We start from the raw sequence: 114258 nt of genomic DNA on the forward strand, positions 1-114258 counted from the left end.
GTCCTCCGTGAAGAACGCGGACGACCGCTGATTTAAGCGATCTTTTGAGCCGGGACAGTTTCGGCGAAGGCCCGGATGATGGCACGCAAGAGTTCTGCGAGCCACCGCAGGAGCAGGCCGAAGTTGTAGCCGGCCGCGGCGAGGACGGCGTTGATGCGGTCGCCGACGCGGCCTTTGAGATAGTTGCGGTCCATGCGGTGCTCGGCCTTGACGTGGCCGATGACGGGCTCGACGGCCGCACGACGCTTCATCTCGCGCCTGATGGAAGCCGTGACGCGGCGGACCTGCCCCGAGATCCAGACCCTGAGCCGGTGCGGGTGGTTGTGGCCGCGGTACCCTTTGTCGACATGGATGCGGCGAGCCTCCACGCCGGTGAGCTTCTCCATGTCGGCGACCACGGGGCCGAGCGTGTGCCCGTCGAACGGATTGCCGTGCAGCGCTTTGGCATGGAGCACGAACTGTCCGCCCTTCGGGGACGTCACGGGGGTGGCGATACTGACCTTGCAGCCGAACTCGTAAGGCGCACGGGCTTTCCCCTTGCCGATGCACTCGACCTCCGGGGCATGTAACGCATAGACCTTGGGGCCGCGCTGATGCTGATCCTGGGTGCGCACCCGCTGCGCCAGAGCGAGCAGCGGGCCGAAGCGAGCTTCCAGCGCCGCATCGCCATCAATCTTGCGGCGGATGTCGCGGATGATCCGGCCAAGCCGCGTCCGCAGGAACTTGAGTTGGCGCCGGGCGCGCTTGAACTGATGAGCGTGGGTATAGCGGCCGACCATGATGGCGGCGCGCTTCGCCAGGCGCAGATAGCTCTGGCGCAGCGGCACACGGTTGCGCTTGGCGAGCCCGACGAGCTTGGTGATGGCCCGATGCATCAGCCGCGCGTCGGTCGGATGCGCAACGGCCTTTGGCTGCACCGTGGTATCGACCGCCACTCGCTCCAGGTCCTTGGGACCAATGGCGCCAGTCTTGTGCGCCACCGACAGACTTTCCTGGATCAACGCGACGAGCTGCTCCTCGCCGAGCCGCTGGCGCCAGCGCGTCATCGACGATCGATCGAACGGCAGCCGGTGGCAGAAGCTCAACTCGCCGCAGAAGTATTGGTAATAGGGGTTCTCGATCCAGCGGGCGCACAGCACCTCATCCGAGAGATTGTGCATGTGCTTCAGGATGAACAGGCCGGCGACAAGCCGCGTCGGCAGGCCAGGCTGCCCCGGACCGGTTTGGCACACCGAACCAAAGCGGTCATCCAGAAACTTCCAGTCGATCAGCGCCGCCAACCGCACCAGCGGGTGGCCCATGTCGATGATTTGATCGAGGGCCGGAAGCAACAGGTCTTTCTGGCGATCATCCCGCGGTTTGCTCATCGCCTTCCCTAATGCCGATGACCCGTCATCAGGGAATCACGAATCGCTCGAAACCAAAATCCCAAAACGCAAGAAAGCGCGGCCCAACACCCAGCTTTCCTGCAAAATCGAATACTTTATCGAGACAACTTCTGCCTATCTCTCAGGTCGATCTGCATTCTTCACGGACGACTAAGTTCGCCGGCTGCCACCGCTCGCAGCGTCAATTTCCGTGGAACGTCGATGCCCGCTTTAACGCGTGGACCATGGCCATGAGATTGACGGTTGCGGCTTCTTGGCTTGCGGCCGCTCCGGGGGGCGCGCAGGCCTTTGCGTTTGGACGACATTGGCCGACTGCCGCGGACGTGGCAGCGGTATGTCGGGTACCACTTTGGGCTCTTCAGAGCTCACCGCTGGTGACGCTTCGGGCATCGTCTTTGGCTGTTCTGGGATCGTCGCTGGCGACGCTTCGGGCATTGCCTTTGGCTCTGAAGCGTTGGCGATGACGCGCGCGAGTTGGTCATGACTTGCGTTGAGCCGCTCGGTGAGCGTCTGGTTTTCGCGCGCCATTTGGATCTGATCGGCCCTGATCTGGAAGATGATGCCGTTGTTGCGCGCCGATTCCTCTCGACTCTCCTTGAGTTGGCTTGCCAGATTTTCATTGTCGCGGATCAATTGTTCCTGCCTCGCCTTAAGCTGTTCGACCGTTTGGCTCAAGGCAGCAAGATCACGCGCCGTCGTTTGGAACTGCTGCGACGACTCGGGACGCAGGGCAACGGCAGTCGGCACGACCGCCTCCGGCGCGGCGGCGCGCGCCAGAGGTGCTGGGTCTGAGGGAGGCATCTTTGCCGTATCGGCGGAGAATGACCACCACCAGGCAACCACACCAAGGGACACTGCCAACAGGGAGCCGACGAAAGCCACATAGCGCCAATCCGCCTGAAGCGTTGCCAGCAGGATGGGAAACCGCTTGATGCTGGTCGGCGCGGCCGCAGAACTGACTCCTGCTTCGCGTGCCAGGTTCGACAGTTGCTCCTCCAAGCTTGCGATCTGCCCTTCCACGAGCCTGTCGTCCAGCATGGAGTTCATTTGATGCTCCGTATCAAAATGCAATGGCATTCGCGTGAGAGCGATCGGCGCGTGTGCGCTACGGCGAGCGAACACTCAACGCATCGGTAATTGGGCCTGCGAGGATTGTTTCTTGCCAGCCGCTCGGTGTTGATTTTTAACGCAGCCGAGGAGGGCGGAACTATGTTCGTATTTGGAGAATTATGGAAGGAGTGCTGACCCTTCAGCGACAGGCTTGCACCAGAGCCATTGAGCCTGACCGCCAAGCCGCGGGTTCAAGCGTCTCACCGCCTGCTTCGCGTTCGCGCCGTCGGACGCCGGCGCCGAAGCGCCGGCGTGCCGTCAGCTTTTATTGGGCCGATATGCCGACCGTTGTTTGTGACTTCACAACCGGCGGCGGATTCCATTTTCCGGTCAGCGCTTCCGACTTCGGCGCGTACAGGCGCATGGTCAGATTGAACGGCGCCTTCGGTGCAGGAAGCCAGTTGGCCTCGAGCTCCTTGCCGGGGCTCGCGTTCTGGAAATAGAGTTCGAGCGAACCATCCGCATTGTACTTGAACGGCATCCAGCTAGAGACCGCAAAGCGGTTCAGCGTGTTGCCGACCTGGAAGCCGTCCTGATCGTAGAGGGTGATCGACCAGAACGCGTTGACAGGCGGCGTTGCGCCCTTCTCGAAAGTGAGGGTGTATTTGTTCGCGCCATCGAGCGGCTTACCGGTGTCGTCGGCGAGATTGAGCGGATAGATGGCATCCTCGACCACGTTGGCGCCAAGCCCCTGCTGCGCGAGAATGGCCCGCTTCAGGTAATAGTTGCCATAGACGCCCACCGTGTCGGTGTTCATCCCCCAGCCGTTGGCAACCCGCGCCAGCGTCGGCAGCTTCCAGGCCATCAGCTTCTGCGCGTCCTGCGGTGCGGTCTCCAGCGCCCTTTGCACGGCCGGGTCGAGCTTGCCGATGTCAAAGCTCTTGCCGGGCTCGATGCCGATTCTCTTCATCTGCGCAATGATCGGCTCGTCGGTGACATGAGGCGGATGCTGCTTGAGCAGCTCCGCAGCATTGGCGAAATACACGCCGGCCGTCATGGTATCGACCTGGGTTTTCGGCGGCGTCTTCATGTCGACGCTTGGGTCCGGCTTGAATTCGACCGGCCTGGGCGTTTTGCCATACTCGGAAAGCAGGGTGACCTTGTAGCCGGCCTGGATCTTGTGGACCGCATCATAATCCGGCGGCCCGTCGGTCTTGGTCCGGCCGATCAGCCAGACGTAGGGCGTTGGCGCGTCGATGCGCTGGGTGTCTTTTGGAAGCTTGAACTCTTCAGCGAATCTGTCGCGCAGATCCGGCCGCCAGTTCGCCGGTGCCACCAGGAACGTCCCGGCCTTGGTGCCCGTCGTGCGCCAGCCCGGCGATGCGAAGACGTCCGTCCACATGTCGAGCATCGGCAGCAGATAGTAGCGCCCATCGGTATCCGGCGCCGAGATGACGACCGGCTCCTTGGTCATGTCGAGCCAGGAGACGGAATACAGCGTATCGAAGTTGGAACGCACCACGCCTTTGAAATCCGCCGGCGGGTATTCGGGCACGTTGACGAACGTGTTCATCGGCCCCTTGAAATCGGTCGTGCCGTTGGTGAATTGCTTGCGGGATACGTCCATCGACATGATGGAGTAGAAGTAAATATAGGCGTCGACCGCGATGGCGTGCGCGTCCTGTTCGGTGATCGGCGGCGCCGATTGAGCCAGCGTTGCTGGTGCTGTCGCCGCACCAAGGCAGAGAGACAATGTCAGTGGCAGGAATCCTCGAAACATCTCGAACCTCCTCTGCTGATTTTTGATTTGGATTTACGGCTTCGTTCAGTTCTCCTTGTCCAACGTCGGAATCGTCTCGCCTCTCGTGACGGTCGAGCCCGGCGTATTGTCGATCAGTTGAGCCACATCATATCGCCGGAGCCTTGGCCCACGCGTCGCGCGCGTTCTCCGCGTCTTCAATCATCTCAATGATAGGGTGGAAGCAGGGCTACCGCGTTTCGGGCGAGCGATGCTTCGGTCCCGCGCAACGTCGCGGTTACGGCGAGCATTCCGAAAATGTGATTCAGCATTGTGATACGCATGACATCATTCCTCGTACACACAACCACGGAACGACTTGAAACACTCGGCTTTGGCGCGCCAGGGCGCGCATCTTCCAGCAATATGCGATGCATCAAACGCTTGACGGCGTATGCGGGAATCGAAATGAGGCGCAGTGAAAAAGTTGCGACGAGGCCATTTCTTGAAACCCCCTTGCGAATGGAACGCTAGCACAACCGTCCAGTGAGGACCAGCCTTGGTCATTATTTTGTGCTATGGGCCGGCGTGTACAAACGCGCTTGACGCTAAGCTGGGGTCGTCCAGGCGCGGACAACACCGGTGTTTCTGCTATAGTGCGACATTCGAACTCGCGGGGCGGCTGCTTCAAGGGTTGAAATCATGCACAGAGCATCTGGATCATTACTGTTTGCCTTTGCTTTTATGCTTTTTGGTCCGCAAGTGTGGGCGCAGCAAATTCCGGCCGAAACGATTCAGGGAATGCTGGCGGCCCAGATCCGCACACAAGGCTTCACTTGCGAAAAGCCACTCGGCGCAAAGAAAAATGCGAGGTTGTCTCAACCTGATCGCGACGTTTGGGTTCTGAAATGCAGCAACGCCAGGTTCAGAATTACCCGCGTCCCCGACATGGCGGCAAAGGTCGAACCGCTCCCCTGAGCTCTGTGCTCCCTACGGGATCGGCGCCATGATGGCGTTGTGCTCCTGTCTTGCCCGACGAGTCAAACGTCGGCGCGGTCGCACTTGCGCAATCGCGGGTTTGGTAAGCGGCTGAACTTCCTCACAGTTTCTACTGTGCATGGGGTTGTTTTCGCAGTTTTTGTTTTTGAGGGCGGTCTACTCCGCCGCTTTCTCCCGCAGCCGCTGCGCATAGACGTTGATGACCAGCGCCGCCAGCAGGATCAGGCCGCGGATCAGGATCTTCAGGAAGCTGTCGATGTTGACGTGGTCGAGGCCGTTGTTGAGGACGCCGAGCACGAACAGGCCGACGATGGTGTTGCCGATGCCGCCGCGGCCGCCGAACAGGCTGGTGCCGCCGACAACGACCGCGGCGATGGAGTCGAGCAGATAGGTGTCGAACTCGTTCTGCTGCGCGCTGCCGAAATGCGCGACGCCCAGCATGCCGCCGATGCCGGAGCACACCGCCGAGATCACCATGACGGCGCCGAGGATGAGCTTGACGTTGAGGCCGGAATATTCGGCCGCCTCGCGATTGCCCCCGACCATGTAGACGTAGCGGCCGAAGCGCGTGTAGGTCAGCACCAGGTGGCCGCCGAGCAGCATGATGGCCGCGACGATGACGATCCATGGGATGCCGCCGATCGAACCGGACCCGAGCGTCGTGATCAGGCCGGGGACCTTGTAGGCGATCTGGCCGCGCACCAGCAGCGCCGAGATGCCGGCCGCGATCTGCATCATCGCCAAGGTCATGATGAAGGAGGGGATGCCGATCACGGTCAGTCCCAGCGCGTTGACGAGCCCAAGCAGCGCGCAGAGCAGGATCGACAGCAGGATCGCAACCGCGCCGGGTAGGGGGATGTTGGCGATGTTGACGTAGGACTCCTGCAGCGTGAAATAGGCGACCGCGATGCCGGTGACGTTGGCGATGCTGGCGATGGAGAGGTCGATCTCCGCGCACAGGATCACGAAGGTGAGGCCGACGGCGATGATGCCGGTCACCGACACCTGCGTCAGGATGTTGCCGAGATTGTCGAGCGTCGCGAAGGAGGGGCTCGCAAAGCAGAAGAAGCCAGAGAGGAAGATCAGTGTCAGGAACGGTGCTATGTTGCGCATCTGCGAGCGCAGGAAGGGCGCGAGACCACGCGCCCGATGAGCTTCAGCAAAGGCCGTCTCACTGCTCGCCATTGTGCTTCTCCGTCAAGCCGCTTCCAGCAGGCGGTCCTTGCTGACCGGTTCGTTCTTGAACTCCCGCACCACCGCGCCGCGCTTGAGCACGAGGATGCGGTCGGCCAGCGACAGCACCGTTTCCGGCTCGGTCGACAGCACGATGATGGCGAGCCCCCTGGCGCGGAGGTCGCGGACGATGTTGATGACGTCGTTCTTGGCGCCGACATCCATGCCGCGGGTCGGCTCGCACAGCACCAGCAGTTTTGGCGGAAAGGTCAGCCATTTCGCCAGCGCGACCTTCTGCTGGTTGCCGCCGGAGAGCATGCCGAGATCGAGGCCGACCACGGGCGGCCTGATCTGGAGCTGCTCGACCTGTCGTTTGGCGATGTCGCGCTCCTGCGCGGGCTTGAGCAGCAGCGACGAGATGCGGCCCAGGATGCTGATCGAGATGTTCTTGTAGACCGGCTCCTGGTGAAACAGCATGTCACGCCGACTTTCCGGCACCAGCGCAACGCCCGCGCGCCGGGCCGCCGCCGTGCTGGCGAAGGTCTTGGGCGTGCCCTCGACGGCGAGCGTGCCGCCGTCCGGCTTCAGCTTGCCGAACAGGATGCGCGAGAGCTCCTGCTGGCCGCAGCCCATGAAGCCGTAGATGCCGAGCACCTCGCCGGCACGCGCCTCGAAGGAGATGTCCTTCAGGCTGCGGGCCAGCGAAAGCTGGTCGACCTTCAGGATCACCGAGCTGTCGCTCGGCTGGGGCAGCATCAGATCGTCGGTGTAGCTGTGCTCGAGCACTTCGCCGCCGCGGCCGATCATGGCCTCGATCAGCGCGCCCTTGCTGGTCGCAGCGCTCGCTGTCTCCGCGACCTTCCGTCCGTTGCGGAACACTGTCACCGTGTCCGACACGAGCAGAATGTCCTCGATGAAATGCGAGATGAAGACGATTGCAGTGCCTGCCTCGCGCAAGCGCCTGAGCGTCGCGAACAGCCGCTCGACCTCGGGCGGGGAGAGGGCGGAGGTCGGCTCGTCGAGGATGACGATGCGGGCGCCGGAGAACAGCACGCGGGCGATCTCGATCAGCTGCTGGAGCCCGATCGGAAGGTCGCCGAGCCGGCTCATGGGATCGACGTTGATGCCGAAGCGGGCAAGCTGCTCGCCGGCCTCGCGCGCCATGCGCCGCCACTGTACCAGGCCGAGGGCGTTGGTCGGCTGGTTGCCGAGGAAGACGTTCTCCGCGACCGTGAGGTCGGGCGCGACGCTGAGCTCCTGATGCACCATGGCGATCCCGGCCGCATGCGCGTCGCGCGCCGAGCGGAAATGGGTCTCCTTGCCGTCGACCAGGAAACGGCCGGTGAATTCGGTGTGCACGCCGGCGATGATCTTCATCAGCGTGCTTTTTCCGGCGCCGTTCTCGCCGACGAGACCGTGGATCTCGCCGGGATGAAGCGCGAAGTCGACACCACGAAGCGCTTCGACGCCGCCGAAGCTCTTCGTGATGCCTTGCAGTTCCAGGATGGGCGAACGATCCTCTCGCATGAAAGTTCAGATCTTGGAGGCTCAGATCAGGAAGTGATCCTGCATCCACTGCATTCCGGCGGCGTTGGCCTTGGTCACGACCGGGCCGTCGGTGACGACGTTCTTGGGGATGCCCTGTCCGCTCTTCTCGCCGCCGACCACGGCGGAAACGCCCGCAATGATCGCGCCGCCATGGATGCGGCAGGACGGATTACGCACGGTCGCGAACATGCGGCCCTCGCTCACCGCCTGGATCGCGGGTGGCATCGCGTCGACGCCGCCGATCAGGATGTTGGTGCGATTGCGCGCCTTCATGATGTTGGCGGCGGCGAGCGCCATGTCGTCATTGTGGAAGAACGCCGCGTCGATCTGCGGATATTTGGTCAGATAGGTTTCCCAGAGGCGCGCGGTTTTCGACACGTCCCAATCGGCGGGCTGGGTGTCGAGCACCTCGATGTTCGGGAATTGCTTGACGACACTGTTGAAGCCCTTGGCGCGCCCTTGCGCGCCGGTATGGCCGAGCGCGCCCTGCGTCATGATGATCTTGCCCTTGCCGCCCATGGCGTTGCACAGCGCCTGCGTCACCGAGGCGCCCATGAACTCGTTGTCGGGGGCGAGGAAGGAGTGGACGTTGATCTGGTCGAGCGGAGCAATCAGCGTGTCCATGTCGATCACGGGCGTGCCGGCATCGATCATCTTCTGCACGGGCTGGGTGAGGGTGCCGATACCGAAGGCCTGGATCGCGACGAAATCCCATTTCTGTGAGGCCATGTTGTCGATCGCGGCGCGCTGCTTCACCGCATCGAGCTGGCCGTCGAACCAGGTGACTTCGACGTTGAACAGCTTGCCCCAGAATTCCGCGGCCTGCTTGCCCTGCGCGCACCAGGTCGCCTGGAGACCTGCGTTGGAGAACGCCGCCTTCAGCGGCTTCTCGGATCGTCCGACTTCGGCGGCAAGGGCGGGGTTTATGCCCATGCTGCCGAGGATGGCAGTTGCGGCGCCGGCGGTCGCTGCCGCCTGAAGAAGATCGCGCCTCGTCGTCGAGAAATCTTTCGTCCCGGACATCGCTCGCTCCCATAAATTTAGTCGGCGCGTCATTGATTGCGCGACCGATGTCCGAAAGTGTCTCACAAGAGTTGATGCCACTCAATCTGCAATCAGTCGCGAGATCGCCGCAGCCGCGTTGGTGCAGCGCAAAGCGTCAGGCCTGAGCGGCGGCGTATATGTCGATGTCGACGAGCAACGTGTCCCAGGCCTGCGCGATATCTGGCGCCCATTCGGCGCCGAGCAGCTCGCGCAGCGTATCCCTGATGACGGCGAAGAAGGCAGTGAACAGCGCGCGCGGCGTGCCATAGGCATCGTGCGAGACGACCTCGCAGGCGATCAGCCGGAAATGTCCGCTGCGTTCGCCGGCGAAGTCGAGGATCGCCTCGATCGCCAGCGCAAGCATCGATCCCTTCACGAGTTCGCTGCCTTGCGAGCGGAACATCGCTCGCGTTTCCGGGTGCTCAGTGAAGAGGCGTTGGTAGACCAGCGGCGTGAGATCCGCGCAGCGCAAGGCCGCGCGTTCAAAGCTCTGTTCGACCGGATTGGGGGAGACATTCATCGGCGTAGGCGCCATGCAGACAAAAAAAGAGCGGGGCCCTAGCCCCGCTCAAAAATTGTGTCGACCCTATTATCCCCGATTCTAAGATTTGCTCTTGATTGACGGGGCGACGCTGCGTTTTGCGCGCCAGGGGCTCCTCCCGAGACTTGGACCACCAGACTTCGACCTCTCGGCCAGCCTGAGCAAGAGGGATGCTAGATCAACTTTTCTCACTTGTCATCATTTTCAGCAACGATTGTTCAAAATAAGAGCAGCTAACGAAACGATCGAGCTCTTGGCCATGTAAGCATATGACAAATATAAGAAATCTGTGGATGGGCGGGGCGGGTCGGCTGCCTCAAATGCCGGACCCGACCCCCGATGGAGCGCCCCGACCACAGTTTTCGGCAAATTTGCGCTGGACCAAGCGGGCGGCGGAACTGACCTCGACTCGGGTCCCGGCGAGGTGTTTAGTTAGCGCACGAACGAATGGTTCGGTGGATGCGCGCTCGGCTGCAAAAATTCCTACCCCTGGTCCTGCTCGCCCTGGTGATGCAGGTGCTGGCGCCGATTGCCGCCTGTTGGGCGGCCGGTCAGGCTGTGGCCGATCCGCTGTCCGCCGCGGTCATCTGCCACAGTGCGAATGAACAGGGCGGCCTGAACGATCAGACCGGCACGCCAACAGCGCATGGCGCTGCGTGCGCGCTCTGCTGTCTAGCCCAGGCCAACGCGTCGCTCGATTCGTCGCCAGAGGTTGCGCTGGCCGTTCCCTTCCGCCACGCCGAGCGCGTGACGTGGCACGTGGCGAACACGTCCGCTGTTTCCCTCCATAAGGGCGGAAGTGCCCAGGCGCGCGCGCCTCCTCGATTTTCCTGACGACCCTCGTTGTCGCCGTGGTCCGTCCGCTGGCGACTGATGCTGTCGAATGGCCGGAGAGAAAGCCCGGCGTCAGGAATGCCCCATGTTAAAGTGTCATGCCCGCCGTGGCGTGAGCGTCGTCGCGGTTCAGGCCGCGCTGCTCGCGTCGTCGAGCGGAGCCTTTGCCCAAAGCAGCAATACCGCGCTTCCCCCGGTGACCGTCGAGGCGCCGCAGGCTGCCCGAGCCAAACCGGTCACCCGGCCATCGAAACCGCGCTCCGCTTCGGCGGGCCGCGCCGCAAGGCCCGCGACGCCGAGCGCAAGCGTCAGCGCGCCGACCCAAAACAAAGTGGTGACTGCCAGCGCCGCGCGAGCTGGTCTCAATCAGGCGCCGGCCGGCCAGACCGCGACCACCATCGATCGCAGCCAGTTCGACAATCGGCCCGCGTTCTCGGTGAGCGACGTCTTGCGGGATAGCCCCGGTATTTCGATCAAGCAGGGGAATGGCCCGCGCGATTTCGGCATCTCGATTCGCGGATCCAACGCCCGGAACGGCTTCGGCATCCGCAATCTCGTGATCTTCGACGACGGCTTTCCGGTGACCCAGCCGGACGGCCTGTCGCGGAGCGACCTGATCGACCCCCATGCCTATGGTGCGATCGACGTCATCCGTGGCCCCTCGTCGGCGCTGTATGGCAACTACGCGACCGGCGGCGCGCTCAATTTCCGGACTCGCCCGGGCGGCACGATCGACGGCGTCGAATACGGCGTCGACGGCGGCAGCTACGGCTATCTCAACAACTATCTAGCGGCCGGCAAGAAGGTCGGGAATTTCGAGGGCTCACTGTTCGCAAGCGACGTGCGGGGCGACGGCTATATCGGCAACAGCTGGTTCAACACGCAGACCGTCAACTTCCTCGGCACGCTCAAGGCGACGCCGGACGACCGCTTCACGGTCAAGATCATCAACAATGACCTGAGCACGCGGTTGCCGATCCGCTCCTCGCTGAACCAGTACTATCAAAACCCGTTCCAGCAGGGCTGCGCGACTGGCGTCACGGCCGCGGCCGGATGCGGTACGGTCAGACTCTTCAATAACGGCTTCAACGCAACCGGAGGAACCGACACGGAGACGGCCGTGCAGGCCGGGCTCGGCCGCAACGACCGCCGCACCATCGTCGGCGGCCGGTGGGAGCACGATTTCGACAATACGACGACGTGGCGAAATCAGTTTACCTTCGACGACAGGAACATCAACCAACCGACTGGCACGACCAGCGCGATCGGAGATTTTCCCTCGTACAACTACATGAGCGATCTGACCAAGCGCGGCGAGATCCTAGGATTGGAATCGACCGCGTTCTTCGGCGCCTTCTACAATACGCTGACGGCGTCGAGCGACACGCGAAACGTGATGCCGGGCGGCAACGCGACGCTCGGCAGGCTGTCGAGCAATCTCTACAGCGAAACGACCAATTACGGTGTTCGCGCTCGGGAAGAGCTCAAGCTGACCACTTCGTTGACGGCGGTCGCCGGCGTCGGTTGGGAGACAACTCTCCTCAAGGGCATCAATACCGCCTATTCGTACACCGGCCCCACTGGCATTACCACGACAACACCAACGACCGCGGACCGGCAGTTTCAAAATACCGCGCCAGAGCTGGCGCTGCTCTACAATCTCAACAACGAATGGCTGTTCCGGGGACGGGTCGCCACGGGATACGGCACGCCGCAGGTTTCGAATCTGTTTGTCGTTCAGACGGGATTATCGGGCAACAATACCCAACTCCAGGCCCAGAAAAACCTGGGCTACGATCTTGGTTTTGATTGGACGCCGAATAACACGCTCAAGCTCAGCGCGACTGGCTTCTACGAGTTCTTCCGCAACGAGATCGTCAATCAGGCGACTCAGGTCAATGGCGTAACCTATTCCTTCAACGCACCGCGATCCGAGCATCGCGGCATCGAGCTTGCCGCCGACTGGAAGTTCTATCCGGGCTGGCGATTCATGGCCGCGTACACCTATCTCGACGAGGTCTACACCGAGTACGTCGAGAATATCACCAATGTCTCGGTATTCAGCTTCAACCGGGCCGGCAACAAGATCCCCGGCATCTCGCCCAACGAACTGACGGCCCGGGTCGGTTACGACGAGTTTGCCGGGCCGCTGGCGGGCCTCGGAGGCTTCGTGGAGGTCCAGTGGAAGGACTCCTTCTACATGGACAATGCAAATCTGCTGAAGGCGCCGGGCTACGAGCTGGTCAATGTGAACGTCCACTACAAGACCGATCTGGTGTCCGACACTTTCAAATCCCTTAACCTATTCCTCGAAGTCAGGAACGTGTTTGACCGCACCTATGTTGCGTCGGCAAACAACATCGCCAATACGGTGACGACGGCCGGCCTTCAAAATCCTGCGAGCGTGCTCGCAAACACGACGGGATCGATCTATGCGGGCTCGCCGCGCCTGTTCGTTGCAGGTATGAAGGTGGCATTCAAATGATCCGAGCTCGCGAACGGAGTAGGGCGATGGTCCGAACTGGCTTGCTTGGGATGGTCGCTCTCGCCCTCTTGCAAGGCGCGGCGTTTGCACAGATGCACACACAGCATGCATCTGAAGCGGCGTGCGAAGAGCCGACGCTGCGTTGTGCAACCAAGGTGACGCCGGCCTTCGGTCCGGACGGGACGCTGTGGCTTGTCTGGATGGCGGGCGGGCAGGTCTCCGTCGCAAGTTCGCGGGATGCAGGGCGCAGTTTCTCGACCCCCAGCCAGATTACGACGAAGAGGCTGAACCTCGATTGGGGGCCGGATGCGCGGCCGAAGATCGTGGTCGATCGCAAGGGTGGCGTCGCGCTCGCGTTCTCGATCTTCAGGGACGAGGCGTTCAATGGCCAGGTGCTCTACACGCGCTCGGCCGATGCCGGAAAGAGCTTTGCTGAGCTCAAGCCGATCACCGCCAGCAACGAGAGCCAGCGTTTTGAGGCGCTGGCGCTTGATCAGGACGGAACGGTCTTCGCGGCGTGGCTGGACAAGCGCAATCGCGTTCTCGCGAAGGAAGCGGGACAGAAGTACGAGGGAGCGGGGCTGTACTTCGCCTCGTCCGGCGACGGCGGCGCGACCTTCGCAGAGGCTCGGTTGGCACGCGAAGGCACCTGCGAATGCTGCCGGTTGGGGCTGACATTCGCGGCGCCCGGGCGGCCGGCTGTGATCTTCAGGAACATTTTTGACGGCGGTGTGCGCGATCATGCGGTCATGACCTTTACCGACGTCGCGACTCCAGGTGAAATCCGCCGGGTCAGCAACGACGACTGGCAGATCAACGCCTGCCCGCACCACGGGCCGAGCCTGACGGTTGCGCCGAACGGGACCTATCACGTCGCCTGGTACACGAACGGGAAGGCGCGGAAGGGATTGTTCTATGCGCACTCACGCGACGAAGGTCGCACGTTCTCTGCGCCCATGTCGCTGGGGCAGCCGGGTCGCAATCCGACGCGCCCCTTTGTGCTCGCAGGCCCGGCGGGAACTTTGATGATTTGGAAGGAGTTCGACGGCGAGAAGACATCGGTCCAGATGACGATCTCCCGTGACGATGGCGAGACGTGGTCGCCGCCGAAGACGATATCGAGTACGACCGATACATCCGACCATCCCTTGCTGGTGTCCAATGGCCGACAGGTCTACCTGTCATGGATGACGAAAGCGGATGGCTATCGCCTCACAGCGATCGAGGACCAACCATGAGACGTCAATTTGCGGGCCTTCTGTGTCTGGGTCTCCTGATCGCATCGGCGTCGGCGCTCGGGGCGCCGCCGGCCCTCAAACCGTTCGAACGCGGCACCTGGCAAGGCGTGCTCAAAGGCCATGCGGGTCGTCCGACTCTCGTGCATTTCTGGGGCGTGACCTGCGGGCCCTGCAAGGTCGAATTGCCGCTGCTCGGGCAGTTTGCGAAGGATCACCCCGGGATCGACGTCGTCACGATCAGCGCCGATCTCGTGCCGAACCTGCCGGCCGCGGCGCAATCGATGCTCGACAAGGCGGGGCTGTCGTCGACCGAGAATTTCATCTTCAGCGACGGCTTTGTCGAGCGTTTGCGATTCGAGATCGATCCCGCCTGGCAAGGAGACATTCCGAGGACAATGCTCATCTCCCGGGACGGGACCATCTCGACGATCGAAGGTTCGGCCGAGATGGATGATCTCGAAAAATGGTCGGCGCAGCAACTCTCCCCACACTGAAATTCAATCTACAAACAGGAAGACCGATATGAAGACAATGTTGAAAGATGTGATGCTCGCCGCGTTCGCTCTTGCGCTCTGCGCCGCACCCGCGTCGGCCGACGACGTCAAGGCCGGCGATCTCGTCATCTCGCAGGCCTGGAGCCGGGCGACGCCTGGTGGCGCCAAGGTCGCGGGCGGCTATCTCACCATCGAGAACAAGGGCACAGTGGCGGACAGGCTGGTCAGCGTTTCCGCCGATATCGCCGGCAAGGCCGAGGTCCACGAGATGGCGGTGGACAATGGTGTGATGAAGATGCGTCAGCTCGACAAGGGGCTGGTGATCGAGCCGGGCAAGACCGTGAAGTTCGCGCCCGGCGGCTATCATTTGATGCTCCAGGAGCTGAAGGGTCCGTTCAAGCAGGGCGACAAGGTGCCGGTGACGCTTCAGTTCGAGAAGGCCGGCAAGGTCGCCGTTTCCCTGGACGTCCAGGGCGTCGGCGCGCAGGCGCCCGGCGACGGCGGGCACATGATGAAAAAAATGCCTGACCATTCGGGAATGAAGATGTGATGAAGCGGATCAAGTCCCCGATGACCTTGCCTCGAAATTTCGCGGGCCTTGCGCTCGCGGTGGCTGCGTTGCTGTCGCTTGCCGCGACACCGCTTGCGGCGGCGACCGACGACGACAGTTTCTTCACCCATCTGCACACCGAGAAGGCGATGGCCAATGTCACGGTCTCGCCGGGCCGGGCTGGTCCGGTCGAGATCGCGATCCAGCTCGAGACGACGGACGAGGCACCGCTCACGGCTAAAGCCGTGTCGGTGACGCTCGTGGACCAGTCTGGCAGGAAGCTCGCACCGGTCGAGGCTTCGCGCGACGGTGAGGACAGCTGGCATGTGAAGGTCGCGCAATTGACGCCGGGACGCTGGATGCTGGGCCTCGGAATTTCGATCTCCGAGGCCGATCATGTCAGCATTGAATCGCCGATCCTGATCAAATGACGTTGTCGAGGGTGCTGAACATGTCGAAGAGATCCTGCCTGATCCTGATCGCTGCACTCGCCGCATCGCCGGCGTCGGCGCATATCACGCTGGAGACCAAGCAGGCGGCGGTTGGCTCGTACTATAAGGCCGTCTTCGCCGTGCCGCACGGCTGCAAGGGCTCGCCCACGGTGAAGATCCGGGTGCAGATTCCGGAGGGCGTGATCGCGGTGAAGCCGATGCCGAAGGCGGGCTGGAGCGTCGACGTGGTCGAAGGCAAATACGCCAATGAGTACGATTATCACGGCAACAAGCTCTCCTCCGGCGTCAAGGAGGTGGCGTGGTCCGGCGGCAAGCTGCCGGATCACAATTACGACGAGTTCGTCATCAGCAGCTTCCTCACCGAGAGCCTGAAGCCGAACACGATTTTGTACTTCCCCGTCGTCCAGGAATGCGAGACCGGCGTCAGCCGCTGGATCGAGATCCCGGCGGAAGGGGCGGCGCATTCGCACGAGGGCAAGTCGCCGGCACCTGGCCTGAAGCTGTTGCCAAAGCCCTGATGCGCCTGCTGGCCGCGCTCGCGACGCTGCTTCTTGTTGTCGGCTTCGCGACCGGCGCCTTTGCGCATGCGGCGCTCGTCGCGGTCGAGCCGGCGAGCGGCAGCATGCTTGCGACCGCACCGAAGGCGGTGGAGTTGCGCTTCAACGAGGCGGTGACGCCGGGCGCGATCCGGCTGATCGACGGCGCGGGCAGGGCACGGGACGATGCGCGCGTCAGCGCATCGGGCGAGACCATCTCGGTCGCGCTGCCGGCCGACCTGCCGCAGGGCACGGCGGTTGTGAGCTATCGCGTGATCTCCCAAGACGGCCATCCCGTCGCGGGATCGGTGATCTTCTCGATCGGCATGCCGACGGGAACGCAACCTCCTGCCGCTACGGATAGCGGATTGAACGCGCTGATCTGGCTGGTGCGGGTCGGTCTCTATATCGGGCTGTTCGTCGGTGTCGGCGGTGTGTTCTTTGCGCGCTGGATTGCATGGTCGATGACAGGAACCGCCGTGGCGCGTGTCGCGCTCGTGGTTGGCCTGCCGAGCGCTGTTGTCGCCCTTGGCGTCCTGGGCCTCGATCTCCTCGGCCTGCCGCCAGCGGCTCTCGCGACCGTTACTCCCTGGAAGGTTGCGTCCGCGACGAGCGCCGGTCCCGCAGTGCTGGTCGCCGTCACCGCGATGCTGCTGGCGATGCTGGCGCTGCGTGGTGCGTGGTACGCGCGGGCGCTTGCGGCCATTGCGTTTGTCGGCGTCGGCTTGTCGCTGGCCATGACCGGACACGCCGCAACGGCACCGCCCGAAATGGTGACACGGCCGGCGATCTTCCTCCACGGCCTCGGCGTTGCGTTCTGGATCGGGGCGCTGGCCCCGCTCGCTGCACTCGTCTCGAAGCCGGCGGCGGCATTGCCCGTCGTGAACCGCTTCTCCCGGATCGCGGTGCCTGTCGTCGCGATGCTGGCATTGACCGGTCTTGCGCTCGCGGTCGTCCAGCTCGAAAAGCCGGCGGCGCTGGTCGAGACCCGATACGGCCTCATCCTCTCGATCAAGCTCGCGCTGGTCGCTGCACTATTGGCGCTGGCCGCGCTCAATCGCGTTCGCCTGACCCCGGCGCTGGCCCAGGACGAGGCGGCTGCGCCGGCGCTGAAGCGCTCGATCCTGCTCGAATTCTTGATCGGCCTCGCGATCCTTGCCGTCGTCGCCGGCTGGCGCTTCACGCCGCCGCCGCGGACGATCGTTCCGGAGACGCCTCTGGCGATCCACATCCACACCGACAAGGCAATGTTCCAGGTCCTGGTCTCGCCGGGCAAGGCCGGCGTCGATGACTTCGTGCTCCAGCTCATGACCGGTGAAGCGACGCCGCTGGCGGCCAAGGAGGTGACGCTGACCCTGAGCCTGCCCGAGCGCGGTATCGAGCCGCTGGAGCGGGACGCTTTGCTCGGGCCGGACGGCTATTGGCACGTGCGCAAGGTCGAGCTGCCCTTTGCCGGCCGCTGGCATGTGCGGATCGATGCGCTGGTGACCGACTTCGAGAAGATCACGCTCGAGGACGAGCTCGAAGTGACGCCGTAAGGGGCACTGCTGCGGTTCAAGCTGAACCTGAAGTCGACGGAAAAATGACAAGGAATTCCGCCGTGTTAGCGGCTTTTCCTCATTCCCGGTCTTGTGTTTTCGCTCCCAATCCGGTTTCACTGCAACCCCTCACTGATTCCCAGAGTGTTGCCATGCGGTTGTCGCGGTTCTTTCTGCCCATCCTGAAGGAAAATCCGAAAGAGGCGGAGATCGTCTCGCACCGGCTGATGCTGCGCGCCGGCATGATCCGGCAGGAGGCGGCCGGCATCTATGCCTGGCTGCCGCTCGGCTTCCGCGTGCTGAAGAAGATCGAGCAGATCGTGCGCGAGGAGCAGGACCGCTCCGGTGCGCTGGAACTGCTGATGCCGACGCTCCAGCTCGCCGACCTCTGGCGCGAGAGCGGCCGCTACGACGCCTACGGCCCGGAGATGCTGCGCATCGCCGACCGCCACAAGCGCGAGCTGCTGTACGGGCCGACCAACGAGGAAATGATCACCGAGATCTTCCGCGCCTATGTGAAGTCCTACAAGAACCTGCCGCTGAATCTCTATCATATCCAATGGAAATTCCGCGACGAGCAGCGCCCGCGCTTCGGCGTGATGCGCGGCCGCGAATTCCTGATGAAGGATGCCTATTCCTTCGACCTCAACGAGGCCGCGGCGCGCGTCGCCTACAACAAGATGTTCGTTGCTTACCTGCGCACCTTCGCGCGGATGGGGCTGAAGGCGATCCCGATGCGCGCCGAGACCGGCCCGATCGGCGGCGATCTCAGCCACGAATTCATCGTGCTCGCCGAAACCGGCGAATCCGGCGTGTTCATCAATCGCGACGTGCTGGACCTGCCGGTGCCCGGCGAGGACGTCGACTATGAGAGCGACCTCACGCCGATCATCAAGCAATGGACGTCGGTCTATGCTGCGACCGAGGACGTGCACGACGCCGCGCGGTTCGAGCAGGAAGTGCCCGCTGACAAGCGCGTGAACACCCGCGGCATCGAGGTCGGCCAGATCTTCTATTTCGGCACGAAATATTCCGAGCCGATGAAGGCGATGGTGGCAGGCCCCGACGGTGTCGACGTGCCGATCCATGGCGGCTCCTACGGTGTCGGCGTCTCGCGCCTGCTCGGCGCCATCATCGAGGCCTGCCATGACGATGCCGGCATCAAATGGCCGGAAGCTGTCGCGCCGTTCCGCGCGGTGGTGCTGAACCTCAAGCAGGGCGATGCCGCGGTCGATGCGGCCTGCGAGAAGCTCTATACGGAGCTCCAGGCCAAGGGCGTCGACGTGCTCTACGACGACACCGACCAGCGCGCCGGCGCCAAATTCGCCGCTGCCGACCTGATCGGCATCCCCTGGCAGATCATGATCGGGCCGAAGGGGCTCGCCGACGGCAAGGTCGAGCTCAAGCGGCGCAGCGACGGCTCACGCGAGACGATGTCGCCTGCGGACGCGGTCGCACGGCTGGTCGGCTGAATATTGTTCATCGCCCGATATCGCGGCCGCCAATCCGGCCACAATTGACCCCGAATCATGGGATTATCGAGCGATGGATGAGACCATGACTGAAACCGTGCAAACCGCGCCTTTTGCGCCATTCGAGTGGATGCTGTCGGGGCGCTATTTGCGGGCGCGCCGCAAGGAGGGATTCATCTCGGTGATCGCCGGGTTCTCGTTCCTCGGCATCATGCTGGGCGTGGCGACGCTGATCATCGTCATGGCCGTCATGAACGGCTTCCGCAAGGAGCTGCTCGACAAGATCCTGGGGCTGAACGGCCACATCCTGGTCCAGCCGCTGGAATCGCCGCTGACCGACTGGAAGGACGTCGCCGACCGCATCAGCCAGGTCCAGGGCATCCGGCTTGCCGCGCCCGTGGTGGACGGCCAGGCGCTGGCGTCCTCGCCCTGGAACGCCTCGGGCGTGCTCGTGCGCGGCATCCGCTCCGACGACCTCAACAACCTCACCTCGATCGCCAAGAACATCAAGCAGGGCTCGCTCGAAGGCTTTGACGACGGGCAGGGCGTCGCGATCGGCCGGCGCCTCGCCGACCAGCTGTCGCTGCACGCCGGCGACAGCATCACGCTGGTGGCGCCGAAGGGCGCGGTCACGCCGATGGGCACGACGCCGCGCATCAAGCCTTACAAGATCGTCGCCGTGTTCGAGATCGGCATGTCCGAATACGATCTCGGCTTCGTGTTCATGCCGCTGGCGGAGGCGCAGGCCTATTTCAACCGCAGCAACGACGTCACCTCGATCGAGGTGTTCACCACCAATCCCGACAAGATCGACGCCTTCCGCAAGGCGGTGACGGAAGCGGCGGGCCGCCCGGTGTTCCTGGTCGACTGGCGGCAACGCAACTCGACCTTCTTCAACGCGCTCCAGGTCGAGCGCAACGTGATGTTCCTGATCCTGACCATGATCGTGCTGGTCGCCGCACTCAACATCGTGTCCGGCCTGATCATGCTGGTGAAGGACAAGGGCAGCGACATCGCCATCCTGCGCACCATGGGCGCCTCGCAAGGCTCGATCATGCGCATCTTCCTGATCACGGGTGCCTCGATCGGCGTGGTCGGCACGCTGGTCGGCTTCTTCGTCGGCCTCGTGATCTGCCTCAACATCGAATCGATCAGGCAATTCCTGTCCTGGCTCACCAGCACCGAGCTGTTCTCGCCGGAACTCTACTTCCTGTCGAAACTGCCCGCCGAGATCGACGTCGGCGAGACCACGGCCGTCGTCATCATGGCGCTGACGCTGTCGTTCCTGGCGACGCTGTATCCGTCGTGGCGCGCTGCGCGCCTCGATCCCGTCGAAGCGCTCCGGTACGAGTGAGGGGCTGATGGAGCAGCAACAGGGGGCTGAGGATGTACCGGTCATTTATCTCCACGAGATAAAGCGGCAGTACTTGCAGGGCGAGGTGCCGCTGACGATCCTCGACAACGCCAAACTCGCGCTGTGGGCCGGGCAATCGGTCGCGCTGGTGGCGCCGTCGGGCTCGGGCAAATCGACGTTGCTGCACATCGCGGGACTGCTGGAAGCGCCCGATTCCGGCGAGGTCTACGTCAATGGCGCGCCGACCTCGCAACTGCCCGACATCGAACGCACGCAGCTGCGCCGCACCGACATCGGCTTCGTCTACCAGTCGCACCGGCTGCTGCCGGAGTTCTCGGCGCTGGAGAACGTGATGCTGCCGCAGATGATCCGCGGCCTGAAGAAGTCCGAGAGCGTCAAGCGCGCCAAGGAGATCCTGGGCTATCTCGGCCTCGGCGACCGCATCACCCATCGCCCGGCGGAGCTGTCGGGCGGCGAGCAGCAGCGCGTTGCGATCGCGCGCGCGGTGGCGAATGCGCCGCGCGTGCTGTTCGCGGACGAGCCGACCGGCAACCTCGATCCGCACACGGCCGATCACGTCTTCCAGGCCCTGATGCAGCTGGTCAAGGCGACCAAGGTCTCCATGCTGATCGCGACCCACAACATGGAGCTGGCCGGCCGCATGGACCGGCGCGTGTCGCTGTCGAACGGCCAGGTGGTCGAGCTCGAATAACAACACTGCGAAAACAACCCCGTGCACAGTAGCCGGCCGTGGCCGTCTACTGTCGGGGGTGAGGCGGCCCAGCCATCTGACATCGCAAGCAGAACGGCGGCGATCGCGTATCGCCGCAGCCTCACGGCCATTTACGGCCGGATCATCGTCATGCTGAACGGGCCGGCGTTGGCGGCCGCGTACGCCACGGCCTCGTTGGCGTGGTCGAGATCGAAGTCCTTTGTCTCGTAGTGATCGAGGCGTAGAAGCCCCGCGCGCACCAGCGCGATCAGGCGGACGGCTGCATCCGCTGGATACATCCACACGCCGTGGATGGTGATGCATTCGCGCATGATCCAGTTGTAGGGCAGCTCGAGACCCGCGCCGCCCTGCATGTTGACGCCGCCCATCAGCACGACGCGGCCGTATGGACGCACCGTCATGATCGCGGCGCGCACCACCGTCGTCGCGACCGAAGGCGGCATGATGTCGAGCACGCAATCGATCGGGCCGGGTGCGGCGCGCTTCATGCGCGCGCAATCGTCGGCCTCGTTGCCTGTCAGCTTCACGGGTCTGACGCGTTTGCCGTAACGACGCACGAGTTCGGCCAACATCGCCTCGTTGCGGCCCGGCGCCACCACGCAGGCGGCGCCCATCGCGAGCGCCACCGCCACGGCGGCGCTGCCGAAATTGCCGGTCGCGCCGCTCACCAGCACGGTCTCACCGGGCTGGAGTTTGGCAGCCAGGAAGCCGCCATACGGCACCAGCATGTTGCCCAGCGCGCACCATTGACTGGCCTCCGCTGCACTGATCTGGCCGAGCCGCGTCACGTTCTCGGTCGGCACCCGCATCTGCTCGGCGAACGAGCCGTCGTGAAAATACTTCTGGAGCCGCATCCCGCCTTCGCCGCGGGCACTGACGCCCTGCAGGTGGATGTCGGGAGCGATCGCGTCGTCGCGCGCGCGCACCGTCGGTCCGCATAGCACCCAGTCACCGATTGCGAGTTTGGTCGCGTCCGGGCCGATCGCGCGCACCCGGCCGACCCCGCCCGCGCCGGGGACGACGGGGAGGTCCAGCGCGTATTTGCGTTCACCACTCAACACCTCGTTCGTATACGAGATCACGCGGGTGGCAACGATGTCGACGATCACCTCGCCGGTGCCAAGCACCGGTGCGGGCACGTCCCCAATCACCAGCGGGGATCCGAAGGACTTCAGTACGGCAGCTTTCGTGGTGTTCACCTCAGAGATGGGTGATACCCATATGCGGCGCCCTTGAAGGAGCAAGAAGGCCTGGTATTATCCTAGTATTCTCCAGACCCTCCATCGAGGACACTCATCATGGCCGACCCTCGCCGCGTCGAATTCGGCGACTTCCTGCGGTCCCGCCGCGAAAAGCTGTCGCCGAAGACCGTCGGGCTTCCGGCAGGGCTCCGGCGGCGCACCGCGGGGCTGCGCCGCGAGGAGGTCGCCCAGCTCGCCGGCATCGGTGTCGACTGGTACATCCGTCTCGAGCAGGGCCGTACCGTCAGCCCGTCGGTGACCACCGTCGATGCGCTGGCCCGTGCGCTGCGGCTCAGCAAGACCGAGCATGCGCATCTCAAGGCGCTGGCGCGCGACGGCGACAGACGGGCGTTCACGCGCGAGACCGTGCCGCCGCCGATCCTGCGGCTGATCGAGAGCCTGCCGCATCCGGCCTATATCACCGGGAGGCGCTGGGACGTGCTGGCCTGGAACGAAGCCGCCGAGCAGGTTTTTGCGTTCGGCCGGTTGCCGGAGGAGGATCGCAACACGATGCTCCTGATGATGACCAACAAGCAGACGCGCAAGGCTTACGGCGCGGGCTGGGCGGAGGTCGCCAAGCGCATGGTCGCGATGTTTCGCGCCACCCACGACGTCTGGGCTGGCGATCCCGCCTTCGCGGAATTGCTGACGCGGCTGCGGCAGGGCAGCCCGGAGTTCGTCAAATGGTGGGAGGCGCACGAGATCCGCAGCACGTCGTCGGGCCTCAAGACCATGTCGCATCCGACCCTCGGCGTGCTGCATTTCGAGCACACCAGCTTCCAGGCCAACGACGATCCCGCGCTGAAGCTCGTGATCTACACGCCGGTCAGGGGCGGCGGCTCATGAGGCCGAGCGTTGGCTTCCGGGGGGTAGGTTGCCCGAACGCTCGGTCTGATTTGTGTCATGGCGACGCCGGAGATCGCGAGCAGCCCACCGACGATCAACTTCGGGGTTATGCGGTCGCCAAGGAACAGCACGCTCGACATCAAGGCGAACACCGGAAGCAGCAGACCGAAGGGGGCGACGCGGCCCATGGAGCAACGGGCGATTAGCCAGAACCAGAGGCCAAACCCGACGATTCCTCCGATGAAGATGGTGTAGGCGAGGGCCAGCCAGCCACGTTCATCCGCCGTGACGAGGCTCGCCAGCTGCCCATATTCAAGGAGCAGCGACATCACCATGACCTGCGGCACCGTGAGCAGCGACGACCAACCCATCAACATCAGAGGATCGAAAGGGCCGTAGCGTTTCGTCAAGACGTTGGACACCGCGAATGAGAAGGCTGCCCCAACCACGAGCAGCAGCGGAAGCGCGTTTGCCGCCTGGCCGGGCTCCGCCGCCAACACGACCACGCCGACGAATGCGAGCGCCACACCGGCGGACGTGGCGGCAGACGGCCTCTCCGCGAGCAGCGGCCAGGCGAGCAGGACGGTGAAGGGCGTGGCGAGCTGATAGGCGACCGCCGAGATGCTTCCCGAGCCGAGCCCAAGGCCAACATAGAAGAGCCCGAAATTCAGCCCGCCAAGGAAAATCGAAATGGCTGCGACGGGGCCGACCTCGTGGCGCGCGGGCCTCTTGACGAACGGAACGAGCGGCAGCGCGATGGCCAGGAAGCGCAGCGCGAGGAAGAAGAGAGGCGGAAACTCCGTCACGCCCACCTTGATGGCCACGAACTGGTAACCCCAGAGCAGGGGAACGACGACCGCGCAGACGATCTGGATGGCAGACATGGCATCCTTCCTTTCAAGACCGATCGGTCCAAATATTGGCGCGACAATGGCGGAAGGCGCGGCATGGGGTGTTCACCTGATGAAGCGGTCGAGCAGCGCGTCGGCGGTGGCTTGCGACGTCATCCGTGCCGGTGCCGTCTTGCCGACCACGCGCAGCCCCTCGACGAAACAGACGAGAATTCGGGCGGCACTTGAAGGCTCGACACCGTCGGCCAGCTTGCCCGCCGCCCTCGCACGCGAAAGTGCATCGGCCAGCCTGGCCTCCATGGCCTTGAAAAAGCTCGCGACGCGCCGACCGACTTCGGCGTCCTGGCCGGCCAGTTCCATGGCTGTGGCCACGAGCAGGCATCCGCGCCGACCGTTGGCACCGCTCGTGCGGTCGACATAGCCGGCAAGAAAGGTCCGCAGGCCGTCGACCGGCTCTCTGCGGGGGGCGAGCTCGATATCCATCCGTGTCAGAGCATCGGCAACGTAGCGATCAAGCGCACGCAAGAACAGCGAGTGCTTGTCACCGAAAGCAGCGTAAAGGCTGCCACGCGAAAGCTTCGTCGCACGAAGAAGGTCGGGGAGTGCCGTGCCGTGATAGCCGCGCGACCAGAACACATCCATCGCGCGCTCGACAGCGGCTTCCACGTCGAAACTGCGGGGGCGACCACGGGGCAACTGCATTGGGGCTTGGCGGCTCATTGCCAATATCTAGACCAATTGGTCTATAAATCGCAAGACCCGGAGTGCGTTGAAGCCGGATGCCTCTTGGCCGGCGAAATTGAACGCTCGAAAGGCGATTGAACCCGGCTTGACCCGCCAAGCTGCCGCTTGCTGTGATCGGATCGGGAAGGCCACCGGCATATGTCGAGTGGCCTCCGCGCTTAATATGGTTTGCGGGGCGGCGCCCCGACTAGAGATCGATGCTAACGGCGATGTTACGGGCCTGTAGTTCGGCAATCTTCATTCCGTCAGCCTGCACCTGCGCAAACTCCGGGTCCTTTGACACGGCCTCCTGCACCTTGCCGTAAACTTCCCAACTGGAGTAGCGCGTCGTAACCAGCAGCTCTCCTGCCCAGGGACCGGTGTGGAAACGGGAGAGCCGAAGAAATTCGGCACCGTGTTTTTCAAAGATTTTCTTCGCCTGCCTGATGATCTGGACCATTTCCTCGGCCTTGTCGGTTTTGAAGCGAGTAAATTGGACGATCGGCATGGGATACCTCCATAGTTGTGTAAAATGTCCAAGAGGCATGTATCGAGCAACGTTCGAGGAGCGAACCTCCAATTCGATCTCGATGAAGGTTCGTCTTCAGCGGCGTTATCCTGGTTCAGTCTTCGCAAGCGGAAGCAACTCTGCCGTTTCTCGGCGGATGGCGGCGCACCGTCACTGGCAAGCAAGTTTTCGCGCGGAGTGGTGTTCGCGGCGAACCTGAGATTTGCTGAGTTAAACCCACGTAACGCACTTCGAGTGCCAGCGTGGTTGTTCGAACGTCGCGATCGCGGTGAAGCGCGCTATGCACGCTGGTGGGCGGAGTTGCTGATTGTACCGAGGGACTCGTGGTGCTACGTTTCAGCACGTCATTCCGTTTTCGGTTTGATGCGACGAGCGATCGGGCTTACGGACCGCCGCTCGTTCATTTGAAGTTGGAATACTTGAGCCAATAGTGCCCCGCCTCCGGCTCCCCTTTTGAGCTCGGTCGGACGATGTTTTTCATTGGCCTCCGTTCTTCCCATTGACTCGGAGGCGGGTTCTTTTCAGTTGAATTTTGCAACAAGTCGATATTCGACATGTGCATTCTGGCAAGCCAAGCCGATCGCGCCGCACCACATCACCATCTGAACGCGAGGTGGGGCAGCCATTGCTTGATGGTTGCATTGCTCTGTGCCGCTTCCTTGTTTCAGGTCACGCCCAAGGCGTGGGGACAATGCTCGGCGCGTGACGTCTTACAGAATCAACTGAAGCTCGGCAAAGTTCGCGCAGTTGATTTGCCGCAAAAACTCATCGGGTCCGCCCGCGATGTGCCGACATGGAAGACGATTGCCGTCGGCACCTTTGGCAACTCCGTTGCGTTGCGCAATGCATTGGATGCCGTCGGTTGCAATATCGGCGGGCTGGCCGCGGAAGTTCTCGCCCGGCCGGCCTTCGCCGTCAGTTCCAACAAGATGGACGTAGAGCTTGTGGCGGTATCCGCGATCGAGCTTGGCTTTAAAACCGATAGCGTGCCTCTGGCCGTCATTTACGCGCGAGCCCGGCAACTCGGCTTTGAACTTGCCGCAGCGGAGGTCGGTCCGCAATTGCGCCTTCAATATCTTGATCAGCCCATGGGCGAGTTCCTCATCGTGGGAATGCAGCCAATCAAGACGTGGAGCGGAGAGCCGGTGGTTCTCAATGTGGCGAATGGCGGAGCCGGATTGATCCTGATCGGCCAGGACGGCAGGGATGACGCGGAAATACCGGCGACCTCCCGTCTTCTCTTCGTGAGGCCGCCTGACCTCAGCGGCGGAATCGCGGCCGCTCTGCTGCCACCATGAAGACGAGCAACCGAGTTTCGAGCAGGCGAGCGCTGACAGCGGCGTTGTCAGTTCTTTGGGTGTGAATGGGTTCACAACGACGTCGCCAGGCGAATGCTATGTTCCAGCTGTTTAACTGCCGACTGATTTTTTTGAAGAGTTTCTTTTCGAACAGCCTCTGAGGAGAGGATCATGTTCAAGCAATTCCTCTTGGTCGCGGCGATAGTCTCCCTAACGTTAGCCACATCCACGAAAGCCCATCGCGAATATGCTTTGGAGCGCAGCGCGTCCGCCGAGTCGCGTTCGGTTTCGTTGCATTCTGATACAGCTCAACTTACGGAAGCCCTGTTGGATGACATTGTGACTTGGCTCTCATCGAATTTCGACCTGCCTGCCATCAAACAGCGTCCCGTCGTTGAATTTGCGTCGAAGATGGAGCTTGCGAGGTTGCGTGCGAGGGACCGTACTTCTTCGCAAGGCTTCATGGAAAGCGATGGGCAACTCGCTCAGCGCGAGGTTGTCGCACTTTACGACAACGAGACGAGAACAATCCTGCTTCCGGATGATTGGGGCGGCACTTCGCCGACCGACCAATCGGTCCTGGTACACGAAATGGTCCATCACCTTCAGAATGTTGGAAATCTCAAATTTGATTGCCCACAGGCGCGAGAGAAGTTGGCCTACCTGGCTCAGGATAAATGGTTAGAGCGGTTCGGACTTAGCTTGGAGAATGAGTTCGACGTCGACATGTTCACAGTGCTGATTTCTTCAGCATGCATGTATTGATTGTGACCGGTCGATCCCAGTCGCGCAGGTGAAGTCAGCAACGGTCCCAGAGTGAAGCTACGTTAGGCCACGGGCCTTCGAATTGCGCTCCTGCGCTTACAGCGACGGCACGGCCGAGGGTGGTGCGGTGACGTTCGGCAGCGGAATTGCTGGCCCAGGGCTCGCCCGCCAGGGACCTTTTGGCTTGGCCGCGACCGACGAGCACGCCGCCGCAAGCTGAGTTCGCATCGACGCCAGGCCCGTGAGGTCGATGTCAAATTTCGTGACGTCCACCTTTTCGTCCGGCATCGGCGTGGTCCGCCGGACATGGAGCGAGCGGGACGCCATGATCGCCTTGACCATGTCAGGGTCGATATTGCCGCTCCACATCTCGTACTTCGCGGCTCGCACCGGAAAACCTCCGGCTTCGTGGTCCTTGTCGGCGTCCGCGGTCATCATGATCGTACTCTTGCCGACGCTCGCCTCGTCGATCTCGCCCGCGAACATCAGCGGCACACGATTCCTGGTGTCGCAAAACATGCGCCACTCCATGGTCCGGAACGAAGAGCCGCTCTCCTTCTTCATCACCGCAATCTTGCTGATGAACGGCGGCGTTGCCTTGTCCAGCCTCCACATCCCTTCGGCAAACGCTCGCGTGTCGATTCCGAAACGATAGAGCTCGGCTCGCGTCAGCATATGCAGGTTTTCGAACTTCACCGTCCGGATGAGATTGTCGAGCTTGCGGCTGATCCCCATCGCTGCGATGAATGCGGCGCGGTCGCGTTCGGCATTCGCGATGCGGCGCTGCCTGTATTCCGCAACCGCCTGCGGAGCTGGATGTTCGTGAAAGACGAGGACCAGCCTGGAGTTATGGACCGCCAGCGCGGCGTCGGGAGCCACCTCGCGTGATGTCGCCCCGAGAAACAGGTAACCGCAGGCCGAGTTGCACATCGCATGGTAGGTCGTGAGCTCCGCCTCGACCTCGCCGCCGGCGGCCTTCGCCTTCAGGCATGCGGCGTCCACCTGTGTGCCGGCGGCACACGCCGTCGCGATCGTCCGTCCGACCCGCGCGACCGCCTTGCGACTGCGCAGCAGCCGGCCGATGGCGTAGGACTGCTCCACGTTTCCGCCGGGTGAATGAAGGTAGATCGGACGCTGCGTGTCCTTGACGCCGGCCAGGAAGCGGCGAATGCGTTGGCTTGCATCCCCATCGATCTCGCCCTCGATGGCGATCCAGCGGTCGCAGCCCGGCCCGCACGCGTCCGGCGCCCCCTTGGCAAGATAGATCGTCAGCTTGCGCGCAAATCCGGTTTTTTCGGCAGGCGCTTCCTCGGCATGCAGTGCGCATGGAAGCAGCATGGCCACGAGAAACAAAATACGGGCAAGCATGTAACGACTGGGCCACGCGCGGTGAAGATAGACGCTGACGTTACATGATGATCGGCGCGCGTACAACTTTCGGTGGCATGCATGTGCGCGTTTATTGCGCCGGGCGGCGCCACGACAGCGCCGCCCGGCTCACGGATCGAACGGCCTAGCGCAGCGATCTGAAGGCCGCCCGCCTCTCCGTGGCGAACAGCTGCGGCTGCTCCCACGCTGCGAAGTGGCCGCCCTTGTCGACCTCGTTGAAGTAATGGAGCGTCGGATATGCGCGCTGCGTCCATGTCTTCGGCGCGCGATAGATCTCGGCGGGGAATACGGTCACCGCGACCGGCACCGTGATCTCCGTGGTCTTCTGCGCGGCCGAGCTGAAGTTGTTGTTGTTGTTCTCCCAGTAGAACCGGCTGGCCGACGCACCGGTATCGGTGAGCCAGTAGAGCGAGATGGCATCCAGGATCTCGTCTTTCGTCAGCACGCGCTCGGGCTCGCCGCCGCTGTCCGTCCACTCGGCGATCTTCTCGTACATGAAGGCGGCGAGTGTCGCGGGCGAGTCGCAAAGCCCGTAACCGATCGTCTGCGGGCGCGTCACCATCATCGCGCCATAGGCCGCGCTTCGCGCGAAGAACTTGCTCAAGGTCTCGAAGGCCGCGCGTTCCGGCTCGGGCAGGCCGGCGGGCGGCGGGTCGCCTGCATTGATGCCCCTGACGTATTCGGCAGGCACGGTCGGCGGCATGTTGACGTGGATCCCCAAAAGGCCGGCGGGCTTCTGACGCGCGAGCGCGTCGGAGATCACCGAGCCGTGGTCGCCGCCCTGCGAGACGTACCTGACATAGCCGAGCCGCTTCATGAGCACGTCCCAGGCGCGCGCCACGCGGTCCGGACCCCATCCGAGTTCGCGCGGCTTGGCCGAGAAGCCATAACCGGGAATCGAGGGGATGACGACGTGGAAGGCGTCCTCCGCGCGCCCGCCATGCGCCACCGGATCGGTCAGCGGCCCGATGGTCTTGAGCATTTCGAGGATCGAGCCCGGCCAGCCGTGGCTGATGATGATGGGCAGGGCGTCAGGATTGCGCGACCTGACATGGATGAAATGGATGTCGAGGCCGTCAATTTGCGTGATGAACTGCGGCAGCCCGTTGAGCCGCTTCTCGATCTTGCGCCAGTCATAGGACTTGGCCCAGTAGCCACAAAGCGCCTGCAGCCGCGCGAGCTGCACGCCTTGCGAGGTGTCGGGCACCGTCTCGCGGTCGGGCCAGCGCGTCGCGCCGATGCGCCGGCGCAAATCGTCGAGGGCGGACTCAGAGATGTCGATATTGAATTTGCGAATGCTGGTGTCACCAGCAGGGCTTGCAGCGCCTTCTGCGGCCTGTGCGGGTGAGGCGCTTCCTGCGAGCGAAAGATTGAGGCCAATGGTACCGATCAGCGAGGATGCGATGAAGTCTCGCCGGCCGATTCCAGTGTTCGTGACAGACATGAACATTCTCCAGTTCTCTCGTCTTTTTTGGTTGTCGAGAGCGGGCGGGAGATAGCATCGCAGTCAAATCACGCAAATTCACATCAACGGCGATTGTGGGATCCGGAACGTGGAGTCGTGCTTTTTCGAAAGACCTGCACGTTTGTCAGATCTGGCGATTGATGATCCCTAAGAGTTGCTCGAGCTGCCGCTAAGCCACCGGATCCCTGACGGCATCCGAACGGCTCCGGTCATCCGGCGCCAGCGGTGGCGCCGGCCTCGCGGGAGTGGTCTTCAGCAAGGCAGCGTCGCTTGATGTGTCCGCGACCGGCGCGGCTCCGGCCTCGCGCGCGGCGACGATCCAAATCAGGAAGCCAACAAGCGCGAGCGCGGCGCCGACGGGACCGGTGGAGGTCCAGCCCAGCCCTTCGCGAATGGCGAGGCCGCCCAGGAACGGGCCGAGCGCGTTGGCGGTGTTGAACGCCGAATGGTTGAGCGCCGCAGCGAGCGCCTGCGCGTCGCCCGCGACGTCCATCAGGCGCGTCTGGAGGACAGCCCCGAGCGAGACGCTGGCGCCGATCACGAAGACGTCTGCCGCGAGCAGCCAGGGATTGCCGGCCGCAAGCGGGAAGACCAGCAACGCGGCCGCTGAAAACAACAGGATGCCGCCCGCCGTCGGCATCAAGGCGCGGTCCGCGAAGCGCGGCACGAACAGATTGCCGAGCGTCGCGCCGACGCCGAACACGGCGAGAAAGACCGGAATCACCGCGGGGCTGACCTTGGTGACCTCAATCAATGTCGTCGCAAGGTAAGTATAGACGGCGAACATGCCGCCGAAGCCGATGGCGGCGATCGCCAGCGTGATCCAGACGCGGCCGCTTCGGAGGGCGCCGAGCTCTCGCAGCGGGTCCGACCTGCCGGCCTGGTCGCGCGGCGCGAACAGGGCGCAAAGCAGGACCGTGAGCAGCGCCAGCAACGACACGAGGCCGAAGCTGGCGCGCCAGCCGACCGTCTGGCCGACCAGATTGGCCAAGGGCACGCCAATGATCGTGGCGCCGGTCAGGCCGAGCATCACCTGGCCGATCGCGCGCGAGCGGCGATGTTGAGGAACGAGCGAGGCTGCGACCAGTGCGGCGATGCCGAAATAGGCGCCATGCGGCAATCCCGACAGAAATCGAGCCGCGATCATCCAGCCAAAGCCCGGCGCAAGCGCGGTGAGCGCATTGCCGAGCGCGAACACGGCCATCAGGACCAGGAGCTGCGTGCGCCGGGCGAAACGCGCACCAAGCACGGCGATCAGCGGTGCGCCCAGCACCACGCCGAGCGCGTAGGCACTGATCGCGTGTCCCGCGGTCGGCTCGTCGACCCGAAGGTCGGCGGCGAAGAACGGCAGCAGGCTCATCGATGCGAATTCGGTGGTTCCGATCGCAAAGCCGCCCATCGCGAGCGAGAACAGGACGATGGCGAGGTGAGGGGGCGCGGAGGCCGTGGTCGCGCGGGGCGAGGTCGCTTGAGGCGATATCGACATGTGTCCTGCATTGGTGGCGTCAAGGGAACCAGCCCAGCTAACGTCGCCATCCCTGCAAGATTTGTCTGTCGTACTTAAACCCGGAGCAGTCTGCGTCAACACCGGAGCCGCGATGCAAGGCCGGCCGCATATCAGCGTCCCGATTTGCGGGTGGCGGTGGCGAGAGCGTGTGCAGGGCGGCGTGCGCGATCTGCTTGCGCTCGCCAAGATCGAGACCTCGGCATGGGATACGTGGCGCGCCGCGCGCGAACCACATCGCGTGTTGGACGATGCCGCTCTGTCGCGATGTGATGGTATCGCGCAGGGCGGTGAGGCGGGTGCGATCGAGATCGCGCCATCGCTCAGTGCGCCACCCTGGCACTAGATCGTTCGAGACCCGTGCCCGGCTGCAATTGCTTGCAGCCGCGCTAACGTGAATGTGGCGATTGCGAGCGAAAATGTGGCGACAATGAGGAGCGTAAACAATGCACACATCTCGAATCTCCAATCACGCGAATGTGCGCGCAGCGATGTTACGCGCGTGCGCAGTGCATCTCGTGTCGTCGACATTGGAATCGCTGAAAACTCTTGTTTCAAAGGGTTTCCAGCGCGCTCTGATAAATCTTCATTGATGAAGCGCGGCCCTTTGGAGCGAACTGTTGCGTCGGGGTTACAGCAATTCCGTCGATCGCTGTTATGACCACGCAACGGCCCGGGGGCCTAACGACGAAACTGGAACGGGATTCAAATGAAGAAGAATTTGTTGCTTGCTGCTGTGAGCCTCGTCGCGCTGAGCGCGGCTGCACCGGCGCTGGCTGCTGATCTCGCGGCGCGGCCGTACACCAAGGCGCCGGCGATGGTCGCCGCGATCTACGACTGGAGCGGCTTCTACATCGGCATCAACGGCGGCGGCGGTTCGTCGCACTCGACCTGGGATCTGGTCGGCGGTGGCCGTGAAGGTTCGCACGATGCGACCGGCGGCACGGTCGGTGGCCAGATCGGCTATCGCTGGCAGTCCGGCCAGTGGGTGTTCGGTGTTGAAGGCCAGGGCAACTGGGCCGACTTCTCGGGCGACAACGTCAGCGCGCTGTTCGCGACTCGCAACCGCTCGAAGATCGACTCGTTCGGGCTGATCACCGGTCAGGTCGGCTACGCCTGGAACAACGTGCTCGTCTACGTCAAGGGCGGTGCGGCTGTGGCCGGCACCAAGTACGAAGTCTTCAGCACGGCCTCGGGCGCGCTGCTGTCGTCGAACGACCAGACCCGTTGGGGTGGCACGGTCGGTGCCGGCCTCGAATACGGTTTCGCCCCGAACTGGTCGGTTGGCATCGAGTACAACCACATCTTCCTGCAGGACAAGGACGTCACCTTCGCGCTGGTGCCCTCGACCGACCGCATCCGTCAGGACGTCGACATGGGTCTCGTCCGCCTGAACTACAAGTTCGGTGGCCCGATCATCGGCCGCTACTGATACTTATCGCTTCGCAAGAAGCGGTTGTCGAAAGCCCCGGCCGTTGGCCGGGGCTTTTTTGTTGTTTGAAGTCAACGAGTTAACCATTCCTTTGCGGGATGGCTCAGACGGCTTGACTCCCGAGAACGAAATGAGAACAATGTTCTTCATACGTTCCAGCAAGGGAGCAAGCCATGTTCAGGATTTTCGTGGAAGAAGCCGCCGCACTGGCATCGATCACGCTGTTCGTCGGGATGATCGCAATCTGGGCGCAGGTGATTCCGCAGCTCTAGAGCAGCGGTTGGAAAACCGTTGGCCGGGAACTCCTGGCCGCGCCTGGGGAAAAGCGGGACGAGGTGGCCGATCGGCCGCTCCGGCGTGGACTCTGCGGCAGCGACGCCCCACCATGATGCGGCGAGTCGGCAAAGACGGGTGGAGCGCGGGTGCAGGATGCTCTCATGATCCCCTCGGCATCCCCTTGAGGCCGGCGACCGCTCCATCTCATCTGCAAGAGGCCGTCACGCGACCATGCCGAGCGCCGGATTTGTCCACCTTCACGTTCACTCGGCCTATTCGCTGCTCAAGGGCTCGATCAAGATCGCCAAGCTCGCCGAGCTCGCGAAGAAAGATCATCAGCCGGCCCTGGCGCTGACCGACACCGACAATCTGTTCGGTGCGCTGGAGTTCTCCGACAAGATGGCGGGTTCCGGTATCCAGCCGATCGTCGGCTGCGAGCTCGCGATCGACTTCGCAGACCAGGATCCCAATGCGCGCAACGCCATTGGCCCGTCGCGCGTGGTGCTGCTGGCGGCGCAGGAGCGCGGCTATCGCAGCCTGATGCGGCTCAATTCGCGCGCGTTCCTGGAATCGCCCGACAGCCACGCACCCTTCATCAAGTTCGACTGGCTCGACGGCGAGACCGAGGGCCTGATCGCGCTCACCGGCGGCCCTGACGGGCCGATCTCGCTGGCGCTTGCCGGCGGCCATGCCGAGCTTGCGGCTGCGCGCTGCGAGCGTCTCGCCACGCTGTTCGGAGACCGGCTCTACATCGAGCTGCAGCGCCACAACATCGACAAGGAGCGGCGCGTCGAAAGCGGGCTGATCGACATCGCCTATGCCAAGGGCCTGCCGCTGGTTGCGACCAACGAGCCGTATTTCGCCGCAACCGACGATTACGAGGCGCACGATGCGCTTTTGTGTATCGCCGGCGGCCGGCTGATCGCCGAGAGCGATCGCGTGCAGCTGACGCCGGATCACCGCTTCAAGACCCGCGCCGAGATGGCGGTGCTGTTCGCCGACATTCCGGAGGCGCTGGCCTCGACGGTCGAGATCGCCGAACGCTGCTCGTTCCGCCCGATGACGCGCAAGCCGATCCTGCCGTTCTTCACCGTCGGCGCCGCCGGCAGCTCCGATGCGGCCGCGGTCGAGGCGGCCGAGTTGAAGCGGCAGGCGGAGGAGGGGCTCGCCAACCGCCTGCGCGTGCATGGCCTGTCGCAGGGCACCACGGAAGAGGATTACAACAAGCGCCTGGCGTTCGAGCTCGACGTCATCATGCGCATGAAGTACGCGGGCTACTTCCTGATCGTGTCCGACTTCATCAAATGGGCGAAGTCGCAAGGGATTCCGGTCGGGCCGGGCCGCGGCTCGGGCGCAGGCTCGCTGGTCGCCTGGGCGCTGACCATCACCGATCTCGACCCGATCAAGTTCGGCCTGCTGTTCGAGCGCTTCCTCAATCCCGAGCGCGTCTCGATGCCGGACTTCGACATCGACTTCTGCCAGGACCGCCGCGTCGAGGTGATCCAGTATGTGCAGCAGCGCTACGGCCGCGACCAGGTCGCGCAGATCATCACCTTCGGTACCCTGCAGGCGCGCGGCGTGCTGCGCGACGTCGGCCGTGTGCTGCAAATGCCCTATGGCCAGGTCGACAAGCTCACGAAACTGGTGCCGCAGAATCCGGCCGCGCCGGTGACGCTAGCGGCCGCGATCGAGAGCGAGCCGAAGCTCCAGGCGTTCCGCGACGAGGATCCGGTGGTGGCGCGCGCCTTCGACATCGCCCAGCGCCTCGAGGGTCTGACGCGCCACGCCTCGACGCATGCGGCCGGCATCGTGATCGGCGATCGCCCCCTGAGCGAGCTCGTGCCGCTCTACCGCGATCCCAAGTCCGACATGCCGGTGACCCAGTTCAACATGAAATGGGTCGAGCCGGCCGGCCTCGTCAAATTCGACTTCCTCGGCCTGAAGACGCTGACCGTGCTCGACGTCGCGGTGAAGCTCTTGAAGCCGCGCAACATCCATATCGATCTCGCGACGCTGCCGATCGACGATGCCGAGAGCTACCAGATGCTGGCGCGCGGCGATGTGGTCGGCGTGTTCCAGGTTGAAAGCCAGGGCATGCGGCGCGCGCTGATCGACATGCGCCCCGACCGTTTCGAGGACATCATCGCGCTGGTGGCGCTCTATCGCCCCGGCCCGATGGCGAACATCCCGACCTACTGCTCGCGCAAGCATGGCGACGAGGAGCCGGAATATCTGCATCCCGTGCTGGAGCCGATCCTGAAGGAGACCTTCGGCGTCATCATCTACCAGGAACAGGTGATGCAGATCGCGCAGGTGATGTCGGGCTATTCGCTCGGCGACGCCGACCTGCTGCGCCGCGCCATGGGCAAGAAGATCCGCGCCGAGATGGACAAGCAGCGCGACATCTTCGTCGCCGGCGCGGTGAAGAATGGCGTGCCGAAGGGGCAGGCCGAGACCATCTTCGAGCTGCTGGCGAAGTTCGCCGACTACGGCTTCAACAAGAGCCACGCGGCGGCCTATGCGCTGGTGTCCTACCACACCGCCTACATGAAGGCGCATTATCCGGTGGAGTTCATCGCGGCGTCGATGACGCTCGATCTCAACAACACCGACAAGCTCTCCGAATTCCGCTCAGAGGCGCAGCGTCTCGGCATCAAGGTCGAGCCGCCGAACATCAATCGCTCCGGTGCGACCTTCGAGGTCGGAGAAAAGACCATCTACTACGCGCTCGCCGCGCTCAAGGGCGTCGGCATTCAGGCGATCGACCAGATCATCGAGGAGCGTACCAGGAACGGTCTCTTCACCTCGCTCGCCGACTTCGCCGCGCGCGTCAATCCGCGTGCGATCAACAAGCGCATCATCGAGAGTCTCGCCGCCGCCGGCGCCTTCGACACGCTGGAGCCGAACCGCGCCCGCGTCTTCGCCGGCGCCGACGCGATCCTCGCCGCCTGCCAGCGCGCGCATGAGGCCGCGACCATCGGCCAGAACGACATGTTCGGCAGCGCGGCCGATGCGCCGACCATCATGCTGCCGCAGATCGAGGCGTGGCTGCCGGCCGAGCGGCTGCGCCGCGAATACGACGCGATCGGCTTCTTCCTGTCCGGACATCCGCTCGACGACTATGCCACCGTGCTGAAGCGCCTGCGGGTGCAGAGCTGGGCGGAGTTCTCGCGCGCGGTGAAGACCGGCGCCACCGCCGGCAAGGTCGCGGCGACCGTGGTCTCGCGCATGGAGCGCCGCACCAAGACTGGCAACAAGATGGGCATCATGGGGCTCTCCGATCCCACGGGCCACTTCGAGGCGGTGCTGTTCTCGGAAGGGCTTGCGCAATATCGCGACGTGCTCGAGCCGGGCGCGGCCGTGCTGCTCCAGCTTGGCGCCGAGCTCCAGGGCGAGGACGTGCGCGCCCGCGTGCTGCATGCCGAGCCGCTCGACGATGCCGCCGCCAAGACGCAGAAGGGCCTGCGCATCTTCCTGCGCGACACCAAGCCGCTGGAATCAATCGCCAAGCGTCTCGCCGGCCCCGAGATGGCTGGCTCGAACGGCGCCGCGCCAAAGGTCGGCAGCCCGGGGATTGCGCCGCGCTCCAATGGCGATGGCGAGGTCTCGCTGGTGATGATGCTCGACCTCGAGACCGAGGTCGAGATGAAGCTGCCCGGCCGCTTCAAGGTCTCGCCGCAGATCGCCGGCGCGATCAAGGCGGTCGCGGGCGTCGTGGACGTGCAGCAGCTCTGACGGCCGGTCTGCGCGATCAGTGCCGTCGTCGTCGAAGCGTGTTGCAACCTCGCGCTGTTTCTGGCTAGCATGCACCCGGGGAATGGAATGGGGTGTGCGATGCTGCGACGGGGCGCGTTGTTGTTGGCCGTTGGTGCCATGCTGACGGGGTGTGTGAGCGATCAAGTGGGAACCGACTTTGCATCGGTGTCAAAGAAGGTCGGACCGCCGCGCCCCGGGCATTCGCGCATCGTCCTGCTGCAGGACAAGAGGAATGGGCTCAGCATGGCCATTTGCGCCTGCGAGGTGAAGCTCGACGGTGCGCCGCTTGGCAAGGTCGTGGCCGGGAAGTATGCCTATGCCGATCGGCCGGCCGGCCGTCACGAAGTGCTGGTGACCGAGCTGATGTTTCCCGGCGACACCAAGCGCGACATCGTCATGGAAGCCGGCCGGACGCACTTTTACCTCATCAAGAGCAGTCCCAGGCACGATGCCGCGACGGGGGGAGCGATCCTCGGTGGCCTCGCCGGGCTTGCCGTCGTCTCCGTTGCGACGGCAGGAGACGCCAATCCCGGGCCGGCCGAGCTCGTCGCGCTGGACGAGGCGACCGCGCGAACGAAGCTCGCGGAGCTACAGGCTATCGAGTAAGATGCGCGGCACGATGGCCGCTGCATCAACGACGGCGGCTCGATTGGGAGGAGCCAGGCATGTGCGAGAATTGCGGCGGCGATCGCGACGTCCACATCGGCCCTTCGCGGAGATCGCTCATCCATCTGACGGTCTCGGCGCTCGGGCTTGCCCTGGGCGGCGTCGCCCTTGCCAAGGAGACCAAGGCTCCGCCCAAGCCGCAGAACGTGCTGTCGCCAGACGCGGCGTTGAAGCGGCTGATGGAGGGCAATGTCCGTTATGTCGAAGGCGTGTCGCGGCGGCACGATTTCAAGCATGAGCGCGAGGCGCTGGCCGGCGGCCAGAACCCGTTCGCGGCCGTGCTGAGCTGCGCCGACTCGCGCATCGCGCCTGAATATGCCTTCGACACCGGTCGCGGCGATCTGTTCGTCTGCCGCGTGGCCGGAAACTTTGCCGGTACCGAAACCATCGCCAGCATGGAATATGCGGTCGCCGTGCTCAATGCGCCGCTGATCCTCGTGCTCGGCCATGACAGTTGCGGCGCGGTCGATGCGACACTGAAGGCGATCAAGGACAACACGTCGCCGCCCGGCCACATCCCCTCGCTCGTCGATGCGATCGCGCCCGCCGCAAAAGCTGCGATGCAGCAGGGCGGGGACGTGCTCGACAAGGCGATCCGGCAGAACGTGATCGACAACGTCGCCAAGCTGAAGTTGGCCGCACCGATCCTCAATGCGGCCGTGGAGCAGGGCAAGCTGAAGGTCGTCGGCGGCATCTACCGGCTCACGACGGGAACAGTCGAGCTGATCGCACAAGGCTGACGCGGGGCTGACGCCGCCGACGGCGTGGCCATTCCTCCGCCTCAATCTCAGCTTCTCGTTCAAGTGCCATTCAGCTGGCCGCGCGTCTGATGCGCGGCGGCACCTCAACAACAAAAGCGGTTAGGCAAGCCATGCGTGGGACGCTCCGAATCTTCATCTGCCTTCTTCTGCCGATCGCGGTCCTTGCCGCGGGTGCGCCCGATCCGGCGCGCGCGCAACAGCAGGAAAAGCGCATCGCGCTCGTGGTCGGCAACGGCGCCTATGCCAAGTCGCCGCTGGCGACGACCGCGAACGATGCCGGCCTGATCGCGCAGACGCTGCAGGCGGCGGGCTTCGACGTCGTCGGCGCGCGCGATCTCGACGGCGACACGCTGCGCAAGAGCTTTCGCGATTTCATCCAGAAGGCGCAGGCCTCCGGCCCCGGCACCGTCGCGATGGTCTATCTCGCCGGCTACGGCGTGCAGCTTGCCGGCGAGAACTATTTCATCCCGGTCGATTCCAACATCACCCGCGACACCGACATCCCGACCGAGGCCCTGCGCATCAGCGACTATGCGCGCCAGCTGGCGGCGATTCCACTCAAGGCCAACATCGTCGTGCTCGACGCGGCGCGGGCGCAGCCCTTCATCGAGGGCGGCCAGCCGATCGCGAGCGGCCTGGCGCTGATCGAACCCGACCCGAACATGCTGATCGCCTTCAACGCCGCGCCCGGCACGGTGGCGCCACAGGAGCCGGGGCCTTACGGCATCTATGCGCAGTCGCTGGCGGAGATGATCCGCACCGGCGGCCTGCCGCTGCCTGAGGTGTTCGATCGCGTCCGCCTGCGCGTCAACGAGGCCTCCAAGGGCGCGCAGGTGCCCTGGAACGAGCAGAAGATATCGGCGCCATTCTCGTTCTTCGATCGCGGGCCCGACGCGCCGCCGCCGGAGGCCTCGGCCGCCCAGGTCGCCGCGATTCGCAACAAGCCGATCCGCGATCTCGGCGTGCAGGACGCCTACGCCGCCGCGCTGGAGCGCGACACGCTGCCGGCTTATGAGGAATTTCTCGCGGCCTATCCGAGCGATCCGATGTCCAAGCGCGTGATGGCGATCGTTGCGGCGCGCCGCGAGGCGATCACCTGGCGGCGGACTTATCGCACCGACACGCCGGAGGCCTATTGGTCGTATCTGCGCCGCTATCCGCGCGGCCCGCACGCGGGCGATGCGCGCCGGCGCCTGGCGATCCTCACCGCGCCGGCCGAGCCGCCGCCGAGCTTCGCGATGATCGACTATGACGTGCCGCCGCCGCCGCCGGAGGAGGTGGTCTATGTCGACCGTCCCGTGCTGTACTTCAGCGATCCTGATTTTGGCTTCGCGCCACCACCGCCGCCGCCGGTCTATTATCTGCCGCCGCCGCCGCCGGATTTCGTTGTGCTCGAGCCGCCGCTGCCCGTGGTCGGCCTGTTCGTGCTGCCGCAGCCAATGTTCGTGCCGATCCCGGTGTTCGTCAGCCCACCGGTCTATGTCGCGCCGCCGCCGAACAACATCATCTACAACAACATCCATAACACCACGGTCATCAACACCGTGATCAACCGGCCGCCGGCACCTGCCGCGGGAGTGGGAGCAGGAGCCGGACCGGGCAATCTCGCGCCGGCGGTTGCCGGCCGGGCCAATCCGGCCGGTGCAGCCGTGCCGCAGGCAGTCGCGCAGCGCGCGGCTCTGATCCAGCAGGGCAAGGCGCCAATGCCGCCGAGTGCGACGATCCAGCCGACGGCAAGACCCGGGACACCGCCGGGCACGCCCGCCAATGTCGCGCCAAATGCGCGACCAAGCGCGCTGCCGGGTGCCTTGCCAGGTACCCCGCCAGGTACGACGCCGAACGCCCCAGGCACAGCACCGAACGCCGCGCCGCAGACCAAGTTGCCTGCCGCCAACACACTGCCGGTTCCGGGCTCCCATGGTGGGCCGCCGGTGCCGCCGGCAGGGGCAGGGACTCCGCCGGGCGGCAGGCCCTTGCCGACGGCGACCGCTCCGACCGCTCCCGGCGTAACGCCGCCGGCTCATCCGGGAGCGCCGACCACGGCTGCGCCCGGCACAACGCCGCCGCCCCATCCTGGTGCGCCAACGGCCGTCGCTCCGACGACCGTTGCGCCCACCGCGACAAATCCGGCCGCTGTGCCGGGCCAACCGCCCAAGCCCCCGGTCGCGCAGACCCCGCCCGGGGCCGGGCCTGCCGATCGTGCCAAGTCCGCAACCCGTGAGCCGGCCGGCCCGCCGCCCGCTGCAGCGGGAAAACCGGTCGTGCCGCCTCCGTCAGCTGTGCGCGAGCCGATCAGGCCGCAGGCTCACCCGCCGGCCCCGCCGCCGCAGGCGGCCAGGCCGGCCGCACCGCCCCCGCGGCCCCAGGCCGTGGCGCGGCCCACGCCGCCACCTCCGCCCCACGTGTCGGCGCCGCCGCCAAGGATGGCTGCACCTCCGCCGCCGCGACCCGCTCCGCCGGTGGCGGCCGCGCGACCGGCGCCGCCGCCCATGGCCCGGCCTGCGCCGCCCCCGCCGGTAGCCCGGCCGGCGCCACCGCCGCCACCACCGCGGATGGCCGTCGCGCCTCCGCCGCCGCCGCGCCCGGCAGCACCTCCGCCGCGTCCCGCGGCCCCGCCGCCGGCGGCAGCCAAGAAGTGCCCGCCGAACCAGCCCAAGTGCTAGTCAGGTGCTAGTCAGGTGCTGATCCAGCGCTGGGGCGCGGCGCGGCCTTTACGGAAGGGGGCCTCTCGCGGGCGAAAACCGCCCGCGAACGGCCCTTATTTCCTTGCTTCTGGCCGAAATCGCGCTATATAGCGCGCCATCTCACACGGAAGCATGGCTCATAAGGCCGTCCGGTGGCTGCCGGGGCGACAACGCTCCGTTTTGCTCACACGCTTCCGGAGGAACCAACCGGAGAATTATAACGATGGCGCTACCCGATTTCACCATGCGTCAGCTTTTGGAAGCTGGCGTGCACTTTGGTCACCAGTCTCACCGCTGGAATCCGAAAATGGCTCCGTTCATTTTCGGCACCCGCAACAACATCCACATCGTCGACCTCGCGCAGACCGTGCCGATGCTGCACCACGCCCTCCAGGCGGTCAGCGACACGGTGGCCAAGGGCGGCCGCATCCTGTTCGTCGGCACCAAGCGCCAGGCGCAGGACGGCGTCGCGGACGCGGCCAAGCGCTGCGCGCAGTATTTCGTCAATTCGCGCTGGCTCGGCGGCACGCTGACCAACTGGAAGACGATCTCGGCCTCGATCAAGCGCCTGCGTCACCTCGACGACGTGCTCTCAGGCGGCGAAGCCAATTCGTACACGAAGAAGGAGCGCCTGACGCTTCAGCGCGAGCGCGACAAGCTCGACCGCTCGCTCGGCGGCATCAAGGACATGGGCGGTCTGCCCGACCTGATCTTCGTGATCGACACCAACAAGGAAGACATCGCGATCCAGGAGGCCCAGCGCCTCAACATCCCGGTTGCCGCGATCGTCGACACCAATTCGGACCCGAAGGGCATCACCTATGTGGTGCCGGGCAATGACGACGCCGGCCGCGCCATTTCGCTGTACTGCGATCTCATTGCGCGTGCAGCGATCGACGGCATCTCGCGCGCCCAGGGTGATTCGGGCATCGACGTCGGTGCTTCGGCCCGTCCGCTCGCCGAAGAGCTGCCGGCGGCTTCCTCGAGCGGCTTCCAGGGCCTTGCGGGTCCCCGCGGCACCGCCGACGACCTCAAGAAGCTCCCGGGCGTGTCGGGCGCGATCGAGAAGAAGTTCAACGACCTCGGCATCTTCCACTTCTGGCAGCTGGCCGAACTCGACCACGACACCGCGCACACGATCGGTGAAGAAGTCGGTCTGCCGAGCCGCGCGGATGCCTGGGTGGCCAAGGCCAAGGCGCTGACCGCGGAAGCGGAATAGTCAAAAAGAGCGATGGGTTGGCCGGATAGATTCCGGCCACCATTTCAGTTGACGCGAATCCCTGAGATGGACCGCGGCGGGGCAATTGGATGCCGCGCCGCGGCAAACCGGCAGGCACAAAGGATATTCAACGATGGCAACGATCACAGCTGCGATGGTCAAGGACCTGCGCGAGTCGACCGGCGCGGGCATGATGGACTGCAAGGCCGCGCTGACCGAAAACGACGGCAACATGGAAGCGGCGCAGGACTGGCTGCGCAAGAAGGGCCTGTCGAAGGCCGCCAAGAAGTCCGGCCGCGTCGCGGCTGAGGGCCTGATCGGCGCGCTCACCAAGGGCACCAAGGGCGTCGTGGTCGAGGTCAACTCCGAGACCGACTTCGTTGCGCGCAACGGCCAGTTCCAGGGCCTGGTCAAGATGATCGCGCAGGTCGGATTCGACGTCGGCGCCGATGTCGAGAAGATCAAGGCCGCCAAGGTCGGTGACGTCACCATCGAAACCGCGATCAATGACGCGATCGCGACCATCGGCGAGAACATGACGCTGCGCCGCGCTGCCTCGCTCGAAGTGAGCCAGGGCGTGGTGTCGCACTACGTCCACGGTGCGGTCATCGACGGCGCCGGCAAGATGGGCGTGATCGTGGCGCTGGAATCGCCCGGCAAGGCCGACGAGCTTGCCGCGCTCGGCCGCCAGATCGCGATGCATGTCGCTGCCGCCAACCCGCTGGCGCTCGATCCGTCCGGCCTCGATCCGGCGGTCGTCAAGCGCGAGAAGGACGTGCTCGCCGACAAATATCGCCAGCAGGGCAAGCCCGAGAACGTGATCGAGAAGATCGTCGAGTCCGGCCTCAAGACCTATTACAAGGAAGTCTGCCTGCTCGAGCAGGCCTTCATCCACGACACCGGCAAGTCGGTGGCGCAGGCGGTGAAGGAAGCCGAAGGCAAGGTCGGCGGGGCTGTGAAGATTGCCGGCTTTGTGCGCTATGCTCTCGGTGAGGGAATCGAGAAGCAGGAAAGCGACTTCGCAGCCGAGGTCGCTGCGGCCAGCGGCAAGAAGTAAGCCGGAACGTTCCTTCCGGCGTGCCGCCGGAAGCGGCGCCCGGACGAGGAAAGTGCTCATGACTGATCCGGTCTATCGTCGCGTCGTGATCAAGCTGTCCGGCGAATATCTCGCGGGACAGCAGGGTTTTGGCATCGATCAGCCGACCGTCGACAGGGTTGCGGACGATCTGATCGCCGCCCGCCATCTCGGCACCGAGGTTGCGGTCGTGATCGGCGGCGGCAACATCGTGCGCGGCGTCGAGGTGTCCTCCCGCGGCGTCTCGCGCCCGACCGGCGACACCATGGGCATGCTCGCCACCATGATGAACTGCCTCGCGCTGGAAGCGGCGATCGAGCGCAAGGGCACGCCGGCGCGCACGCTGTCGGCCTTCGTCATGCCCGAGATTTCCGAGCTGTTCACCCGGACTGCGGCGCACAAATACCTCGCCGAGGGCCGGATCGTGCTGCTCGGCGGCGGAACCGGCAATCCGTTCTTCACCACCGACACGACCGCGGTGCTGCGCGCCGCCGAGATCGGCGCCCAGGCGGTCCTGAAGGCGACCAATGTCGACGGCGTCTACTCGGCCGACCCGAAGAAGGATCCGACCGCCACGCGGTTCGACCGGCTGACGCATTCGCAGGCGATCGAGGGCGGCTACAAGGTGATGGATGCGACCGCCTTCGCGCTTGCCCGCGAGACGTCGCTGCCTATCATCGTGTTCTCGATCGCGGAGCCGGGGTCGATCGGTGCGATTCTGCGTGGCATCGGCCACGGTACCATCGTCGCCGGCTGACGGCTCATCTGGCGCGCCCTGAAGGGAGGGGCGCGGTGAGGTCGCCGGGATTTTGAAGGAGAAACGTGATGCCCACGGGTAATTTCGACCTCAACGAAGTGAAGCGCCGCATGCAAGGCGCCGTGCAGTCCCTCAAGCACGAGCTCGGCGGCTTGCGCACCGGCCGCGCCTCCGCCTCGATGCTCGATCCGGTGCAGGTCGAGGCCTATGGCAGCCACATGCCGCTGAACCAGCTCGCCACCGTCAGCGTGCCCGAGCCGCGCCTGATCTCGGTGCAGGTCTGGGACAAGTCGATGGTCAAGGCGGTGGAGAAGGCGATCGTCGATTCCAATCTCGGCCTCTCGCCCGCGACCGAAGGCCAGGTGCTGCGCCTGCGCATCCCCGAGCTCAACGAGGAGCGGCGCAAGGAGCTCGTCAAGGTCGCGCACAAATACGCGGAAGCCGCCAAGGTCGCCACGCGTCACGTCCGTCGCGACGGCCTCGACGTTCTGAAGAAGCTCGAGAAGAATCACGAGATGTCGGAGGACGATCAGAAGCGTCATGCCGACGAGGTGCAGAAGGCGACCGACGGCACGATCGCCGAGATCGACCAGCTGCTGGCCGCCAAGGAAAAAGAAATCCTCACCGTCTGAGGCTGCCGTCATGTCCAACGCCGCCGCGCCCGCAACGGAAGGACCCGACCGGTCCGACGCGCCTGCGCATGTCGCCATCATCATGGATGGCAACGGGCGTTGGGCGGCCGCGCGCGGTCTGCCGCGGGCTGAAGGTCATCGCCGCGGCGTGGAGGCCTTGCGCCGCGTGGTGCGCGCCTCGCACGAGCTCGGCATCCGCTATCTCACCATCTTTTCCTTCAGCTCGGAGAACTGGTCGCGCCCGGCGAGCGAGATCGGCGATCTGTTCGGCCTGCTCAGGCGCTTCATCCGCAACGATCTCGCGAGCCTGCATCGCGACGGCGTCAAGGTGCGCATCATCGGCGAGCGCGAAGGGCTCGAGAGCGACATCTGCGCGCTGCTCAACGAGGCCGAGGAACTGACGCGCGACAACACGCGCCTGACGCTCGTCGTCGCCTTCAACTACGGCTCGCGGCAAGAGATCGCGAAAGCGGCGCAGAAGCTCGCGCGCGAGGTCGCGGAGGGCAGGCGCGATCCTGCCACCATCGACGCCGAGACGCTTGGCGCGCATCTCGATGCGCCCGACATTCCCGATCCCGATCTCATCATCCGCACCAGCGGCGAGCAGCGCCTGTCCAACTTCCTGATGTGGCAGGCCGCCTATAGCGAGCTCGTGTTCGTGCCGATCCACTGGCCCGATTTCGACAAGGCGGCGCTGGAAGGCGCGATCGCCGAATTTGCCAGGCGCGAGCGCCGTTTCGGCGGCCTGGTTGCGAAAACCGCCTCGTGAGCGAACCCGAAACCGCACCGGCTGGCGCGAAGCCTGCCCCGAGCAATCTCGTGATGCGGGTCCTCGCAGCGCTGGTGCTGGCGCCGCTTGCCATTGCGCTCGCTTATGCCGGCGGCTGGCTGTGGGCGCTCCTCGTCACCCTGGTGTCGATCGGGCTGTTCGCGGAATGGCTGATGGTGGTGGGCGCGGGGTCCGTTGCACTGACCGCGTCCGGAACGATCGTCCTCGCCATCATGGGCTTCTGCGTCGCCTTCGGCGCGCTCAAGACCGCCGTCGTCACCGGCCTCGTTGGCGGCGCCATCGTGACGCTGATCGCGCGCGGCAAGTTCGTCTGGGCGGCCTCCGGATTCGCCTATGCATCGGCGGCGCTGCTGGCCTCGATCCTGGTGCGGCAGGATCTCGTGAACGGCTTTGCCGCGCTGATGTTCGTGCTGCTCGTGGTGTGGGTGACCGATATCGGCGGCTATTTCGCCGGCCGCGGCATTGGCGGACCGAAGCTGTGGCCCCGCGTGAGCCCGAAGAAGACCTGGGCCGGCGCCCTCGGCGGCTTTGCCGCCAGCCTAGCGGTTGCCGCGGGCTTTGCGGCTTGCGGGCTCGGGAAGGCGGTTCCACTGCTGCTCGTCAGCGCCGTCCTGTCGGTGGTCTCGCAACTCGGCGATCTCTTCGAATCCGCCGTGAAGCGGCGCTTCGGTGTCAAGGATTCCAGTCACTTAATTCCCGGTCATGGCGGTCTACTGGACCGTCTGGACGGCTTTGTCGCCGCCATCCTGGCGGCATGGATTATCGGCTTTCTCCGCCATGGTGTGCATAGCGCCGGAAGCGGTCTTGTGGTTTGGTGAGGATATGAGCGCGGTCCCATTGCGTAATAACAAGGCTGCGGCGTCTGCCGTCCGCAGCGTCACGGTTCTCGGTGCCACCGGCTCGATCGGCGACAGCACGATGGATCTGCTGCGGGCCTCTCCCGAACGCTACCGCGTCGAGGCCCTGACGGCGAACGGCAATGTCGAAGCGCTGGCAAAGCTCGCGAAGGAGTTTTCCGCGCGCTTCGTGGCGATCGCCGACACCTCCAAGCTCGCCGAGCTCAAGGCCGCGCTGGCGGGTACGAGCACCGAATGCGGCGCCGGCGAAAGCGCGGTGATCGAAGCGGGCGCGCGTCCGGCCGATTGGGTGATGGCCGCCGTGAGCGGCGCCGCCGGACTGAAGCCGGCGCTCGCCGCGGTCGATCGCGGCGCACATGTCGCGCTCGCCAACAAGGAATGCCTCGTCTGCGCCGGCGATTTCTTCATGCAGCGCGCCGCGAAAGCCGGCGCCTGCATCCTGCCAGCCGATTCCGAGCACAATGCGCTGTTCCAGGCGCTCGGCTCAGGCAATCGCGACGAACTGGTCCGTGTCATCATCACGGCCTCCGGCGGTCCGTTCCGGACCTGGAAGCCTGCCGACATCGAGCAGGCGACACTCGCCCAGGCGCTGAAGCATCCGAACTGGAGCATGGGCCAGAAGATCACGATCGATTCCGCCTCGATGATGAACAAGGGGCTCGAGGTGATCGAGGCCTCCTATCTGTTCGCGCTCTCGCCCGACGAGATCGACGTTCTCGTTCATCCGCAGTCGATCATCCACGGCATGGTCGAGTTCTCCGACCGTTCGGTCGTGGCCCAGCTCGGCTCTCCCGACATGCGCACGCCGATCGCCCACTGCCTCGGCTGGCCCGACCGCATCAAGGGACCGGCGGCCAAGCTCGATCTGGCCAAGATCGGCCAGCTGACCTTCGAGGCGCCTGATTTCGAGCGGTTCCCCGGACTACGGCTGGCTTACGATTCGCTCCGGACCGGGAAGGGGGCGACCACGGTGTACAATGCCGCCAACGAGGTCGCGGTCGCCGCCTTCATCGCCGGCAAGATCCGGTTCGGCGCGATTGCCCGGCTGGTGGAAGCGACGCTGGAGGACTGGATCCGGGGTGGGAACCAGGCGCCCCTGACGTCCGCCGACGATGCAATCTCCGTTGACCATGTTGCTCGAAATAGAGCTGCCGCCCTATTGCCTCAAATTGCCTTAAAGGCATCCTAGATGGTTCGGGGCCAGGGCCTTGCGGCGCTGGATAAGGGAATTCGATGATCGACTTTTTCGTCCATAGTTTCAATACGTTGAGCCATGGGCTCCTTGGCTACGCGGTTCCCTTCCTCTTTGTCCTGACCATCGTCGTGTTCTTCCACGAACTCGGCCATTTCCTGGTCGCGCGCTGGGCGGGCGTTCGGGTGTTAACCTTTTCGCTCGGCTTCGGGCCCGAGCTGGTCGGTTTCAATGACCGCCATGGTACCCGCTGGAAGATTTCGGCGATCCCGCTCGGCGGTTACGTCAAGTTCTTCGGGGACGAGAGCGAGGCCTCGACCCCGTCGGCCGAGACGCTCGCGGCCATGACGGCCGAGGAGCGCGCCGGCAGCTTCCACCACAAGAAGGTTGGCCCGCGCGCCGCCATCGTCGCGGCCGGACCGATCGCCAATTTCATTCTGGGCGCGCTGATCTTCGCCGGCATGGCCCTGTATTACGGCAAGCCGAGCACGATCGCGCGCGTCGACGGCGTCGTCGCCGATGGCGCGGCGGCTGTGGCCGGCTTCAAGATCGGGGACGTCGTCGTCCAGATCGACGGCAAGCCGATCGAGAGCTTTGCCGACATGCAGCGAATCGTGGCGATGAATGCCGGTTCGGCGCTTGCCTTCCAGGTGAAGCGTGACGGCGCCATCGTGTCGCTGACCGCGACGCCGGCGCTGCTCGAGCGCAAGGATCCGTTCGGCAACAGCCACCGCCTCGGCGTGCTGGGCGTCGAGCACAAGTCCCAGGCTGGTGAGGCCTCGACCACACCGGTCGGTGTCGGCGAGGCGCTCAAGATCGGGGTCGAGCAGGTCTGGTTCATCATCACCAGCACCTTCAAGTTCCTGGGCTCGTTGTTTGTCGGAAACGGCAATCCCAACGAGGTCAGCGGCGTCCTCGGAATCGCGAAGATGTCGGGGCAGGCGGCCAGCGCCGGGTTCCAGTTCGTGATCAACCTCTGTGCGGTGCTGTCGGTGTCGATCGGCCTGCTGAACCTGTTCCCGATCCCGCTGCTGGATGGCGGTCACCTTATGTTCTACGCGGCGGAAGTGGTCCGCGGCCGGCCCCTGTCCGAGCGGACGCAGGAGATGGGGTTCCGAATCGGGCTTGGTTTGGTGCTGATGTTGATGGTGTTTGCGACCTACAACGACATCCTGCGGATGGCGGCTTCCTGATAGGGGCTTTTTTGAGGCGTTGCTGTTGAGCAACGTCTTGGAATGAAATTGAAATTGCGGCGCGCTCGGCCGTTTGCGGCGTCGGTGAAATTGGCTACAAGCGGCTCTGAACTTGGGGAATCTCCGGACCGGCGTTGGGGTTGGGTCTGGCACGGAATGATAAGGGCGCGTTGCGCAATGAAGTTTGGACTGCGACTCCGGGGCGGCTTGCTTGCCACCCTGATCATGTTCGGCGCGCCGGTGGTTGCCCCGATTGGGGCAGCTTTTGTGTCATCGCCTGCGCTTGCGCAGACCGTCCAGTCGATTTCCGTCGAGGGAAATCGCCGTGTCGAGGTGGAGACGATCCGCTCCTATTTCAAGGCGGGTCCGGGCGGCCGCCTGGATCAGGGCGCCATCGACGACGGCCTCAAGGCGCTGATCGAGACCGGCCTGTTCCAGGACGTGAAGATCAACCGCGGCGCCGGTGGCCAGATCGTCGTCTCCGTGGTGGAAAACCCGGTGATCGGTCGCATCGCCTTCGAGGGCAACAAGAAGATCAAGGACGAGCAGCTCACCGCTGAAGTCCAGTCCAAGGCGCGCGGCACCTTCTCCCGCGCCATGGTGCAGTCCGACACGCTGCGAATCGCCGAAATCTACCGCCGCTCCGGCCGCTACGACGTCCGCGTCACGCCCGAGGTCATCGAGCAGCCGAACAACCGCGTCGATCTCATCTTCACGATCGAGGAGGGCGCCAAGACCGGCGTCAAGTCGATCGACTTCGTCGGCAACGTCGCGTTCTCGTCCTACCGCCTGCGGGACGTCATCAAGACGCGCGAATCGAACCTGCTGAGCTTCCTTGGCAGCGGCGACATCTACGATCCCGACCGCGTCGAGGCCGACCGCGACCTGATCCGTCGCTTCTACCTCAAGAACGGCTTCGCCGACGTCCAGGTCGTGGCTGCGCTCACCGAATACGATCCGGAGAAGAAGGGCTTCAACGTCACCTTCAAGATCGAGGAAGGCTCCCAATACCGCGTCGGTGCGCTCGACTTCCGTTCCAGCATCCCGAACTTCGACCCGAGCTCGATGCGCTCCTTTTCGCGCGTCAATGTCGGCTCGCTCTACAACGTCGAATCGGTCGAGAAGTCGGTCGAGGACATGCAGATCGAGGCCTCGCGCCGCGGCTATGCCTTCGCCGTGGTCCGTCCCGGCGGCGATCGCAATTTCGAGGCGCACACCGTCTCGGTCGTGTTCAACATCGACGAGGGCCCGCGCACCTATATCGAGCGCATCAACCTGCGCGGCAACACACGCACGCGCGACTACGTGATCCGTCGCGAGTTCGACCTCTCCGAGGGCGATGCCTACAACCGCGCGCTGGTCGATCGTGCCGAGCGGCGCCTGAAGAACCTCGACTATTTCAAGACCGTGAAGATCACGACGGAGCCCGGCTCGTCCAGCGACCGCGTCATCCTGGTCGTCGACATGGAAGAAAAATCGACCGGCGACTTCTCGGTTTCGGGCGGTTACTCCACGACCGACGGCGCACTCGCCGAAGTCTCGATCTCCGAACGCAACCTGCTCGGCCGCGGCCTGTTCGCCAAGGCGTCGGTGACCTATGGCCAGTACGCGCGCGGCTATTCGCTGTCGTTCGTCGAACCGTATCTGCTCGACTACCGCGTCGCGCTCGGCCTCGACCTCTATCAGCGCCAGCAGCTGTCCAACAGCTACATCTCCTACGGCACCAAGACGCTCGGCTTCTCGCCGCGTCTCGGCTTCTCCTTGCGCGAAGATCTGTCGCTTCAGCTGCGCTATTCGATCTATCGGCAGGAAATCACGCTGCCGTCCTACCTGGCGAACTGTAACAACGATCCGACTTCGGCGGCCTTCAACCCGAGCCCGGCCTATGCGGCCGCCAACGGCATCAGCCTTGCCTCGACCAACGGCCTCGGCTGCTACAACGACGGCGAAGCCTCGCTGCCGGTGCGCAAGGAGCTTGCCAACGGCAAGACCCTGACCTCGGCGCTCGGCTATACGCTGACCTACAACACGCTCGACAACAACAAGAACCCCACCGACGGCCTGCTCATCGACTTCCGGCAGGATTTCGCCGGCGTCGGCGGCGACGTCAGCTATTTGAAGACCGCGGCGGACGGAAAGTACTACGCCCCGCTGGTGTCTGACATCGTCGGTCTCGTCCATCTCCAGGGCGGCGTCCTGACCAAGATGGGCAAAGATCTGCGAATGCTCGACCAGTTCCAGATGGGCCCGAATCTCGTCCGCGGCTTCTCTCCGAACGGCATCGGCCCGCGCGATCTGAATCCTTTCGGTACGCAGGACGCGCTCGGCGGCACCAAATATTGGGGCGCTTCGTTCGAATTGCAGATGCCGTTCTGGTTCCTGCCGAAGGAAGTGGGTCTGAAGGGCGCGGTCTATGCCGATGCCGGTGGCCTGTATGACTACAGGGGACCGACGAGCTGGACGGTGACCAACGAAGTCAACGCGCCTGGCTGTATTCCGTCGACCGTCAATCCGTCGAGTGCCGGAACCTGTACCGGCCTCGTCTACGACGACAGCAAGGTGATCCGCTCGTCGGTCGGTGTCGGCCTGATCTGGCAGTCGCCGTTCGGTCCGCTGCGCTTCGACTACGCCGTGCCGCTCAGCAAGGGCAAGTATGACCGCACCCAGGAGTTCCGGTTCGGCGGCGGCACCTCGTTCTAATTCGATCAGCAGAGCATGATCCGGCCCCTTGGGTTTCCCTTTGGATTTCCCCTGGGGGCCGGTCTCCAAAAAGTTCGTGCTCAATCCGGGAGATGAGGCATGATGCGGCTTGGCCGCTTCATGCCGAAGCCGGACCACGACGGGGTGGAATGGCGCAGCCGACCTTCTTCACAAAGCCGCCTGCGACGGCGCTGGCCGATATTGCCATGCTGACCAAGGCGCTGCTGGTCGACCCCACCAGGGGCGATCACGTCATCACGGGCCTGGCCTCGCTCGACGAAGCCGGCCCGATGCATCTGGCGTTCTTCGACAACCTGAAATATGCCGATCAGCTCAAGACGACCCGAGCGGGTGCGTGCCTGGTCAGTCCGCGCTTCGAGGCCCAGGTGCCCGCGCACGTCGCCGTGCTGCGGGCGGCGCAGCCGTTCCGCGCCTTCGTCAGGATCGCGCGGGAATGGCACGGCGACGCGCTGAGGCCGCAATCCTGGGTCGGCAATGACGGCATCGCGCCGTCGGCCATCATCGATCCCACGGCGCGCCTCGAGGACGGCGTGGTCGTCGATCCCCTGGCGGTCATCGGTGCGGATGTCGAGATCGGCAGCGGCACGGTGGTCGGCGTCGGCGCCGTGATCGGCCCCGGCGTCAAGATCGGCCGGGACTGCAATGTCGGCGCCCGCACCGCCATCCAGTGTGCGCTGATCGGCAACAACGTGCTGATCCACCCGGGCTGCTCGATCGGCCAGGACGGCTACGGCTTCATCTTCTTCGGCCCCGAGGGGCACCTGAAGGTGCCGCAGACCGGGCGCGTGCTGATCCAGAACAATGTGGAGGTCGGCGCCGGCACCACCATCGATCGCGGTTCCCTGCGCGACACCGTGATCGGCGAGGGCACCAAAATCGACAACCAGGTCCAGATCGGCCACAATGTGACGATCGGCCGGAATTGCCTGCTGGCGGCCCAGATCGGGCTGGCCGGCAGTCTGACCATTGGCGACAACGTGGCGCTGGGAGCAAAGGTTGGCATCAACAATCACCTCAAGATCGGCGACGGGGCCCAGGTCACCGCGATGAGCGGCGTCAAGGACGACATCCCGCCGAACGGACGCTGGGGTGGTTTTTTTGCCAAGCCGACCAAGCAGTGGTTCAAGGAGATCATCGCGGTGGAGCGCCTGGTACGCGACAGCAAGGCCGATCCGAAGGACGAGGGACGGGAATGACGGAGGAATCACCTGTTAGGTTCGAGCTGGTGGACATCAATGCGATCCTCCAGACGCTGCCGCACCGCTTTCCGATGCTGCTGATCGATCGCGTGATCAAAATCCGCGCCGATTACAGCGGCATCGGCATCAAGAACGTCACCTTCAACGAGCCGGCCTTCCAGGGACATTTCCCCGAGCGCCCGGTCTATCCCGGCGTGATGATGATCGAGGCGATGGCGCAGACGGCGGGCGTGATCGGCATCAAGTCGGTCGAGGGCACCGAGAAACCGCGCGCGGTCTATTTCCTCACCATCGACAAGTGCAAGTTTCGCAAGCCCGTGCTGCCCGGCGATACCATCGAGTATCACATGCGCTCGCTCGGCCGCCGCAAGACTATGTGGTGGTTTCACGGCGATGCCAAGGTCAACGGCCAGGTCGTCGCGGAAGCCGACGTCGGCGCCATGCTGACGGACTGAGCGTCACGCGCCGCAATCGTAGCGGCTGCCCGGTGTCGTGCGTCTGATATTCCGGTTGAAGAACTGGCCCATGGACGGCGCGCCCAGGAGGCCGTCGACCGTATCGGGATCCACGCCGCAATAGCGGTCATACGCGCCGTTGATCGCGACGATCAGATCCTGTTGTGCGCGGTCGTAGCAGACGCGCTGAAGCACCGTGCTGCGGGTGATGTCGCGGCATTCGAATGTCGCGAGGTCGATGGGGCGGTGCCCGCCGGGCTCCACCGTCTCGGAGACGACCGGTGCGGTCGCCAGCTGTGCGAGCAGCATTGCCAGGGCCCTGACCACGATACCTGAAGCTCCGCATGAACGTGTTGATGGGCCGCGAAGGCCGCCTCATCCGGCACGTGAAACACGCCGAGATGATACGTCACTGGACAGATCGGGCATAGTCGGGCTAACCAGCGGAAAACCGAGCGACTTCAACACATAACCAGACCTTCTTGACGAGTTAGATTGCTTGATGAGCAAGATTGATCCCACCGCACGGGTCGAGGACGGCGCCGTGATCGGCGAGGGTACCGAGATCGGCCCCTACTGCATCATCGGCCCCAATGCCGTGATCGGCGCGAACTGCAAGCTGATCGGACATGTGCATGTCACGGCGCAGACCACCATCGGCGATGATTGCACCATCTATCCCTTTGCCTCGCTCGGCACGCCGCCGCAGTCGCTCAGCTACCGTGGCGAGCTGACGAAGCTCAAGATCGGCTCGGGCTGCACTATCCGCGAATCCGTGACCATGAATGCCGGCACCGTCGCCGGCGGCGGCATCACCACGGTTGGCGATCGTGACTACTTCATGAATTGCAGCCATGTCGGCCATGACTGCCATGTCGGCAATGACGTGATCTTCGCGACCTCGGCGACGCTCGGCGGTCACTGCGAGATCGGCGACTTCGTCTTCATCGGCGGCCTGTCCGCGGTGCACCAGTTCACGCGCATCGGGCCGCAGGTCATGGTGGGCGGTGTGTGCGGCGTACGCGACGACATCATTCCGTTCGGGCTGGTCAATGGCCAGTATGCCGTGCTTGAGGGCCTCAACCTGATCGGCATGAAGCGGCGCAAGTTCACCAAGCAGCGGCTTGCGACCGTGCGCGCGTTCTACCAGAAGCTCTTCCACGGCCCCGGCACCTTTGCCGAGCGGCTCGAAGCGTGCAGGCCGCTCGCCGGCGAGGATCCGGCGATTGCCGAGATCCTCGGCTTCATCGGCAAGGGCAAGCGTCCGCTCTGTCTTCCCGCCATTGCGAAGTGAACCTGCGATGGCCGCGGACATGACATCGGCGGCGGCAGGGATTTCATCGCCGGTCGGCGTGGTCGCAGGCGGTGGCGCCATGCCGTTTGCGGTCGCCGACTCGCTCGCCGCGCGCGGCATCGCGCCGGTGCTGTTTCCGCTGCGCGGCGCCTGCGATCCGGTGCAGGTGGAGAAATTCCGCCACCGCTGGATCTCGGTCGGCCAGCTCGGGCGCGCGATGCGGCTGTTCCGCGAGGAAGGCTGTCGCGACCTGATCTTCATCGGCACCTTGGTGCGGCCTTCGCTCTCGGAGATACGGTTCGACTTCACGACGTTGCGGCTGCTTGGCAATGTCATCCGCGCCTTTCGCGGCGGCGACGATCATCTGTTGTCCGGCGTCGGGCGCATTCTCGAACAAGGCGGCTTTCGCATGGTCGGGATCAAGGACGTTGCGCCCGACCTCCTGATGCCCGAGGGCTGCATTAGTCGCGCCTGGCCGAGCGACACCAGCAAGACCGACATCGAGCGCGGCCGCGCGGTCCTGACCGCGCTCGGACCGTTCGACATCGGCCAGGCTGTCGTGGTGATCGACGGCCATGTGGTGGCGGTCGAGGATATCGAGGGCACCGACGCGCTGCTCGCGCGCGTCGCGCGGCTGCGCGAGGAGGGCCGCATTCGCGCGGCGACGGGCCGCGGCGTGCTGGTGAAGGCGCCAAAGAGCAGCCAGGATCTGCGTTTCGACCTGCCGACGATTGGCCCGCGTACCATCGAGGGTGTCGCGAGAGCCGGCCTTGCCGGCATCGCCGTGATCGCCGGCAACACCATCGCCGCCGAGCCGCAGGCGATGATCGCGCTCGCCGACGCCAAGTACCTCTTCATCATCGGCCTGCCGGCGTGATGCAGGAGCGCGATCCCAAGCGGAAGATCTTCCTGATCGCCACGGAGGAATCCGGCGACCGGCTCGGCAGCGCCTTGATGAAGGTGCTGCGCCAGCGCCTCGGCGACGGCGTGCAATTCGAGGGCGTCGGCGGCCGCACCATGGCGCGCGAGGGGCTCGAGACCCTGTTTCCGATCGAGGAGCTGTCGATCGTCGGTTTCGCCGCGGTGGTGCAGCAATTGCCGAAGATCCTGCGCCTGATCCGCGAGACCGCGGACGCCGTGCTGGAGGCCGCGCCCGATGCGCTCGTCATCATCGACAGCCCGGATTTCACCCATCGCGTCGCTCGCCGCGTGCGGGCGCGCAATCCTGCGATTCCGATCGTCGACTACGTGTCGCCGCAGCTCTGGGCCTGGCGGCCGGGACGGGCGCGGACCATGCTCGGCTATGTCGATCACGTCCTCGGCCTGTTGCCGTTCGAGCCGGAGGAATACCGCAAGCTCGGCGGGCCGCCATGCAGCTATGTCGGCCATCCCCTGATCGAGCAATTGAGCTCGCTGCGGCCGGATGCGGAGGAGCAGAAGCGCCGCGACGGCGAACCGCCGGTGCTGCTGGTGCTGCCCGGCAGCCGCCGTAGCGAGATCCGGCATCATATCGAGGTGTTCGGCGCGGCGCTCGGCCGGTTGCGGGCGGAGGGGCGCGCGTTCGATCTGATACTGCCGACCATGCCGCATCTCGAAGCCACCGTCCGCGAAGCCATCGCGAGCTGGCCGGTCAAGCCGCAGATCGTGATCGGTGAGGCCGAGAGGCGCACCGCCTTCCGGATCGCGCACGCTGCGCTGGCGAAATCCGGCACGGTGACGCTGGAGCTCGCGCTATCGGGCATTCCGATGGTGACGGCCTATCGCGTCGGCGCCATCGAGGCCTTCATCCTGCGCCGCGCGATCCGCGTCTCCTCGGTGATCCTTGCCAATCTCGTGATCGGTGAGGACGTCATTCCGGAGTTCTTGCAGGAAGACTGCACGCCGGAGAAACTCGCACCGGCGCTCGCCGAAGTGCTGACGGAGACGCCGCTGCGCAAGCGGCAAGTCGAAGCCTTCGCCCGGCTCGACACCACCATGTCGACCGGCAACAAGTCGCCGAGCGTGCTCGCCGCCGACGTCGTGCTCGCGACGATGCGGAAGGGGCGGCGATAGACGACGGTCTTGTCGGGTGGGCAAAGCGAAAGCGTGCCCGCCGTGCCTTTCTCGGTGGCGGAGAGATGGTGGGCACGCTGCGCTTTACCCACCCTACGATACTCTTCCGGATCACGCTCTAACCCAAGCCGCCGTCGACCTGAAAACACTGGCGCGTGATGCGCTGGCTGTCATCGGAGGCGAGGTACAGCGCCATGTTGGCGATGTCGTCGGGCGTCACTGCATCGGGAATGGCCTGACGCGTGCGAATTTCGGCGATGGTCTGCTCGTCGGGATACCACAGCCGGCGCTGGCGCTCGGTAATCACCATGCCGGGCGCAATCGCGTTGACGCGGATGCGGTCGGGACCGACCAGCCGCGCCAGCGAGTTGGTGAAGCCGACGATCGCCGCCTTTGCCGCGGCATAGACCGGCAGCGCTGGCCCGCCGCGCATCCAGGCGATCGACGACATGTTGATGATCGAGCCGCCGCCGCGCGCCTGCATCTGCGGCACCACGGCTTGCGCGGCGAAGAAGACGTGCTTGAGGTTGACGCCGATCATCCAGTCGAACTCGGATGGCGTCACCTCGGCCAGCACCTGGCGCCGGTCGTTGGCGGCGTTATTGACGAGGACCGCGGCATCGCCGAGCGACCGGTGGACCTGCGCGATCGCGTCCCGCATGGCGTCGATGTCCAGGAGATCGCAGGGCACGAACAATGGTGAGGTGCCGGACGCGGCCGCCACCTCCGCGGCCAGCGATCCGCCGGCCGCTTCATCGATATCGAGGAACGCGACGCGGGCGCCCTGGCCTGCGAAGGCGCGCACGAAGGCGGCACCGATCCCGCTGGCGCCACCGGTGATCAGCACCACGCGGTCCGCGAGGCCGGCATAGCTCGTCTGGGTCATGCGATCAGTCGCTCCGTCTCGGGGTCGAACAGGCAGATGCGGCGGGTGTCGAGGGCAAACGAGGCGGTGGCACCCGGCGTCGGGCGGATGTCCGGCGAGATGCGCGCCTGTGCGGGCTCGCCGCCAAGCCGCAGCAGGACGATGGTCTCCGCGCCAGTGGGCTCGACGAGCTCGACTGGCGCGGTGACGATGACAGGCGGGCCCACGGCTCCGGAGAACACGCGGTCGCCCTCGGCGATGCATTCGGGCCTGATCCCGAGCACCACCTCGCGGCCGACATAGGACGCCGCCGCGTCGTAGCCCTGCAGGCGGAGACGGACCTCGTCCGGACGGCCTGCGCCGATCACCACGACGGGTCCGCCAGCGTCGGCCTCGAGACGGGCCGGCATAGTGTTCATCGGCGGCGAGCCCATGAAGCGGGCGACGAACAGATTGGCCGGGTATCGGTAGATTGTGTCAGGGTCGGCGAATTGCTGCACGACGCCCCGATGCATCACGGCGATGCGGGTTGCCATCGTCATCGCCTCGATCTGGTCGTGGGTGACATAGATGATGGTGGCGCCAATGCGCTGGTGCAGACGCTTGATCTCCATCCGCATCTCGACGCGCAGCTTGGCATCGAGGTTGGAGAGCGGCTCGTCGAACAGGAAGAGCAGGGGATCGCGCACCAGCGCCCGGCCCATCGCCACGCGCTGGCGCTGGCCGCCGGACAGTTGCGACGGCTTGCGGCCGAGCAGCGGTTCGATCTGGAGCAGCCGGGCGACGTTCGTCAGTGCCTTCTCCTGCTCCGCCTTCGGCACGTGACGGCATTCCATGCCGAAGGTGATGTTCTGGCGCACCGTCATCGACGGATAGAGCGCGTAGGACTGGAACACCATGGCGATGTCGCGGTCCTTTGGCGGGACGTCGTTGACGACGCGCCCGCCGATCTCGATGGTGCCTGCGCTTGGACGATCAAGCCCGGCGACGATGTTGAGTAGGGTGGACTTGCCGCAACCGGACGGTCCGACCAGCACGGTAAACTCGCCGCTCTCGATGTCGAGATTGATGCCCTTCAGAACTTCTAGATTGGCGTAACGCTTCGACAGGGTGCGAATGCTCAACGCTGCCATGATGTCCCCTTCATTTCACGGCGCCGGCGGTAAGCCCGCGTACAAAGTATTTGCCGCCGATCAGGTAGATCAGCAGGGTCGGCAGGGCCGCAATCATCACCGCGGCGCTTTGCACGCCGTGCTGCGGGATATCGGCAACCGCGGCCGAGAGCGCGATCAGCGCTGCCGTGACCGGTTGCTGTTGGCCTGTCGTGAATGTCACGCCATAGAGGAACTCGTTCCAGATATGCGTGAACTGCCAGATCACGGTGACGACCAGGATGGGCGGCGAGAGCGGCAGAATGATGCGCCAGAAGATACGGAAGAACCCGGCGCCATCGATGCGCGCGGCCCTCATCAGCTCCTGCGGGATGGACACGTAGTAGTTTCGGCAGAACAAGACTGTGAAGGAGAGCCCCTGGATCGTGTGGATCACCACCAGTCCCGTGAGCGTGTTCATCAGGCCGGTATCGCGCAGCACGATGGTCCAGGGCAGCAAACGCATCTGCTGCGGAAGGAAGATGCCAAGCGTGACGATGCCATAGATCCACTGATCGCCGCGAAAGCGCCAGAGCGAAACCGCGTAGCCTGCGACCGCCCCAAGCAGGGTGGAGAAGATCGTCGCCGGAATGGTCACGAGCGCCGAGTTCAGCATGTATGGCCGGATGCCGGCGCAGGTCTGCGCAACGCAGAAGTCGGACCATGCCGTGAGGTAGTTGCTGAAGGCCCAGTGGAGCGGCCAGCCGATCATCGAGGTCTGCGCGATTTCCTCATTGCTGCGCAGCGAATTCAGGATGACGACGATCAGCGGCACGAGCCACGCGACCGCGACCAGCAGAACGACGAGATAGATGAGCATGCGGCTCGGCGTGAAGGTCCGGTCACGCATGAGAGGCCCGCCGTCGCTGGAAATATCGCCACGCCGCGTAGGGCAGCAGCACCGCAAGAAGAATCAGCAGCATGAGCACGGCCGCCGCGGCGCCACGACCGAGCAGGCCGCGCTGGAACATCAGGTCGTAGACCACCAGAGCCGGCAGCTGGGTCGCAATTCCTGGGCCGCCATTGGTTAGCGCGCGGACGAGGTCGAAGGTCGAAATGGCGAACTGCAGCTGGATGACGATGACGGTGATCGTGATCGGCCACAGCGTCGGCAGAATGACGCGCCGGTACATCCGGATCGGTCCGGCGCCGTCGATCTGCGCGGCCTTTATGAGGTCGGCATCGACGGAGCGGAGGCCGGCGAGGAAGAGCGCCATGGCGAAGCCCGAGGACTGCCAGATCGCAGCGATCACGATCGTCCAGATCGCCATGTCGCGGTCGACCAGCCAGTCGAACCGGAAGGAGGTCCAGCCGAGATCCTGGACGAGCTTCTGGATCCCAAGGCCGGGATTGAGCAGCCAGCTCCAGACCGTGCCGGTGACCACGAACGACACCGCCAGCGGGTAGAGGAAGATGGATCGCAGCGTGTTCTCGCCGCGAATGCGCTGGTCGAGCAGGATCGCAAGCACGAGGCCGGTCGCCAAACTCAGCAGCACGAAGGCACTGCCAAACAGCAGCAGATTGTCGAAGGCGATCTGCCAGTTCCGCGATGCCAGAACCGCCGTGTAGTGGCGCAAGCCCACCCAGCCCGAGACCGGGACAAGCGTGGATGGCGTGAACGAAATCCAGATCGTCCATAGCGAAAACGAAATGAGATGCGCCGCCGACAACAGCAGCGGCACCCAGATCGTCAGATATTCGGGCAGCCGGCCCACCACGTTCGGTATTGCCGGCCGCCCTGTTCTCGATGTAGCGGCGACGGTGTCGGTCAACGCGAGCCCTCGACGGCCTCGGCGAGGCGGGTGACCGCCTGCTCCGGCGTGATCGTCTTGTTCTTCGCGTATTCGGTGAACACGTCGATCATCGCGGCAGTCAGGCCATTTTCCTGTGCCATGTTGTGCGCGAGGCTCAGGACGGCCTGATTGTTGGCCACGGCATCCTTGAGTGCGGCTGCGGTTCGCCGTTGACCATCCGACCAGCCCTCACCGGACAGATCGACATCGGTGCGCACGGGGATCGATCCCGTGATCTGCGAATACATGGTCTGGATCGCCGGATCCATGACGAGCTGGGCCATCAACATCTGGCCGGCCTGGAGATCCGCCTCCTTGCGCTGCCAGAAGATGAAGGCATCGGCATTCAACAGGAACACCGGCTTGCCATTGTCGCTGGGGCCCGGCGCGATCACGAAGTCGTCGAACTTGAAACCGGCGTTGCGCAACACGCCCTGCGCCCACCCGCCCATGATCATCATGCCCATGTCGCCGTCCACGAAGCGCTTCAAGTTGGTGGCATAGGGTTGGGCGCCGACATTGGGGTCCATCCAGTTGGTGATCTTGCGCATCTGTGCGAAGGCAGCCTTGATCTCGGGACCCTCCAGGGCCTTCTTGTCGAGATTCATGATGGCTGTGCGGTATGCAGCAGGACTGATGCCGGCGAGCGAGGCTTCGAATTTTTGACCATCGTCGGCGCGGGTGCCACCGTTCGCGACGGGATATGTGACACCGCCTGATTTCATCTTTTCGGCGAGATCATTGAAGTCGGCCCAAGTGACCGGGATCTTGTCGGCCTTGGCCTTGTCCATCGCGCGCTTGGAGAGGAACAGCATGTTGGTGCTGTAGATCTGCAACGGCAGCGCGATCCACTTGCCGCCCGGCTTGTGCAATTTCGCGAGGTCTGGCGCGACAACCTTCTCGTAACCTGCCGCAGCGACGACAGCGTCGAGATCGACGGTCGGGGCGATCTTCGACCAGGCCGCAATCTCGGGGCCCTTGAGCTGCGAGCAGGCCGGCGGATCGCCGGCAATGATCTGAGCGCGCAGCTTGTTCATCATCTCGGTGGTGAAGCCGGGGACGGGTGAGTGCTGCCAGACCCCGCCTTTCTCCTCGAATTTCTTGCCGAGCGCCGTGATGGCCGCCCCGTCGCTGCCGGCGGACCATTGCGAGATCGCGGTCAGGCGCGGCTTGACCGCGCTTTGGGCCCGGGCAAATGCCGGCAGTGCGAGCGCGGCAGCAGATCCAGCGAGCAGACGGCGCCTTGTTGTTGTGATCGGCATGGCAAGTTCCTCCCGGTGTGAACTCTTTTGCGCGAGAGCCGCGCAGCTTCAGTGCATTTCAGGCGGCCTCCGTCGATGCGGCGGGCATGCCGCCGCGGCAAGCGAGGCAGAAGGCAGCGAACGCCAGCGCGGCCCGCGGATCATTGCCGTTCGACGGCGGCACGAAAGCGAGCGATACCTGCGCATGCTGCGGGCCGCCGAGCAGGCTGGCGTCGACGCCGTCGACCAGAGCCTTCCGATCGTCCTCCGCAAGCAGCGAAGGCCAGCCGCTGATTGCAACGCCGCGGCATGGCTTGACGTTCAGCGTGTTGCCGATCGCAAGCCCCAGCCGGAACAGCCGCCGGCGCAGTTCCTGGCGAATGCGCGCTGAGAGCGGGATCGCGGTCACCCAATCGTTGCCGAGCTGAAGCAATTCGGCTTCGGAAACACCAAGGAGCTCGGCGAGGGCGGGAAGCGACGTATAGGCTTCGACGCAGCCGTGATGGCCGCAGCGGCAACGCGGTCCGTCGGTGCCGAACACCATGTGGCCGAGTTCGACCGGCTGGAGGGCATCGGCCTCGGTCGGATCGTCCACCCAGGTGCCTGCAACGCCCTGGCCGACGAAGACGAAGAGATGCGCACCACAGAACGGATAATTCTCCCTGCGGCAGCGGTGAAAGGTGGCGTGCGCGACGACCGAATTGGTGAACTCGACCGGCACGCCGGCAAACAGCTGGGCGAGCGTGGCGCTGATGCGCCCGACGTCGCAGGGGATGATCGGATTGGTCGATATGCTCAGCCGGCCGAGGCCCGGAATGGAGACGCCGATCTGTGCAAGCGTGATGCGGCGGCGCCGCGTCCAGTCACGCAGCAATGTCAGCGCCTCGCGAAACACCCGGCCGACGGACTCGATTGTGGGCTTTTCCGGTAGCGCCACGCGCTCCGTATAGTGCAGCTCGCCCGACAAGGTCCCAACGCCGACGCTGAGCCACTGGCCGGTTACCTCGACGGCCGCAAGCGCCACCGAACCATCGAGCGACACGAGGCCCGTCGGCCCGCCGACGTAAGGGGCAGGGCGCCGCACCTCCTCGATCAGGCCTTCGGCCTTCAGATCAAACAGGATGCGCGACAGGCTCGCTTCCGACAAGCGCACGGCCTTGGCCAGAGGCGGGCGAAACGAACCGCCCGACTGAAGCAGATGAGTCAAAATGGCAGCGCGCGTCTGCCGCCGACTTCTCGGCTGCTCCGGCATTTCCATCCCTATCGTCATTCTTACTTAGTGTAAGAATTTGCGCGCGGAGCGTTTCGCCTGTCAAGGCGCTTGGTGCACGATACATCGACTTGTTGTTGTGCGCGGCAGCAAGATCGGATCGCAATCTGCGCGCGACGTCACTGCTTTGGTCGTCGGCAGCGCAGGGGAGCGACACCGCTCACGCAAGACGCACGACGTCGACGATGATCCGTTTGCGATTGTCCGGGTCGACCAGGACAGGCAACTCGTTCCCGACGGCGGTTCGGTTCTCGCGGCGGCTCGAGCTGCCGAATGACATGCGTGTGACCGCTTCCCAACCAGTTCCGCCGTTAGGGTCGTTCACCGCGAGGGCGATGTCCCATGTCCCGCCCGGAGCGCTGCTGGGTTGCACCTCGTGCGCGGTCAACACCTTCGCCGTGGTCGGGACCAGGCCGAGGGCTGCGGCGCCGCCGGCAAGCGCAATCTCCATCTGCTGCGGCGTCAGGCCATTGACCAGGGCCGGCGACGATGCCGCGTGCTCCACCTCGCGCCAGACGCGGGGAAACGGCCGGTGGCCGGACGTGTCGGCCTGCTGCTCGCCGCGCAAATGCTCAGCGAGCCTTTCGGCGACATCTCGCCCGGTCGGCACCAAATCCCATTCGATCCTGAACCGTGTGGGATCAGCGAGGTCCACGGTGACCGGAAGCACCGTCCCAGGGTGCGGCCATTTCGGCTTGGCAACGTCATAACCGCTGTACCGCACCGCAGTCGCTGCGACGCGCTCCGCGGTGATGATCCCGTCAATGTCGCATCTGGGATGAAGCACCATCTCGCCGGCCGCATCGGGGAACGGCGAACAGGCCACGACCTGCAACCATCCTTCCACCGGGTTCGTGATCCGCATCCGCTCGCCCTGCGCTTTGCTCGCTGTTCTCGGTATCCTGCCAAACAAAAACGGCGCCATCGTGAGATGGCGCCGTCTCGAAAGCCGTGTTGGCTGAAGCCTTACTTGCGATCCTTGATCGCGACGTAGTCGCGGCGGGTGACGCCGGTGTAGAGCTGGCGCGGACGGCCGATCTTCTGCTGCGGATCCTCGATCATCTCGCTCCACTGGCTGATCCAGCCGACGGTGCGGGCGACTGCGAACAGCACGGTGAACATCGAGACCGGGAAGCCCATCGCCTTCAGCGTGATGCCCGAATAGAAGTCGACGTTCGGGTAGAGCTTGCGGTCGATGAAGTACTGGTCGCTGAGCGCGATCTTCTCGAGCTCCATCGCCACCTTCAGCATCGGATCGTCGCCATGGCCGGTCTCCTTGAGCACGGCGTGACACATCTTCTGCATGATCTTGGCGCGGGGGTCGTAGTTCTTGTAGACGCGATGACCGAAGCCCATCAGGCGGACTTCGCTGTTCTTGTCCTTCACCTTGGCGATGAATTCCGGGATCTTGTCCACGCTGCCGATCTCGGCGAGCATCGCAAGGGCCGCTTCGTTGGCGCCGCCATGCGCCGGGCCCCAGAGGCAGGCGATGCCGGCGGCGATGCAGGCGAACGGGTTGGCGCCGGAGGAGCCGGCGATGCGCACCGTCGAGGTCGAGGCGTTCTGCTCGTGGTCGGCGTGCAGGATGAAGATCTTGTCCAGCGCGTCAGCGAGCACCGGATTGATCTTGTACTCCTCGCACGGCACGGCGAAGCACATGTGCAGGAAGTTCTCGGCGAACTTCAGCGAGTTCTTCGGATACACGAAGGGCTGGCCGATCGTGTACTTGTAGGCCATCGCCGCCAGCGTCGGGATCTTCGCGATCATGCGCATGGAGGCGATCATGCGCTGCTTCGGATCGTTGATGTCGGTGGAGTCGTGGTAGAACGCGGCGAGCGCGCCGACGGAGGCCACCATCACGGCCATCGGATGGGCGTCGCGGCGGAAGCCCTGGAAGAAGCGGGCCATCTGCTCGTGCACCATCGTGTGATGGATCACGCGATCGTCGAAATCCTTCTTCTGCGCGGCGGTCGGCAGGTTCCCGTAGAGCAGCAGGTAGCAGGTCTCCAGGAAGTCGCCGTTCTCGGCGAGCTGCTCGATCGGATAGCCGCGGTATTCCAGCACGCCCGCGTCGCCGTCGATATAGGTGATCTTGGACTGGCAGCTCGCGGTGGAGGTGAAGCCCGGGTCGTAGGTGAACAGGCCCGACTGGCCGTAGAGCTTGCCGATATCGATGACTTCAGGCCCGACGCTGCCGCTGTGGATCGGGAGATCGTAGTTCTTGTTTCCGACCGTCAGCGTGGCGGTCTTATTGCTTGCTTTTGCGTCCATCGTAGGTCCCCGATGTATGGTGAAACGGGCCGGACCCGGAAGGCCCCGATGACATGGTGGGGGCAGGCCGGATGTTCCAGAAGGTACGGGGGAGATGGGTATATTATTGCTGTGTGCGCTGCAAGATGGCGCCGCGCATGCTCGACTTACGTCTAGCCTAGTCCTTGGCCTGATCCTTAAGCCGGCCCAAACTTTCCTGGCGTCCCAGCACGTCCAAAACCTCAAATATACCAGGCGACGTGGTCCGTCCGGTCAGCGCGGCCCGCAAGGGTTGTGCGACCGCGCCAAGCTTGAGACTATTTTCCTCGGCAAAGGCGCGTAGCGCGGCTTCCGTCGTGGCGCCGCTCCATGTCTCGACATTCTCCAGCGCGGAATGAAGCTGGCCGATCAGCTTGCGGTTCTCGGGCGTCAGCAGCGCTTGCGCCTTGGGATCGAGCTCCAGCGGCCGGTCGGCGAAGATGAAATAGGCGCTGTCGATCAGCTCGATCAGCGTCTTGGCGCGCTCCTTCAGGGCCGGCATGGCCATGAGAAGCTGCGCGCGCGTGGTGTCGTTTAACTTGGCCTTAAGCTCATCGCGGCTGGGCACGACGTGGTCCAGCACGTCCTCGAACATCTTCACGAGTGATTGATCGTCGGCGTGGCGGATGTAATGGCCGTTGAGGTTTTCCAGCTTGGCAAAGTCGAAGCGAGCGGCGGCGCGGCCGACGCTGGCGAGGTCGAACGCGGCGATCATCTCCTCGGTCGAGAAGATCTCCTGGTCGCCATGGCTCCAGCCGAGGCGGACGAGGTAGTTGCGGAGTGCGGCCGGGAGGTATCCCATGGCGCGATAGGCATCGACGCCGAGCGCACCGTGGCGCTTCGACAGCTTCGAGCCGTCCGGGCCGTGGATCAGGGGGATGTGGGACATGCTCGGCAGCGCCCAGCCCATCGCATCATAGATCTGCTTCTGGCGGGCGGCGTTGATCAGATGGTCGTCGCCGCGGATGACGTGGGTGACGCCCATGTCGTGGTCGTCGACCACCACTGCGAGCATGTAGGTCGGGTTGCCATCGCCGCGCAAAAGCACGAGGTCGTCGAGGTTCTCGTTTTGCCAGACCACGCGGCCCTGGACCTGGTCCTCGATCACGGTCTCGCCGGTCTGCGGCGCGCGCAGGCGGATGGTGGGCTTGACGTCGGCTGGGGCCGTGGCCGGGTCACGGTCCCGCCACATGCCGTCATAAAGGCGGGTCCGGCCCTCCGCGCGCGCCTTCTCGCGCATGGCGGTGAGCTCCTCGGCGGTGGCGTAGCAGCGATAGGCCTTGCCGTCGGCGAGCAGCTGCTCGGCGACCTCGCGGTGGCGGGCGGCGCGGCTGAACTGGTAGATGACGTCGCCATCCCAGCCGAGCTCGAGCCACTTCAGTCCGTCGAGGATGGCGCCGATCGCGGCCTCGGTGGAGCGCTCCCGGTCGGTATCCTCGATCCGGAGCAGCATCTTGCCACCATGCTTCTTGGCATAGAGCCAGTTGAACAGCGCCGTGCGGGCGCCCCCGATATGGAGGAAGCCGGTCGGGGAGGGAGCAAAGCGGGTGACGACGGAATCGGTCATTCTTGGCAGGGCCTATGCATTGGAAGCGGTGGTGTATAGCAGGACCAGAGCATAACTAAAGCCCGACGGCGGACCTGCCAGCCCTTGCTTAAGCCCTTGGCTCAGCCTCCCGAATTTGGCAGAAGGACCGCTGATTTCCCTACAGGATTTTCGTAATGACAGAACCGATGGCAGCTGAGGTTGGGCGCGATTTCATTCGTGACATCATTCAGGCCGACCTCGATCAGGCCAAATACCAGGAGATCGTGACCCGGTTCCCGCCGGAGCCGAACGGTTACCTGCATATCGGCCACGCCAAGTCGATCGCGCTCAATTTCGGCATCGCCCAGGAGTTTCCGGGCCGCTGCCATCTGCGCTTCGACGACACCAACCCTGTCAAGGAAGAGCAGGAATATATCGATTCCATCCAGGCCGACGTGCACTGGCTCGGCTTCGACTGGGGCAAGAACCTGTTCTTCGCCTCGGACTATTTTGATCGCCTGTACGAATGGGCGGAGACGCTGATCCGCGACGGGCTCGCCTATGTCGACGACCAGACCCAGGAGGAGATCCGCACCTCCCGCGGCACATTGACCGAGCCCGGCAAGAACTCGCCGTTCCGCGACCGCAGCGTGGACGAGAACCTCGACCTGTTCCGCCGCATGAAGGCGGGCGAATTCCCCAACGGCGCGCGTGTGCTGCGGGCCAAGATCGACATGGAAGCGGGCAACATCAATCTGCGCGATCCCGTGCTGTACCGCATCCTGCATGCGCATCATCCGCGCACCGGCAACGCATGGTGCATTTATCCGAGCTACGACTACGCCCACGGCCAGTCGGACGCGATCGAAGGCATCACGCATTCGATCTGCACGCTGGAGTTCGAGGACCACCGGCCGCTCTACGACTGGTTCATCGAAAAGCTGCCGGTGCCGTCGAAGCCGCACCAGTACGAGTTCGCGCGGCTGAACCTGACCTACACGCTCTTGTCGAAGCGCGTGCTGACCCAGCTCGTGCGTGAGGGCCATGTCGCGGGCTGGGACGATCCGCGCATGCCGACCATGGCGGGCATGCGCCGTCGCGGTGTGCCGCCGGCGGCGCTACGTGAATTCGTCAAGCGTATTGGCGTCGCCAAGGCCAACAGCGTGGTCGATGTCGGCATGCTCGAATTCTGCATCCGTGAGGAGCTGAACCGCACCGCGCAGCGCCGCATGGCGGTGCTGAAGCCGCTCAAGGTCGTGATCGAGAACTATCCGGAAGGGCAGACCGAGGAGCTCGAGGCGATCAACCATCCGGACGATCCCTCCGCCGGCACGCGGAAGATTACGTTCGGGCGCGAGCTCTATATCGAGCAGGACGACTTCATGGAGAACCCGCCCAAGAAGTTCTTCCGCCTGTCGCCGGGCAACGAGGTGCGGCTGCGCTACGCCTATTTCGTCAAATGCACCGGGGTGATCAAGAGCGATGCCGGTGAGGTGGTGGAGCTGCGCTGCACCTACGATCCCGCGACCAAGGGCGGCAACGCGCCCGACGGCCGCAAGGTCAAGGCGACCATGCACTGGCTGCCGGCGGCAGCGTCGAAGCCGGCCGAAATTCGCATCTACAACCAGTTGTTCGCCAACCCGAGCCCGGACGCCTCGAACTTCGCCGCCGATCTCAATCCGCAGTCACTGGAGATCCTCAGCGACGCGCGGATCGAGGCATCGGTCGCGGAGAGCAATGCGACCGAGCCGATGCAGTTCGAGCGTCAGGGCTATTTCGTGCGCGACAAGGACTCGACGCCGGGCAAGCCGGTGTTCAGCCGCACCATCGGGCTGCGCGACACGTTCGCGAAGGAAGTCGCGAAAGGTTGAGGTGCGCATGAGCAGTGAGGCCGACGCCATCGTTTCCGCCATCATCGCGAAATGGTGCGCCGGCTTCGCGACGCTGGATGCCGCGGCGTTGTCATCGCTCTATGCGAAGAATGCTTTCTTCTTCGGCTCCAACCCAAAACTCTACCAGGGCAGGGACGGCGTTGCCGATTACTTCAATGGCCTGCCGCGATGGCGCAAGCCGAGTGCTGCGTTTTCCGAGGTGCAGACCGCGCAGGCCGGTCCTGATGTGATCAACATGGCCGCGATCGTGTCGTTCGATTTCGCGGGCGAGCGCCCGGAACTCGTCGTCAAGGTGAGCTGGGTCATCACGCGCCAGGACGCCGATTGGAAGATCGTCAATCATCACGTCTCGTCGAGGGTCCCGATGATCTAGCAGCGGAGGGCTCTGCCCGTTCCGCCAGGTGCGCGGTCGCCGCTCGCTAGATGTCGTAGTAGAGATGAAACTCGTAGGGATGAGGTCGCAGGCGGATCGGGTCGACCTCCTTCTTGCGCTTGTAGTCGAGCCAGGTTTCGATCACGTCGGCGGTGAAGACGTCGCCGCGCAGCAGGAATGCGTGATCGCGCTCGAGCGCGTCGAGCGCCTGGTCCAGCGATCCTGGCGTGGACTTCACCTCCTTCGCCTCCGCAGGCGGGAGGTCGTAGAGATTCTTGTCGATCGGGCTGCCGGGGTCGATCCGCTTGTCGATACCGTCGAGGCCAGCCATCAGCATTGCCGCGAAGGCCAGGTAGGGATTGCAGGACGGATCCGGCGAACGAAACTCGACGCGCTTGGCGTGCGGATTCGGCGAATACATCGGAATCCGGCAACAGGCGGAGCGATTGCGCTGGGAGTAGACGAGGTTTATCGGAGCTTCATAGCCCGGCACCAGACGCCGATAGGAATTCGTCGTGGGGGCGCAAAGCCCGCACAACGCCCAGGCGTGGCTCAATAGCCCGCCGATGTAGTAGCGGCCAAGCTGGCTCAACTCGGCGTAGTCACCTTTGTCGTAGAACAGATTGGTCTCACCCTTCCACAGCGATTGGTGAACGTGCATGCCCGAAGCGTTGTCCTCGAACAGCGGCTTCGGCATGAATGTCGCGGTCTTGCCGTGCTGATGCGCGGTGTTCTTCACCACGTATTTGTAGATCATCAAATTGTCGGCCATGCGGGTGAGGGTGGTGAAGCGCATGTCGATCTCGTTCTGGCCGCCGGTTGCGACTTCATGGTGATGGGCCTCGATCTGGATCCCCAGAGATTCCATCGTCAGCACCATTTCGGTGCGTAGCGCCTGCATGCTGTCGGTCGGGGGAACGGGAAAGTATCCCTCCTTCGGGCGCGGTTTGTGGCCGAGGTTCGGCCCTTCCTCAGAGCCGGTGTTCCAGCTGCCTTCGCTGGAGTCGACAGCGTGCATGGCATAGTTGATGCCCTGTGCGTAGCGCACCTCGTCGAAGACGAAGAACTCCGCTTCCGGGCCGAAATAGCTCGTATCGGCGCGCCCGGTGCCCTTAAGGTAGATTTCGGCTTTCTGGGCGATGTAGCGGGCATCCCGGCTATAGGACTGGCCGGTCACGGGGTCGCGGATGTTGCAGATCAGAACCAGCGTTTTGGCCGGACTATAGGGGTCGACGAATGCCGTCGTCGGATCGGCGACGACCAGCATGTCGCTTTCCTGGATCTCCTGGAAGCCTCGGATCGATGAGCCATCGAATCCAATGCCCTCATTGAGCGCATCGGCATTCACCGCGCTCGGCGGGACGGAAAAATGTTGCCACACCCCCGGCAGGTCGGTGAACCGCAAATCGATCATCTGGACTTTCTCGTCCGTGATCGCCTTCACGAGGTCTTCGGCTGTCGTACATTTCGTAACCATGGCTTCGCTCCCAGGTCAGCGTCCCGAGATCGCGTAGCCGTTCGGCCGCAACCTGGCGGCTCGCGACGGACTGTGGTCCACGTTCGGCGTTGTCGCCGCAGTCAGGCAAGCTTCGCGCGACGGCAGTCAGCTTTGATGCGGCCCGCGCATCAGCTTCATCGCGTCTTCGATGTGCCGCCAGGTTTTTGCCAATTCGAGCTCGCCCTTCCGCTCGAGGTCGATGGCGTTTTGAGCGGCTTCCGCAATGGCCTTGGGGCCATGGGCTTCCAGCAACTGCCGCGCATAGTCGTGGATTTCCATTTCTCGCATGGCGTCATCTCCCTCTTGTTCTGGGCGCGAACCGGGTGGGCCGAGAACGGCAGACTTTGACACCTTTCAAGCGCCGATAGTCTGCATCCTGGTGCGCCGCACTTGCAAGGGCCCTTTCCGGGGCAGGGGCGGCCGGATGGGCGCCGGCTCCCGGTCGCGGCAACACAGCGCAGGTCGGAGGGATGATTCTTCATCGGTGCGCCCCCACATCAATACGAGAAGGGAGGTGAGCATCATGCGCATCCAACATTGGCAAGACGCTGGTAGCCTGTTGGTGGGCGTGTGGCTGGTCCTGTCGTCCTTTGTCCTCGGCTTATCCGGGGCTGCTGTCTGGATCACCATCGCACTCGGGCTCGGCGTCATGCTGTTTGCCGTGGAAGCCTTTGTCGTCCCGTCCTACCTGGAAGAGTGGGGCGAAATGCTGCTGGGCTTGGCTCTGGTGCTGGCGCCTTGGTCCATCGGATATGAGCCCGTATCGGCTACGGTCAGCAGCGTATTGTCGGGCCTATTGGTGATCTTGCTCGCTGCTTGGGAATTGATGACCGATCACGACTTCAGTACCTGGTGGCACGATCACTGGCCTCACCGCGCCGGCTGAGACGAGAGGTTGCCGGCTCCTCTCCGACCGCCATCGGCTGGCGGCCGGAGGAGAGGTGATTACGTTACGATGCTGTTCTGGGCTCGATCGGTTGCCAGATGCTGATCTTGCGCGTCTCCGGCATCAGGAAGACCGCGAGCACGAAGCACACCGCAGGCACCGCAATCGGGTAGATCAGCGCGTAGCCGATGCTGCCGGTCGCCGCGAAGGCCGCCGATGTGATGAACGGCACCAATCCGCCACCCCAGCCGTTGCCGATGTGGTACGGCACCGATACCGACGTGTACCTGATCCTGGCCGGAAAGTATTCCGCCAGGAATGCGCCGACCGGCCCGTAGACCATCCCGACGTAGCAAACGAGGATGAAGATGATGAAGATCGCGGTCGGATAGTTGATGTTGCCGGGCTGCGTGACCGATCCCAGCCACAGATAGAGCGGATAGTACGTGATCGCAGCGAGCAGCATGCCGCCCAGGATCACCGGCTTGCGGCCAATCTGATCCGACAGCCAGCCGAAGAAGATCAGGCTCGGTGTTGCGATCAGCAGCGCGGCTCCCACGATGTAGGCCGAGGTCAGCGCATCCACCTTGGAGACCTGCTGCAGGAAGTACAGCGCCCAGAACTGGCCGCTGTACCAGACCACGCCCTGTCCGATCAGGACCACGATCGCGATCCCGATGTATTTGATGTTGGAGCTGAGGAAGGCCTCCTTCCACGGATTCGTCGTCATTTGGCCGCGAGCCCTGATCTCCTGGAAGATCGGCGTCTCCTGGAGCTGGAGCCGAATGTAGATCGCGATGGCCACCAGCAGGAAAGACACCAGGAACGGAACGCGCCAGGCCCATTCGTCGAAGACCTGATTGCCGAACCAGGTCCGTGTCAGGACGATCACGGCCAGCGACACCACGATGCCGAGAGTCGGAGAGGTCTGCAGCCAGCCGGTGTAGTAGCCGCGCTTGTGGTCCGGCACATGCTCCGCGACATAGGTGATGGCGCCGCCATATTCGCCGCCGAGGCACAGACCCTGGATCATGCGCAAGCCGAACAGAAGGAACGCCGCCGTTAGACCGATGGACTGGTAGGTCGGGATCAACCCGATTGCCCCCGTACCCAGTCCCATCCCGCTCAGCGTGATGAGGAATGTATATTTTCGTCCGACCCTGTCACCCATCCATCCAAAGAGGAAGGCTCCCAGCGGGCGGATCAGGAAGCCCGCAGTGAACAGAGCGATCGTGCTGAGAAGGGCTGCAACCGGGTGGGATTGCTCGAAGAACTTGACCGACAGAACGGCGGCCAGGCTGCCAAAGATATAGAAATCATACCATTCGATGACGTTTCCCACCGATGCAGCAACGATCACGCGGCGGAAATCGTGCGGTACTTGAACTGCCATGTGCTGCTCCTATCAAATTCAACGCCACTCCTCGCGCATTTCAGCGCCAGTTCGCTCGCGGAGTGTGTTTGGTGTGTGCGACGCTACAGGCGAGAATTGCGAGTTGCGTCCGCAACGCCTGGTCTCAGAGGAACCTCGAACCACCTGAGAAGAGCTTCGGCGGCCTTCGGTACCGCGAGCTGTCACGACCTGGCCCGTCTGTGCGGGGGAGGCGTGGAGAGCAGTTTAATCCTGCCAAGGCCGGCCCCTTATGAGACTTTCGGCTCAATCGAGCCGAACCGAGACTGCCCCCCGTCCAGAGGCAGAACGGTCGCCGATCGCGCCGGGCGGTCGTGTCACGAATGAACGGAAAGGACCTCTCGGGCGTTGTGGGGGTCCCCAACGAGGAGCCCACCATGCAGAACATCCTAGAGCATATGGAAGTCATCGGCGCCGACGGCGTCCACATCGGCACCGTCGACAAGGTCGAGGGCCATCGGATCAGGCTGACCAAGAAGGACAGCGGCGAGGGCAGCCACAGGGGCCATCATCATTTCATCGACAAGGGCCTCGTCGCCGACGTCGAAGGCAACAAGGTCCGGCTCTCGGCCAAGGCGGCGGTGGCCGTGACGATGGAAGAGGAAAAGTAGCGCCCGCCGTGGCTCGTTCCTGATCCGTACCGCTATTCGTCCGCCTGCACGTTCCAGTAGCCTCGGCCTCCGTCGCGTATCGTAAGGTGCAGGGAATGGCGGAGCCGGGCCGGCCAATACGGTCCCAAGGTATTGCGGGGACCTGGCCCGTCGGCCGGACTGCTCCGGCCGGCGGCTTTGTGCCGGCGGGCTTTGGCGCCTGGCCCGCGCTCGTCGAGATACTGCGCGAATGGATGCGCGCCGAGGCCGGTGCCGGGCGGCTGTTACCGTGGGTGCCTGTGGCCTTCGGCAGCGGCATCGCGCTCTACTTTGCCGCTGATCATGAGCCGGTGCTGTGGGTCGTTGCTGCGACGGCCATCGCGTTGATGCTGGGTGCGGTTCTGTTGCGGCGGAGCCGGCTGTTCGCGCCTGCGATCCTGATCGCGGCGGTCGCAGCCGGCTTTGCCTTGGCGACCTGGAAGACGGCGCGCATTGACCACACCGTTCTCGCAAAGCCGCTCTATTCGGCATCGCTGTCGGGCTTCGTCGAGACGCGCGACATCCGCGAGCGCACCGACCGCTTCGTGCTGCGCGTCACGGCGATGGAGGCGCAGCGGAGCGACGTCAGGCTGGAGCGCGTGCGCCTCTCGGTGCGCAAGGGGACTGCGCCGGAGGTCGGCAGCTTCGTGCAGCTCAAGGCGCGGCTGATGCCGCCGATCTCGCCGGTGCGCCCCGGCAGCTACGATTTCTCCCGCGACATGTTTTTCCAGGGCATCAGCGCCTCGGGCTTCGTGATGGGGGCGATCACGGCAGCGGTGCCGCCCGATGCCGGTGGATTGCGGCTGCGCTATGCCGCCTTCATGCAGGGCCTGCGCGATGGGATCGACGCGCGCATCCGGGCAACACTCGAAGGTGACAATCGCGCGATCGCGACGGCGCTGCTGACGGGGCGGCGCGACGCGATCACCACGCCCGTCAACGACGCCATGTTCATTTCAGGGCTCGGCCATGTGCTCTCGATCTCCGGTTATCACATGGCGGTGGTCGCCGGCGTCGTGTTCTTCGCGGTCCGCGCGCTGCTTGCTCTGATCCCGGGACTGGCGGTCGGTTTCCCCATCAAGAAATGGTCCGCGGCCGCGGCGCTGGTTGCCGCCGCGTTCTATCTGCTGCTCTCGGGCGCGGAGGTCGCAACGCAACGCTCGTTCTTCATGACCGCCGTGGTGCTGATCGCCGTCATGGTCGACCGCCGCGCCATCACGTTCCGCACCCTGGCGGTGGCGGCGCTGATCGTGCTCGCGGTCGCGCCGGAAGCGCTGGTGCATCCGAGCTTCCAGATGTCGTTTGCGGCAACGCTGGGGCTCGTTGCGCTGGTGCAGATCGGCATGCCGAACCTGTTCGCGTCGCCAGATCATTCGGCGACCGCGCGCATCGCGATGTGGGGCGGCCGCGAGATCGCGATGCTGTTTCTGGCCTCGCTGATCGCGGGGCTTGCGACCACGCCCTATGCCGCCTTCCATTTCCATCGCGTCACGCCCTACGGCGTGCTGGCCAATCTCGGCGCGATGCCGGTGGTCTCTGCGCTGGTGATGCCTGCGGGACTGCTCGGATTGCTCGCGGCGCCGTTCGGGCTCGACGGCGTGTTCTGGTGGCTGATGGGGACCGGCATCGACTGGATGGTCGCGGTCTCGCGCTGGGTGGCCGCGCTGCCGGGCGCCGTCGGCCGCATCCCGGCTTTCGGCATCACGCCGCTGATCGCGGCCAGCCTGGGGATCATCGTGATGGGCTTGCTGCGCACGCCCTTGCGCTGGTCCGGCGCGCTGGTGCTGCTGGTGGCGATCCTCTGGGGACTGTCGGGGCGGCAGCCGGATATCCTGATTGCCGGAGACGGCCAGAGCGTCGCGGTGCGGGGCAGGGACGGGCGCCTGCAGATGATCCGGGCCGGCAAGGACGGCTTTCTGCTGAAGGAGTGGTTGGCTGCTGACGCCGATCCGCGCGATGCCGGCAGCAACTCGCTCGCCGCCGGCGTGTCGTGCGACGAGGCCGGCTGCGTGACGCCGCTCGCCGACGGGCGCCTGGTCGCCCTGGCCATGCGCATCGACGCGCTGGCGGACGATTGCAGCCGCGCCGCGCTGGTGGTGACGGCGCGGCCGGCGCCACCGGATTGTGCGGCGATGGTGGTCGACCGGCAGCGTCTCGCCGCGCAAGGCGCGCTCGCGCTGACACGGCGCGGCGACGGCTTTGCGGTTCAGGCGGTGAAGGCGAGAGGCACCGACCGTCCGTGGTCGCCGGCGACCGCCGGCGAGGGCGATTTCGGCGCGAGCCTCGCGCCGCAGGCGCCGGCTCCCCGTAACCGGGACGCGACGCCGTCCGAGGCGGACATGCAGGCTGAGGATTGATCGGACAGGCTACAGGTACCAGGCCAGCACGGCGTCGAGCCCGGCGGCTCCGATCACCGGCAGGGCCACCATCTGGCTCAGCCCAGACGCGCGAGCCTCCGCGGCCGCGGCTGAGCCGTCATGCGCGAGATCGTCGTTGAGTGCGGGCATGCCGGTGGCCCAGGCTCCGCCGATGCTGCCGTCGCCCCTGGCGATGGATTTGTCCGCGTAGAGCGCGGCAAGGTCGGTCTGCGCGCTGCAATCGGCGGCGCGAAAGACCAGTGCCGAACGGGCCTCGTTCGGCACCCAGATCTCGAAGCGCCGCGCAATGGGCGTCGCCTGCGCGGAGAGGAAAGTCAGCACCCAGGTCTGGTCGATGCCGGTCCGATAGGGCACGCCGACGCCGAGATTGATGCCGACTTCGGCGGCGTCTTCCCAGCGCAGAAAACTCCTGGCGTTGTGCAGGTCCTTGATGATCAGCGGCAGGCCCGCTTTCCAGGTGCGTCCGGGCAGGCCGAAGCCGCGGGGAAACCTGGTGTGGCGGGAGTTGAATTCGAACATGTCGGCGGTGCCATAGTAGCCGTCGACGAGCCCCATCTCGTGGGAGATATCGGGATCATTGTGCCAGAGCTCGATCGCGCCGACATGCGCCTCGTCGTCGCCGCAGAACAGCACCATGACGGCCTGCAAGAATTCGCCTGAAAACACCGGCACCGCCACGCCGCAGGTGAGGCCGGCCGCGAGCGCCTGATCGGTCCGCTTGAAATAGGAGTTGGCGAATTTGGTGAGGATCACGGGATGGCCGCTGGCCCAGGCCTTGCCGGGAAGGCCCTCGTCGTATCCGAAGCGCAAGTTCTCGCTCACGGCCTTGAACGCGGACAGCCCTTCGCCATAGAGGCCGCCGCCGAATTCCAGCCGCATGCGCGTCCGGTCCGGCACCCAGAGTTCAACGACGCGAATGAAGGTTTTCATCGACCGTGTCCGCCGCCTCAAGCCAATGACAGCATCGGCGATCTAGCCGCGGAGCGGACGTTCAAAATTCAGGCAGAGCCGCGCAAACTTCGTGCGACGGGGAGGCGCGGGGGATCTCGGCGGATTGGATTCTCAGGACGCAAACCGCACCACGTCGCCGGCCACGGCCGGCGATGGCGATTTCGATCCTGGCCCCGACCCGTGAGCCGGGGGAGCTGCCTCAGCCGATCGGCAGGCGGGTGATGGTCGGCCGACCATCGGCGATGACCTGCGGCTTGTGCTCGCGCTCGCCGCCGGGCTGGGTCACCGGCAACTGCAGCACGGTCGCGCGCTGGCCTTCGACGAGCTGCGTCACCAGTACGTATTTGCCGTCGGGGAATTCGATCGCGTCGTGATGGCGATCGGGAATGTGCGGATCGATCTTGCCGAACTTGCCGACGCGGGAGTTGATGGTGCGCGTCCAGATCCAGCGATTGTCGTAGCGGACGTTGTCGGCGAAGGCGAGCTCCGTCCCCGGCAGCAGGCAGACCGCGACGGACATGTCGGCTTCAGAGGCGAAGCCGCGCGTCGAGGTGCCTCGGAAAGTGGTCGTGACGATCGTCTCGCCGACTTCTGCGGGACGCGTCGCGACGGCATGCAGACTGTAGTCACACATCGGGTGCTCCTCATTCAGGGATAGCGACCCGCGCCTCCTTCGGAGGCACTAGCCCCTATCAGAGTGGAAGCATGTTAGCGTCTTCTCGGTTGTAGGCAAATCTGCGACTTAGATCCGCAGGCTGCCATCACAATATCTTTTTCAAATGCACGAGGAACAAAGTCCGCTCCTGTGCATTTGGCGTGCGTCCCCGTCAGCGACCAGCAGGTGCCGACCAGCCCAAATATTGCCAGGCGGGTTGCGGCGGCTGCGCGACGGCGTTGCGGGCATTGCGCAATTGCTCGCTCGTCGTCGTCTGCGCTGCCTTGCGGACATGGTGTGACTGTGCGGCGAAGGTATGCGCCGCTGATGCTGCGATCAGCGTGATCGTGACGGCGCTCAAAACGATCTTGCGCATGACGGTCTCCTCGATCTCCAGCGCCGCGAAGCGATCAGGGCTTCGTGCGGCGTGCCCGAGGATGTACCGCGGGAGAGGGGCCGGATAATCTGTGCAAAACCAGAAAGACTATCCAGCCGGAGCGGACAATCGTCCGCTCCAATCGTCAACGCGCGGGGCGCCAAGCGGCGGAGCGCGCTCAGTACTTGCGGTACAGGCCGATCAGCTTGCCCTGAATCTTCACCCGGTTGGGCGGCAGGATGCGGACCTCATAGGCCGCATTGGCGGGCTCGAGCGCGATCGAGGCACCGCGGCGGCGGAAGCGCTTCAGCGTCGCTTCCTCGTCGTCGATCAGCGCCACCACGATGTCGCCCGTGTCGGCGCTCTCGTTGCGCTGGATCAGCGCCATGTCGCCGTCGAGGATGCCGGCTTCGACCATCGAGTCGCCGCGCACTTCGAGCGCGTAGTGTTCGCCCGACCCGAGCATGTCCGGCGGTACGCTGATGGTGTGGCTACGGGTCTGCAGCGCCTCGATCGGTGTGCCGGCCGCGATGCGGCCCATCACCGGCACCGCGACGGGGCGTTCGCCCTCGTCCACGGAGGCGCTGGAGCTCGCTCGCACCTTGCCGAGATTGCCCTCGATGACGCTCGGCGTGAAGCCACGCCGGTTGCCGGCGGCGGCCTGGAGCTCGGGCAGCTTGATTACCTCGATCGCGCGGGCCCGGTTGGGCAGACGCCGGATGAAGCCTCGCTCCTCCAGTGCGGTGATCAGGCGATGGATGCCTGACTTCGAGCGCAGGTCGAGCGCGTCCTTCATCTCGTCGAAGGAGGGCGGCACGCCGCTTTCCTTCAAACGCTCGCTGATGAATCGCAGAAGCTCGTATTGTTTGCGCGTTAACATCTCGACCAAATCCCCCGGTTGATGTCGTTCGATTCCGAGACGGTGAATTCAGCGGCGAGCCGCTAGATGCTCGAAACAAATCATGAACGGACACTATATGTTCGATATGTGTTCCGCAACTGCTTAATTTACCGTGAACGCGACAAAGTTCGCGGAACGCGCACGACTTGCGGGTTCAGGCGGGCAGTCGCAGCACCTCGCAAGGCGTGCCGGCCTCGGCCTTGGGCGCGAACGGCGCGCGCACGAGAAGTGCCTGTGCCGCAGCGAGATTCGCAAGCAGCGAGGAATCCTGATGATTGACGGGAAGGGCGACAAGCGTGCCGTCGTCGCGCCGCTCCAGGCGTGCGCGCAGATAATCTTCGCGCTGGTCATTGGCACCGACCTCGCGGCCGAGCACGGCGCGCTCGCGACGATGATGAATCACCGCGCGGCCCGACAGCGCGCGAATCAACGGCACCATGAACAGGAAGGCGCACACATAGGACGACACGGGATTGCCGGGCAGGCCGATCACACCCATCGCTCCTAACCGGCCGTGCATCATCGGCTTGCCCGGCCGCATCGCGATCTTCCAGAACGCCATCGCGATGCCTTCGTCCCTCAGCGCCTGCTGGACCAGATCGTGGTCGCCGACCGAGGCGCCGCCGGTCGTAATCAGGATATCGGCGCCGCTCTCGCGGGCACGGCGGATGCCGGCGGTGGTGGCCTCCAGCGTATCGGCGGCAACACCGAGATCGACGGTATCTGCGCCCTCCTGGCGGGCGAGCGCGTGCAGGGCGTAGCCGTTGGAATAGACGATCTGGCCGGGGCCCGGGCTGGTGCCCGGCATCACCAGCTCGTCGCCGGTGGCGAGGATCGCGACCTTCGGACGGCGGCGGACGGGGAGGTGCGGGTGATTCATCCCGGCGGCGAGTGCGAGGTCGCGCTCGGTGAGCCGGGTTCCCATGCGCAGGAGCACGTCGCCCTCGCGGAAGTCGACGCCGGCGGGGCGGATGTGCCGCCCCGTGACGGCGGCTTGCTTGATCGTGATGCGCCTGCCGTCGGCGACCGTGTCCTCCTGGATCACGACCGCGTCCGCGCCGGCCGGAACGACGCCGCCGGTGAAGATTCGCATCGCTTCGCCGACGCCGACCGATCCGGCAAACGGCCGGCCCGCCGCGACCTCGCCGATCACGGTGAGCTGTGCGTCGACCTTGGCCGCATCGGCCGCGCGCACGGCGTAACCGTCCATCGCCGACATCGCCTCCGGCGGCTGCGTACGCCGCGCCGCGACGTCGCGCGCCAGTACGCGGTAATAGGCCTCGTCGAGTGGAATCATTTCTTCAGGCAACGGCTTCACGCCGGCCAGCACCGCGACGAGCGCGTCAGAAACCGGCATCAAGGCCACGGCGAAAACTCCTGCTCGGAAAGTCTGGACGAATAGGCGGCAAGAGTTCTAGCCGAGCGCGGGCGATGAAGCAAAATGGGACCGGATCAGGATTTATCCTGCTTCATCCGCTCAGTCTTGAGGGACCGTCAGCTTCGCCGCGGCATGATTTGAAGGACGAGCAAGACGGGAACGAGCGTGGCCATGGCAAGGACGACAATGACGAGAGCCACGGCCAGCATCGGTCAACGACCGGTCTGCTGGTCCGGACGGGCGTCCGGCGCCACGTCGGGAGCTTTGGGGCCTTGATCCTTGTCGGGCAGCGGATCGGCCCGGGATTTCAGGTCGGCGGCCTTGCTGATCAGCTTGGCGGAAAGGTCAGAATCCGACGTCGTTCTGGCGAATTCGAGCAGGAGAGAGGCCTGCTTGGTGAGGTAGGTCTTGCCCAACACGATGATGCGTCCGTCCGTAGAAGTCCCAACGGACTCAAGAGTCCGGAAGCGGGCATTCCGTTCCCGGAACTCTGTATAAAAATGTACAAAGCGATTTGGTTCCTGATCTCTGGCCAAATCGGTTCCGGGGAACTCCCCGGTTTCACCCGCAGGCCGCTGTATCTCGATCAGATTCCCAGCGCTTTGAGCGCATCGCCGACATCGCGGGGCGAGGTCACATGCACCGCGGTCAATCCGCGCGCCCGCGCGCCCTCGACGTTTTCGGCGAGGTCGTCGAAGAACACGATGCGCCTGGCGGGCACGCCGATGGCCGCCACGACATGGTCGAATGCCGCCGCGTCCGGCTTGCGCAGGCCGATGCTGGACGACAGATAAAGCTCGCGGAAATGGCCGAGCAGGCCCGCATATTCCTTCGAGAAATGGTCGACATGCGGCCGGTTGGTGTTGGAGAAGGCGTAGAGCGGCATGCGCTTCGCCGCGCGCGGCAACAACTCCGCGATATCAGGCATCTCGCCCGCGAAGATCGCGTTCCAGCCCTCGAGGAATTGCGCATCCGAAATGCCGATCCCGAGCGAGGCGCGCAGCGAGGCAAAATAGTCCTCGTCGCTGATCTTGCCGACCTCGTGCAGCCGATAGGCCTCGCTGTCGCGCACATAGCGGGCAACGATCGCCTCCGGCTTGCAGCCGGCATGTCCCGCCCAGCAGGCGATCGCCTTGGAGAAATCGATGTCGAGCACGACACGCCCGAGATCGAACAAAAGCGCATCCGCGCTGCCGGGAGAGAGCGAGGTCATTGCATCCTTTCAGATCAGTATCGGTAAGGTTCGTGGTCGAACAGCGGGAACGCGCTGAACACGCTCGGCGCATTCGTTGCGGTTGCCTGATGCAGGCAGGACTTGTCGACCTCGGCGAACGAGGTGGCGCCCAACAGGCCGAGGCAGCGCAGCACCTCGTCCTCCAGAAGCTCCAGCATCCGCGTCACGCCGGCTTCGCCGGCCGCCGCCAGCGCCCAGCATTGCAACCGGCCGATGCCGACGAGGTCGGCGCCCGCCGCGATCGCCTTGACGATGTCGGTGCCACGGCCGAAGCCGCCGTCGACCATGATCTTGGCGCGGCCCTTCACGGCCTCGACGATCTCAGGCAGCACATGCATGGCGCCGCGGCCGTGATCGAGCTGGCGGCCGCCATGGTTGGAGACGTAGATCCATTCGACGCCGTGATCGATCGCGATCAGCGCGTCCTCGGCGGTGGCGATACCCTTGAGGATCAGCGGAATCTTGAACTTGTCCTTGATCATCTTCACGGTCCGCCACTCCAGGCCCTTCTGGAATTCGCCGCCGGTGGCGCGCAGGCGACTCTCGCGAACGTAGCGCTTGGCGATGTCACGTTCGCGACGGCTGTAATGGGCGGTATCGACGGTCAGGCAGAAGGCGGCGTAGCTGTGCTTCTCGGCCCGGCTGACGACATCGGCGACGTAGGCGTCATCGCCGCGCACATAGAGCTGGAACAGGCGCAGCGCATCGGGAGCGGCCTCGGCGGTCTTCTCCAGGCCGGGCTCGGACACCGAGCTCAGCATGTGTGCCGCACCGAAGGTGCCGGCGGCACGGGCGACGCTCGCGGCGCCATCCGGGTCGAAGATCTCGAGCGCGCCGACCGGCGCGAGCACCACCGGCAGGCGCATCCTGCGGCCGAATTGCTCGACGGAGCCATCGACCTTGCGCACGTCGCGCAGCACGCGCGGGCGGAAGGCGATCTCGTCCAGCGCCATCCGGTTGCGGCGCATCGTGGTCTCGGTCTCGGCGGCGCCGACGATATAGTCCCAGGCATTCTGGTTGAGGTTGGCGCGCGCCTTCCGGATGAATTCGTGCAGATTCTGGAACGGCTCGCTGCTGGCGCCGAGTTCGACGTTCCTTTCCGGCCGGATGCGGGGTGCTTCGTTCATTATTATCCTCCCGAGAATTTGAAGCCTTGTTTCATCGCCTAGCCCGTCCGGCTCTCCAAAACCATCCTAAAATCGCATAGCTGCGAGGCGTGGGTCGGTCGACCGGTTGCCGCATTGCGCGAAGCGGTTTCGGAACGTTGCCAAAAGTTTAGGTCCGGGCGAAGGGATTTTTACGGTGTACCCGCCGGCGTTGGCCGCCCGGCCTTGAAGAAACCAGAATGGTATTGTGAGAAGCGAGCTGGATCGCCATTTGCATGGCGCCTCCCAAGCCCCAAGAGAACCGCTAAAGCAAAAAGGCCAGCCTATCCATGCGGAAATCCCTGCTGTTCCCCCTGGGCGCGCTCACGGGAGCGTGTTTGACCCTTCTGGTAGCCAGTCCGCACGGCGGCGTGTGGGCGGCACGGGCGGCAGCGAGTGCGGATGATGCCTATTCCCAGCTCAACCTGTTCGGCGAAGTCTTCGAGCGCGTGAAGGCGAGCTATGTCGAGAAGCCCGACAATGCCAAGCTGATCGAAGGCGCGATCACCGGCATGGTGACCTCGCTCGATCCGCATTCGCGCTACATGAACGACAAGGCCTGGACCGAGATGCAGGAGACCACCTCCGGCGAGTTCGGTGGGCTCGGCATCGAGGTCACGATGGAGGAGGGCCTGGTCAAGGTTGTCTCGCCGATCGACGACACGCCGGCGTCCAAGGCCGGCATCATGTCCGGCGACCTCATCAGCAAGATCGATGGCGATGCCGTGCAGGGCATGACGCTCGAGCAGGCCGTCAACAAGATGAAGGGCCCGGTCGACACCAAGACCAAGCTCACCATCGTGCGCAAGGGCGCCGACGCGCCGCTCGACATTGCGATCACTCGCGAGATCATCCATGTGCGGCCCGTCCGCTTCCACGTCGAGAACGGCGACATCGGCTATATCCGCGTCACCTCGTTCAACGAGCAGACCACCGACGGCCTGAAGAAGGCGATCGCGGCGATCTCCAGGGAGATCCCCCAGGAGAAGCTCGCGGGCTATGTGATGGACCTGCGCAACAATCCGGGCGGCTTGCTCGACCAGGCCGTGTCGGTGTCGAGCGCGTTCCTTCAGCGCGGCGAGGTGGTCTCGACCCGCGGCCGTAATCCGGAGGAAACCCAGCGCTTCACCGCGCATGGTGGCGACCTCACCAAGGGCAAGCCGCTGGTGATCCTGGTCAACGGCGGCTCGGCTTCGGCCTCGGAGATCGTCGCCGGCGCGCTGCATGACCACAAGCGGGCCACGATCATCGGCACGCGCTCGTTCGGCAAGGGCTCAGTGCAGACCATCATTCCGCTCGGTGCCGGCAACGGCGCACTGGCGCTGACCACGGCGCGCTACTACACCCCGTCGGGCCGTTCGATCCAGGCCCAGGGCATTGCGCCCGACATCGAGATCCTCCAGGACCTCCCGGCCGAACTGAAGGGCCGCGTCGACACCATGGCGGAGTCCCAGATGCGCGGCCATCTGCAGGCCGCCGACGGCACCGAACAGACGGGATCGCAGTCCTATGTCCCGCCGGAAGAAAAGGACGACAAGGCGCTGCACGCGGCCTACGACTTCCTGCACGGCGTCACCGCGAATGCGGTCGCCGCGAAGCCCGCGCCGAAGGCTGCGGTGCCGAACTAAACGTCGCGACGTCCAGATATCGCCCGGGAGTGGATGACCGCTCCCGGGCGAATTCGTTTTGGGACTTCGCGTCAGCTCGGGTTCATGGCGGCAAAGGTCGCTTCATAGCGCCCGTCGCGCTCGGGCCAGCGGCGGGCGCGGTCGACCAGCACTTTGTCGCGGGGATGAACCCGCAGCTCCAGCAATTGCATGACCTCCGCGACATAGGCGTCGAGCGGCATGGCGCGTGCGTCGCTCGCTTGGGGGCGGTGATCCCGCATCTTCGCGAGCGGCGGGATCACCGTCCGGTCGTCATTGCTGCTTCTTCGGGCCCATGTGATGCGGGACGTCGGTCTTCGGTCCGCCGCCGTAATGGTGGCTGCCGCCGGATCCGCTGGTCGTCCCGCCGTCGCTCTCTTTCTTGCCCATGTGGTGTGGGACCTCGGTCTTGGGCCCTCCGGAATAGTGGTGGCCGTTCTTCTCGTCGGTCGTGTTCGTCGTGCTCGTCTGCGCCAAGGCGGGCAACGCGACGAACGACATGATCGCAGCGGCGGCGATCAGCTTGCGGTGACTCATTCTGGTTTCTCCTGTTTGATCTTGTCGAGTTGGTGTCAATCAAGTCCCGGTGGCTTGACTGAGTGGCAACCAAACCCGGAGCGGGATCGTCCAGGTTGAGCAAGATCAAGTGCCGACGCGCGCACTTGCGTCCGCTGATGCGTAGATCGTCGAGTTGCCGCAGGCGACGGGAAGTATCGATCTTCTTACAGAAAAAATTTTGCATCGATCGCACGAATTCGATGGCTTCACGTCATGCTCACTATGAGCGGCGGCGCCGTCGAGAGACGCCACTGGAAGATGACTCCCTCGATCGAAATGACACGAGGACGATGGTCGCCTCAATTCATTACATGGCCTGGCGACAAAAAGATTTGGCTGGCGCGTCGCCCGAGTTTGATGTCCGTCAAAAGAGCATCAACCACGCGACCTAGCGTGCCCGCGCGAACGAGCGGCGAGAGTGTCGCGCAACGATGACGGGCCGCAATGTCGCACAAGAATGGGAATCACGCTGTTGATTGACGAGACGATCCAGGTGGCCGGTCGGCCGCTGCAACTTGCATTTCTCTTGCACCGCCGGTTGTGGGAGACGATCACGATCAGGTCGGTGCTGATCAAGCCGCGGCGCGATGTGCGCCTGGATCTGTTTCGCGGTCTGGCGAACTGGCTGATCTTTCTCGGGCACATTCCGGATTCTGCGCTCGCCTGGTTCACGACGCGAAACTACGGCTTCAGCGATGGCGCCGATCTGTTCGTGCTGATCTCCGGATACACCGCGACGTTCGTATTCGGCTCGATGATGATGGAGCGTGGCTTCGTCATCGGGGCAACCCGGCTACTGCGGCGGGTATGGCAGCTCTATGTCGCCCACCTGCTGCTGTTCTTCGTCTATCTCACGGCCGTGCATTACCTCGCGCACAGGTTCGACGACCTTCACCTGATGGATCAGTTCAACGTCGCGCCGCTGATGGACTTTCCCGTCGAGACGCTCTCGCAGGGCCTGGTCCTCAAGTTCAAGCCGCTCAATCTCGACGTTCTGCCGCTCTACATCGTGCTGATGGCCGCGTTTCCCGTCGTGCTCTGGTTCATGCTGCGATGGCGCAATGCAGTGATGATCGGCTCGCTCGGCCTCTATCTGGCCGCCCGACATTACGAATTGAATCTGCCGTCCTATCCGGCCGGAGTCTGGTACTTCAATCCGTTCGCCTGGCAGCTGCTTTTCGTAGTCGGAGCCTGGCTGGCATTGGGAGGGGCGGCGGCAAGCCGCTGGCTGCTGTCGTCCCGCACGCTGCTCATCCTCAGTAGCGGCTTCCTGATCCTTGCGCTCGCGATGACGCTGGCGGAACGAATTCCGGGGCTGCGGGACTACATTCCCGAGGAGCTCGCCGCCGTCTTCATTCCAAACGACAAGACCAATCTGGGTCCTTCTCGCGTCATTCATCTGGCGAGCCTGGTGTTCATCGTTGTCTCGCTCATTCCGATCGACTGGCCCGGTCTGAAGTCGCCGGTGCTCCAACCCTTGATCAGATGCGGTCAGCAGTCGCTGTCCGTGTTCTGTGTCGGCCTCTTTCTGTCGTTCGTCGCGCATTTCGTGCTCGAGTCCGGATCCGAGGGGTTATGGGCCCAGCTGCTGGTCGGTGCCGCCGGCCTGTGGATCATGACGATCGTCGCCTACTACCGGACGTGGTCGAAGGGCATCGACAGGAGCCGCTCGACCGAGGAGGGCGGCGGATGATGACGTCCGGGCTGATCTTCACCGAAGAGATCCGCGGCCTCATTCTGCACGGCCTGCATTGGGCCGCCTCGACCATCGAGCTGCTCGGCGTGGTGGTCATCGTCTGCGGAGTGCTTGCTGCAACGGTCTGGTCGTTGAACGAGATGCGGCGCGGCGCGCCAGCCGACGCATTTCGTTCCTATCGCGCCAATCTTGGTCGCGGCATCCTGCTTGGCCTCGAATTCCTGATTGCCGCCGACATCATCGGAATGGTTGCGATCGTGCCGTCGTTCGACCGGCTCGGCATCCTGGCACTGATCATCGTGATCCGCACGTTCCTGAGCTTCTCGCTCCAGATTGAAATCGAGGGGCGATGGCCGTGGCGAAGGCATGACAGGGAGGTAAGCGATGCTGCCCGCGGCAGCCTTTGACACTTCCCTGCGTAAGAGTTGGCGGCGCTTCGCGTCTATATGGCCTGACCCGCCCCACGCTGTCCTCATCGCCGACCTCGATGAGCAGATGACCATCCAAATCAACACCCGGAGAATGACCATGAACCGTTCGAGAAAATTCGTCGTGAGCGCAGCCGCCTTTGCCGTCCTTGCCCTGGGGCCGGTTGGGCTGTCGCCGGCAATCGCCGCCGGTCTTGCCCGGACCGCGATGATGGATGACGACAAGATGTCGAAGATGCCGGCCCCGTCGGATTCCAGCGGCAAGATGAACATGGGCCAGCCAGCGGGTCAGTCGCAGAACATGAGCGGCGGTCCGATGACCGACGACAAGATGAAGATGCCGCCGCAAAGCCAGATGCGGGACTGCCAGGGCGCCGGCTGTCAGGAGAGCTCCGGCATGATGCAGATGATGCAAATGATGGAGAAGATGATGCGCGGCCAGATGAGTTCGGCCGGCAGCAGCGGTGCGATGAGCGGCCCGGTGGATGTGACGGAGCGGATCGAGGGGCGGATCGCGTTCCTGAAGGCCGAGCTGCAGATCAGCGACAAGCAAGCCGCCGACTGGAACAGTGTCGCCGACGCCTTGCGTTCGAGCCGGCAGCACCTGCTGGAAGCGCGCAAGATGCTCGCGATGGATGACAGGTCGGGAAGCGCCGACCGTCTGGAGCATTACGAGCGGCATTTGTCCGAGCGTCTGGAGGCGATCAAATCGGCCCGCCTGGCCTTCACGCGGCTCTACGCGTCGTTGAACGAGAGCCAGAAGCAGACCGCAGACACGATCCTGCTGCCTCTGATTGCATCGTTCTGAGCTTTGGAATCGAGAGCGAGATCATGTTCGGTCTGCCCCTTCGATGTCGAGCCGGCCTGTCTGCGCTCGTCGTCCTGACGAGCCAGCTTGCGGCGAACGCCGCACTCGCATCGGACTTCGGCCCCGGCCGCACGCATCCGACAGGGCAGGTCGCTCAGCGTTGGGAGCTGGCGCAGGCAGAGGACGACCACGCCGCACATCATCCCGCAGCGTCCGGCTCCGCAGGCGGTGCGGCCGATGTGCCGCCCAGCGGCGCCACGCCGGGGATGATGGGTGGAATGGACGGCATGATGGGCCGGCCGCGCAAGGAGTTCTACCCGGCATTGATGGACATGCCGGCGCTGTCCGCCGAGCAGCGGAGCAGGCTGGAGGTCCAGGCGCGCGAGCGGATCAGCGCGGAGGCCGACCGCCTGGCGACTGCCGAAATGGATCTGCGGCACGCTATCGCCGGAGGCGATATCGTCGCGGCGGATCAGGCGTCGCGGCGGCTTCGTGAGTCCCTGAACGCGGTTCAGAGCGGCGTGGTCGCGCTGCGTTCGCTGCGCGAGGGCGAGCCACCGCAGCAGATCGCGCAGGCGTGGTTCAAGTCGCAGATGAACCTGTTGCCTCAACGCGGCGCCATGGCTGCGGATGACGGCACGCAGGGAATCTCCTGGTTTCACGTCACGACCATGGCGCTGCTGGTGCTGTTCTCGCTCACGCTGCTTGCCGTCTATGTCGCGCGCATGCGCCGGGCGAACGCGCTGGTCGATCGGCTGACGCGTGCTGCGGCCGTTCCGGCTGTTGCTGCGGCCGTCCCATCCGCGACGGCCGGCAGCTCTCCGGACGAGAAGGCCGCGGTGATACCTGCGCAACAGAAAAATCGCGAGACTGCGCGAGTCGAACCGGGCCGCTCCTGGAAGGGCAGGCTGAAGATCTGCGCGATCTACCAGGAAACGCCGAACGTGAAGACCTTCCGTCTGCAAGCGCCGGACGGCGGCGCGATTCCGTTTGCGTTCCTGCCGGGACAGTTCCTGACCTATGCCATCGAGATCGACGGAAAGTCCGTCAGGCGCTCCTACACGATCGCGTCGTCGGCGGCCCAGACCGCCTACGTCGAGACCACGATCAAGCGCGAAGACGGCGGGCTTCTGTCCGACTACATGCATGGCCACCTGAAGGCGGGAGACCTCATCGAGGTTGCAGGCCCCTCCGGCGCCTTCACGTTCACCGGCACGGAAGCCGATAGCGTCGTCCTGATCGGTGGCGGTGTCGGCATCACGCCGCTGATGGCAGCGATCCGATATCTCTCGGATATTGCATGGCCCGGCCCCATCTACCTCGTCTATGGCGCGCAGACGACCGAGCAGTTCATTTTCCGGGACGAGCTGGAATATCTTCAGCGCAGGATGAACAATCTGCACGTCGCGGCCACGATGGTGCGGGCCGCGGGTACGTCGTGGATGGGAAGCGAGGGGCAGATCACGGCCGAGTTCCTGACGCAGGCTGTGCCTGATCTCACCAGACGACGCGTTCACTTGTGCGGTCCGCCCGGAATGATGGACGCGCTCAGGAAGACGTTGATCGGGCTCGGCGTGCCCCGCGAGCAGATCAAGACGGAGGCCTTCGGGCCCGCCCGCGGAGCCGTCCCACCTCCCGGCAAGGCCGGCGCCGAAGTGCCGATGCCGGGAGTAGAGGCGGGCAATCAAGGGGACGCGGCGGCCGGTCCAGCAACGGCCACCATCCGCTTTGCGAGATCCGGCAAGGTCGTAGCGCTGCCTCCGGACAAGAGCGTCCTGGAGGTGGCCGAGAGCGCGGGCGTTTCGATCGACTATTCCTGTAGGGCTGGGGTCTGCGGCGTCTGCAAGACGCATCTGTTGCAAGGAAACCTCACGATGGAAGTCCAGGACGCCCTGACCGCAGACGACAAGGCGAACGGTCTGATCCTGGCCTGCCAGGCGAGATCGGTCGGAGATCTGGTCGTCGAGGCCTGACATGATGGATCGGAGAGGGCGCCTGATCGCCGACGTCGCTCTGGCGGCCCTGTTGTTGCTGGTGCCGGCGTTCCTGCTGCACTCCGATAGCCGGTTCGCAGGAAGCCTCGCCGGCTTTGTCCTCGGGGCCGGCGCGGCCGTGCTGATGATTCTTCTTCTCGTCTATCCGATGACGAAGTACAGCGCGGGTCTGAAGGCCCTGGTCACGCGATGCGTGTCGATGCCGACGCTCCTGGCATTTCACGCCTCTGCCGGAATCGTCGCGGCATTTTTCGCCCTTCTGCACACGGGGCACAAGTTTCAGAGTCCGCTCGGGATCGCCCTGGTGACCAGCATGCTGGTCGTTGTCGTCACCGGATTTGTCGGGCGCTATTACCTGCCGCAAACCGCGATGGAGCTCCGCCAGCAGCAGGCGTATCTGGCGACCTTGAGGTCGGCCTATGAGCACATTGCGTCGGCGATGTCGTCGCCCGATCGGGCGGTGCGTGACGGGACCGCCGTGCCTGCATCGGCGTTGCGGAATGTGCCCCTGCTGCAGCTCGTCGATGGCATTTCCGATCTCGAATCGGCGATCGGATCGAGCGAAGCAATCAAGAAGATCTTCCTGCAATGGATCGGGCTGCATGTCATGGCGGCGGTCGTCATGTATGCGCTGCTCGCGGTGCATGTGGCGGCCGAGGTCCACTACGGGTTGCGGTGGCTCGCGTGACGATCAGGGGCGTGCTCTACGCCGTGATCGCGACACTGGCCGTCGCAGGCGCGGCCGTCGTGTCGATCGCCCTGTATCGGGGCGGCTCCGAGGTCGTTCCAGGGTGGGCAAGGTTTGTGACGCCCGGGCCACTTTCCGGGAAGCATGCATTTCTGTCCGACAGATGCGAGAGCTGCCACACGCCGGTCAAGGGCGTCGATGCAGCGGCCTGCATCTCCTGTCATGCGCCTTCCGCCGGGGATATCGCAAAGCAGTCGACGGCCTTTCATGCCACGGCGGGCAGTCAATGTTCCGGCTGCCATCTCGAGCACATAGGTGAACTGCGGCCGATCAGGATGGACCACGCGTCACTGCTTCGGGTCGCAACGTCTGCCTCCGGCAGGAAGTTGTTTGACCGGGGCGCGGCCGATCAACTGACTGCGGACCTGAAGGAGTTTCTCGGCCTGCCAAAGTCAGACCGGCGGGAAAGGGCGGAGCTCGATTGCGCCAGCTGCCACAGCAACCGGGAGCCGCACCGCGAATTGTTCGGACGGAACTGCGCGGAGTGCCATGGGCTCGCGTCCTGGAAAATCGTCGGTTTCCTGCACCCCTCGCCAACGTCGAGGGACTGCGCCCAATGCCATCAGGCGCCACCGAGCCACTACATGGGTCACTTCGTCATGATGGACCGGATGATCACGGGACAGGAGCACGCATCGGTCGATCAATGCTTTCTGTGTCACAGAACGGACTCGTTCAACGACGTCAAAGGCGTCGGCTGGATGAAGCATCATTGACGGATTCGGTCGAGCGACGGAGATGGGTGCAATATATTACAGGGCTCGACCAAAAAAAATCGGGAGCTCATTTCCGCGCCGCATCTGGCATGGCGCACGACTCTCCTCACCGTTCTTGCAGTGTCGAAGCCGTGTGCGTCGTTTTCTATTGGCCGTCACTGCAACCAGAGCTATATGTTTCCGGTCGGGACAGCAGGTGCAGGGATGATTGGCTTGCGAAAGCCGAGGCGAAGATGGTGGGGATGGCTTGTCGCCATCACTTACCTGCTCGCGTCGATGACGCCGTCTCTCGCGATCTCGATTTCCCTCGACGCAGCGATGCAGTGCGACCATCAGGGTGATCAGCCTGGAGATGCGCACGATCACGCTGGCGGATCGGCAGTACATTCGCATGACGTTGCGATGGCCGGGGATTGCGACGACGACCAGGACAGGCCCAGCGAGCGGCATGCGACCTGCTGCGGCTCGGTGCTTTGCTTCAGCGCCGTGTGGCCGCAAGCTCCGGCCATTGCGGAGTTCATGGTGCCGCGCTCGCGCTGCGAGGCGCAGCCTGACGTGATCGGCGACGAAGGCACGTTCCGTCGCCACTACCGGCCCCCCATCGCCTGAGATAGCTCCCGAAAACCGGACTGCGTCGCTCCAGGTGCGAGCGCGGATCGACACGTCTGCGAGGGGCACTTTGCCATGCGGATGACGGCGATGCGCGCCACGACCTCACACGCGGCGGAGTGACGGCGCCGGCCTCGGTGTTGCTCGCGCGCGCTGAGCGCCGCGGGCTGAGTGGAAGAACGCCGAGAAAACGATCGTCCGTTTGCAGAAACACAGGTCGCTACGTGAGCGCCGCTGGAGCGGTGATTTCTCGCGACCCCTGTTCGGGAGGCTGCCGCACCGGCTGATGGCAGCCGCGCCGTCGCGTTTCCGCTCCAACGAAGCGATCTACCGAATGTCATGCAAGGACGATGCGTCATGAAATCGCCGAACGAGAGTCTGCCGGAGCAGACAGCCGGTCCCTTGGATGTGCAGGACGCAGTCGTTCGTGCCGCCCTCGTCGGCAGTTACGGTCGCCTCCGCAGCTATCTACAGCGACGCTTTGGCGGGAAGGCGGAAGCGGAGGAGGTGCTCCAGGCGTTCATGTTGCGCGCGCTGGAGCGGTCCGGCGACATTCGCGATGCGGACTCGGTTCGAGGCTGGTTGAGCAGGGTCCTGGCGACCACCATCGCCGACTTTCACCGTCAGACGTCAAAGAGCAGAACGCGAGAGATGCCGTTCCCGCATGAGCTCAACGAGCGTCTCGCGGCCGATCAGGATCCCGCGGCGAATGCCGCGGTCTGCGAGTGCCTTCATACCCATCTATCCCTGCTGAAGCCGGAACATGCCGACGTCATCAGAAGGGTGGATCTCGCCGGTGAGCCGCGGGAGCTGGTTGCAGCCGATCTGGGTGTGACCGTCAACAACCTGACCGTTCGCCTTCATCGCGCCCGACACGCCCTGAAGGAGCGTCTCGAGCAGGCCTGCATTGTGTGTTTGGAGGAAAGCTTCTGGGAATGCCGCTGCGCCGACAACGGAGGTCCGACCTAACCCGCCTCGCGGCGTCGGCTTTCGCTGCCGTCGCGCTGGGCGAGCCGGCTGCGATGCAGTGCGAACAGCTCCAGCACCTTGTCGGCCGGCTTTGCGGCGCTGAACAGATAGCCCTGCATCTCGGAGCAGCCGAGCGTGCGGAGCAGGCGCCGCTGCTCCTCGGTCTCGACGCCCTCGGCGGTGGTGGTCATGCGGCGGGCGGCCGCCAGATTGACGACGGCCTGGACGATGCTGGCGGAGCCGTCGGGGCCGGCGATATCGTTGACGAAGCAGCGGTCGATCTTGATCTTGTCGAACGGGAAGCGGTGCAGGTAGCTCAGCGAGGAGTAGCCGGTGCCGAAATCGTCGAGCGCGATGTGCACGCCGATGGCACGGAGCTGGTGCAGGATCGCCAGCGCGGTGTCGTCGTCGCGGATCAGCACCGCCTCGGTGATCTCGAGCTCGAGCCGGCTCGCCGGCAGGTTGGAGGCGGCGAGCGCCGCCATGATCTTCAGCGCCAGCGTGCCGCTCTTGAACTGCACCGGCGAGACGTTGACGGCGAGACGGATGTCGTCGGGCCATGTGGCCGCGTCGCGGCAGGCGGTCGCCAGCACCCATTCGCCGATCTCGTTGATCAGGCCGGTATCCTCCGCGATGGGGATGAATTCGGCCGGCGAGACCATGCCGCGATCGGGGTGGCGCCAGCGCACCAGTGCCTCGCAGCCGGTGATGCGATCGTCCTTCAGGCCGAGGCAGGGCTGGTAATAGACCTCGAGGCCGCCATCGGCGATGGCGTGGCGCAGGTCGATCTCGAGCTGCCGCCGATCGCGGACCTTGGCGTCCATCTCCGGCTCGAAGAAGCGATAGGTGCGGCGTCCGGCGGATTTGGCGGCGTACATCGCCATGTCTGCATTCTTCAGGAGCTGGTCCAGCGCGGTCCCGTGCCCCGGTGCCAGCGCGATGCCGATGCTGGCGTCGGTGGTGAGGTGGTGGCCCATGCAGTCGAAGGGTGCGCGGATGGACTCGAAAACCCGGGCGACGAGATCGTTGACCTGGTCTGGCGACGTCACTGCGCTCTGCACGATGGCAAATTCGTCGCCGCCGAGCCGCGCCACGAAATCCGCCGGGCCCGCGCAGCGGCTGAGGCTCGTTGCGACCGATTTCAGGAGCTCGTCGCCGACGAGGTGGCCGAGCGCGTCGTTGACGCCCTTGAACTCGTCGATGTCGATGTAATGCACCGCGATCTCTTCGCCGTCGGCGATGGCGGCCAGCTCCCGCCGCAGATGCTCGTGGAACATGGCGCGGTTGGGCAGGTCGGTCAGCGCGTCGTAATGGGCGAGGTGGGTGATGCGCTCCTCGATGCGCCGGCGCTCGGTGATGTCCTCGTGCGTCGCCACCCAGCCGCCGTCCGCGAGCGGTTCGTTGAGGATGTGGATCGAGCGCCCGTCGGCGGTGTCGACCACCATGGAGCTGCGCGCGTGGACGTCGCCTAGCACGCGCGCGACATAGTTGTCGACGTCGCCGGTGAACGAGCCGGTCGCCCTGCGGTGGGCAATGATGTCGTGGAAGCTGGAGCCCGGCTTCACCACCTCGGGCGACAGGCCGTACATCTCGATATAGCGTTCGTTGCACACCACGAGCCGCTGCTCGGCGTCGAACAGTAGCAGGCCCTGGGTCATGTTGTTGACGGCGCGGTCGAGGCGCTGCTTTTCCAGCATCAGCCGTTCCCGCGAGCGGCGGTGCTGCTCCAGAAGCTTGCGCACGATCGCGATCAGCACGCCGGCGATGGCGAGTGCGGAAGCGGCGGCGACCGAGATCAGGATGCCGATCTGCTCGCGCCAATCCGTCAGGGCCGCCGCGCGCGTCGCGGTGGCCATCATCAGGATCGGGAAATGGGGCAGGGCATGCGAGGAGATCATGCGGTCCTCGCCATCGACGGGGCTGATGAAGCGTCCGGCAAAATGGTCGAGGCTGAAGACTCTCTGCTGCGCGAACGGGCCGTTCCTGAAGTTCCGCCCCATCAATTCGCCGGAATGCGGGTAGCGGGCGAGCAGCGTGCCGTCACGATGCAGCATCGAGATGGTCGCGCCTTCGCCGAGCACGACGGACTCGAAGAACTTCTCGAAATTGGCCGGCTCGATGCCGCGTCCGACTACGCCCATGAACTCGCCGTTCGGGCCGACGATCTTGCGGACGATCACGATGGTCCATGCGCCCGAAATGCGGCTATGCACCGGCTCGATCAGGACGTCGGGCGCATCGGGGGCGTATCGGAAGGTACGGAAATAGGCGCGATCGGCGACGTTGACCTTCGGAGCCGGCCACGCCGTCGACGAGTTGATCAGATTGCCTTCGGCATCGATGACGTTGACGCCGCCCATGTAGGGAAGCGCCTCGATCTTCGAGCGCAGCAGAAGGTGGATGTCCTGGCCGGAAAGGCGCTTGCGATAGTCTTCCGCGCTGGCAATGCCGATCGCGCGGACGTGGTCGACAAAATCCTTCTGGATGACCGCGAAATCCTGCAATTGCTGATCGAAATGATGGGCGAGCATCAGCACGGTGTTTTCGAGCTCGCGGCCGGAGTTGCGCAGCGCGCGCTCGCGGAAGTTCTGCGCCATCAGGACCGCGCCGACGGCGATCGCGGCGATCAGCAGCGTGCCGCCCACGACCAGCCAGCGGATCGGTCCGCTGCGCACGAAGGCCTGGTCAAAGAGGCGACTGCCGTATTTCGTCATCATGTGGATCGTTGCCGCACACACGCCAGGATCAATTCCTGGACCTCAAAACATCCGTCGGTTTACGGGAACGGTGTGGAGGCGAAGTTAGGAAGCGCGGTTAATGCGGCATGAACGTCCACACGCAAAAGCAATCGATACGCGGGATGCTGGACGTGCAGAAATTGCCGCAAGGTTCCTGCAATGCCGATCAATTCCTGCCGGTCATGCGCCGATAAACCAAGGCTTAACCATCTAACATGCTGGCGCTCCTCACGGCGGCACTGGCACGTAATTTGCGAACACGCGTGCCAACGAGACAGTGAGGACACGACGATGAAAAACACCTTGAAGAACTTCCTCGCCGACGAGCGCGGCGCGACCGCGATCGAATACGGCCTGATTGCAGCCGGCATCGCGCTTGCGATCATCACCGTCGTGAACGGCATGGGCAGCAAGCTCAACACCAAATTCGGCTCGATCAGCTCTTCGCTGAAGTGAGGACCACGCGCTCAGGCGCGGTAATGGCCGGACTTGCCGCCGAGCTTCTCGACGAGATGGATGCCCTCGATGCGCACGCCGCGCTCGACCGCCTTGATCATGTCGTAGATGGTGAGGCAGGCGACGGACACGGCCGTGAGCGCCTCCATCTCGACGCCGGTCGGGCCCGTCACCTTCACGCTGGCACGGACGAGGCAGCCCGGCAGCTTTGCGTCGGGCTCGATATCGACCGTGACCTTCGACAGCGCGAGCGGATGGCAGAGCGGGATCAGCTCCGAGGTGCGCTTGGCGGCCATGATGCCAGCGATGCGCGCGGTGCCGAGCACGTCGCCTTTCTTGGCGTTGCCCGAGACAATGAGATCAAGCGTCGCCGTGGTCATGAGGACGCGGCCTTCCGCGACCGCAAGCCGTTCGGTCGCGGGCTTGTCGGAGACGTCCACCATCCGCGCCTCGCCGGAGGCGCCGATATGGGTGAGGGCAGGGCCGGCCTTGGTAGCCTTGGTCTTGGCGGGCCTTGTCTTGGTGGGCCTTGTCTTGGTGGGCCTCTTGGCCGGCTTGCGCGCCATGTCAGCGCGTACCGGTCGCGCGGTCCGTCGTCTCGCGCGCGAGCAGCGTACGCGTGGCGGCGGTCACATCGGTCTGCCGCATCAGGCTCTCGCCGACCAGGAAGGTCGACATGCCGACGCGCTCGAGCCGGGCGAGGTCGGCGGGCGTGAAGATGCCGCTCTCGCCGACCATCAGCCGGTCCCCGGGGATCAGCGGCGCCAATGCTTCGCTGGTCGCGAGCGTGGTCTCGAAGGTGCGCAGGTTCCTATTGTTGACGCCGATCATCGGCGAGCGCAGCTTGAGCGCGCGGTCGAGTTCGGCGCGGTCGTGGATCTCGATCAGCACATCCATGCCATGGGCGATAGCCGCGTCTTCCAGGTCCCTGGCGGTGGCGTCGTCGAGCGCGGCCATGATGATCAGGATGCAGTCGGCGCCATGCGCGCGGGCTTCGACCACCTGATAGACGTCGAACATGAAGTCCTTGCGCAGCACCGGCAGCGCCGTCGCCGCACGCGCGGAAACCATGAAGTCGAGATGGCCCTGGAACGACGGCGTGTCCGTCAGCACCGAGAGGCAGGCGGCGCCGCCGGCCTCATAGGCCTTGGCAAGCTGGGGCGGATCGAAATCGGCGCGGATCAGCCCCTTCGACGGCGAGGCCTTCTTGACCTCGGCGATCAGCGCGAAGTCGCCGTCGGCGTGCTTGGCCTTGATGGCGCGCAGGAAGCCGCGCGGTGCGGCCTGCGCCTTGGCCCTTGCTTCGACAACGGAGAACGGCTGCGCGCGCTTGGCAGCCGCGATCTCTTCGCGCTTGTACGTCTCGATCTTGGTCAGGATGTCCGACATGTCAGGCTCAGCCGTTGGAGACCGCGATCAGATGCTTCAGCCGTGCATTGGCCGCGCCGCTGTCGAGCGATTTGGCGCCGATCGCGACGCCCTCCTTGAGGTCCTTGGCACGTCCGGCCACGATCAGCGCGGCCGCCGCGTTCATCAGCGCCACGTCGCGGTAGGGGCTCGGCTTGCCGCTGAGCACGCTTTGCAGCGCAATCGCATTGGCGTCGGCGTCTCCTCCCTTGAGCGCACCGGGCTCGCAGCGCGGCAGGCCCGCTTCCTCCGGCGTCACCTCGAAGTTCCTGATCTCGCCATTGTGGAGCGAGGATACGAAAGTCGGGCCGGTGAGGGTGATTTCGTCGAGGCCGTCGGAGCCGTGCACCACCCAGGCGGATTCAGAGCCGAGGTTCTTGAGCACCTGCGCCAGCGGCTGCACCCACTGCCGCGAGAACACGCCGACCATCTGCCGCTTCACGCCGGCCGGATTGGACAACGGGCCGAGCAAATTGAAGATCGTGCGGGTGGCGAGTTCGACCCGGGTCGGGCCGACATTCTTCATCGCGGGATGATGGGCAGGGGCGAACATGAAGCCGATGCCGCATTCGCGCACGCAGCGGCCGACCTGCTCCGGCCTGAGGTCGATCCTCACCCCGAGCGAAGCCAGCACATCGGCGGCGCCGGAGCGCGAGGACAGTGCGCGGTTGCCGTGCTTGGCCACCGGCACGCCGGCGCCCGAGACGATGAAGGAGGCACAGGTCGAGACATTGACCGAACCGGAGCCGTCGCCGCCGGTACCGACGATGTCGACGGCGTCGGGCGGTGCCGTCACCGTCAGCATCTTGGATCGCATCGCCGCGACCGCGCCGGTGATCTCGTCCACTGTCTCGCCGCGCACCCGCAGCGCCATCAGTAGGCCGCCCATCTGCGAGGGCGTGGCTTCGCCCGACATCATGGCGTCGAAGGCGGAAGCCGCTTCGTCACGCGACAGGCTGGCGCCGGTCGCCACTTTTCCAATGATCGATTTCAGGTCGTCCATCGCGTGCTTTCAACTCACTGGTTCGCGCCGGTCACCTGCGCGAAGGCGGCCTGATTAATGGTGGTCCCGATGTCGGTTTCAAGCTTGTTGACGTAGGCGGCGACCTGCTCCTCGGTCTGCGCCCTGTCGAGGCTGTCTTTCAGCTTCTTGACCGCGTCGGAGGCCGCGTCGACCGCGGGATCGATGATGTCGGTGACGCGGAAGACGATCACTTCGCTGCCGCCGCTCACGGGCGTCTGTCCGACGCCGTCCTTGGCGGTGCGGAAGGCGGCCGCCACGACGGTGCCGGGCACGCCGGCGGGCGAGTCGTCGCGCTTGAAACCGGGTGCGGTCTCGACCTTGGCGCCGATCGCTGCGGCTTCATCGGCGAGCTTGCCGCCCGCTTGGAGCTTCTGCACCATCTCGGTCGCCTTGGTCTTCAGCTTGGCCGCGATCTGGTCCTGGCGCCAGCGGGCCTCGACCTGGTCGCGGACCTCGTCGAGATTGCGATCACGCGAGGGCGTGATGGCGAGCACGTCGTACCAGACATAGCCGCCCTTGAACGAGATCGCGTCGTTGTCGACGCCGACGTCGGTGTTGAAGGCCTGCGACACCACGTCGAGGCCCTGCGGGACGTTGGCGACCGGCTGGCCGTTCGGGGCGCGGCCGGAACGGTCGACGGCGTCGATGGTCACGGCGGTGAGGCCGAGCTTCTGCGCCGCGTCGATCACGCTGGAGCCGCCGCCGCGTTCGTCTTCCATCTTGTCGCGGAGATCGGCGACCTTGACGCGCGCGCGCTCGGTCGCGATCTCGCGCTTGATGTCGCCGACGAGGCTGGCGTAGTTCGCCTCGACGCCCGGCTCGATCTTGTCGACCTTGACGATCGCGGTGCCGAGACGGCCCTGGATCGGCTGGCTGATCTCGCCCGCGGCAAGCGCGAAGGCGGCGTCGCCAACCGCCGGGTCGAGCGACGATTTGGTCACGAGCCCAAGATCGACGTCGGAGGCGCTCAGTCCGCGCTCCTTGCCGAGATCCTCGAACGACATTCCGCCGGCGAGGCGCTCGCGTGCGGTCTGCGCCTCGGCCGCGTTGGGGAACACGATCTGGTGGATCTGGCGCTTCTCCGGCGTGCCGAGCCGGTCCTTGCGCTGTTCGAACACCTTCTTCGCGTCCTCGTCGGAGACCTCGGTCCATTTGCCGATCTCTTCCGGCGAGATCACGACGAAGGCGATCTTGCGATATTCGGGCGCGCGGAACTGGACCTTGTGATCCTCGAAATAGGTGGCGAGCGCCTCGGGCGAGGGCGCATCGATGGTGCCGGCCTGGGCTGCGTCGAGCCTGACGAACTCGATGGCGCGCTGCTCGTTTTGGAAGCGCGACAGCACGTCGATCATCGCCTTCGGCGGCTCGAGGCCGGCGCCGATCGTGCCGGTGAGCTGCCGGCGCAGCGACACCTTGCGCTGGTCGGAGACGTAGCGCTGCTCGGTATAGCCGAAGTTGCGGATCACGGCCTGGAAGCGGTTCGGATCGAAGCTGCCGCCGACGCCCTTGAAGTTGGGGTCGTTCATGATGACCTGGCGGATCTGGTCGTCGGACTGGCCGAGCCCGAGCCGGCGCGCCTCTTCGTCGAGGGCTGCTTCCGCGATCGTCTGCTGGAGCACCTGACGGTCGAGGCCGAAGGCGCGGGCCTGATCAGGCGTCAGCGGACGGCCGAACTGGCGGCTGATCTGTTGCAGGCGGTCGGTATAGATCTGGCGGAACTCGTTCAGCGAAATCTCGGTGCGGCCGATCTTGGCCACCGTGGACTGCCCGAAGCCCTTGAAGATGTCGGCGATGCCCCAAATGCCGAAACTGACGATCAACACGCCCATCACCACGGCCATAATGGTCTTGCCGAGCCAGTTTGATGAGGCCTTGCGCATTCCTCGAAGCATTTGGTCCAACTTGTTTGGCAGGAGGGGAACGGGAGCGCGTCTTAATGCAGATTCCGCAAAAGCGCGTCACCAAATTGATCAATCATCATAAAGTGGCGGCTTTCCCCCCGCAACCTCAGGTCACGCGGCCTCACGAAGCTGCGGTTAAAAGCCCTTAGGTCTCTGGAACTGCCACAGCAGCTCTGCTAGCGCATGCACAAACCCCTTTTTGCTGGAAATTGACATGACCGACGCCATCCGACCACTGATCGCCGGCAACTGGAAAATGAACGGGCTGAAGGCCTCCGCTGCCGAATTCGACGCCATGCTCAATGGCGCGGCAGAGGTGGCGGCCAAGGCCGATCTGCTGGTCTGCCCGCCGGCGACCCTGATCGCGGCCTTTGCCGACAAGGCACGCGGCAAGAAGGTCGCGGTGGGGGCCCAGGATTGCCACCCCAAGGCCTCCGGCGCCCATACCGGCGACATCGCCGCCGAAATGCTGGCGGATGCGGGTGCGACCGCCATCATCGTTGGCCATTCCGAGCGCCGCGCCGACCATGGCGAGGGCGATGCCTTGGTGCGGCAAAAGGCGGAAGCCGCCTGGCGGGCCGGGGTGACGGCGATCGTCTGCATCGGCGAGACGCAAGCCCAGCGCGATGCCGGCCAGACCCTGCACATCCTGCGCGGCCAGCTCGACGGCTCGGTGCCGGACGGCTCGACCGCGGCCAACCTGGTCGTCGCCTATGAGCCAGTCTGGGCCATCGGCACCGGCCTGACCCCCACGGCCCAGGATGTCGAGCAGATTCATGGGTTTATCCGGGAACTCCTGACCTCCCGGTTTAGGGCGGACGGCGCCAAGATGCGGATCCTCTATGGCGGCTCGGTCAAGCCGTCGAACGCGGCCGAGCTGATGGCGGTGAAGAACGTCAACGGCGCGCTGGTCGGTGGCGCCAGCCTCAAGGCGACCGATTTCCTTGCGATCGCCAAGGGCTGTCCCTAGCTAAACCAAACCGTTGGTCCGGACCCGATCGGGGGTGGCAATGCCGTTTCCGATCGTGTAACACCGCGCAACTTCAGGAAAACCCGCGAAGCGCGATCGGCCGCCGTCTCGGCGCTGTCGGCTTGTGACGGAAGGGCACTATGCAGACTGTTGTCATCGTCATCCATCTCATGATCGTCGCCGTCATGATCGGCGCCGTCCTGCTCCAGAAGTCGGAAGGCGGCGGCCTCGGCATGGGCGGAGGCGCGGGCTTCATGTCGAGCCGCGGCACCGCGAATCTGTTGTCGCGGACGACTGCGATCCTCGCCGCCGGCTTCTTCCTGACCAGCCTGTTCCTGTCCTGGTACGCCGGATACAACCGTGCGCCTTCGTCGATCATTGGCCAGCCGGCATCGCAGGGCCAGCCGGCCGGCGGGTCGCCGATCGCGCCGCCGACCTCGGGGGGCATCCTGGATTCGCTGAAGAAGGCCGACGAGCAGCAGGCCCCGGCAGCGCCGAGCGGCCCGCAGGTACCTCGTTCGCAATAAAGCAGGGGGGCCATGCAGCGCGGCTTCTACCGTCCTGCATCAACAATCCCCATCAAGGTACTGTCACCACTCTTCGTTCCGGTTCACCCACAGGCCCGCAAAATCTTTGGGGCGGAATACGAATCGCTTTGGCGAATCGAATTCGAGGGATTAGAGGTTAAGTCCCATGGCGCGGTACATATTCATCACCGGCGGCGTGGTTTCTTCGCTCGGCAAGGGTCTGGCTTCAGCGGCACTCGGTGCGCTGTTGCAGGCCCGGGGCTACAAGGTCCGCCTCCGTAAGCTCGACCCCTATCTCAACCTCGATCCCGGAACGATGTCGCCGTATCAGCACGGCGAAGTGTTCGTGACCGATGACGGCGCGGAGACCGATCTCGATCTCGGTCACTACGAGCGCTTCACCGGGCGGCCGGCGACCAAGGCCGACAACATCACGACGGGGCGCATCTACCAGGACATCATCACCAAGGAGCGCCGCGGCGATTATCTCGGTGCGACCATCCAGGTGGTTCCGCACGTCACCAACGCCATCAAGGAATTCGTCCTCGACGGCAATGACGATTACGACTTCGTGCTGGTCGAGATCGGCGGCACCGTCGGCGACATCGAGGGCCTGCCGTTCTTCGAGGCGATCCGCCAGCTCAAGAACGAGCTGCCGCGCGATCATGCCGTTTACATCCATCTCACGCTGCTGCCCTACATTCCGAGCGCTGGCGAATTGAAGACGAAGCCGACGCAGCACTCGGTGAAGGAGCTGCGCTCGATCGGCATTCAGCCGGACATCCTGCTCTGCCGCACCGACCGCGAGATCCCGAAGGAAGAGCGGCGCAAGCTCGGGCTGTTCTGCAATGTGCGTGAAAGCGCGGTGATCGAGGCGCGCGACGTCGACAACATCTATGCTGTCCCTGAGGCCTACCACAATGCGGGCCTCGACGACGAAGTGCTCGCCGCTTTCGGCATCGCCTCGCGGATTCCGCCGGAGCTGCGGAGCTGGCAGCAGATCAACGAGCGCGTGCGCAATCCCGAAGGCAACGTCACCATCGCCATCGTCGGCAAATACACCGGCATGAAGGATGCGTATAAGTCGCTGATCGAGGCGCTCTCGCATGGCGGCATCGCCAACAAGGTGAAGGTCAATCTCGACTGGATCGAGAGCGAGATCTTCGAGAAGGAAGATCCCGCGCCGTTCCTCGAGCACGTCAACGGCATCCTGGTGCCCGGTGGATTCGGCCAGCGCGGCGCGGAAGGCAAGATCCGTGCGGCGCAGTTCGCGCGCGAGCGTGACGTGCCGTATTTCGGCATCTGCTTCGGCATGCAGATGGCGGTGATCGAGGCCGCGCGCAATCTCGTCGGCATCGAGGACGCCAACTCCACCGAATTCGGCCCGACCAAAGAGCCCTTGGTCGGCCTGATGACGGAGTGGCTGCGCGGCAACGAGCTCGAGAAGCGCTCGCAGGCCGGCGATCTCGGCGGCACGATGCGGCTCGGTGCCTATCCGGCGGCGCTCAACCGCGGCAGCCGCGTCTCGCAGGTCTATGGCGGCGCGACCGAGATCTCCGAACGCCACCGCCACCGCTACGAAGTGAACACCGCGTACAAGGACCGTCTCGAGCAGCACGGCCTGAAATTCTCAGGGCTGTCGCCCGACGGCGTCCTGCCGGAGATCGTCGAATACGAGGATCACCCCTGGTTCATCGGCGTCCAGTTCCATCCCGAGCTGAAGTCGCGGCCCTTTGAGCCTCATCCTCTCTTCGCCTCGTTCATTCAGGCGGCGATGGTGCAGAGCCGGCTGGTCTGATGGCTCAGCGCGCGGCGGGTTAGCCGTGCGCGTGATGGATCGGCTCCAACGCGACTCGCGTCGAGGGGGCCGGCGCAAGCGATCCCGTGACCAGCTTCATCTGCGGCCGCCGTGTCAGCTTGTAGACGGCGGCCGGCGGCACGTTCAGCAGGGCGCGATCGACCAGGGTGGCGCGTAAGCCGAGCCGATCGAGAATCGGCCGCGGTACCGGGCAGCTCATGCCGTAGGTGAACTGGTAGAAGGCACCGCCGGGGCGGACGTAGCTGAAAGCGCCGCCGACGATGGAGACGACCTTGCGCGTCGACATGTTGAGCAGCGGCAGGCCGCTCACGACCGCGCCGACCGGCGTGCCGTCATAGAGGCGCTCCGTGGTCAGCCGCCCCGCATCCATCCACAAGACGCGCGCGTTGGGAAAGCGCAATTGCAGGAGCTTCATGAAGTCGGAGCCGTATTCGATCAGCGTGAGGTCCTGCTGGCGCACGCCGCGTTTCAGGAGCTTGTAGGTGAATGCGCCGGTGCCGGGACCGAGCTCGAGGATCGGGCCGCTCGATGCGGAGATCTCCCGCGTGATCAGATCGGCGAGCGCCGCGCCTGATGGCGCGATCGCGCCGACCCGACGCGGGGCCGACATCCAGGACAGGAAGAAGGAGAGGAAATCGTTGGGCATGCGCACTCCGGCATCTTGGTTGCACCTCGAAAGATCAGGGATGAGGCGGATGCAGTGTCACGGCCGTGCATTGCGACAGCATTGCGCTGCGAGAGGCGCAGTCGGATTGATTCAACCCTGCGGGATTGGGCGCAGCGTTATTCTGAAACAGGCGCCGCCATCCGGCCCGTCCGTGACCGAGACGTGGCCGCCATGCAGGTGCACGATCTCGCGCACCATGTTGAGGCCGAGGCCGGCGCCGCGATCGAGCGGCGTCAGCCGATAGAACGGCTCGAAGATCTGCTCGCGTTGTTCGGCGGGAATGCCGGCACCTTCGTCCGTGACTTCGATGCTCGCGGGTCTGCTGACGCGAATGCCGATGGTGCCGCGGCGAGGGCCGTGCTGAATCGCATTTTGCACGAGGTTGGTCAGCGCGCGTTCCAACGCGGCCGCGTCACCGATCGTCTCGATCGGCGTTGTGGGTGCATCGAGCGCCAGCTCGTAGCCGGCCGCAATCGCGAGCGGCGCGAGGTCGGCAGCCGCGCCTTGAGCGACCCGGACGAGATCGACGCGCGCGAACGGATGGCCGCAGCGGTCGAGCCGCTGAATGTCCAGCAACTGCTCGGCAAGCGTCGCCAGCCGCGCGGCATCTTCCAGCAGCCGGGTCTTGTCCGGCCCCGGGGCAAGCGACTCCAGGCGCGTGTTGAGGATCGCAATCGGCGTGCGCAGCTCGTGTGCCGCGTCGGCGACGAAACGCTTGTGGCGGGCATAGCCCTGGTCGAGCCGCGCCAGCGCGTCATTGACCGCGGTCACGAGCGGTACGACCTCCAGCGGAATTCTCTCCACCGACAGGCGCGCGCCGCGCTGGTGGATGTCGATGCGACGCGCCTGGTCCGCGGTCGTATCAAGTCCTCTGAAGGCGCGCTGCACGATCACCGGTGTCGCGATGAAGGTCGCGGTTCCCATCAGAAGCAGGCCAGGCAGCGCGATGCCCAGGAATGCAAGCGATGTCATGACCAGCGCCTTGGCGCCGGTCAGCCGGCCCTGCGTCGCCGTGATGACCTGCACATTGCCGGCCTCGGTGTCGACCCGCTTCAGCCGCGCCGCCGGCTTGCGCGGATCGTCCTCGAACAACTGCCAGCCGAGCCGCGCCTGGCTAATCTGGTCGAGGCCGCCGCCGATCGCGGCGAATTCGGCCGGCACGGCACCTTCGGCGAGCGAATGTCCCTGCCGGTCGCGGACCAGGAACCAGAGGTCTGGTGTCTCGCTACGCAATTGTTTGAGCTCGGGCGTCGGCCGCACGGTCAGGCCGCCCTGTGCGTCGCGCGCGAGTGCGCGCTGCACGACGTCGATCACACGATCCTCGTCGCGCTCGGCGAGCACAAATCCTGACGCGCACAGCGCCCCGACGACGACGGCAACCAGTGCCAGGAGCAGCGCGGCCTGGAGCGAGAGCAGGCGCCAGCTCAGGCGCGAGCGCAGGCAATAGGGATCGTCGTGCCTGCTCATGGCAGCTTCTTCAGGAGATAGCCGACGCCGCGAATGCCGTGGATTTCGATGCCGGCATCCGCCTCGGCGAGCTTGCGGCGCAGCCGCGAAATATGCGTGTCCAGCGCGTTCGACTGGATCTCGTCGTCGAAATTGTAGACGGCCTCTTCCAGCGCCGAGCGTAGCACGGTGCGGCCGAGGCGGCGGATCAGCGCCTCGAGCACCAACAGCTCGCGACGCGGCAGCTCGAACGGCTGGCCGTCGATGCTCGCCTCGCGATGGCCGACATCGAAGGCGAGGCGGCCCGCACGGATGACATCCGGCGTAAGTCCCGCGGGGCGCCGCATCACGGCGCGCAGGCGCGCCAGCAGCTCCTCGACCGCGAACGGCTTGGCCAGATAATCGTCGGCACCGCTGTCGAGCCCGGCGATCCGGTCGGCGAGCTCGCCGCGCGCGGTCAGGACGATGATCGGCACGCCGTCCGCGCGCGCCCGGAGCTTCGGAATCAGTGCAAGGCCGTCGCCGTCGGGGAGTTGGCGGTCGAGCAGGACCGCGACATGGACGTCGGCGGAAATGGCCTCTTCCGCCTCGGCAAGGGTAGGAGCATGGTCTACCACCATGTCGTAGCGCTTCAGCGCTGACGCCAGCGCGCCGGCCATCTCCGCCTCATCCTCGACAAGCAAAATCCGCATGATCCGGCACCTGGGCTTCAACCAAAGCCATTCTAGCGGCCCGATCATTGCGGCAGCATTGCGGGAGCCCGACGTGGTGCGTCGTCGAAGGCTGTCTAGCCATGCGCGAAACGCCACCGGGGTGGCCGGGCAGGGCTCAAGACATGGTCATGGCCAGCCGTTATAACCGCCCGATCTGTTCGGGGAGGAAGCAAGAATGATCTATGAAATGCGCGTCTATCGCTGCGTGCCCGGCCGCTTGCCGGCGCTCTTGAAGCGGTTCGAGACGGCGACGCTGAAGATCTGGGAAAAGCACGGCATCCGCCAGGCTGGATTCTTCACCACGCTGATCGGTGAATCCAGCCAGGAGCTGACCTATTTCCTCGCCTGGGAGTCACTCGCCGAGCGCGAGAAGAAGTGGGGCGCGTTCGTGACCGATCCGGACTGGCACGAGGCGCGGGCGAAGTCGGAGGCGGACGGCCAGATCGTCGGCAATATCGTCAGCCAGCTCCTGACGCCGACCGCTTTCTCGGCGGTGAAATAGCGCCGGCGGCGCCCGCGGAACTTCGGCGCAACCCTGATATTCTGACAGCCCGGGCCGAATGGGGTTGATCCGACCCCGATGGCGGCTATGGTCGCGCGGAAACGAGGGATTTGCCTTGAGCTCTTCGACGTCAGCGGCGCCGGTTGTCACCATCGGTACGGTCAAGTTCGGCAATGATCTGCCGATCTCGATCATTGCAGGGCCCTGCCAGCTCGAAAGCCGCCAGCATGCGTTGGAGGTGGCCTCCGCGCTGAAGGAGATCGCCGCGCGGCTGAACGTCGGCCTCGTCTACAAGACGTCGTTCGACAAGGCCAACCGCACCAGCGCGTCGGCGGCGCGCGGGCTCGGGCTCGCGCAGTCGCTGCCAATCTTCGCGGAGATCCGATCCTCGCTCGGCCTGCCGGTGCTGACCGACGTGCACGAGGCCACGCAATGCGCAGAGGTTGCGCAGGCCGTGGACATCCTGCAGATCCCCGCCTTCCTGTGCCGGCAGACCGATCTGCTGCTGGCGGCGGCCGCGACCGGCAAGGTCGTCAACGTCAAGAAGGGCCAGTTCCTGGCGCCCTGGGACATGGCGAACGTTGTCGCCAAGATCACGAGCGCGAACAATCCGAACGTGCTCGTCACCGAGCGCGGCGCCTCCTTCGGCTACAACACGCTGGTCTCCGACATGCGCGCGCTGCCGATCCTGGCGCGCACCACCGGCGCGCCCGTGATCTTCGACGCCACCCATTCGGTGCAGCAGCCGGGCGGGAAGGGGACGTCCTCCGGCGGCGAGCGCGAATTCGTGCCGGTACTTGCGCGCGCGGCGGTCGCGGTCGGCGTCGCCGGCGTCTTCATCGAGACCCATCCCGATCCCGATAGCGCGCCTTCCGACGGCCCCAACATGGTGCCGCTGCGCGAGTTCGAAGGGCTGATCCGCAGGCTGATGGCGTTCGACGCGCTCGCAAAGAATCCGCGCTGATGCGCAAGGCGAGGCGCGGCTGCACGATCACGGTCTGCCGGCCGCGCTCTACGTCATCTCCGGCGCGAGCTTCGCCGCCGCGCTGTCGGCGCGCGCGCTCGATCCGGTGCTGCCGCATGTCGCCGAGGATTTTGGCGTCAGCATCGCGACCGCCGCGGGCTTTGCCGCGGTGTTCGCTTTCACCTTCTCGATCATCCAGCCGATCGTCGGCGCGGCCGCCGACCTGTTCGGCAAGACGCGGCTGATGATCGGCTGCCTCGCGCTGCTCGGGCTTGCCAATATTCTCGGCGCGCTCTCGACCTCGTTCTCGGTTCTGTTTGCGACCCGCGTCCTTGCCGGCATCGGCTCGGGCGGCGTGTTTCCGGTGGCGCTCAGCCTGACCAGCGACCTGGTCGGTCCGGAGAAGCGACAGGTCGCGATCAGCCGCACGCTCGCCGGCGCCATGACCGGCAATCTGCTCGGTGCCTCGGCCTCGGGCCTGATCGGCGACTTCCTCGGCTGGCGCGGCGTGCTGGCGGTGCTCGGCGTGCTCGTGATCGTTGCCTCGATCGCGGTTGCCGCCGGCTTTCGCGGCGCCAAGGTCAAGCATCCGCCGAAGACGAGCCTGTCGGCGCTGAGGGCCGGCTATCGCACCATCTTCACCAACCCCAATGCCTATGTGTGCTATTCGGCGGTGTTCGTCGAAGGCTGCTGCGTGCTCGGCCTGTTTCCCTATATCGCCTCGTTCCTGTTCGAGCTCGGCCAGACCTCGCTCTCGATCGCCGGCATCGTCATCGCGGGCTTCGCGGTCGGCGGCCTGTTCTACACGCTGACGGTGTCGCGCCTGTTGCCGTGGCTCGGCATGAAGGGAATGATGATCGCGGGCATGACGCTGGTGGCCTCGCAGCTCGTCGCTGTGGCCTTCGGTCCGCGCTGGGAAGTGCAGGCGCTGAACCTCGTCGTCATGGGCTGGGGCTTCTACATCGCCCATGGCTGCCTCCAGGTGTTCGCCAGCGAGCTCTCGGTCGAGGCGCGCGCCACCGCGCTGTCGCTCCATTCGTTCTTCTTCTTCATGGGTCAGACGGTCGGGCCGCTCGCCTACGGCTTCGGCCTCCAGCACGGCGGCAAGATGCCGACGCTGTTCGCAAGCGCCGCGATCATGGTGGTCCTCGGCATCATCTGCGCCCGGTTGCTCAAGCCGCGTGCACCATCCGACGCGCGCTGAGGTTCTATTCGGTCCCTGAAAGGGGCGCGCCCCACCACGACACCGTCGGCCCCGTATACATGGCACACGAATTGCTTTGATTCTGGGCAAATCGAGGTGCGAGACCGTGGACGCCCAGCCCACCCGTTTGCCCAGCGTAGCCGGCGCGACCCGGTCGGCCGGATATCCCACCAGGCCGCCACTGCGGCGTTTCCTGACCGATTGCTACGAGGAATTCAGGAGCGACGGTTCGGGCGAGCTTGCCGATTACATCCCCGAGCTGAAGCGCGCCAACCCCGATCATTTCGGCATCGCGCTCGTCACCATCGACGGCTATGTCTACGAGGTCGGCGACAGCGCGGTGCCGTTCACGATCCAGTCGGTCTCGAAGGCCTTCGTGTTCGCACTGGCGCTGGAGACGGTGGGCGAGGAGCGCGTCTCGGCCACCATCGGCGTCGAGCCGAGCGGCGAGGCCTTCAATTCGATCCGGCTCACCAACGACAACCGTCCCTTCAACCCCATGGTCAATGCCGGTGCGATTGCCTGCTCGGGCCTGATCTACGAGGTGGACGGCAAGGGCGCTTTCGAACGCGTCCGCTCCAAACTCAGCGAGTTCGCCGGGCGCGAGCTCGGCGTCGACGAGGCCGTGCATGCCTCGGAGACCGCGACCGGCAACCGCAACCGCGCGATCGCGTGGCTGCTCCGCAACTACGCGGTGCTGCCGGACGACGTCGACGCCGTGCTCGACGTCTATTTCCGCCAATGCGCGATCCTGGTGACGGCGCGCGACCTGGCGGTGATGGCGGCAACTCTCGCCAACCGCGGCATCAATCCGGTGACGGGCGCGCAGGTGATCACGCCGCACATCGTCGCCCGCACGCTGTCGGTAATGACGAGCTCGGGCATGTACGACTATGCGGGCGAGTGGACCTATCGCGTCGGCATCCCCGCCAAGAGCGGCGTCGGCGGCGGCATCGTCGCGGCGCTGCCCTCGCAACTGGGACTGGGCACCTTCTCGCCGCTGCTCGACAATCACTTCAACAGCGTGCGCGGCCTGAAGGTCTGCGAGGCGCTGTCGGCGCGGTTCGATCTGCACATGCTCAACCGCAATGCCGACGTCCGCACCAGCATCATGGCGGACTACGACGTCTACGGCATCTCCTCGCGCCGCAGTCGCCAGCCGCACGAGCAGCAGATCCTCGACGAGCGTCACAGCGACATCCGAATCCTCGAGCTCGTCGGCGCGCTGAATTTCGGCACCATCGATTACGTCACGCGAAGACTCAGCAGTGAGCCGCCGAACGCGCCGCTATTGATCATCGATTTCCGCCGCGTGCCCGACATCACCGCGGCCGGTGCGGAGCTCCTGGGCGAGACGCTGACGGCGCTCGGCAATGCCGGCGTCACCGCGATTCTGTCCGGCCTCGAGGAGACCTCCGCGGTCTGGGCCGCGATCTCCGCGCGCATGGGGGATCCGCGACGGCTGCGTCGCTTCGCGCTGCTCGACGATGCCATCGAATGGGCCGAGGACCAGGTGATCTACCGCTTCGGCGGCTTCACCGACGTGAAGGAGAGCGCGCATCTCGGCGAGCAGGCGCTGCTGGCCGAGCTCGACGCGGACGAGATCGCCGCGATCGTGAAACTATCGACCACGCGCCACTACGCCGCCGGCCAGCGCATCATCGCCGCCGGCGAGCCCGCCAATTCGCTGTTCTTTCTCCAGAGTGGCATGGTCAGCGTGAAGCTGCGGAGCGGGGTGCGGCTGGCCTCGCTCGGTCCCGGCATGGAGTTCGGCGAGATGGCGATCCTGGAGAGAACCCGCAGCGCCGACGTGTTTGCCGATACGCCAGTTGCCTGCCTCGAACTGCCGCTCGACCGCTTTGCCGACTACCGCCGCCTGCACCCGGAGACGTCGCTGAAGATCATGCGCAACCTCGCCGCGATCCTGGCGCGGCGGCTGGTTCTCGCGAATGCCAAGGTGGATCTGCTGAGCGCGTATTAGGGGGCGGGGCCTCCCTAATTCGCACCACCAGCGGGGATCGGCTCCATGCCGCTCGCAATGATCGTGTCGCGGGCGGCGGGGGAGGCGAGGAACTTGATCAAGGCCCGGCCAGCATCGGGCTCTTTCGAAACGGTCGCGATGCCGGCTGAGAAGATCGTGATCTTCTGCAATTCGCTCGGCAGCGGTCCGACGATATCGATGCCCTGCACCGGCTTCAGCTCGCTGATCTGCTGAAAGCCCAGTTCGGCCTCACCATGTGCGACGATCTCGCCGACCGGCGTGGCCGGGATCTTGCGCGCCTTGTCCTTCATGACATCGGCAATGCCGAGCTTGTCGAACATCTCGGTCGAGACGTAGACGCCGCTGGCGCTATCCGAGTAAGCGATTGTCTTCGCCGCCAGCAGCGCACGCTTGACGGCTTCCACCGAGCTGATGTCCGGCTTCGGCGCGCCCGACTTCACGGCAATCCCGATCGGCGATCTGGTCAGATCGACCTGGCTGCCGGCAACGACCTTACCCTTGCCGGCGAGGTCGGTGAGGGCATAGCCCACCATGATCAGGACATCGGCCGGCTCGCCCCGCTCCAGCCGGACCGGGATCGCATTGGTGGTGGTGCCCATCGACGGCCCGAACGCCGTCAGCACCTTGTGACCGGTGGCTTTCTCGAACTCCGGCACGAGCGCCTGATAGGCAGCCGTCAGTCCGCCGGAAATCATCACCCGGACCTCGGCAGCGTCGGACGCGCCAGTCAGCCACAGGAGGCCCAAAAGGCCCAAGGAAAGGTTCAAGGCAAGGTTACGGAATGTTGCTGATGTCGATTTCATTGTCGTTCGTGTCCAACTAACCCCTGCCGCGATAGGGCGCGACGCCTTGCTCCGGGACCCACAGGCCCTTCGGCACCCGGCCGGTCTGCCAGAACACGTCGATCGGGATGCCGCCGCGCGGATACCAGTAGCCGCCGATGCGGAGCCATTTCGGCTTGATCTCCGAGGCGATGCGCTTGCCGATCATCACGGTGCAATCCTCGTGGAAGGCGCCGTGATTGCGGAAGCTCGCGATGTAGAGTTTCAGCGATTTCGACTCCAGCAGCCACGGGCCGGGCGCGTAGTCGATCATCAGATGCGCGAAATCCGGTTGTCCCGTGACCGGGCACAGCGAGGTGAATTCCGGCACGGTGAAGCGCACCAGATAGTCGGTGCCCTTTTGCGGATTGGGCACGCGGTCGAGCTGGGCTTCTTCCGGTGTGTGCGGCCATTCGACCGCGCGGCCGAGCTGGAGGGATTTTTTCGCCATCGTCGTCACATCCTTTTGCGGATGCCGGGATGGACGCAATTGGAGCTGCCGTCAACCAGTGGCGATGGTCTGGATCATGACGATCCGGTCGTTGCCGGACTCGCAGCCCCAGAGCTCGCCCGGCCTGCCGTCGAGCTGGCGGACATTGGCATTTGGCTTGTCGCTGGCGAAGACGTTGAACCGCTCGGTCGCGGGATCGAAGCGGACGATGGCATTGGCGGAGAAATCGGTCAGCCAGACCTTGTCCTTGTCATCGACATAAACCGCGTAGGTGCGGGGACGCTCGCCCGGCAGCTTCCAGGTCTTCCAGGAGCCGTCAGCGGGATCGTGCACCGACACATGGCCGCTGTTCCACTCGCTGACCCAGATCCGGCTCTTCGAATCCGACCAGACGCGCCGCGATCCCTGGCTCGGCGTCGGCGGCTCGACCACATTGGCGTTGCCGGTCGCAAGATCGATCTTCGCGATATAGCTGCCGGCGAGCGAGGCGTACCAGACGTCGCCCTTGGGCGTCACCGTTATGCCATAGGGGCCGACGCCCTTGGGCGCCCGGAACACGCTCATCTCGCCCGACTTGGGCGCAAGCCTGCCGTAATAGCCGGACTGGCCGGTGAACCAGTAGGTGCCGTCCTTGCCGAACACGCCGGTATTGAGATTGGCGGAGGCGAATTTTTCGGGCAGGCGGAACAGCGTGACCTTGAGGTCCTTGGGGTCCACCCGCGCGATCGCGTTCTGGCCGCCCTCGGTGATCCAGGGCGCGCCATCGGGGCCGATCGTCACGCCATGCGGCGCAGCGCCCTGGCCGAGGCTGACGGTCTTGAAGGTGCCATCCTTCGGATCGAGCCTGCCGAGCATGCCCTTGCCCTGCGCGGTGAACCAGACCGTGCCGTCGGGAGCCGGGGCGAGGTCGTGCAGGCCGATCCCGGCATTGATGGGGAAATATTTTGTCCGGAACGGGCCTTCCTGCGCAAAAGATGGGCGAACGGCGAGGAGGGCGGCGCTGGAGCCGAGAAACTGGCGGCGATTCATGGCGTTACCCCGACTGCTTCAGATTGAGGTTGGACGCGCGGACCAGATGCCGTCAAGTTTAGTCCTGGGCACATCGCGCGTCAGTCGAAGGACGCCGTCCAAGCGTTCACATTTGCTTGCGCTCCGTGTAAGACCCGCGGCGAACCGATCAAATCTAACGAACGGAAGTGCAACATCATGACCGCCATCATCGACATCATCGGCCGCGAAATCCTCGACAGCCGTGGCAATCCCACCGTCGAGGTCGACGTCATGCTGGAAGATGGCGCGCTCGGCCGCGCCGCGGTGCCATCAGGCGCCTCCACCGGCGCCCATGAGGCGGTGGAACTGCGCGACGGCGACAAGGCCCGCTACCTCGGCAAGGGCGTCACCAAGGCGGTCGGCGCCGTCAACGGCGAGATCTTCGAGGCCTTGAGCGGCCTCGATGTCGAGCAGCAGGCGCAGATCGACCAGATCATGATCGATCTCGACGGCACACCGAACAAGAGCCGGCTCGGCGCCAACGCCATCCTCGGCGTCTCGCTCGCCTGCGCCAAGGCGGCCGCGAACTCGCTCGACATGCCGCTCTACCGTTACGTCGGCGGCACCTCGGCGCGGCTGTTGCCGGTGCCGATGATGAACATCATCAATGGCGGCGTGCATGCCGACAACCCGATCGACTTCCAGGAGTTCATGATCCTGCCGGTCGGCGCGTCGAGCTTTGCCGAGGGCCTGCGTTACGGCGCGGAGGTTTTCCACACGCTGAAGTCGGAGCTGAAGAAGGCCGGCCACAACACCAATGTCGGCGACGAGGGCGGCTTTGCCCCGAACCT

107 protein-coding genes (1 of these 107 only partly in view) are annotated in these 114258 nt (G+C 64.7%); 59 read left to right on the forward strand and 48 right to left on the reverse strand.

Translation table 11 applies throughout. The features are described from left to right. Window positions 1-32: 32 nt before the first annotated feature. The 3 genes from A3M7_RS0121595 to A3M7_RS0121605 form a co-directional block, all read right to left on the reverse strand. Window positions 33-1367 (reverse strand): IS5 family transposase, encoded by a 1335-nt coding sequence (locus A3M7_RS0121595; protein WP_027545743.1) that lies wholly within the window; start codon window positions 1365-1367, stop codon window positions 33-35. 231 nt (window positions 1368-1598) lie between these two features. After that, the gene (locus A3M7_RS0121600; protein WP_027545744.1) at window positions 1599-2435 is read right to left on the reverse strand and encodes a hypothetical protein; all 837 of its coding nucleotides are present in this window, start codon (window positions 2433-2435) and stop codon (window positions 1599-1601) included. Window positions 2436-2763: 328 nt separating this feature from the next. Beyond that, window positions 2764-4218, reverse strand: coding sequence for a DUF1254 domain-containing protein (locus A3M7_RS0121605; protein WP_027545745.1), 1455 nt, complete (start codon window positions 4216-4218; stop codon window positions 2764-2766). Between the two features lie 660 nt (window positions 4219-4878). Here A3M7_RS0121605 and A3M7_RS0121610 point away from each other — a divergent pair. Then, on the forward strand, window positions 4879-5154 hold the full coding sequence (locus A3M7_RS0121610; protein WP_027545746.1) for a hypothetical protein: 276 nt from the start codon (window positions 4879-4881) through the stop codon (window positions 5152-5154). Between the two features lie 177 nt (window positions 5155-5331). Here the strand turns inward: A3M7_RS0121610 and A3M7_RS0121615 are convergent, their stop codons facing one another. The 4 genes from A3M7_RS0121615 to A3M7_RS0121630 form a co-directional block, all read right to left on the reverse strand. Next, window positions 5332-6360, reverse strand: coding sequence for an ABC transporter permease (locus A3M7_RS0121615; RefSeq protein ID WP_027545747.1), 1029 nt, complete (start codon window positions 6358-6360; stop codon window positions 5332-5334). Window positions 6361-6372: 12 nt separating this feature from the next. Beyond that, window positions 6373-7875, reverse strand: coding sequence for a sugar ABC transporter ATP-binding protein (locus A3M7_RS0121620; protein WP_027545748.1), 1503 nt, complete (start codon window positions 7873-7875; stop codon window positions 6373-6375). A 21-nt stretch (window positions 7876-7896) separates the two neighbouring features. Next, the gene (locus tag A3M7_RS0121625; protein WP_027545749.1) at window positions 7897-8919 is read right to left on the reverse strand and encodes a sugar ABC transporter substrate-binding protein; all 1023 of its coding nucleotides are present in this window, start codon (window positions 8917-8919) and stop codon (window positions 7897-7899) included. A 136-nt stretch (window positions 8920-9055) separates the two neighbouring features. Further along, entirely contained in the window at window positions 9056-9460 is a 405-nt protein-coding gene (locus A3M7_RS0121630) for a globin (RefSeq protein ID WP_027545750.1), read from the reverse strand. 480 nt (window positions 9461-9940) lie between these two features. Here A3M7_RS0121630 and A3M7_RS0121635 point away from each other — a divergent pair, with 480 nt between their 5' ends. The 11 genes from A3M7_RS0121635 to A3M7_RS0121685 all read left to right on the forward strand — a co-directional run bounded on the left by A3M7_RS0121635 (window position 9941) and on the right by A3M7_RS0121685 (window position 21146). Then, window positions 9941-10315 carry a DUF2946 domain-containing protein gene (locus tag A3M7_RS0121635; RefSeq protein WP_027545751.1) on the forward strand — a complete coding sequence of 125 codons (375 nt, stop codon included), beginning with the start codon at window positions 9941-9943 and terminating at the stop codon, window positions 10313-10315. A gap of 85 nt (window positions 10316-10400) precedes the next feature. Continuing rightward, on the forward strand, window positions 10401-12800 hold the full coding sequence (locus A3M7_RS0121640; RefSeq protein ID WP_027545752.1) for a TonB-dependent receptor domain-containing protein: 2400 nt from the start codon (window positions 10401-10403) through the stop codon (window positions 12798-12800). A gap of 26 nt (window positions 12801-12826) precedes the next feature. Then, entirely contained in the window at window positions 12827-14038 is a 1212-nt protein-coding gene (locus A3M7_RS0121645) for a sialidase family protein (protein WP_027545753.1), read from the forward strand. Further along, entirely contained in the window at window positions 14035-14532 is a 498-nt protein-coding gene (locus tag A3M7_RS0121650; RefSeq protein ID WP_027545754.1) for a TlpA disulfide reductase family protein, read from the forward strand. Before A3M7_RS0121645 ends, A3M7_RS0121650 begins: the two co-directional genes overlap by 4 nt. Before the next feature lie 28 nt (window positions 14533-14560). Then, window positions 14561-15082, forward strand: coding sequence for a copper chaperone PCu(A)C (locus tag A3M7_RS0121655; RefSeq protein WP_027545755.1), 522 nt, complete (start codon window positions 14561-14563; stop codon window positions 15080-15082). Beyond that, entirely contained in the window at window positions 15082-15513 is a 432-nt protein-coding gene (locus A3M7_RS0121660; protein WP_027545756.1) for a hypothetical protein, read from the forward strand. The genes A3M7_RS0121655 and A3M7_RS0121660 overlap by 1 nt, the downstream gene beginning before the upstream one ends. A 20-nt stretch (window positions 15514-15533) precedes the next feature. Beyond that, entirely contained in the window at window positions 15534-16052 is a 519-nt protein-coding gene (locus tag A3M7_RS0121665) for a YcnI family protein (protein ID WP_027545757.1), read from the forward strand. Then, window positions 16052-17608, forward strand: a complete 1557-nt coding sequence (locus A3M7_RS0121670; RefSeq protein WP_027545758.1) for a CopD family protein — start codon at window positions 16052-16054, stop codon at window positions 17606-17608. The genes A3M7_RS0121665 and A3M7_RS0121670 overlap by 1 nt, the downstream gene beginning before the upstream one ends. A gap of 152 nt (window positions 17609-17760) precedes the next feature. After that, the gene (gene proS, locus A3M7_RS0121675; protein ID WP_027545759.1) at window positions 17761-19080 is read left to right on the forward strand and encodes a proline--tRNA ligase; all 1320 of its coding nucleotides are present in this window, start codon (window positions 17761-17763) and stop codon (window positions 19078-19080) included. 73 nt (window positions 19081-19153) lie between these two features. Continuing rightward, on the forward strand, window positions 19154-20434 hold the full coding sequence (locus tag A3M7_RS0121680) for a lipoprotein-releasing ABC transporter permease subunit (protein ID WP_027545760.1): 1281 nt from the start codon (window positions 19154-19156) through the stop codon (window positions 20432-20434). Window positions 20435-20441: 7 nt separating this feature from the next. Continuing rightward, window positions 20442-21146: an ABC transporter ATP-binding protein gene (locus A3M7_RS0121685; protein ID WP_025575618.1), complete on the forward strand. Its 705-nt coding sequence runs from the start codon at window positions 20442-20444 to the stop codon at window positions 21144-21146. Between the two features lie 131 nt (window positions 21147-21277). Here A3M7_RS0121685 and A3M7_RS0121690 read toward each other — a convergent pair whose 3' ends face one another. Continuing rightward, complete coding sequence (locus A3M7_RS0121690; protein ID WP_027545761.1) at window positions 21278-22366, reverse strand: zinc-binding alcohol dehydrogenase family protein; 1089 nt, start codon at window positions 22364-22366, stop codon at window positions 21278-21280. A 99-nt stretch (window positions 22367-22465) separates the two neighbouring features. On the opposite strand from A3M7_RS0121690, the gene A3M7_RS0121695 reads away from it, so the two are divergent. Further along, window positions 22466-23254: a helix-turn-helix transcriptional regulator gene (locus tag A3M7_RS0121695; protein ID WP_027545762.1), complete on the forward strand. Its 789-nt coding sequence runs from the start codon at window positions 22466-22468 to the stop codon at window positions 23252-23254. Here the strand turns inward: A3M7_RS0121695 and A3M7_RS44830 are convergent. From A3M7_RS44830 to A3M7_RS0121710, 3 genes are all read right to left on the reverse strand, one after another. Continuing rightward, on the reverse strand, window positions 23224-24138 hold the full coding sequence (locus A3M7_RS44830; protein ID WP_049823622.1) for a DMT family transporter: 915 nt from the start codon (window positions 24136-24138) through the stop codon (window positions 23224-23226). The genes A3M7_RS0121695 and A3M7_RS44830 overlap by 31 nt on opposite strands. A 72-nt stretch (window positions 24139-24210) precedes the next feature. After that, the gene (locus A3M7_RS0121705) at window positions 24211-24825 is read right to left on the reverse strand and encodes a TetR/AcrR family transcriptional regulator (protein ID WP_371090213.1); all 615 of its coding nucleotides are present in this window, start codon (window positions 24823-24825) and stop codon (window positions 24211-24213) included. A gap of 211 nt (window positions 24826-25036) precedes the next feature. Then, on the reverse strand, window positions 25037-25336 hold the full coding sequence (locus tag A3M7_RS0121710; protein WP_027545764.1) for a hypothetical protein: 300 nt from the start codon (window positions 25334-25336) through the stop codon (window positions 25037-25039). 575 nt (window positions 25337-25911) lie between these two features. Here A3M7_RS0121710 and A3M7_RS0121715 point away from each other — a divergent pair. Beyond that, complete coding sequence (locus A3M7_RS0121715; protein ID WP_027545765.1) at window positions 25912-26655, forward strand: hypothetical protein; 744 nt, start codon at window positions 25912-25914, stop codon at window positions 26653-26655. A gap of 171 nt (window positions 26656-26826) precedes the next feature. Further along, entirely contained in the window at window positions 26827-27420 is a 594-nt protein-coding gene (locus A3M7_RS0121720) for a DUF6647 family protein (protein ID WP_027545766.1), read from the forward strand. Window positions 27421-27516: 96 nt separating this feature from the next. Here the strand turns inward: A3M7_RS0121720 and A3M7_RS0121725 are convergent, their stop codons facing one another. From A3M7_RS0121725 to A3M7_RS0121735, 3 genes are all read right to left on the reverse strand, one after another. Continuing rightward, window positions 27517-28788, reverse strand: coding sequence for a hypothetical protein (locus A3M7_RS0121725; RefSeq protein ID WP_027545767.1), 1272 nt, complete (start codon window positions 28786-28788; stop codon window positions 27517-27519). Window positions 28789-28933: 145 nt separating this feature from the next. After that, window positions 28934-30253 (reverse strand): epoxide hydrolase family protein, encoded by a 1320-nt coding sequence (locus A3M7_RS0121730; protein WP_027545768.1) that lies wholly within the window; start codon window positions 30251-30253, stop codon window positions 28934-28936. A 190-nt stretch (window positions 30254-30443) separates the two neighbouring features. After that, window positions 30444-31760, reverse strand: coding sequence for an MFS transporter (locus tag A3M7_RS0121735; RefSeq protein ID WP_049823623.1), 1317 nt, complete (start codon window positions 31758-31760; stop codon window positions 30444-30446). A 181-nt stretch (window positions 31761-31941) separates the two neighbouring features. Here A3M7_RS0121735 and A3M7_RS0121740 point away from each other — a divergent pair, with 181 nt between their 5' ends. The 17 genes from A3M7_RS0121740 to fabZ all read left to right on the forward strand — a co-directional run bounded on the left by A3M7_RS0121740 (window position 31942) and on the right by fabZ (window position 53443). Then, window positions 31942-32124 carry a hypothetical protein gene (locus A3M7_RS0121740; protein WP_198033795.1) on the forward strand — a complete coding sequence of 61 codons (183 nt, stop codon included), beginning with the start codon at window positions 31942-31944 and terminating at the stop codon, window positions 32122-32124. 363 nt (window positions 32125-32487) lie between these two features. Then, on the forward strand, window positions 32488-33210 hold the full coding sequence (locus A3M7_RS0121745; RefSeq protein WP_027545771.1) for an outer membrane protein: 723 nt from the start codon (window positions 32488-32490) through the stop codon (window positions 33208-33210). Window positions 33211-33717: 507 nt separating this feature from the next. Further along, window positions 33718-37221, forward strand: coding sequence for a DNA polymerase III subunit alpha (gene dnaE / locus A3M7_RS0121755; RefSeq protein WP_027545772.1), 3504 nt, complete (start codon window positions 33718-33720; stop codon window positions 37219-37221). Window positions 37222-37359: 138 nt separating this feature from the next. Then, window positions 37360-37848 carry a DUF2846 domain-containing protein gene (locus tag A3M7_RS0121760; RefSeq protein ID WP_256374877.1) on the forward strand — a complete coding sequence of 163 codons (489 nt, stop codon included), beginning with the start codon at window positions 37360-37362 and terminating at the stop codon, window positions 37846-37848. A gap of 59 nt (window positions 37849-37907) precedes the next feature. Further along, the gene (locus A3M7_RS0121765) at window positions 37908-38648 is read left to right on the forward strand and encodes a carbonic anhydrase (protein ID WP_027545774.1); all 741 of its coding nucleotides are present in this window, start codon (window positions 37908-37910) and stop codon (window positions 38646-38648) included. 131 nt (window positions 38649-38779) lie between these two features. Continuing rightward, window positions 38780-41332 carry a caspase domain-containing protein gene (locus A3M7_RS0121770; protein ID WP_027545775.1) on the forward strand — a complete coding sequence of 851 codons (2553 nt, stop codon included), beginning with the start codon at window positions 38780-38782 and terminating at the stop codon, window positions 41330-41332. A gap of 244 nt (window positions 41333-41576) precedes the next feature. Next, complete coding sequence (locus A3M7_RS0121775) at window positions 41577-42572, forward strand: 30S ribosomal protein S2 (protein ID WP_027545776.1); 996 nt, start codon at window positions 41577-41579, stop codon at window positions 42570-42572. Window positions 42573-42705: 133 nt separating this feature from the next. Then, window positions 42706-43629, forward strand: coding sequence for a translation elongation factor Ts (gene tsf, locus A3M7_RS0121780; protein WP_027545777.1), 924 nt, complete (start codon window positions 42706-42708; stop codon window positions 43627-43629). A gap of 58 nt (window positions 43630-43687) precedes the next feature. Further along, entirely contained in the window at window positions 43688-44404 is a 717-nt protein-coding gene (gene pyrH / locus A3M7_RS0121785) for a UMP kinase (RefSeq protein ID WP_027545778.1), read from the forward strand. Between the two features lie 68 nt (window positions 44405-44472). Beyond that, entirely contained in the window at window positions 44473-45036 is a 564-nt protein-coding gene (gene frr, locus A3M7_RS0121790) for a ribosome recycling factor (protein WP_027545779.1), read from the forward strand. A gap of 10 nt (window positions 45037-45046) precedes the next feature. After that, entirely contained in the window at window positions 45047-45805 is a 759-nt protein-coding gene (locus A3M7_RS0121795; RefSeq protein ID WP_027545780.1) for an isoprenyl transferase, read from the forward strand. Continuing rightward, window positions 45802-46644, forward strand: a complete 843-nt coding sequence (locus A3M7_RS0121800) for a phosphatidate cytidylyltransferase (protein WP_027545781.1) — start codon at window positions 45802-45804, stop codon at window positions 46642-46644. Before A3M7_RS0121795 ends, A3M7_RS0121800 begins: the two co-directional genes overlap by 4 nt. A gap of 4 nt (window positions 46645-46648) precedes the next feature. Then, a complete protein-coding gene (gene dxr / locus A3M7_RS0121805) occupies window positions 46649-47872 on the forward strand; it encodes a 1-deoxy-D-xylulose-5-phosphate reductoisomerase (protein ID WP_027545782.1) in 1224 nt (407 codons plus the stop codon). A gap of 44 nt (window positions 47873-47916) precedes the next feature. Then, window positions 47917-49068 carry an RIP metalloprotease RseP gene (rseP, locus tag A3M7_RS0121810; protein ID WP_027545783.1) on the forward strand — a complete coding sequence of 384 codons (1152 nt, stop codon included), beginning with the start codon at window positions 47917-47919 and terminating at the stop codon, window positions 49066-49068. 177 nt (window positions 49069-49245) lie between these two features. Next, window positions 49246-51768 carry an outer membrane protein assembly factor BamA gene (gene bamA / locus A3M7_RS0121815; protein ID WP_027545784.1) on the forward strand — a complete coding sequence of 841 codons (2523 nt, stop codon included), beginning with the start codon at window positions 49246-49248 and terminating at the stop codon, window positions 51766-51768. Between the two features lie 149 nt (window positions 51769-51917). After that, window positions 51918-52985 (forward strand): UDP-3-O-(3-hydroxymyristoyl)glucosamine N-acyltransferase, encoded by a 1068-nt coding sequence (gene lpxD / locus A3M7_RS0121820; protein ID WP_027545785.1) that lies wholly within the window; start codon window positions 51918-51920, stop codon window positions 52983-52985. Then, a complete protein-coding gene (fabZ, locus tag A3M7_RS0121825; protein WP_027545786.1) occupies window positions 52982-53443 on the forward strand; it encodes a 3-hydroxyacyl-ACP dehydratase FabZ in 462 nt (153 codons plus the stop codon). Before lpxD ends, fabZ begins: the two co-directional genes overlap by 4 nt. Before the next feature lie 3 nt (window positions 53444-53446). Here the strand turns inward: fabZ and A3M7_RS0121830 are convergent, their stop codons facing one another. Beyond that, window positions 53447-53770: a KTSC domain-containing protein gene (locus tag A3M7_RS0121830; protein ID WP_027545787.1), complete on the reverse strand. Its 324-nt coding sequence runs from the start codon at window positions 53768-53770 to the stop codon at window positions 53447-53449. Window positions 53771-53945: 175 nt separating this feature from the next. On the opposite strand from A3M7_RS0121830, the gene lpxA reads away from it, so the two are divergent. From lpxA to lpxB, 3 genes are read left to right on the forward strand one after another with little or no spacing between them, the layout of a single operon-like run. Then, window positions 53946-54737, forward strand: a complete 792-nt coding sequence (gene lpxA, locus A3M7_RS0121835; protein WP_027545788.1) for an acyl-ACP--UDP-N-acetylglucosamine O-acyltransferase — start codon at window positions 53946-53948, stop codon at window positions 54735-54737. Window positions 54738-54756: 19 nt separating this feature from the next. Continuing rightward, complete coding sequence (locus tag A3M7_RS0121840) at window positions 54757-55614, forward strand: LpxI family protein (protein ID WP_049823630.1); 858 nt, start codon at window positions 54757-54759, stop codon at window positions 55612-55614. Next, window positions 55611-56789, forward strand: a complete 1179-nt coding sequence (gene lpxB, locus A3M7_RS0121845) for a lipid-A-disaccharide synthase (protein WP_084302370.1) — start codon at window positions 55611-55613, stop codon at window positions 56787-56789. Before A3M7_RS0121840 ends, lpxB begins: the two co-directional genes overlap by 4 nt. Before the next feature lie 118 nt (window positions 56790-56907). On the opposite strand, the gene A3M7_RS0121850 is transcribed toward lpxB, so the two are convergent. From A3M7_RS0121850 to gltX, 9 genes are all read right to left on the reverse strand, one after another. Next, entirely contained in the window at window positions 56908-57675 is a 768-nt protein-coding gene (locus A3M7_RS0121850; protein WP_027545791.1) for an SDR family NAD(P)-dependent oxidoreductase, read from the reverse strand. After that, window positions 57672-58787, reverse strand: coding sequence for an ABC transporter ATP-binding protein (locus A3M7_RS0121855; protein ID WP_027545792.1), 1116 nt, complete (start codon window positions 58785-58787; stop codon window positions 57672-57674). The genes A3M7_RS0121850 and A3M7_RS0121855 overlap by 4 nt, the downstream gene beginning before the upstream one ends. A 10-nt stretch (window positions 58788-58797) precedes the next feature. Further along, window positions 58798-59655 carry a carbohydrate ABC transporter permease gene (locus tag A3M7_RS0121860; protein ID WP_027545793.1) on the reverse strand — a complete coding sequence of 286 codons (858 nt, stop codon included), beginning with the start codon at window positions 59653-59655 and terminating at the stop codon, window positions 58798-58800. Continuing rightward, on the reverse strand, window positions 59648-60577 hold the full coding sequence (locus A3M7_RS0121865; RefSeq protein WP_027545794.1) for a carbohydrate ABC transporter permease: 930 nt from the start codon (window positions 60575-60577) through the stop codon (window positions 59648-59650). Before A3M7_RS0121865 ends, A3M7_RS0121860 begins: the two co-directional genes overlap by 8 nt. Then, window positions 60574-61860 (reverse strand): ABC transporter substrate-binding protein, encoded by a 1287-nt coding sequence (locus A3M7_RS0121870; RefSeq protein WP_027545795.1) that lies wholly within the window; start codon window positions 61858-61860, stop codon window positions 60574-60576. The genes A3M7_RS0121865 and A3M7_RS0121870 overlap by 4 nt, the downstream gene beginning before the upstream one ends. Before the next feature lie 58 nt (window positions 61861-61918). Continuing rightward, window positions 61919-63097, reverse strand: a complete 1179-nt coding sequence (locus A3M7_RS0121875; RefSeq protein ID WP_027545796.1) for an ROK family transcriptional regulator — start codon at window positions 63095-63097, stop codon at window positions 61919-61921. Between the two features lie 172 nt (window positions 63098-63269). Then, window positions 63270-64034, reverse strand: a complete 765-nt coding sequence (locus tag A3M7_RS0121880) for a hypothetical protein (protein WP_027545797.1) — start codon at window positions 64032-64034, stop codon at window positions 63270-63272. Between the two features lie 41 nt (window positions 64035-64075). Beyond that, window positions 64076-65380, reverse strand: a complete 1305-nt coding sequence (gltA, locus tag A3M7_RS0121885) for a citrate synthase (RefSeq protein ID WP_027545798.1) — start codon at window positions 65378-65380, stop codon at window positions 64076-64078. Window positions 65381-65537: 157 nt separating this feature from the next. Beyond that, window positions 65538-66965, reverse strand: coding sequence for a glutamate--tRNA ligase (gltX, locus tag A3M7_RS0121890; protein WP_027545799.1), 1428 nt, complete (start codon window positions 66963-66965; stop codon window positions 65538-65540). A gap of 155 nt (window positions 66966-67120) precedes the next feature. Here gltX and A3M7_RS0121895 point away from each other — a divergent pair, with 155 nt between their 5' ends. Both A3M7_RS0121895 and A3M7_RS0121900 read left to right on the forward strand, forming a co-directional pair. Continuing rightward, the gene (locus A3M7_RS0121895) at window positions 67121-68797 is read left to right on the forward strand and encodes a glutamine--tRNA ligase/YqeY domain fusion protein (protein ID WP_027545800.1); all 1677 of its coding nucleotides are present in this window, start codon (window positions 67121-67123) and stop codon (window positions 68795-68797) included. A gap of 7 nt (window positions 68798-68804) precedes the next feature. Continuing rightward, window positions 68805-69191 (forward strand): nuclear transport factor 2 family protein, encoded by a 387-nt coding sequence (locus tag A3M7_RS0121900; RefSeq protein WP_027545801.1) that lies wholly within the window; start codon window positions 68805-68807, stop codon window positions 69189-69191. Between the two features lie 46 nt (window positions 69192-69237). Here A3M7_RS0121900 and glnA read toward each other — a convergent pair whose 3' ends face one another. Both glnA and A3M7_RS0121910 read right to left on the reverse strand, forming a co-directional pair. Further along, window positions 69238-70668, reverse strand: a complete 1431-nt coding sequence (gene glnA, locus A3M7_RS0121905; protein ID WP_027545802.1) for a type I glutamate--ammonia ligase — start codon at window positions 70666-70668, stop codon at window positions 69238-69240. 126 nt (window positions 70669-70794) lie between these two features. Continuing rightward, window positions 70795-70977 carry a hypothetical protein gene (locus tag A3M7_RS0121910; RefSeq protein ID WP_027545803.1) on the reverse strand — a complete coding sequence of 61 codons (183 nt, stop codon included), beginning with the start codon at window positions 70975-70977 and terminating at the stop codon, window positions 70795-70797. A 235-nt stretch (window positions 70978-71212) separates the two neighbouring features. Here A3M7_RS0121910 and A3M7_RS0121915 point away from each other — a divergent pair, with 235 nt between their 5' ends. After that, window positions 71213-71575 (forward strand): SPW repeat protein, encoded by a 363-nt coding sequence (locus tag A3M7_RS0121915; protein ID WP_049823632.1) that lies wholly within the window; start codon window positions 71213-71215, stop codon window positions 71573-71575. Between the two features lie 64 nt (window positions 71576-71639). Here A3M7_RS0121915 and A3M7_RS0121920 read toward each other — a convergent pair whose 3' ends face one another. After that, window positions 71640-72968: an MFS transporter gene (locus A3M7_RS0121920; RefSeq protein ID WP_027545805.1), complete on the reverse strand. Its 1329-nt coding sequence runs from the start codon at window positions 72966-72968 to the stop codon at window positions 71640-71642. A 395-nt stretch (window positions 72969-73363) separates the two neighbouring features. Between A3M7_RS0121920 and A3M7_RS0121925 the strand changes: the two genes are divergently transcribed. Both A3M7_RS0121925 and A3M7_RS0121930 read left to right on the forward strand, forming a co-directional pair. Then, window positions 73364-73597, forward strand: coding sequence for a DUF2171 domain-containing protein (locus tag A3M7_RS0121925; protein ID WP_027545806.1), 234 nt, complete (start codon window positions 73364-73366; stop codon window positions 73595-73597). A 95-nt stretch (window positions 73598-73692) separates the two neighbouring features. Next, a complete protein-coding gene (locus A3M7_RS0121930; protein ID WP_027545807.1) occupies window positions 73693-75972 on the forward strand; it encodes a ComEC/Rec2 family competence protein in 2280 nt (759 codons plus the stop codon). Between the two features lie 9 nt (window positions 75973-75981). On the opposite strand, the gene A3M7_RS0121935 is transcribed toward A3M7_RS0121930, so the two are convergent. The 8 genes from A3M7_RS0121935 to A3M7_RS0121970 all read right to left on the reverse strand — a co-directional run bounded on the left by A3M7_RS0121935 (window position 75982) and on the right by A3M7_RS0121970 (window position 82615). Further along, window positions 75982-76923: a GAF domain-containing protein gene (locus A3M7_RS0121935; RefSeq protein ID WP_027545808.1), complete on the reverse strand. Its 942-nt coding sequence runs from the start codon at window positions 76921-76923 to the stop codon at window positions 75982-75984. A 220-nt stretch (window positions 76924-77143) separates the two neighbouring features. Then, window positions 77144-77578, reverse strand: a complete 435-nt coding sequence (locus A3M7_RS49765; protein ID WP_027545809.1) for a hypothetical protein — start codon at window positions 77576-77578, stop codon at window positions 77144-77146. A gap of 193 nt (window positions 77579-77771) precedes the next feature. After that, window positions 77772-77975, reverse strand: coding sequence for a hypothetical protein (locus A3M7_RS49770; RefSeq protein WP_027545810.1), 204 nt, complete (start codon window positions 77973-77975; stop codon window positions 77772-77774). Between the two features lie 178 nt (window positions 77976-78153). After that, window positions 78154-78855 carry a transcriptional repressor LexA gene (lexA, locus tag A3M7_RS0121950; protein ID WP_027545811.1) on the reverse strand — a complete coding sequence of 234 codons (702 nt, stop codon included), beginning with the start codon at window positions 78853-78855 and terminating at the stop codon, window positions 78154-78156. Between the two features lie 175 nt (window positions 78856-79030). Beyond that, entirely contained in the window at window positions 79031-80242 is a 1212-nt protein-coding gene (glp, locus tag A3M7_RS0121955; RefSeq protein WP_027545812.1) for a gephyrin-like molybdotransferase Glp, read from the reverse strand. A 224-nt stretch (window positions 80243-80466) separates the two neighbouring features. After that, a complete protein-coding gene (locus A3M7_RS0121960; RefSeq protein WP_027545813.1) occupies window positions 80467-80673 on the reverse strand; it encodes a hypothetical protein in 207 nt (68 codons plus the stop codon). 167 nt (window positions 80674-80840) lie between these two features. Continuing rightward, window positions 80841-81467 (reverse strand): HAD family phosphatase, encoded by a 627-nt coding sequence (locus A3M7_RS0121965; protein ID WP_027545814.1) that lies wholly within the window; start codon window positions 81465-81467, stop codon window positions 80841-80843. Window positions 81468-81481: 14 nt separating this feature from the next. After that, window positions 81482-82615 carry an alpha-hydroxy acid oxidase gene (locus A3M7_RS0121970; RefSeq protein ID WP_027545815.1) on the reverse strand — a complete coding sequence of 378 codons (1134 nt, stop codon included), beginning with the start codon at window positions 82613-82615 and terminating at the stop codon, window positions 81482-81484. 308 nt (window positions 82616-82923) lie between these two features. Here A3M7_RS0121970 and A3M7_RS0121975 point away from each other — a divergent pair, with 308 nt between their 5' ends. Continuing rightward, window positions 82924-84261, forward strand: coding sequence for a S41 family peptidase (locus tag A3M7_RS0121975; RefSeq protein ID WP_027545816.1), 1338 nt, complete (start codon window positions 82924-82926; stop codon window positions 84259-84261). Window positions 84262-84332: 71 nt separating this feature from the next. Here the strand turns inward: A3M7_RS0121975 and A3M7_RS0121980 are convergent, their stop codons facing one another. Together A3M7_RS0121980 and A3M7_RS49775 are read right to left on the reverse strand one after the other, a co-directional pair. Next, the gene (locus A3M7_RS0121980) at window positions 84333-84542 is read right to left on the reverse strand and encodes a hypothetical protein (RefSeq protein ID WP_027545817.1); all 210 of its coding nucleotides are present in this window, start codon (window positions 84540-84542) and stop codon (window positions 84333-84335) included. A gap of 10 nt (window positions 84543-84552) precedes the next feature. Further along, entirely contained in the window at window positions 84553-84816 is a 264-nt protein-coding gene (locus A3M7_RS49775) for a hypothetical protein (RefSeq protein ID WP_027545818.1), read from the reverse strand. A 95-nt stretch (window positions 84817-84911) separates the two neighbouring features. Between A3M7_RS49775 and A3M7_RS49780 the strand changes: the two genes are divergently transcribed. The 9 genes from A3M7_RS49780 (at window position 84912) to A3M7_RS0122025 (ending at window position 92805) form a co-directional block, all read left to right on the forward strand. Continuing rightward, window positions 84912-85229 (forward strand): hypothetical protein, encoded by a 318-nt coding sequence (locus tag A3M7_RS49780; RefSeq protein ID WP_198033796.1) that lies wholly within the window; start codon window positions 84912-84914, stop codon window positions 85227-85229. Between the two features lie 80 nt (window positions 85230-85309). Then, window positions 85310-86530: an OpgC domain-containing protein gene (locus A3M7_RS0121990; RefSeq protein ID WP_027545819.1), complete on the forward strand. Its 1221-nt coding sequence runs from the start codon at window positions 85310-85312 to the stop codon at window positions 86528-86530. After that, window positions 86527-86940: a DUF1622 domain-containing protein gene (locus A3M7_RS0121995; RefSeq protein WP_027545820.1), complete on the forward strand. Its 414-nt coding sequence runs from the start codon at window positions 86527-86529 to the stop codon at window positions 86938-86940. Before A3M7_RS0121990 ends, A3M7_RS0121995 begins: the two co-directional genes overlap by 4 nt. Next, a complete protein-coding gene (locus A3M7_RS0122000; RefSeq protein WP_084302376.1) occupies window positions 86918-87769 on the forward strand; it encodes a Spy/CpxP family protein refolding chaperone in 852 nt (283 codons plus the stop codon). The genes A3M7_RS0121995 and A3M7_RS0122000 overlap by 23 nt, the downstream gene beginning before the upstream one ends. Before the next feature lie 23 nt (window positions 87770-87792). Continuing rightward, complete coding sequence (locus A3M7_RS0122005; protein WP_027545822.1) at window positions 87793-89742, forward strand: FAD-binding oxidoreductase; 1950 nt, start codon at window positions 87793-87795, stop codon at window positions 89740-89742. 1 nt (window position 89743) lies between these two features. Then, window positions 89744-90451 (forward strand): iron reductase, encoded by a 708-nt coding sequence (locus A3M7_RS0122010; protein ID WP_049823625.1) that lies wholly within the window; start codon window positions 89744-89746, stop codon window positions 90449-90451. Continuing rightward, window positions 90448-91227 carry a class III cytochrome C family protein gene (locus tag A3M7_RS0122015; RefSeq protein WP_027545824.1) on the forward strand — a complete coding sequence of 260 codons (780 nt, stop codon included), beginning with the start codon at window positions 90448-90450 and terminating at the stop codon, window positions 91225-91227. The genes A3M7_RS0122010 and A3M7_RS0122015 overlap by 4 nt, the downstream gene beginning before the upstream one ends. A 213-nt stretch (window positions 91228-91440) precedes the next feature. Continuing rightward, a complete protein-coding gene (locus A3M7_RS48780; RefSeq protein ID WP_198033798.1) occupies window positions 91441-91836 on the forward strand; it encodes a hypothetical protein in 396 nt (131 codons plus the stop codon). A gap of 357 nt (window positions 91837-92193) precedes the next feature. Then, the gene (locus tag A3M7_RS0122025; RefSeq protein WP_027545826.1) at window positions 92194-92805 is read left to right on the forward strand and encodes an RNA polymerase sigma factor; all 612 of its coding nucleotides are present in this window, start codon (window positions 92194-92196) and stop codon (window positions 92803-92805) included. On the opposite strand, the gene A3M7_RS0122030 is transcribed toward A3M7_RS0122025, so the two are convergent. After that, window positions 92802-95522, reverse strand: a complete 2721-nt coding sequence (locus A3M7_RS0122030; RefSeq protein WP_027545827.1) for an EAL domain-containing protein — start codon at window positions 95520-95522, stop codon at window positions 92802-92804. The genes A3M7_RS0122025 and A3M7_RS0122030 overlap by 4 nt on opposite strands. 312 nt (window positions 95523-95834) lie before the next feature. Here A3M7_RS0122030 and A3M7_RS0122040 point away from each other — a divergent pair, with 312 nt between their 5' ends. Further along, a complete protein-coding gene (locus A3M7_RS0122040; RefSeq protein WP_027545828.1) occupies window positions 95835-95999 on the forward strand; it encodes a Flp family type IVb pilin in 165 nt (54 codons plus the stop codon). Between the two features lie 11 nt (window positions 96000-96010). On the opposite strand, the gene moaC is transcribed toward A3M7_RS0122040, so the two are convergent. The 4 genes from moaC to A3M7_RS0122060 are packed head-to-tail and all read right to left on the reverse strand — an operon-like array spanning window position 96011 to window position 100322. After that, window positions 96011-96565, reverse strand: a complete 555-nt coding sequence (moaC, locus tag A3M7_RS0122045; protein ID WP_027545829.1) for a cyclic pyranopterin monophosphate synthase MoaC — start codon at window positions 96563-96565, stop codon at window positions 96011-96013. 1 nt (window position 96566) lies between these two features. Then, the gene (trpC, locus tag A3M7_RS0122050) at window positions 96567-97388 is read right to left on the reverse strand and encodes an indole-3-glycerol phosphate synthase TrpC (protein WP_027545830.1); all 822 of its coding nucleotides are present in this window, start codon (window positions 97386-97388) and stop codon (window positions 96567-96569) included. A 7-nt stretch (window positions 97389-97395) separates the two neighbouring features. After that, a complete protein-coding gene (gene trpD, locus A3M7_RS0122055; RefSeq protein ID WP_027545831.1) occupies window positions 97396-98409 on the reverse strand; it encodes an anthranilate phosphoribosyltransferase in 1014 nt (337 codons plus the stop codon). Window positions 98410-98423: 14 nt separating this feature from the next. Further along, the gene (locus A3M7_RS0122060) at window positions 98424-100322 is read right to left on the reverse strand and encodes a SurA N-terminal domain-containing protein (protein ID WP_027545832.1); all 1899 of its coding nucleotides are present in this window, start codon (window positions 100320-100322) and stop codon (window positions 98424-98426) included. A gap of 223 nt (window positions 100323-100545) precedes the next feature. Here A3M7_RS0122060 and tpiA point away from each other — a divergent pair, with 223 nt between their 5' ends. From tpiA to A3M7_RS0122075, 3 genes are all read left to right on the forward strand, one after another. Continuing rightward, on the forward strand, window positions 100546-101301 hold the full coding sequence (tpiA, locus tag A3M7_RS0122065; protein ID WP_027545833.1) for a triose-phosphate isomerase: 756 nt from the start codon (window positions 100546-100548) through the stop codon (window positions 101299-101301). A gap of 140 nt (window positions 101302-101441) precedes the next feature. Continuing rightward, the gene (gene secG / locus A3M7_RS0122070) at window positions 101442-101828 is read left to right on the forward strand and encodes a preprotein translocase subunit SecG (RefSeq protein ID WP_027545834.1); all 387 of its coding nucleotides are present in this window, start codon (window positions 101442-101444) and stop codon (window positions 101826-101828) included. Between the two features lie 166 nt (window positions 101829-101994). Further along, the gene (locus tag A3M7_RS0122075) at window positions 101995-103626 is read left to right on the forward strand and encodes a CTP synthase (protein ID WP_027545835.1); all 1632 of its coding nucleotides are present in this window, start codon (window positions 101995-101997) and stop codon (window positions 103624-103626) included. Window positions 103627-103645: 19 nt separating this feature from the next. Here the strand turns inward: A3M7_RS0122075 and A3M7_RS0122080 are convergent, their stop codons facing one another. From A3M7_RS0122080 to A3M7_RS0122090, 3 genes are all read right to left on the reverse strand, one after another. After that, the gene (locus A3M7_RS0122080) at window positions 103646-104293 is read right to left on the reverse strand and encodes a class I SAM-dependent methyltransferase (protein WP_027545836.1); all 648 of its coding nucleotides are present in this window, start codon (window positions 104291-104293) and stop codon (window positions 103646-103648) included. Between the two features lie 111 nt (window positions 104294-104404). Beyond that, window positions 104405-105781 (reverse strand): HAMP domain-containing sensor histidine kinase, encoded by a 1377-nt coding sequence (locus A3M7_RS0122085; protein ID WP_027545837.1) that lies wholly within the window; start codon window positions 105779-105781, stop codon window positions 104405-104407. Then, the gene (locus A3M7_RS0122090) at window positions 105778-106452 is read right to left on the reverse strand and encodes a response regulator transcription factor (protein ID WP_027545838.1); all 675 of its coding nucleotides are present in this window, start codon (window positions 106450-106452) and stop codon (window positions 105778-105780) included. Before A3M7_RS0122090 ends, A3M7_RS0122085 begins: the two co-directional genes overlap by 4 nt. Window positions 106453-106648: 196 nt before the next feature. Here A3M7_RS0122090 and A3M7_RS0122095 point away from each other — a divergent pair, with 196 nt between their 5' ends. The 4 genes from A3M7_RS0122095 (at window position 106649) to glsA (ending at window position 111124) form a co-directional block, all read left to right on the forward strand. After that, window positions 106649-106975 (forward strand): NIPSNAP family protein, encoded by a 327-nt coding sequence (locus tag A3M7_RS0122095; protein WP_027545839.1) that lies wholly within the window; start codon window positions 106649-106651, stop codon window positions 106973-106975. 115 nt (window positions 106976-107090) lie between these two features. Beyond that, window positions 107091-107939, forward strand: a complete 849-nt coding sequence (gene kdsA / locus A3M7_RS0122100; protein ID WP_027545840.1) for a 3-deoxy-8-phosphooctulonate synthase — start codon at window positions 107091-107093, stop codon at window positions 107937-107939. A gap of 19 nt (window positions 107940-107958) precedes the next feature. Beyond that, a complete protein-coding gene (locus A3M7_RS0122105; protein ID WP_027545841.1) occupies window positions 107959-109143 on the forward strand; it encodes an MFS transporter in 1185 nt (394 codons plus the stop codon). 106 nt (window positions 109144-109249) lie between these two features. Beyond that, complete coding sequence (glsA, locus tag A3M7_RS0122110; RefSeq protein ID WP_027545842.1) at window positions 109250-111124, forward strand: glutaminase A; 1875 nt, start codon at window positions 109250-109252, stop codon at window positions 111122-111124. A 14-nt stretch (window positions 111125-111138) separates the two neighbouring features. Here glsA and A3M7_RS0122115 read toward each other — a convergent pair whose 3' ends face one another. Genes A3M7_RS0122115 through A3M7_RS0122125 form a run of 3 tightly spaced genes read right to left on the reverse strand, consistent with a single transcriptional unit; the run spans window position 111139 to window position 113446 of the window. Beyond that, on the reverse strand, window positions 111139-111948 hold the full coding sequence (locus A3M7_RS0122115; RefSeq protein ID WP_027545843.1) for a substrate-binding domain-containing protein: 810 nt from the start codon (window positions 111946-111948) through the stop codon (window positions 111139-111141). A 16-nt stretch (window positions 111949-111964) separates the two neighbouring features. After that, a complete protein-coding gene (queF, locus tag A3M7_RS0122120) occupies window positions 111965-112417 on the reverse strand; it encodes a preQ(1) synthase (RefSeq protein ID WP_038967228.1) in 453 nt (150 codons plus the stop codon). Window positions 112418-112468: 51 nt separating this feature from the next. Then, a complete protein-coding gene (locus tag A3M7_RS0122125) occupies window positions 112469-113446 on the reverse strand; it encodes a lyase (RefSeq protein WP_027545844.1) in 978 nt (325 codons plus the stop codon). A 177-nt stretch (window positions 113447-113623) separates the two neighbouring features. Here A3M7_RS0122125 and eno point away from each other — a divergent pair, with 177 nt between their 5' ends. Next, window positions 113624-114258, forward strand: partial view of a phosphopyruvate hydratase gene (eno, locus tag A3M7_RS0122130; RefSeq protein WP_027545845.1) — the beginning only. The gene runs 649 nt beyond the window's last position; 635 of the gene's 1284 nt are visible here — the first part of the coding sequence; its start codon is at window positions 113624-113626; its stop codon lies beyond the right edge, outside the window.

It is taken from the genome of Bradyrhizobium sp. WSM2254, from assembly GCF_000472645.1.
GTDB classification, from domain to species: Bacteria; Pseudomonadota; Alphaproteobacteria; order Rhizobiales; family Xanthobacteraceae; genus Bradyrhizobium; species Bradyrhizobium niftali.

Coding starts and splice junctions, on each gene's coding strand:
- A3M7_RS0121595 (WP_027545743.1), bottom strand. CDS start 1,367: ATGAGCAAACCGCGGGATGATCGCCAGAAAGACCTGTTGCTTCCGGCC.
- A3M7_RS0121600 (WP_027545744.1), bottom strand. CDS start 2,435: ATGAACTCCATGCTGGACGACAGGCTCGTGGAAGGGCAGATCGCAAGC.
- A3M7_RS0121605 (WP_027545745.1), bottom strand. CDS start 4,218: ATGTTTCGAGGATTCCTGCCACTGACATTGTCTCTCTGCCTTGGTGCG.
- A3M7_RS0121610 (WP_027545746.1), top strand. CDS start 4,879: ATGCACAGAGCATCTGGATCATTACTGTTTGCCTTTGCTTTTATGCTT.
- A3M7_RS0121615 (WP_027545747.1), bottom strand. CDS start 6,360: ATGGCGAGCAGTGAGACGGCCTTTGCTGAAGCTCATCGGGCGCGTGGT.
- A3M7_RS0121620 (WP_027545748.1), bottom strand. CDS start 7,875: ATGCGAGAGGATCGTTCGCCCATCCTGGAACTGCAAGGCATCACGAAG.
- A3M7_RS0121625 (WP_027545749.1), bottom strand. CDS start 8,919: ATGTCCGGGACGAAAGATTTCTCGACGACGAGGCGCGATCTTCTTCAG.
- A3M7_RS0121630 (WP_027545750.1), bottom strand. CDS start 9,460: ATGAATGTCTCCCCCAATCCGGTCGAACAGAGCTTTGAACGCGCGGCC.
- A3M7_RS0121635 (WP_027545751.1), top strand. CDS start 9,941: ATGCGCGCTCGGCTGCAAAAATTCCTACCCCTGGTCCTGCTCGCCCTG.
- A3M7_RS0121640 (WP_027545752.1), top strand. CDS start 10,401: ATGTTAAAGTGTCATGCCCGCCGTGGCGTGAGCGTCGTCGCGGTTCAG.
- A3M7_RS0121645 (WP_027545753.1), top strand. CDS start 12,827: ATGGTCCGAACTGGCTTGCTTGGGATGGTCGCTCTCGCCCTCTTGCAA.
- A3M7_RS0121650 (WP_027545754.1), top strand. CDS start 14,035: ATGAGACGTCAATTTGCGGGCCTTCTGTGTCTGGGTCTCCTGATCGCA.
- A3M7_RS0121655 (WP_027545755.1), top strand. CDS start 14,561: ATGAAGACAATGTTGAAAGATGTGATGCTCGCCGCGTTCGCTCTTGCG.
- A3M7_RS0121660 (WP_027545756.1), top strand. CDS start 15,082: ATGAAGCGGATCAAGTCCCCGATGACCTTGCCTCGAAATTTCGCGGGC.
- A3M7_RS0121665 (WP_027545757.1), top strand. CDS start 15,534: ATGTCGAAGAGATCCTGCCTGATCCTGATCGCTGCACTCGCCGCATCG.
- A3M7_RS0121670 (WP_027545758.1), top strand. CDS start 16,052: ATGCGCCTGCTGGCCGCGCTCGCGACGCTGCTTCTTGTTGTCGGCTTC.
- proS (WP_027545759.1), top strand. CDS start 17,761: ATGCGGTTGTCGCGGTTCTTTCTGCCCATCCTGAAGGAAAATCCGAAA.
- A3M7_RS0121680 (WP_027545760.1), top strand. CDS start 19,154: ATGGATGAGACCATGACTGAAACCGTGCAAACCGCGCCTTTTGCGCCA.
- A3M7_RS0121685 (WP_025575618.1), top strand. CDS start 20,442: ATGGAGCAGCAACAGGGGGCTGAGGATGTACCGGTCATTTATCTCCAC.
- A3M7_RS0121695 (WP_027545762.1), top strand. CDS start 22,466: ATGGCCGACCCTCGCCGCGTCGAATTCGGCGACTTCCTGCGGTCCCGC.
- A3M7_RS44830 (WP_049823622.1), bottom strand. CDS start 24,138: ATGTCTGCCATCCAGATCGTCTGCGCGGTCGTCGTTCCCCTGCTCTGG.
- A3M7_RS0121705 (WP_371090213.1), bottom strand. CDS start 24,825: ATGAGCCGCCAAGCCCCAATGCAGTTGCCCCGTGGTCGCCCCCGCAGT.
- A3M7_RS0121710 (WP_027545764.1), bottom strand. CDS start 25,336: ATGCCGATCGTCCAATTTACTCGCTTCAAAACCGACAAGGCCGAGGAA.
- A3M7_RS0121715 (WP_027545765.1), top strand. CDS start 25,912: ATGTGCATTCTGGCAAGCCAAGCCGATCGCGCCGCACCACATCACCAT.
- A3M7_RS0121720 (WP_027545766.1), top strand. CDS start 26,827: ATGTTCAAGCAATTCCTCTTGGTCGCGGCGATAGTCTCCCTAACGTTA.
- A3M7_RS0121725 (WP_027545767.1), bottom strand. CDS start 28,788: ATGCTTGCCCGTATTTTGTTTCTCGTGGCCATGCTGCTTCCATGCGCA.
- A3M7_RS0121730 (WP_027545768.1), bottom strand. CDS start 30,253: ATGTCTGTCACGAACACTGGAATCGGCCGGCGAGACTTCATCGCATCC.
- A3M7_RS0121735 (WP_049823623.1), bottom strand. CDS start 31,760: ATGTCGATATCGCCTCAAGCGACCTCGCCCCGCGCGACCACGGCCTCC.
- A3M7_RS0121745 (WP_027545771.1), top strand. CDS start 32,488: ATGAAGAAGAATTTGTTGCTTGCTGCTGTGAGCCTCGTCGCGCTGAGC.
- dnaE (WP_027545772.1), top strand. CDS start 33,718: ATGCCGAGCGCCGGATTTGTCCACCTTCACGTTCACTCGGCCTATTCG.
- A3M7_RS0121760 (WP_256374877.1), top strand. CDS start 37,360: ATGCTGACGGGGTGTGTGAGCGATCAAGTGGGAACCGACTTTGCATCG.
- A3M7_RS0121765 (WP_027545774.1), top strand. CDS start 37,908: ATGTGCGAGAATTGCGGCGGCGATCGCGACGTCCACATCGGCCCTTCG.
- A3M7_RS0121770 (WP_027545775.1), top strand. CDS start 38,780: ATGCGTGGGACGCTCCGAATCTTCATCTGCCTTCTTCTGCCGATCGCG.
- A3M7_RS0121775 (WP_027545776.1), top strand. CDS start 41,577: ATGGCGCTACCCGATTTCACCATGCGTCAGCTTTTGGAAGCTGGCGTG.
- tsf (WP_027545777.1), top strand. CDS start 42,706: ATGGCAACGATCACAGCTGCGATGGTCAAGGACCTGCGCGAGTCGACC.
- pyrH (WP_027545778.1), top strand. CDS start 43,688: ATGACTGATCCGGTCTATCGTCGCGTCGTGATCAAGCTGTCCGGCGAA.
- frr (WP_027545779.1), top strand. CDS start 44,473: ATGCCCACGGGTAATTTCGACCTCAACGAAGTGAAGCGCCGCATGCAA.
- A3M7_RS0121795 (WP_027545780.1), top strand. CDS start 45,047: ATGTCCAACGCCGCCGCGCCCGCAACGGAAGGACCCGACCGGTCCGAC.
- dxr (WP_027545782.1), top strand. CDS start 46,649: ATGAGCGCGGTCCCATTGCGTAATAACAAGGCTGCGGCGTCTGCCGTC.
- rseP (WP_027545783.1), top strand. CDS start 47,917: ATGATCGACTTTTTCGTCCATAGTTTCAATACGTTGAGCCATGGGCTC.
- bamA (WP_027545784.1), top strand. CDS start 49,246: ATGAAGTTTGGACTGCGACTCCGGGGCGGCTTGCTTGCCACCCTGATC.
- lpxD (WP_027545785.1), top strand. CDS start 51,918: ATGGCGCAGCCGACCTTCTTCACAAAGCCGCCTGCGACGGCGCTGGCC.
- fabZ (WP_027545786.1), top strand. CDS start 52,982: ATGACGGAGGAATCACCTGTTAGGTTCGAGCTGGTGGACATCAATGCG.
- lpxA (WP_027545788.1), top strand. CDS start 53,946: ATGAGCAAGATTGATCCCACCGCACGGGTCGAGGACGGCGCCGTGATC.
- A3M7_RS0121840 (WP_049823630.1), top strand. CDS start 54,757: ATGACATCGGCGGCGGCAGGGATTTCATCGCCGGTCGGCGTGGTCGCA.
- A3M7_RS0121850 (WP_027545791.1), bottom strand. CDS start 57,675: ATGACCCAGACGAGCTATGCCGGCCTCGCGGACCGCGTGGTGCTGATC.
- A3M7_RS0121855 (WP_027545792.1), bottom strand. CDS start 58,787: ATGGCAGCGTTGAGCATTCGCACCCTGTCGAAGCGTTACGCCAATCTA.
- A3M7_RS0121860 (WP_027545793.1), bottom strand. CDS start 59,655: ATGCGTGACCGGACCTTCACGCCGAGCCGCATGCTCATCTATCTCGTC.
- A3M7_RS0121870 (WP_027545795.1), bottom strand. CDS start 61,860: ATGCCGATCACAACAACAAGGCGCCGTCTGCTCGCTGGATCTGCTGCC.
- A3M7_RS0121875 (WP_027545796.1), bottom strand. CDS start 63,097: ATGGAAATGCCGGAGCAGCCGAGAAGTCGGCGGCAGACGCGCGCTGCC.
- A3M7_RS0121880 (WP_027545797.1), bottom strand. CDS start 64,034: ATGGCGCCGTTTTTGTTTGGCAGGATACCGAGAACAGCGAGCAAAGCG.
- gltA (WP_027545798.1), bottom strand. CDS start 65,380: ATGGACGCAAAAGCAAGCAATAAGACCGCCACGCTGACGGTCGGAAAC.
- gltX (WP_027545799.1), bottom strand. CDS start 66,965: ATGACCGATTCCGTCGTCACCCGCTTTGCTCCCTCCCCGACCGGCTTC.
- A3M7_RS0121895 (WP_027545800.1), top strand. CDS start 67,121: ATGACAGAACCGATGGCAGCTGAGGTTGGGCGCGATTTCATTCGTGAC.
- A3M7_RS0121900 (WP_027545801.1), top strand. CDS start 68,805: ATGAGCAGTGAGGCCGACGCCATCGTTTCCGCCATCATCGCGAAATGG.
- glnA (WP_027545802.1), bottom strand. CDS start 70,668: ATGGTTACGAAATGTACGACAGCCGAAGACCTCGTGAAGGCGATCACG.
- A3M7_RS0121910 (WP_027545803.1), bottom strand. CDS start 70,977: ATGCGAGAAATGGAAATCCACGACTATGCGCGGCAGTTGCTGGAAGCC.
- A3M7_RS0121915 (WP_049823632.1), top strand. CDS start 71,213: ATGCGCATCCAACATTGGCAAGACGCTGGTAGCCTGTTGGTGGGCGTG.
- A3M7_RS0121920 (WP_027545805.1), bottom strand. CDS start 72,968: ATGGCAGTTCAAGTACCGCACGATTTCCGCCGCGTGATCGTTGCTGCA.
- A3M7_RS0121925 (WP_027545806.1), top strand. CDS start 73,364: ATGCAGAACATCCTAGAGCATATGGAAGTCATCGGCGCCGACGGCGTC.
- A3M7_RS0121930 (WP_027545807.1), top strand. CDS start 73,693: ATGGCGGAGCCGGGCCGGCCAATACGGTCCCAAGGTATTGCGGGGACC.
- A3M7_RS0121935 (WP_027545808.1), bottom strand. CDS start 76,923: ATGAAAACCTTCATTCGCGTCGTTGAACTCTGGGTGCCGGACCGGACG.
- A3M7_RS49765 (WP_027545809.1), bottom strand. CDS start 77,578: ATGTGTGACTACAGTCTGCATGCCGTCGCGACGCGTCCCGCAGAAGTC.
- A3M7_RS49770 (WP_027545810.1), bottom strand. CDS start 77,975: ATGCGCAAGATCGTTTTGAGCGCCGTCACGATCACGCTGATCGCAGCA.
- lexA (WP_027545811.1), bottom strand. CDS start 78,855: ATGTTAACGCGCAAACAATACGAGCTTCTGCGATTCATCAGCGAGCGT.
- A3M7_RS0121965 (WP_027545814.1), bottom strand. CDS start 81,467: ATGACCTCGCTCTCTCCCGGCAGCGCGGATGCGCTTTTGTTCGATCTC.
- A3M7_RS0121970 (WP_027545815.1), bottom strand. CDS start 82,615: ATGAACGAAGCACCCCGCATCCGGCCGGAAAGGAACGTCGAACTCGGC.
- A3M7_RS0121975 (WP_027545816.1), top strand. CDS start 82,924: ATGCGGAAATCCCTGCTGTTCCCCCTGGGCGCGCTCACGGGAGCGTGT.
- A3M7_RS49775 (WP_027545818.1), bottom strand. CDS start 84,816: ATGAGTCACCGCAAGCTGATCGCCGCCGCTGCGATCATGTCGTTCGTC.
- A3M7_RS0121995 (WP_027545820.1), top strand. CDS start 86,527: ATGATGACGTCCGGGCTGATCTTCACCGAAGAGATCCGCGGCCTCATT.
- A3M7_RS0122000 (WP_084302376.1), top strand. CDS start 86,918: ATGCTGCCCGCGGCAGCCTTTGACACTTCCCTGCGTAAGAGTTGGCGG.
- A3M7_RS0122005 (WP_027545822.1), top strand. CDS start 87,793: ATGTTCGGTCTGCCCCTTCGATGTCGAGCCGGCCTGTCTGCGCTCGTC.
- A3M7_RS0122010 (WP_049823625.1), top strand. CDS start 89,744: ATGATGGATCGGAGAGGGCGCCTGATCGCCGACGTCGCTCTGGCGGCC.
- A3M7_RS0122025 (WP_027545826.1), top strand. CDS start 92,194: ATGAAATCGCCGAACGAGAGTCTGCCGGAGCAGACAGCCGGTCCCTTG.
- A3M7_RS0122030 (WP_027545827.1), bottom strand. CDS start 95,522: ATGATGACGAAATACGGCAGTCGCCTCTTTGACCAGGCCTTCGTGCGC.
- A3M7_RS0122040 (WP_027545828.1), top strand. CDS start 95,835: ATGAAAAACACCTTGAAGAACTTCCTCGCCGACGAGCGCGGCGCGACC.
- moaC (WP_027545829.1), bottom strand. CDS start 96,565: ATGGCGCGCAAGCCGGCCAAGAGGCCCACCAAGACAAGGCCCACCAAG.
- trpC (WP_027545830.1), bottom strand. CDS start 97,388: ATGTCGGACATCCTGACCAAGATCGAGACGTACAAGCGCGAAGAGATC.
- trpD (WP_027545831.1), bottom strand. CDS start 98,409: ATGGACGACCTGAAATCGATCATTGGAAAAGTGGCGACCGGCGCCAGC.
- A3M7_RS0122060 (WP_027545832.1), bottom strand. CDS start 100,322: ATGCTTCGAGGAATGCGCAAGGCCTCATCAAACTGGCTCGGCAAGACC.
- tpiA (WP_027545833.1), top strand. CDS start 100,546: ATGACCGACGCCATCCGACCACTGATCGCCGGCAACTGGAAAATGAAC.
- secG (WP_027545834.1), top strand. CDS start 101,442: ATGCAGACTGTTGTCATCGTCATCCATCTCATGATCGTCGCCGTCATG.
- A3M7_RS0122075 (WP_027545835.1), top strand. CDS start 101,995: ATGGCGCGGTACATATTCATCACCGGCGGCGTGGTTTCTTCGCTCGGC.
- A3M7_RS0122080 (WP_027545836.1), bottom strand. CDS start 104,293: ATGCCCAACGATTTCCTCTCCTTCTTCCTGTCCTGGATGTCGGCCCCG.
- A3M7_RS0122085 (WP_027545837.1), bottom strand. CDS start 105,781: ATGAGCAGGCACGACGATCCCTATTGCCTGCGCTCGCGCCTGAGCTGG.
- A3M7_RS0122090 (WP_027545838.1), bottom strand. CDS start 106,452: ATGCGGATTTTGCTTGTCGAGGATGAGGCGGAGATGGCCGGCGCGCTG.
- A3M7_RS0122095 (WP_027545839.1), top strand. CDS start 106,649: ATGATCTATGAAATGCGCGTCTATCGCTGCGTGCCCGGCCGCTTGCCG.
- A3M7_RS0122115 (WP_027545843.1), bottom strand. CDS start 111,948: ATGAAATCGACATCAGCAACATTCCGTAACCTTGCCTTGAACCTTTCC.
- queF (WP_038967228.1), bottom strand. CDS start 112,417: ATGGCGAAAAAATCCCTCCAGCTCGGCCGCGCGGTCGAATGGCCGCAC.
- A3M7_RS0122125 (WP_027545844.1), bottom strand. CDS start 113,446: ATGAATCGCCGCCAGTTTCTCGGCTCCAGCGCCGCCCTCCTCGCCGTT.